The 115,343-nt window shown below is 36.2% G+C and carries 96 protein-coding genes and 1 pseudogene (2 of these 97 cut by a window edge); 74 read left to right on the forward strand and 23 right to left on the reverse strand.

All coding sequences use genetic code 11. The features are described from left to right. Together BXU11_RS02375 and BXU11_RS02380 are read right to left on the reverse strand one after the other, a co-directional pair. Positions 1 to 743, reverse strand: partial view of a pyridoxal-dependent decarboxylase gene (locus BXU11_RS02375; protein ID WP_078210881.1) — the 5' portion only. It extends 514 nt beyond the left edge of the window; the window shows 743 of its 1,257 coding nt (coding positions 1-743); it begins with the start codon at positions 741 to 743; its stop codon lies off the left edge, out of view. 56 nt (positions 744 to 799) lie between these two features. Continuing rightward, a complete protein-coding gene (locus tag BXU11_RS02380; RefSeq protein ID WP_024980672.1) occupies positions 800 to 1,840 on the reverse strand; it encodes a succinylglutamate desuccinylase/aspartoacylase family protein in 1,041 nt (346 codons plus the stop codon). A 336-nt stretch (positions 1,841 to 2,176) separates the two neighbouring features. Between BXU11_RS02380 and uvrC the strand changes: the two genes are divergently transcribed. From uvrC to BXU11_RS02465, 17 genes and pseudogenes are all read left to right on the forward strand, one after another. Then, positions 2,177 to 3,967, forward strand: a complete 1,791-nt coding sequence (gene uvrC, locus BXU11_RS02385; protein WP_078210882.1) for an excinuclease ABC subunit UvrC — start codon at positions 2,177 to 2,179, stop codon at positions 3,965 to 3,967. A 21-nt stretch (positions 3,968 to 3,988) separates the two neighbouring features. After that, complete coding sequence (locus BXU11_RS02390) at positions 3,989 to 6,193, forward strand: patatin-like phospholipase family protein (RefSeq protein ID WP_078210883.1); 2,205 nt, start codon at positions 3,989 to 3,991, stop codon at positions 6,191 to 6,193. A gap of 157 nt (positions 6,194 to 6,350) precedes the next feature. Beyond that, entirely contained in the window at positions 6,351 to 7,508 is a 1,158-nt protein-coding gene (locus tag BXU11_RS02395) for a homogentisate 1,2-dioxygenase (RefSeq protein WP_078210884.1), read from the forward strand. A 150-nt stretch (positions 7,509 to 7,658) separates the two neighbouring features. Further along, positions 7,659 to 8,819, forward strand: coding sequence for a 4-hydroxyphenylpyruvate dioxygenase (gene hppD / locus BXU11_RS02400; RefSeq protein ID WP_024980676.1), 1,161 nt, complete (start codon positions 7,659 to 7,661; stop codon positions 8,817 to 8,819). Between the two features lie 294 nt (positions 8,820 to 9,113). Further along, positions 9,114 to 9,886 (forward strand): annotated as a pseudogene (locus tag BXU11_RS02405) (DUF3108 domain-containing protein). Between the two features lie 4 nt (positions 9,887 to 9,890). Continuing rightward, entirely contained in the window at positions 9,891 to 10,826 is a 936-nt protein-coding gene (locus BXU11_RS02410) for a tryptophan 2,3-dioxygenase family protein (protein WP_078210885.1), read from the forward strand. Between the two features lie 88 nt (positions 10,827 to 10,914). After that, the gene (locus tag BXU11_RS02415; RefSeq protein ID WP_078210886.1) at positions 10,915 to 12,135 is read left to right on the forward strand and encodes a peptidoglycan DD-metalloendopeptidase family protein; all 1,221 of its coding nucleotides are present in this window, start codon (positions 10,915 to 10,917) and stop codon (positions 12,133 to 12,135) included. 120 nt (positions 12,136 to 12,255) lie between these two features. Then, entirely contained in the window at positions 12,256 to 13,905 is a 1,650-nt protein-coding gene (gene pgi / locus BXU11_RS02420) for a glucose-6-phosphate isomerase (RefSeq protein WP_078210887.1), read from the forward strand. A gap of 352 nt (positions 13,906 to 14,257) precedes the next feature. Continuing rightward, positions 14,258 to 17,041, forward strand: coding sequence for a TonB-dependent receptor (locus BXU11_RS02425; protein WP_078210888.1), 2,784 nt, complete (start codon positions 14,258 to 14,260; stop codon positions 17,039 to 17,041). A gap of 519 nt (positions 17,042 to 17,560) precedes the next feature. Next, complete coding sequence (locus BXU11_RS02430; protein WP_078210889.1) at positions 17,561 to 20,902, forward strand: carboxypeptidase-like regulatory domain-containing protein; 3,342 nt, start codon at positions 17,561 to 17,563, stop codon at positions 20,900 to 20,902. A 54-nt stretch (positions 20,903 to 20,956) separates the two neighbouring features. Then, positions 20,957 to 21,988 (forward strand): fasciclin domain-containing protein, encoded by a 1,032-nt coding sequence (locus tag BXU11_RS02435; protein WP_078210890.1) that lies wholly within the window; start codon positions 20,957 to 20,959, stop codon positions 21,986 to 21,988. Between the two features lie 129 nt (positions 21,989 to 22,117). Continuing rightward, positions 22,118 to 22,540: a hypothetical protein gene (locus tag BXU11_RS02440; RefSeq protein ID WP_078210891.1), complete on the forward strand. Its 423-nt coding sequence runs from the start codon at positions 22,118 to 22,120 to the stop codon at positions 22,538 to 22,540. 62 nt (positions 22,541 to 22,602) lie between these two features. Further along, positions 22,603 to 23,082, forward strand: coding sequence for a septal ring lytic transglycosylase RlpA family protein (locus BXU11_RS02445; protein WP_024980684.1), 480 nt, complete (start codon positions 22,603 to 22,605; stop codon positions 23,080 to 23,082). Between the two features lie 106 nt (positions 23,083 to 23,188). Beyond that, complete coding sequence (dinB, locus tag BXU11_RS02450) at positions 23,189 to 24,271, forward strand: DNA polymerase IV (protein ID WP_078210892.1); 1,083 nt, start codon at positions 23,189 to 23,191, stop codon at positions 24,269 to 24,271. Between the two features lie 90 nt (positions 24,272 to 24,361). Then, entirely contained in the window at positions 24,362 to 24,877 is a 516-nt protein-coding gene (locus BXU11_RS02455; protein WP_078210893.1) for a PAS domain-containing protein, read from the forward strand. 76 nt (positions 24,878 to 24,953) lie between these two features. Further along, the gene (locus BXU11_RS02460; RefSeq protein WP_024980687.1) at positions 24,954 to 25,148 is read left to right on the forward strand and encodes a hypothetical protein; all 195 of its coding nucleotides are present in this window, start codon (positions 24,954 to 24,956) and stop codon (positions 25,146 to 25,148) included. A gap of 42 nt (positions 25,149 to 25,190) precedes the next feature. Next, positions 25,191 to 26,090 carry a histone deacetylase gene (locus BXU11_RS02465; protein WP_078210894.1) on the forward strand — a complete coding sequence of 300 codons (900 nt, stop codon included), beginning with the start codon at positions 25,191 to 25,193 and terminating at the stop codon, positions 26,088 to 26,090. A 522-nt stretch (positions 26,091 to 26,612) separates the two neighbouring features. Here BXU11_RS02465 and BXU11_RS02470 read toward each other — a convergent pair. Beyond that, positions 26,613 to 27,068, reverse strand: coding sequence for an HRDC domain-containing protein (locus tag BXU11_RS02470; protein ID WP_078210895.1), 456 nt, complete (start codon positions 27,066 to 27,068; stop codon positions 26,613 to 26,615). An 11-nt stretch (positions 27,069 to 27,079) separates the two neighbouring features. Beyond that, a complete protein-coding gene (locus BXU11_RS02475) occupies positions 27,080 to 27,412 on the reverse strand; it encodes a single-stranded DNA-binding protein (RefSeq protein WP_024980691.1) in 333 nt (110 codons plus the stop codon). Positions 27,413 to 27,633: 221 nt separating this feature from the next. On the opposite strand from BXU11_RS02475, the gene BXU11_RS02480 reads away from it, so the two are divergent. The 22 genes from BXU11_RS02480 to BXU11_RS02590 all read left to right on the forward strand — a co-directional run bounded on the left by BXU11_RS02480 (position 27,634) and on the right by BXU11_RS02590 (position 51,705). Then, entirely contained in the window at positions 27,634 to 27,924 is a 291-nt protein-coding gene (locus tag BXU11_RS02480; protein ID WP_078210896.1) for a hypothetical protein, read from the forward strand. 316 nt (positions 27,925 to 28,240) lie between these two features. Further along, on the forward strand, positions 28,241 to 28,444 hold the full coding sequence (locus BXU11_RS02490) for a hypothetical protein (protein ID WP_078210898.1): 204 nt from the start codon (positions 28,241 to 28,243) through the stop codon (positions 28,442 to 28,444). Further along, positions 28,445 to 29,413 carry a RhuM family protein gene (gene rhuM / locus BXU11_RS02495; RefSeq protein WP_078210899.1) on the forward strand — a complete coding sequence of 323 codons (969 nt, stop codon included), beginning with the start codon at positions 28,445 to 28,447 and terminating at the stop codon, positions 29,411 to 29,413. It begins immediately after the preceding gene. Between the two features lie 34 nt (positions 29,414 to 29,447). Further along, complete coding sequence (locus tag BXU11_RS02500; protein WP_078210900.1) at positions 29,448 to 29,879, forward strand: RDD family protein; 432 nt, start codon at positions 29,448 to 29,450, stop codon at positions 29,877 to 29,879. A 51-nt stretch (positions 29,880 to 29,930) separates the two neighbouring features. Then, positions 29,931 to 31,469, forward strand: coding sequence for a carbon-nitrogen hydrolase family protein (locus tag BXU11_RS02505; protein ID WP_078210901.1), 1,539 nt, complete (start codon positions 29,931 to 29,933; stop codon positions 31,467 to 31,469). Positions 31,470 to 32,149: 680 nt separating this feature from the next. After that, positions 32,150 to 32,497, forward strand: a complete 348-nt coding sequence (locus BXU11_RS02510; protein ID WP_024980695.1) for a hypothetical protein — start codon at positions 32,150 to 32,152, stop codon at positions 32,495 to 32,497. 20 nt (positions 32,498 to 32,517) lie between these two features. Further along, positions 32,518 to 34,902, forward strand: a complete 2,385-nt coding sequence (locus BXU11_RS02515) for a M28 family peptidase (RefSeq protein WP_078210902.1) — start codon at positions 32,518 to 32,520, stop codon at positions 34,900 to 34,902. Positions 34,903 to 35,222: 320 nt separating this feature from the next. Then, complete coding sequence (locus BXU11_RS02520) at positions 35,223 to 36,011, forward strand: transporter (RefSeq protein ID WP_078210903.1); 789 nt, start codon at positions 35,223 to 35,225, stop codon at positions 36,009 to 36,011. A 6-nt stretch (positions 36,012 to 36,017) separates the two neighbouring features. Beyond that, on the forward strand, positions 36,018 to 37,115 hold the full coding sequence (locus BXU11_RS02525) for a porin (protein ID WP_078210904.1): 1,098 nt from the start codon (positions 36,018 to 36,020) through the stop codon (positions 37,113 to 37,115). Positions 37,116 to 37,134: 19 nt separating this feature from the next. After that, a complete protein-coding gene (locus BXU11_RS02530; protein WP_078210905.1) occupies positions 37,135 to 38,883 on the forward strand; it encodes an amidohydrolase in 1,749 nt (582 codons plus the stop codon). Between the two features lie 95 nt (positions 38,884 to 38,978). Then, complete coding sequence (locus BXU11_RS02535; protein WP_078210906.1) at positions 38,979 to 39,467, forward strand: hypothetical protein; 489 nt, start codon at positions 38,979 to 38,981, stop codon at positions 39,465 to 39,467. 77 nt (positions 39,468 to 39,544) lie between these two features. Next, complete coding sequence (locus BXU11_RS02540) at positions 39,545 to 40,798, forward strand: hypothetical protein (RefSeq protein WP_223253652.1); 1,254 nt, start codon at positions 39,545 to 39,547, stop codon at positions 40,796 to 40,798. A 133-nt stretch (positions 40,799 to 40,931) separates the two neighbouring features. Then, a complete protein-coding gene (locus tag BXU11_RS02545; protein ID WP_078210907.1) occupies positions 40,932 to 42,674 on the forward strand; it encodes an amidohydrolase in 1,743 nt (580 codons plus the stop codon). 104 nt (positions 42,675 to 42,778) lie between these two features. Beyond that, positions 42,779 to 43,246, forward strand: coding sequence for an META domain-containing protein (locus BXU11_RS02550; RefSeq protein ID WP_078210908.1), 468 nt, complete (start codon positions 42,779 to 42,781; stop codon positions 43,244 to 43,246). 6 nt (positions 43,247 to 43,252) lie between these two features. Beyond that, on the forward strand, positions 43,253 to 43,675 hold the full coding sequence (locus BXU11_RS02555; protein ID WP_078210909.1) for a hypothetical protein: 423 nt from the start codon (positions 43,253 to 43,255) through the stop codon (positions 43,673 to 43,675). A 173-nt stretch (positions 43,676 to 43,848) separates the two neighbouring features. Continuing rightward, on the forward strand, positions 43,849 to 44,403 hold the full coding sequence (locus BXU11_RS02560; RefSeq protein ID WP_078210910.1) for a hypothetical protein: 555 nt from the start codon (positions 43,849 to 43,851) through the stop codon (positions 44,401 to 44,403). Between the two features lie 77 nt (positions 44,404 to 44,480). Next, entirely contained in the window at positions 44,481 to 45,281 is an 801-nt protein-coding gene (locus BXU11_RS02565) for an SDR family oxidoreductase (RefSeq protein ID WP_078210911.1), read from the forward strand. A gap of 4 nt (positions 45,282 to 45,285) precedes the next feature. Continuing rightward, positions 45,286 to 46,227 (forward strand): DMT family transporter, encoded by a 942-nt coding sequence (locus BXU11_RS02570; protein WP_223253653.1) that lies wholly within the window; start codon positions 45,286 to 45,288, stop codon positions 46,225 to 46,227. A 6-nt stretch (positions 46,228 to 46,233) separates the two neighbouring features. Next, the gene (locus BXU11_RS02575; RefSeq protein WP_189318495.1) at positions 46,234 to 48,180 is read left to right on the forward strand and encodes a S9 family peptidase; all 1,947 of its coding nucleotides are present in this window, start codon (positions 46,234 to 46,236) and stop codon (positions 48,178 to 48,180) included. A gap of 431 nt (positions 48,181 to 48,611) precedes the next feature. Beyond that, on the forward strand, positions 48,612 to 48,917 hold the full coding sequence (locus BXU11_RS02580) for a heavy metal-binding domain-containing protein (protein WP_078210912.1): 306 nt from the start codon (positions 48,612 to 48,614) through the stop codon (positions 48,915 to 48,917). Positions 48,918 to 49,110: 193 nt separating this feature from the next. Beyond that, on the forward strand, positions 49,111 to 49,848 hold the full coding sequence (locus BXU11_RS02585) for a hypothetical protein (RefSeq protein ID WP_078210913.1): 738 nt from the start codon (positions 49,111 to 49,113) through the stop codon (positions 49,846 to 49,848). A 312-nt stretch (positions 49,849 to 50,160) separates the two neighbouring features. Beyond that, positions 50,161 to 51,705, forward strand: coding sequence for a hypothetical protein (locus BXU11_RS02590; protein WP_078210914.1), 1,545 nt, complete (start codon positions 50,161 to 50,163; stop codon positions 51,703 to 51,705). Between the two features lie 165 nt (positions 51,706 to 51,870). Here BXU11_RS02590 and BXU11_RS02595 read toward each other — a convergent pair whose 3' ends face one another. The 3 genes from BXU11_RS02595 to BXU11_RS02605 all read right to left on the reverse strand — a co-directional run bounded on the left by BXU11_RS02595 (position 51,871) and on the right by BXU11_RS02605 (position 55,494). Beyond that, complete coding sequence (locus tag BXU11_RS02595; protein WP_139225520.1) at positions 51,871 to 52,512, reverse strand: hypothetical protein; 642 nt, start codon at positions 52,510 to 52,512, stop codon at positions 51,871 to 51,873. 298 nt (positions 52,513 to 52,810) lie between these two features. Continuing rightward, positions 52,811 to 53,122: a DUF202 domain-containing protein gene (locus BXU11_RS02600; protein ID WP_078210916.1), complete on the reverse strand. Its 312-nt coding sequence runs from the start codon at positions 53,120 to 53,122 to the stop codon at positions 52,811 to 52,813. 308 nt (positions 53,123 to 53,430) lie between these two features. Further along, the gene (locus BXU11_RS02605; protein ID WP_078210917.1) at positions 53,431 to 55,494 is read right to left on the reverse strand and encodes a M13 family metallopeptidase; all 2,064 of its coding nucleotides are present in this window, start codon (positions 55,492 to 55,494) and stop codon (positions 53,431 to 53,433) included. Between the two features lie 475 nt (positions 55,495 to 55,969). On the opposite strand from BXU11_RS02605, the gene BXU11_RS02610 reads away from it, so the two are divergent. From BXU11_RS02610 to BXU11_RS02625, 4 genes are all read left to right on the forward strand, one after another. Further along, on the forward strand, positions 55,970 to 56,635 hold the full coding sequence (locus BXU11_RS02610) for an SCO family protein (RefSeq protein WP_078210918.1): 666 nt from the start codon (positions 55,970 to 55,972) through the stop codon (positions 56,633 to 56,635). A gap of 456 nt (positions 56,636 to 57,091) precedes the next feature. Continuing rightward, positions 57,092 to 57,322: a FeoA family protein gene (locus BXU11_RS02615; RefSeq protein WP_024980713.1), complete on the forward strand. Its 231-nt coding sequence runs from the start codon at positions 57,092 to 57,094 to the stop codon at positions 57,320 to 57,322. Positions 57,323 to 57,327: 5 nt separating this feature from the next. Further along, complete coding sequence (gene feoB / locus BXU11_RS02620) at positions 57,328 to 59,430, forward strand: ferrous iron transport protein B (protein WP_078210919.1); 2,103 nt, start codon at positions 57,328 to 57,330, stop codon at positions 59,428 to 59,430. 7 nt (positions 59,431 to 59,437) lie between these two features. Then, positions 59,438 to 59,560: a FeoB-associated Cys-rich membrane protein gene (locus BXU11_RS02625; RefSeq protein ID WP_074917517.1), complete on the forward strand. Its 123-nt coding sequence runs from the start codon at positions 59,438 to 59,440 to the stop codon at positions 59,558 to 59,560. Here BXU11_RS02625 and BXU11_RS02630 read toward each other — a convergent pair. The 3 genes from BXU11_RS02630 to BXU11_RS02640 form a co-directional block, all read right to left on the reverse strand. Then, a complete protein-coding gene (locus BXU11_RS02630) occupies positions 59,557 to 60,210 on the reverse strand; it encodes a metal-dependent transcriptional regulator (protein ID WP_078210920.1) in 654 nt (217 codons plus the stop codon). The genes BXU11_RS02625 and BXU11_RS02630 overlap by 4 nt on opposite strands. Before the next feature lie 63 nt (positions 60,211 to 60,273). Beyond that, on the reverse strand, positions 60,274 to 62,154 hold the full coding sequence (locus tag BXU11_RS02635; RefSeq protein WP_078210921.1) for an Nramp family divalent metal transporter: 1,881 nt from the start codon (positions 62,152 to 62,154) through the stop codon (positions 60,274 to 60,276). Positions 62,155 to 62,237: 83 nt separating this feature from the next. Then, positions 62,238 to 62,627 (reverse strand): Fur family transcriptional regulator, encoded by a 390-nt coding sequence (locus tag BXU11_RS02640; protein ID WP_024980717.1) that lies wholly within the window; start codon positions 62,625 to 62,627, stop codon positions 62,238 to 62,240. A 77-nt stretch (positions 62,628 to 62,704) separates the two neighbouring features. Between BXU11_RS02640 and BXU11_RS02645 the strand changes: the two genes are divergently transcribed. Further along, positions 62,705 to 63,055, forward strand: a complete 351-nt coding sequence (locus BXU11_RS02645; protein ID WP_078210922.1) for a MerC domain-containing protein — start codon at positions 62,705 to 62,707, stop codon at positions 63,053 to 63,055. A gap of 83 nt (positions 63,056 to 63,138) precedes the next feature. Further along, positions 63,139 to 63,612 (forward strand): hypothetical protein, encoded by a 474-nt coding sequence (locus BXU11_RS02650; protein WP_078210923.1) that lies wholly within the window; start codon positions 63,139 to 63,141, stop codon positions 63,610 to 63,612. 250 nt (positions 63,613 to 63,862) lie between these two features. Here the strand turns inward: BXU11_RS02650 and BXU11_RS02655 are convergent, their stop codons facing one another. Beyond that, the gene (locus BXU11_RS02655; protein ID WP_024980720.1) at positions 63,863 to 64,315 is read right to left on the reverse strand and encodes an Lrp/AsnC family transcriptional regulator; all 453 of its coding nucleotides are present in this window, start codon (positions 64,313 to 64,315) and stop codon (positions 63,863 to 63,865) included. 168 nt (positions 64,316 to 64,483) lie between these two features. Between BXU11_RS02655 and BXU11_RS02660 the strand changes: the two genes are divergently transcribed. After that, a complete protein-coding gene (locus BXU11_RS02660; protein WP_024980721.1) occupies positions 64,484 to 65,476 on the forward strand; it encodes a bile acid:sodium symporter family protein in 993 nt (330 codons plus the stop codon). A gap of 105 nt (positions 65,477 to 65,581) precedes the next feature. Here BXU11_RS02660 and BXU11_RS02665 read toward each other — a convergent pair whose 3' ends face one another. After that, positions 65,582 to 66,613 carry a methionine synthase gene (locus BXU11_RS02665; RefSeq protein WP_078210924.1) on the reverse strand — a complete coding sequence of 344 codons (1,032 nt, stop codon included), beginning with the start codon at positions 66,611 to 66,613 and terminating at the stop codon, positions 65,582 to 65,584. A gap of 32 nt (positions 66,614 to 66,645) precedes the next feature. Continuing rightward, positions 66,646 to 67,698, reverse strand: coding sequence for a DUF1852 domain-containing protein (locus BXU11_RS02670; protein ID WP_078210925.1), 1,053 nt, complete (start codon positions 67,696 to 67,698; stop codon positions 66,646 to 66,648). 309 nt (positions 67,699 to 68,007) lie between these two features. On the opposite strand from BXU11_RS02670, the gene BXU11_RS18000 reads away from it, so the two are divergent. From BXU11_RS18000 to BXU11_RS02715, 9 genes are all read left to right on the forward strand, one after another. Continuing rightward, positions 68,008 to 68,211, forward strand: coding sequence for a 6-carboxytetrahydropterin synthase (locus BXU11_RS18000; protein ID WP_223253654.1), 204 nt, complete (start codon positions 68,008 to 68,010; stop codon positions 68,209 to 68,211). A gap of 215 nt (positions 68,212 to 68,426) precedes the next feature. Further along, a complete protein-coding gene (locus BXU11_RS02680) occupies positions 68,427 to 69,674 on the forward strand; it encodes a GTP-binding protein (protein WP_078210926.1) in 1,248 nt (415 codons plus the stop codon). Beyond that, entirely contained in the window at positions 69,675 to 70,262 is a 588-nt protein-coding gene (locus BXU11_RS02685) for a hypothetical protein (protein WP_024980725.1), read from the forward strand. 33 nt (positions 70,263 to 70,295) lie between these two features. Next, on the forward strand, positions 70,296 to 71,507 hold the full coding sequence (locus BXU11_RS02690) for a hypothetical protein (RefSeq protein WP_078210927.1): 1,212 nt from the start codon (positions 70,296 to 70,298) through the stop codon (positions 71,505 to 71,507). A gap of 140 nt (positions 71,508 to 71,647) precedes the next feature. Beyond that, positions 71,648 to 73,906, forward strand: a complete 2,259-nt coding sequence (locus tag BXU11_RS02695) for a TonB-dependent receptor (protein ID WP_078210928.1) — start codon at positions 71,648 to 71,650, stop codon at positions 73,904 to 73,906. A gap of 403 nt (positions 73,907 to 74,309) precedes the next feature. Next, positions 74,310 to 75,746, forward strand: coding sequence for a hypothetical protein (locus BXU11_RS02700; protein ID WP_078210929.1), 1,437 nt, complete (start codon positions 74,310 to 74,312; stop codon positions 75,744 to 75,746). A gap of 284 nt (positions 75,747 to 76,030) precedes the next feature. Further along, positions 76,031 to 76,513, forward strand: coding sequence for a GNAT family N-acetyltransferase (locus tag BXU11_RS02705; protein ID WP_223253655.1), 483 nt, complete (start codon positions 76,031 to 76,033; stop codon positions 76,511 to 76,513). Positions 76,514 to 76,634: 121 nt separating this feature from the next. Further along, a complete protein-coding gene (locus BXU11_RS02710; RefSeq protein WP_078210930.1) occupies positions 76,635 to 77,039 on the forward strand; it encodes a hypothetical protein in 405 nt (134 codons plus the stop codon). A 600-nt stretch (positions 77,040 to 77,639) separates the two neighbouring features. Next, positions 77,640 to 78,140, forward strand: coding sequence for a GNAT family N-acetyltransferase (locus BXU11_RS02715; RefSeq protein ID WP_024980731.1), 501 nt, complete (start codon positions 77,640 to 77,642; stop codon positions 78,138 to 78,140). A gap of 57 nt (positions 78,141 to 78,197) precedes the next feature. Here the strand turns inward: BXU11_RS02715 and BXU11_RS02720 are convergent, their stop codons facing one another. Both BXU11_RS02720 and BXU11_RS02725 read right to left on the reverse strand, forming a co-directional pair. Further along, complete coding sequence (locus BXU11_RS02720) at positions 78,198 to 78,542, reverse strand: DUF6686 family protein (RefSeq protein WP_024980732.1); 345 nt, start codon at positions 78,540 to 78,542, stop codon at positions 78,198 to 78,200. A gap of 12 nt (positions 78,543 to 78,554) precedes the next feature. Beyond that, positions 78,555 to 79,469 (reverse strand): DUF6607 family protein, encoded by a 915-nt coding sequence (locus BXU11_RS02725; RefSeq protein ID WP_078210931.1) that lies wholly within the window; start codon positions 79,467 to 79,469, stop codon positions 78,555 to 78,557. 112 nt (positions 79,470 to 79,581) lie between these two features. On the opposite strand from BXU11_RS02725, the gene BXU11_RS02730 reads away from it, so the two are divergent. From BXU11_RS02730 to BXU11_RS02760, 7 genes are all read left to right on the forward strand, one after another. Then, a complete protein-coding gene (locus BXU11_RS02730) occupies positions 79,582 to 81,699 on the forward strand; it encodes a TonB-dependent siderophore receptor (protein WP_078210932.1) in 2,118 nt (705 codons plus the stop codon). Between the two features lie 16 nt (positions 81,700 to 81,715). Beyond that, positions 81,716 to 82,810, forward strand: a complete 1,095-nt coding sequence (locus tag BXU11_RS02735) for an HmuY family protein (protein WP_078210933.1) — start codon at positions 81,716 to 81,718, stop codon at positions 82,808 to 82,810. A gap of 440 nt (positions 82,811 to 83,250) precedes the next feature. Beyond that, positions 83,251 to 85,560 (forward strand): hypothetical protein, encoded by a 2,310-nt coding sequence (locus tag BXU11_RS02740; protein WP_078210934.1) that lies wholly within the window; start codon positions 83,251 to 83,253, stop codon positions 85,558 to 85,560. Positions 85,561 to 85,709: 149 nt separating this feature from the next. Next, positions 85,710 to 86,039: a LytTR family DNA-binding domain-containing protein gene (locus tag BXU11_RS02745; RefSeq protein WP_078210935.1), complete on the forward strand. Its 330-nt coding sequence runs from the start codon at positions 85,710 to 85,712 to the stop codon at positions 86,037 to 86,039. Positions 86,040 to 86,133: 94 nt separating this feature from the next. Continuing rightward, positions 86,134 to 86,646 (forward strand): hypothetical protein, encoded by a 513-nt coding sequence (locus BXU11_RS02750; protein ID WP_223253656.1) that lies wholly within the window; start codon positions 86,134 to 86,136, stop codon positions 86,644 to 86,646. A 715-nt stretch (positions 86,647 to 87,361) separates the two neighbouring features. Further along, complete coding sequence (locus tag BXU11_RS02755; protein WP_078210936.1) at positions 87,362 to 88,390, forward strand: glycosyltransferase family 2 protein; 1,029 nt, start codon at positions 87,362 to 87,364, stop codon at positions 88,388 to 88,390. Positions 88,391 to 88,819: 429 nt separating this feature from the next. Beyond that, positions 88,820 to 91,444 (forward strand): glycosyl hydrolase, encoded by a 2,625-nt coding sequence (locus BXU11_RS02760; protein WP_078210937.1) that lies wholly within the window; start codon positions 88,820 to 88,822, stop codon positions 91,442 to 91,444. A 372-nt stretch (positions 91,445 to 91,816) separates the two neighbouring features. Here the strand turns inward: BXU11_RS02760 and aceA are convergent, their stop codons facing one another. Then, positions 91,817 to 93,097, reverse strand: a complete 1,281-nt coding sequence (gene aceA / locus BXU11_RS02765) for an isocitrate lyase (protein WP_024980739.1) — start codon at positions 93,095 to 93,097, stop codon at positions 91,817 to 91,819. Positions 93,098 to 93,417: 320 nt separating this feature from the next. After that, positions 93,418 to 95,019 (reverse strand): malate synthase A, encoded by a 1,602-nt coding sequence (aceB, locus tag BXU11_RS02770; protein WP_078210938.1) that lies wholly within the window; start codon positions 95,017 to 95,019, stop codon positions 93,418 to 93,420. Positions 95,020 to 95,140: 121 nt separating this feature from the next. Here aceB and BXU11_RS02775 point away from each other — a divergent pair, with 121 nt between their 5' ends. The 5 genes from BXU11_RS02775 to BXU11_RS02795 all read left to right on the forward strand — a co-directional run bounded on the left by BXU11_RS02775 (position 95,141) and on the right by BXU11_RS02795 (position 99,583). Then, complete coding sequence (locus BXU11_RS02775) at positions 95,141 to 96,622, forward strand: ImmA/IrrE family metallo-endopeptidase (protein WP_078210939.1); 1,482 nt, start codon at positions 95,141 to 95,143, stop codon at positions 96,620 to 96,622. Between the two features lie 108 nt (positions 96,623 to 96,730). After that, entirely contained in the window at positions 96,731 to 97,198 is a 468-nt protein-coding gene (locus BXU11_RS02780) for a hypothetical protein (protein WP_078210940.1), read from the forward strand. A 15-nt stretch (positions 97,199 to 97,213) separates the two neighbouring features. Then, positions 97,214 to 98,434 (forward strand): hypothetical protein, encoded by a 1,221-nt coding sequence (locus tag BXU11_RS02785; RefSeq protein WP_139363428.1) that lies wholly within the window; start codon positions 97,214 to 97,216, stop codon positions 98,432 to 98,434. Between the two features lie 5 nt (positions 98,435 to 98,439). Continuing rightward, positions 98,440 to 98,916, forward strand: coding sequence for a hypothetical protein (locus tag BXU11_RS02790; protein ID WP_078210942.1), 477 nt, complete (start codon positions 98,440 to 98,442; stop codon positions 98,914 to 98,916). A gap of 208 nt (positions 98,917 to 99,124) precedes the next feature. After that, complete coding sequence (locus tag BXU11_RS02795; protein ID WP_139225522.1) at positions 99,125 to 99,583, forward strand: hypothetical protein; 459 nt, start codon at positions 99,125 to 99,127, stop codon at positions 99,581 to 99,583. 111 nt (positions 99,584 to 99,694) lie between these two features. Here the strand turns inward: BXU11_RS02795 and BXU11_RS02800 are convergent, their stop codons facing one another. Further along, positions 99,695 to 101,056, reverse strand: coding sequence for a hydroxymethylglutaryl-CoA synthase family protein (locus tag BXU11_RS02800; RefSeq protein WP_078210943.1), 1,362 nt, complete (start codon positions 101,054 to 101,056; stop codon positions 99,695 to 99,697). Between the two features lie 342 nt (positions 101,057 to 101,398). On the opposite strand from BXU11_RS02800, the gene BXU11_RS02805 reads away from it, so the two are divergent. From BXU11_RS02805 to BXU11_RS02830, 6 genes are all read left to right on the forward strand, one after another. Further along, the gene (locus BXU11_RS02805; RefSeq protein ID WP_024980745.1) at positions 101,399 to 102,064 is read left to right on the forward strand and encodes a succinate dehydrogenase cytochrome b subunit; all 666 of its coding nucleotides are present in this window, start codon (positions 101,399 to 101,401) and stop codon (positions 102,062 to 102,064) included. A gap of 11 nt (positions 102,065 to 102,075) precedes the next feature. Then, a complete protein-coding gene (locus BXU11_RS02810; protein WP_024980746.1) occupies positions 102,076 to 104,085 on the forward strand; it encodes a fumarate reductase/succinate dehydrogenase flavoprotein subunit in 2,010 nt (669 codons plus the stop codon). Positions 104,086 to 104,152: 67 nt separating this feature from the next. Further along, positions 104,153 to 104,914, forward strand: a complete 762-nt coding sequence (locus BXU11_RS02815; RefSeq protein ID WP_024980747.1) for a succinate dehydrogenase/fumarate reductase iron-sulfur subunit — start codon at positions 104,153 to 104,155, stop codon at positions 104,912 to 104,914. A gap of 193 nt (positions 104,915 to 105,107) precedes the next feature. Continuing rightward, entirely contained in the window at positions 105,108 to 106,850 is a 1,743-nt protein-coding gene (locus tag BXU11_RS02820; protein WP_024980748.1) for an alkaline phosphatase, read from the forward strand. Between the two features lie 137 nt (positions 106,851 to 106,987). After that, entirely contained in the window at positions 106,988 to 107,446 is a 459-nt protein-coding gene (locus BXU11_RS02825) for a hypothetical protein (protein ID WP_024980749.1), read from the forward strand. Then, a complete protein-coding gene (locus tag BXU11_RS02830) occupies positions 107,443 to 108,210 on the forward strand; it encodes an amidohydrolase (RefSeq protein WP_078210944.1) in 768 nt (255 codons plus the stop codon). Before BXU11_RS02825 ends, BXU11_RS02830 begins: the two co-directional genes overlap by 4 nt. 124 nt (positions 108,211 to 108,334) lie before the next feature. Here BXU11_RS02830 and BXU11_RS02835 read toward each other — a convergent pair whose 3' ends face one another. Continuing rightward, positions 108,335 to 110,635: a family 20 glycosylhydrolase gene (locus BXU11_RS02835; protein ID WP_024982707.1), complete on the reverse strand. Its 2,301-nt coding sequence runs from the start codon at positions 110,633 to 110,635 to the stop codon at positions 108,335 to 108,337. 192 nt (positions 110,636 to 110,827) lie between these two features. Here BXU11_RS02835 and BXU11_RS02840 point away from each other — a divergent pair, with 192 nt between their 5' ends. Then, positions 110,828 to 111,604: a DeoR/GlpR family DNA-binding transcription regulator gene (locus tag BXU11_RS02840; RefSeq protein ID WP_024982706.1), complete on the forward strand. Its 777-nt coding sequence runs from the start codon at positions 110,828 to 110,830 to the stop codon at positions 111,602 to 111,604. On the opposite strand, the gene BXU11_RS02845 is transcribed toward BXU11_RS02840, so the two are convergent. The 4 genes in view from BXU11_RS02845 to BXU11_RS02860 are tightly spaced (at most 20 nt apart) and all read right to left on the reverse strand, a layout consistent with a single transcriptional unit that may run on beyond the window. Beyond that, entirely contained in the window at positions 111,601 to 112,671 is a 1,071-nt protein-coding gene (locus tag BXU11_RS02845; protein ID WP_024982705.1) for a dipeptidase, read from the reverse strand. The genes BXU11_RS02840 and BXU11_RS02845 overlap by 4 nt on opposite strands. Before the next feature lie 20 nt (positions 112,672 to 112,691). Next, the gene (locus BXU11_RS02850; protein ID WP_078210945.1) at positions 112,692 to 113,807 is read right to left on the reverse strand and encodes a D-TA family PLP-dependent enzyme; all 1,116 of its coding nucleotides are present in this window, start codon (positions 113,805 to 113,807) and stop codon (positions 112,692 to 112,694) included. Between the two features lie 4 nt (positions 113,808 to 113,811). Beyond that, positions 113,812 to 114,459, reverse strand: a complete 648-nt coding sequence (locus BXU11_RS02855) for a bifunctional 4-hydroxy-2-oxoglutarate aldolase/2-dehydro-3-deoxy-phosphogluconate aldolase (RefSeq protein WP_024982703.1) — start codon at positions 114,457 to 114,459, stop codon at positions 113,812 to 113,814. 18 nt (positions 114,460 to 114,477) lie between these two features. Continuing rightward, a protein-coding gene (locus BXU11_RS02860) for a sugar kinase (protein ID WP_078212034.1) crosses the window boundary here: on the reverse strand, positions 114,478 to 115,343 show its 3' portion. 166 nt of this gene lie beyond the right edge of the window; the window shows 866 of its 1,032 coding nt (coding positions 167-1,032); its start codon lies off the right edge, out of view; the stop codon is at positions 114,478 to 114,480.

A 115,343-nucleotide genomic window follows, 5' to 3' on the forward strand; every position in this document is an offset into this window, starting at 1 on the left:
TTAAGGGTCGATTGAGGATTGCTGAATGGATAAACAAAACCACCATAAGCCCCATCAATGTGAAGTTTATACTCTAAATTGTATTTTTCAAAAAGAGTGCAATACACTTCAGGATCATCTACAGAGCCAAACATGGTGGTACCCATATTCGAAACGGTGATAAAATATTTTTTACCTTTCGCTTTCGCTTCCAGAATCAATTGTTCTAATGCAAGGCTGTCTATGGATCTATTATGAAAGGCAACAGGAACTTTAATCCAATCGAGCATTAAAACATTGGAGCCTTTGGCAATGGAGTAATGCGTATCTTCGGAAGCTACGATGGCAATTTCGTGTAGTTGGGCTCCTTTTTGATACATGAAAAAGTTGCGATACATCCAAATGGCCTGAATATTCGCTTCGGTTCCGCCTGGTGAAATATAGCCATCGTAAGAATTGGGTTTCGCTTTGAAAATATCGACTGCTATGACATCTAGAACTTCACGTTCTATTTGTTGGGTGCCTTTGAAGGCTTTTTCGGAAGTTCCCAAAGTGTGACAACCGATATGATTGGGGTTGGCCACATAGGTTTGCAAAGTAGGCGCTTCTTGTAAAAAAGGCGCATCATCATAAAAAACTTTCCCGTCTAATTTTGAGGCTGGATACCCCAATGAAATGTCTTTTGAAAAATTGACATTTTCGGCTAATGCATTTTGAATACGTTCTTTACGTTCTTTCTGATCTATTTTTTTCCAATATAACATTGCTGTAATTTTTCAGCAAAGGTAAATGGCTGATTCCTATTAGAATATGATTTTTGTTAGGTTTTAAAGATTTCAATATCATTAAATTGCTGAATGTAGGCCTCTGGTTTTTCAATTCTGTTTGATTTTGTTCCGACTAAAGAAGTAGACAAATGAAAAATGGCGTCTCCTTCATACACAATAGGCGATTGGTTGCTGTTGATGACGTAACCATCATTGGGGGCTTTCACTTTGCGTTCAAATTTCCCAAAAGGATCGGTAATGAGTGCCAAAACAGTCCCTTTGGTAACAAACGTGCCAATGGTATTTAAATCGTGAAGCATTCCGGAGCATTTGGCTCTCACCCAATTCGATTTTTCGATGTAAATGGTTTTGTTTTCGGGCACTTCGATGTTGTGTTTTGGATCCAACATGTCCAATTGTGCTAACACGCGTTTGGTGCCTTCAAGTCCTTCTCTGGCGACTTTTTTATCTATGTCTAATGATTTTCCACCTTCAAAAAGCAGCATTTTCACGTTCATTTTGGTAGAAGAATTTCGAAACGATCCCGCAATGTTTTTGGAGTACAAAGTGAAAGGTGCATTGAATACATCGGCTAATTGCTTTAACTCAGCATCATTTTCTGCTAGGCGAATTTGAGGAGCATTAAAACGACTCGCACCACCCGCATGAAAATCAATCGCATAATGCACTTCGGGCATGACTTCGTTGAGGATGTGAAAAGCAAATCGACTCGCCAAGGAGCCTTTTTTACTGCCCGGAAAAGAGCGATTCAAGTCACGGCCATCGGGAAATTCTCGGGAACGATTCACAAAACCATACATATTAATGATGGGAATACAGATGATCGTGCCGCGTTTGGGTCGGTTTATTTTCTGGCTAATGAGTTGTCTCACAATTTCGATACCATTAATTTCATCGCCGTGGATTCCCGCTGTGAAAAGAATGACAGGACCTTCTTGTTTGGAACGCCGAACAATGATAGGGATATTGAGCTTGGTAGTCGTGTGGAGTCGCGCCATCTCAACGTTGATGGTTTTGTTTTCTCCCGGTAAAATGCTTTCGCCAAAAATCGTTATTGGTTTTAAACTTCTCATAGCCAACTTTAATGGGCTAAATATAAAAATTATTAAGCATTACCTGTTGGTTGAATTTCAAATAAAATAAAACTTAACTACACTTCGATGCCTCAGATTAATAGCAGTTAGCCACGAATTTACTAATTGTCATTAAAATTGAATGTCACAATTTCCATCAACTTTAATAATTTGTGTCATTAAAACCTGTTCTGATTTCTGATCTATTCGTGAATTCGTGGCGAAAATTTTTGAATACGAATGTCCTGAAGAAAAAGCCAACGCAGAAGTTTTAGAAAAATAGAATTACTAAATTTGTTCTGAATAACAAGCGATGGCGAATTTTCTAAAACTACAATGACGCAACCCTCGATAGCCCTTCAAATACAAACCCTTCCTGATAATCCAGGAGTGTATCAATATTATGATAAGGAAGGTAAAATTTTATATGTAGGCAAAGCCAAAAACTTAAAAAAAAGGGTATCCTCTTATTTTAATAAAATTCACGATACGGCCAAAACCAATGTGTTGGTCAAAAAAATTGTGACTATAAAGCACATTGTAGTTCCCACAGAATCCGATGCGTTGTTGTTAGAAAATAATTTAATCAAAACGCTTCAGCCTCGTTATAATGTCTTGCTTCGCGATGACAAAAGTTACCCTTGGTTGTGCATCAAAAAAGAACCTTTTTCACGTATTTTTTCTACTCGTAGAATGATTAAAGACGGTTCTGAATATTTTGGTCCTTACACGAGTTTCAAGACCGTTAATACGATTTTGGAATTAATAAAAGAATTATATCCACTCCGCACTTGTACTTTCGATTTGAGCCAAAACAACATCAATAGTGGGAAATTTAAAGTGTGTTTAGAATACCATATTGGCAATTGCAAAGGCCCGTGCGAAGGTCACGAAAGCTTGGAACATTACCAAAAACAAGTAGACGCCATACGCGAAATTCTTAAAGGTAATTTCAAAGAAAGTTTAAAAGACTTTAAGCGAATGATGGTCGATTTGGCCAGCGAAATGAAGTTTGAAGAAGCCCAAAAAATAAAAGAAAAAATTGAGGTTTTGGAAAATTACCAATCCCGTTCAACCATTGTCAATCCGAAAATCACGAATATCGATGTGTTTTCGATTGTTTCGGATGAAAGTGCGGCTTTTGTGAATTTCTTGCAAATTTCTCACGGTTCGATTATTCGTTCGCATACTATGGAAATCAAGAAGAAGTTAGAAGAAACCGATGAAGAGTTGTTAGCATTAGCCATTGTAGAACTTAGAGAGCGCTTTCATTTATTGTCCAGAGAAGTGATTGTTCCTTTCGCTATAGATTTGGGGGAAAACATCAAAATTACAGTGCCTCAATTGGGTGATAAAAAACAAATATTGGATTTGTCTATTCGCAACGCCAAGTTTTACCGCATAGAACAACTCAAACAATTGCAGATTGTAGACCCAGACCGTCACACCAATCGGATTATGGCGCAAATGCAAAAAGACTTGCGATTGCCTGTAGAACCAAGACATATCGAATGTTTTGATAATTCAAATATTCAAGGAACGAATCCTGTGTCGGCTTGTGTGGTTTTTAAAGATGGGAAACCTAGCAAGAAAGATTATCGTCATTTTAATATCAAAACCGTCGAAGGACCCGATGATTTTGCTTCGATGACGGAGGTGGTGTACCGCCGATACAAACGATTATTGGACGAAAAAGAGCCTTTACCACAAATGATTATTATTGATGGAGGAAAAGGACAATTATCTGCGGCCTTAAAAAGTATTGATGAACTTGGATTGAGAGGGAAAATCACCATCATTGGCATTGCCAAACGATTGGAAGAACTCTTTTTTCCCGGAGATTCTATCCCTTTGTATTTGGATAAAAAATCTGAAACCCTAAAGGTGATTCAGCAGTTGAGAAACGAAGCCCACCGATTCGGAATCACACATCATCGTGACAAACGAAGCAAAGCCGCCTTGAATTCATCGATTGAAAGTATCCCGGGCATAGGCGAAAAAACGATGATTACGCTTATTGAGCATTTTAAAAGTGTTAAAAGAATACAATTGGCTACAGAAAAAGAAATTTCTGAGGTTATTGGCGTGTCAAAAGCCAAAAAAATTTCCGACTTTTACAAGAAATAGCACGTTGCTAAATTCTTGTCTATGAGTAGATTTACTGCTTTACTTTTGTTGTTCTGTTGTTGTGGGTTACTTTGGTCACAAGAACAAGCAAAGAAACCCAAAATAGGTCTAGTATTAAGTGGAGGTGGAGCCAAAGGTTTCGCTCATATTGGCGTGTTGAAAGTGATTGAAGAAGCCGGAATCAAAATCGATTATATCGGCGGAACCAGTATGGGTGCCGTGATTGGAGGTTTGTACGCCACGGGTTTTAATGCATCACAAATTGATTCTATTTTTCACACCGTTGATTTCGATAAGTTAATCAACGATTATGTTCCAAGGGGATCCAAGAATTTTTACGAAAAACGCAATGACGAATTGTATGCCGTAACACTGCCCTTTAATAAATTCAAAATCGGTATTCCTGAGGCACTTTCTAAAGGTATGTACAACTTTAATTTGTTGACCCGTTTGACTCGAAATGTAAAAAACATTCACGATTTCAATCAATTACCCATTCCTTTTTTGTGTATCGCTACTGATATTGAAAAAGGCGAACAAGTGTTGTTGAACAAAGGCAATTTAGCGCAATGTATTTTAGCAAGTGCGGCGTTTCCTTCCTTGTTTTCTCCCGTTGAAATTGAGGGTAAAGTGCTTATTGACGGTGGTGTTGTGAATAATTACCCCATTCAAGAAGTGATAGATTTGGGAGCTGATGTTATCATTGGAGTCGATGTTCAAGAAGGGTTAAAAGATCGTACCGCACTTAGAGATGCTACCAAAATATTAGTACAGATCACCAACTTCAGCATGATCGACAAGATGAAAGGAAATGTACAAAAAACAACCGTGTACATACAGCCAGACATCAAAGATTATTCTGTGATATCTTTTGATAAAGGCAAAGAAATAATAGTTAAAGGCGAAGAAGCTTCTTTTGCCGTGTACGAAAAATTAAAACAATTAGTAAATCATGATTTTCCTTATCGAAAGCCAAAATTAAAGCTCATATCTGATAGTATTTTGGTGTCAGACATTGAAGTGAATGAAATGAAAAATTTCACGAGCACTTATGTTAAAGGTAAATTACGCTTCAAACCCGGAAGTTTAATTACCTATACGAAGTTGCAAAATGGCATCAACAACATCAACGGAACTCAAAATTTTAACGCCATTACTTACGCTTTGCAACCTCTTGGGAATGCTGAACAATTGGTGTTAAACTTGAAAGAAAACGACACTAAAACACAATTAAAGTTGGGTTTACATTACGATGGTTTGTACAAAAGCGCTGTTTTGGCCAATATTACACAAAAAAATCTATTGATTAAAAATGACAATTCTTCATTGGATCTTATCATTGGAGATAATTTCCGTTACAATTTTAATTATTATGTCGACAATGGCTATAACATAAGTTTTGGTTTTAAGTCCTCTTTGAATCAATTTGATAGAAGTATATCTCAGACCATTCAGGTGGGCAAAGAAATGGACGAAGAACTTTCATTGATCAATGTTGATTTTCAGGATTGGAACAATCAGGCCTATTTTCAATCGGTTTTTGTTCAAAAATATTTAATTGGAGGCGGTATCGAATACAAGTACCTAAATATCGTTCCCTCAGTAGTTACCAAAAATAGCCCAGCCGTAGAGGATAGTAATTATTTGGGCGTGTTCGGATATCTGAAGTTTGACGCCTTGGATAGTAAGTATTTTCCAACCAAAGGCTGGTCATTTACGGGTGATGTGCACTCGTATTTAATGTCTTCTAATTATTCAAAAGTGTTTGAGCCTTTTACCATACTCAAAGCTGATTTTGCGGTAGCGGCAAAAGTGTTGCCTCGTTTGGTCTTTAAGTTTGAAACGGATGCTGGTACAACGGTGGGTAAACAAAGTGTTCCTTTTTTAAATTTTATGCTTGGAGGATATGGTTATAATGCGATAAATAATTTCAAGTCTTTTTTTGGATATGATTTTTTAAGCCTAGGCGGTAATAGTTATATCAAATCATTGGGAACCTTAGATTTTGAATTTTACAAACGGAATCACTTCAATTTGACTGCGAATTACGCTAATATTGGTAATCGTATCTTTAGTTCGCTCGATTGGGTGGCTTTGCCCAGGTACTCCGGATATGCTGTGGGATACGGATTGGATTCTATTCTTGGGCCAGTTGAGGTAAAGTACTCTTGGTCGCCCGAACAGCCAAAAGGATTTTTTTGGTTTAGTGTAGGATATATTTTTTAATCTTAAAATTATATTAAAAAAATTACGACATTTGCTTTCATGAAAACAAAATGGCAAGGTTTATTAGATTATCTGCAATTTCTTATTAAGAGAAATCCAGAATGATTGCACTATTTTTTAAGGAATACAATTAGGTTGAATCTAAATTTTTTAAAAAATGCCAATATATCATAAACTAGGAGATTTTCCTCAAAAACGCCACGTACAATTCGAGAAACCTAATGGGGGATTGTATTACGAGCAATTATTCGGTACCGAAGGTTTTAACGGCCATTCGTCACTATTATATCATGTACACAGACCGACTCAGGTCAAAGAAATACTAAATTCGTATTCAGTAGAACCCAAAATTGCTATCGGCAAAAACATCAAATCATTATTGCTAAAAGGATTTGAATTGTTACCCGAAAATGATTTCTTGGAAAGTCGCAAACCCATGTTGGTCAATAAAGATTGCACCATTGGTTTAGCTGCACCAAAAGAATCCTTGCGCTCTTATTTTTATAAAAACGCCGATGCCGATGAAATGATTTTCATTCACAAAGGAAGCGGAACCCTAAGAACAATGATGGGTAACATTCCTTTCGAATATGGTGATTATCTTATTATCCCTCGCGGAATGATTTATCAAATTGATTTTGATACTACCGAAAATCGCTTGTTTTATGTAGAATCTTTTGCGCCTTTCTATACACCAAAACGATACAAAAACGAATCAGGTCAGCATTTAGAACACGCTCCTTTTTGTGAACGCGATTTCAAATTGCCAACAGAGTTAGAAACGCACGACGAAAAAGGCGATTTCTTAATCAAAATCAAAAAAGAAGGTATGATGCACGAGGTGGTCTATGCCACGCATCCTTTCGACGTTATTGGTTGGGATGGCTATAATTTTCCTTACGGGTTTAGCATCCACAACTTCGAACCTATAACTGGTCGTGTGCACCAACCGCCACCAGTACACCAAACCTTCGAGACGGCTACTTTTGTAGTGTGTTCTTTTGTGCCTCGTTTGTACGATTACCATCCAAAAGCCATTCCTGCGCCTTACAATCACAGCAACATTGATAGCGATGAGGTATTGTATTATGTAGATGGCGATTTTATGAGCCGTAATAATATAGAACAAGGTCATATCACTTTGCATCCAAAAGGCATTCCTCACGGACCAGCACCAGGAGCTATGGAGCGAAGCATCGGTCAAACCATTACACAAGAACTAGCCGTTATGGTCGATACGTTTCGCCCTTTAATGGTTACCGAAGAAGCAATGGGTCTTGATGACGGACAGTACTACAAATCTTGGGTAGAGTAAAAAATAATTAAAATAATAAGGAGCTATTTCCTGCTGTACGCTATATCTGTGGCTCCGAACCTCGGAGCCACAGGATGCCGCTTCCATCAGGGCTAGGCTTTGAACTAATCAACAACATTTTCGGAAACCCCGAAACAAACAATATATACAATGGCAAAAGAAGTACAATCAGTAGAATACGGACTAGAAAAAATATTTGAAGGAGCACAAGATTTCCTTCCGTTAATGGGAACCGACTACGTAGAATTTTATGTGGGCAACGCCAAACAAGCCGCTCATTTTTACAAAACGGCTTTCGGATTTCAATCGCACGCGTATTGCGGGTTAGAAACAGGTTCAAGAGACAAAGTTTCTTATGTGTTAAAACAAGACAAAATTCGTTTGGTACTAACTACGGCGCTCAACAGCGAATCTCCAATTGGAGAACACGTAAAAAAACACGGTGACGGAGTTAAAATCGTGGCGCTTTGGGTAGAAGATGCTCGTAAATCTTTTGAAGAAACCACTAAACGTGGCGCAAAAGTCTATATGGAACCTACCGTAGAAAAAGACGAATTTGGTGAAGTAGTTCGCGCTGGAATCTATACTTATGGTGAGACCGTTCATATGTTTGTAGAGCGCAAAAACTATACAGGTGCTTTTCTTCCAGGTTTTGTAGAATGGAAATCGGATTATAACCCAACTTCTGTTGGTTTAAAATACATCGACCATATGGTAGGAAATGTGGGTTGGAATCAAATGAATGTTTGGGTAAAATGGTACGAAGACGTGATGGGCTTTGTAAACTTCCTTTCTTTTGATGACAAACAAATCCACACCGAGTATTCTGCTTTGATGAGTAAAGTAATGAGTAACGGCAACGGAAGAATTAAATTCCCAATCAACGAACCCGCCAAAGGAAACAAGCGTTCTCAAATAGAAGAGTATTTAGATTTTTATGAAGGAGCAGGTGTGCAGCACATTGCCATTGCTACCGATGATATTATTACTACTGTTACTGAGCTTAGAGCTCGTGGTGTAGAATTTTTATCAGCGCCACCTCATGCGTATTACCAAGCCATTCCAGAACGTTTGGGCGAACACATGAGCATGATGAAAGAAGATTTAGCCGTTATCGAAAAGCTAGCCATTATGGTGGATGCCGATGAAGATGGGTATTTATTGCAAATTTTTACCAAACCTGTTGAAGATCGTCCGACCTTATTTTTCGAAATAATTCAACGAATGGGAGCCAAAGGATTCGGTGCAGGGAACTTCAAAGCTTTATTTGAGTCCATCGAAAGAGAGCAACAATTGCGAGGAACGCTATAAAATTAAGTTTTTTTTGCATTATCAAAAAAAATAACCAAATAGAATGCTAATAATATACAAACGTTGTGTTAAACTTAATTTTATAGGCTAAAAAATATAAAAAGCCATTGTATCTTTGCAAAGCAAATGAGAGGGGTGGTTTCCTTTCATGGGTATTATAAATTTCATAATTTATAGTTTTTTGGTTAGTTAATAGCATAAAAACTCAGTCATTAATTTGACTGGGTTTTTTTGTTTTAATACATTTGGGCTCATTTTTGCTAGAGAATCTCTTTAAAGCTCAAATTATACAAAATGAGAAAACTCCTCCTCCTTTTTTTATTGTTCTTTATTGTGAGTTTCAATTCTCAAAATTCTTCATCTTTCGAGGCTGGCGAGTGGTTTAAATTTAGGATACATTATGGTTTTGTCAATGCAGGTTATGCAACGCTCGAAGTTAAAGAAGCTACGATTGGTCAAAAACCTGTTTTTCATGTAATAGGCAAAGGATATACTACGGAATGTCTCGTTTTTTCTTTAAAGTGGATGATTTGTACGAAAGTTATTTTGATAAATCAACGGGGTATCCGTACCAATTTGTCCGAAAAATTGATGAAGGAGGCTATACCAAAAATCAAGAAGGCTTTTTTAATCATTCAACTCAAAAGATACTGGTAAAGGATTATAAGCATAAAAGCGAAAAAACATTTTCTTTTCCAAAAGGCACACAAGACATTGTTTCTACTTTTTATTATCTTAGAAATTACCCTACAATAGATCAGTTAAAAGTTGGGGAATCTGTTGCAATTGACATGTTTTTTGATGACGAAACCACAAAGTTTAAGTTAAAATTCTTAGGCCGTGAAGATATTACCACTAAATTTGGCGTTATTTCGGCCATGATTTTTCGTCCTTTAGTACAATCGGGTCGCGTGTTCAAAGAGCAAGAAAGCTTAACCGTTTGGATTTCAAATGATAAAAATAAAATTCCTTTGCGCATTAAGGCTGAACTAGCCGTTGGAGCTATTAAAGCGGATTTGGATGCCTATAAAGGATTAAAACACCCATTTAAAGTTAAATCAAAATAAACGAATGATTATTTCAGAAAATACCACCACCCTTTTAGAAGAAATTGATCAAAAATTTAAAGCCATTCAACAAAAAACCGATACACATTTAGAGGGTTTGTTGTGGTCTAAGCCCATTACTTATTGGGATTATATACAAACGGATGCCTTGTTGAACTTACAAACGCAACGTACTACTTTGCCTGATGAAATGGTGTTTATTATGTACCATCAAGTCAATGAATTATTGTTCAAAATGATTCTTTGGGAAATGCAGCAAATTTCATATACTGAAAATATTCAAACCGCTTTTTTTACCGAAAGGTTAATGAGAATTAGTCGTTATTTTACCATGCTCACCACTTCATTTGATATTATGGGTGACGGAATGGAGGTAGAGCAATACATGAAATTTAGAAATACCTTGACGCCAGCAAGTGGTTTTCAAAGTGCACAATATCGAATGATTGAATTCGCTTCGACTGATTTAATCAATTTAATTGATGCAAGGTTTAGAGCAACGATTGACCGAAACACGCCTTTTGAGCATGCTTTTGATCATTTGTATTGGCAAGCAGCGGGTAAGGATCACAAAACAGGCGAAAAATCATACTTGTTATCCGAGTTTGAAAGAAAATATAAGACCTCGTTTTTGGCACAAATGAAGGAGTACAACACCATCAACTTGTGGCAAAAATTCAAGCAATTACCTCTTGAAGATCAGCAAAATCCTGAATTGGTCAAAGCCATGCGCGAATATGATTTTACCGTGAATGTTACTTGGGTGATGCAGCACTTAAACACGGCCAAAAAGTATATCGAATCAAGTGGTCTTGGTGATGGAGAAGCTACAGGCGGTAGTGATTGGAAAAAATATATGCATCCAAAATACCAAAGAAGAATATTTTTTCCAGAATTATGGAGTGCTGAGGAATTGGCCAATTGGGGAGTAGAAAATTAATCGTATATTAGTAAATAATGAATTGCTTGGCAGTTACAAGGATTGTTTACAGTCCGATTTACAAATAATTGAAAAAATAATCATAACATTGAAACGTTTCGCAATACTTTTATTATGTGCACTTGCTTTTTTTTCCTGTGAAAAAAAAGATAAGGTTTGGTCTGAAATCAAAACAAAACCGATTCCTAAAAAAACAGAATTTGGGTTTAACTATGCTGATTTCAATGTGTTGAATGACACCTTAAAAAGTGGTGATACGTTTGGAACCATTCTTCAAAAACAAAATATCGGAAACAAAAAGGTTTTCGAAATTGTGGCGCAAATAAAAGACACCTTTAGCGTACGTTCTATTCGAAATAACAAACCATATACACTTATTCGTTCTAAGAAAAAGACCAAAGAGTTGATCGCATTTATCTATCAACCCGATGCGCGTCAATATTATGTAATCGATTTAAGGGACTCTATCGCAAAGGCCTATAAAAAAACAAAACCCATTACCATCAAACGCAGAACCATTGGTGGTGTGCTGAAAGGATCGCTTTCAGAAACCCTCGACACCTACAAAGTAGAAGGTGGATTGGCCTCGAGAATTGCTAAAATTTACGCTTGGTCCATTGACTTTTTTAAGTTAAAACGAGGCGATCGTTTTGCCATCACTTTTACGGAGCGATTTATTAACGATTCTATTTATGATGGTGTCGATAGCCTAGAAGCTTCTTTCTTTGAGTACAAAGGGAAGATTATTTACGCTTTTCCATTTGTGGCCAATGCTAATTCTAATCGAATTGAGTACTATAGTGAAGAAGGGAAGGGCTTGAAAAATTTCTTTTTGAAAACGCCAATTAAATTCAGTCGATTGACCTCTCGTTTTACCTCGAATCGCTTTCACCCGGTTCAATTACGATGGAAAGCGCACAAAGGAACCGATTATGCGGCGCCACATGGAACTCCAATTACCACAACGGCAGCAGGTGTAGTAGAACAAACCGGTTACACGGCTGGAAATGGTAATTTTGTAAAAGTAAAACACAACGGTACTTACGCCACACAGTATTTGCACATGTCTCGAATTTTAGTTCGAAGAGGTCAGCGTGTAACGCAAGGACAACCGATAGGATTGGTGGGAAGTACAGGTTTGGCAACAGGCCCGCACGTGTGCTATCGTTTTTGGAAGAATGGTGTGCAAGTTGATCCATTACGCTTAAAATTGCCTAACGGAGAACCACTTACAGGTGCAACTAAAGACCGTTTCTTTAAGCAAATCAAGCCTTTAAAGTTTGAATTGGATAGCGTTGCGAATCTTTAAGTGGCAGGTATTTTATGATAACGTTTTCGTAATTTATCTTGGCATTAAAGAAAGCTTAACAAGCTATTTAAAGTTAATTGCTTAATTTTACATGCATTAAAATGTATTAAATAAAAGCATATGGCCTTACATACAATCAATCCAACGACCACAGCGTCTTGGGAGAAATTACAAAAACATTTTTCGGAACAACAAACCCTTACACTTCAAGAATTGTTTCAGGCGGACAGCAATCGTACCGATAAATTTAACATCAATTGGAATGATTTTTTACTAGATTTTTCCAAAAACAATATCAACCAAGAAACGGTAGCCCTTTTACTTGAATTGGCTAAGGAATGTGGTTTAGAGACTGCTATTTCTGAGTATTTTGGTGGAGCATTGATCAATCAAACCGAAAACCGTGCCGTACTTCATACAGCATTACGTGCAAAATCAGATGCTGTAATAAACGTAGAAGGAGTAAATGTTATTCCAGAAGTGTATGAAGTGAAAGCAAAAATAAAATCCTTTACGAACGAAGTTGTTTCAGGAATCCGAAAAGGGTACACTGGAAAAACCTTCACAGATATCGTAAACATTGGTATTGGAGGCTCTGACCTTGGGCCAGTTATGGCGGTTGAAGCGTTACAATTTTATAAAAATCATCTCAAGGTTCATTTTGTATCTAATGTAGATGGCGATCATGCGAATGAGGTGATCAAAAAGTTAGATCCAGAAACTACTTTATTTGTAATTGTTTCAAAAACCTTTACTACACAAGAAACGTTGACCAATTCTGAAACTATCAGAAAATGGTTCTTGCAATCAGCGACACAAGAAGATGTGGCTAAGCACTTTGTTGCCGTGTCAACCAACTTACAAAAAGTTACGGAATTCGGAATCAATCCTGACAATGTTTTTCCAATGTGGGATTGGGTAGGAGGTCGTTTTTCTTTGTGGAGTGCGGTAGGTTTGTCTATCAGTTTAGCGGTAGGATATGACAACTACGAAGCTTTACTTGATGGTGCTCAAGATATGGACGAGCATTTTAAAAACACAACTTTCGAAAACAACATTCCTGTAATTTTAGGAATGCTAAGTGTTTGGTATAACAATTTTTATGGAGCAGAAAGTGAAGCTTTGATTCCGTACACACAATATTTACAAAAATTAGCCCCTTACTTGCAACAAGGAACGATGGAAAGTAATGGGAAAAGCGTAGGTCGCGATGGTAAACCTGTGAACTATCAAACGGGAACTATTATTTGGGGTGAGCCAGGAACGAATGCGCAACACGCCTTTTTTCAATTAATTCATCAAGGAACTAAATTGATTCCTTCTGACTTTATTGGTTTTGTAGAACCTTTGTATGGCGATTGGAACCATCACGATAAATTAATGTCCAATTTCTTCGCGCAAACAGAAGCGTTGATGAACGGAAAAACCGAAGCTCAAGTACAAGCTGAATTCGATAAACAAGGACTTTCAGCCGAAAAAGCAGCGGCATTATTACCATTCAAAGTATTTACAGGAAACAAACCTACCAATACTATTTTGATTCAAAAATTAACGCCAAAATCCCTTGGTGCTTTAATCGCAATGTATGAGCACAAGATTTTTGTACAAGGTGTGATCTGGAATATTTTCAGTTTTGACCAATGGGGAGTGGAATTAGGAAAACAATTGGCCAATTCAATTTTAGAAGAAATTGAAACGGAACAAGTGAAAAACCACGATAGTTCAACTTCATTTTTATTGAATCATTTTCTTAAGAATAAGAAGAAATAATACGAAATAAATTATTTTCAAAAGTCTCGACAGGTTTTCTGTTCGAGACTTTTTTTTTAATGTCATTATAAAAAATAAATCGAAAATCATTTTTTAGTTTTTTTTAAGAGTTCTGATTCCCAATTTTATATGTGAACCATAAAATAATTTGCATGAAAAAGTACTTGGTGGAATTTAGACTTAATTTTTGCTTCAATACGCTGTTAATTTAACATAAAACACTGGCAATGTATTAATAATACGTGTTTTAAGATAGTGTTAACTCTAGTTAATCTTAGCTTAACATTGCAACCCTTTTAATGGCTGAATTTTGCAAAAAATTAATTTTTAAAGAAAACAACACAAAAAAACAATGAAGGGAATTAAGAATTATGTGCTATTTTGCATGATGTTTTTTGCATTTTCAACGGCATTTTCACAAGGGAAAATTACAGGAAAAATTAAAGATAATGATGGTTCTTTACCAGGAGCTAACATTGTAATTAAAGGATCGCCAATAGGAACAACAACTGATTTTGATGGAAGTTTTGTTTTGACTACAACGGCAAGTACTGGGGAATTAGTTATTTCATTCCTTGGTTTTGAAACCAAGACTGTTCGTTTTTCAGTTTCCAATGGAGCTACTAAAGATATCGGAACGATTGTGTTAACTTCAAATTCTAATGAGCTAAAAGAAATTATCGTAAAAAGTTCCGTGATTGATGTAGCCAAAGACAGAAAAACACCAGTTGCGGTATCAACAATTAAAGCCGCTGAAATACAAGAGAAATTAGGGTCTCAAGAATTTCCTGAAATTTTAGCCAACACACCTTCAGTATACACTACTAAAGCTGGTGGTGGGTTTGGAGATTCTCGAATCAATATTCGTGGATTTGATCAAAGAAATATCGCCGTAATGGTAAATGGTATGCCTATTAATGATATGGAAAATGGCGCAGTTTACTGGAGTAACTGGGCAGGTTTGTCTGATGTAACTTCGGCCATGCAAGTGCAAAGAGGTTTAGGGTCTTCTAAATTGGCCATCTCTTCGGTTGGAGGAACTATAAATGTAGTAACTAGAACTTCAGACATGAAAGAAGGAGGGTCTTTGTTTACAGGATTTGGTAATGATCTATACTTGAAATCAACGGCTAGTTATTCTACTGGGGTATTGGAAAATGGTTTATCGGCTTCTGTATTGTTTAGTCGTACTTCTGGAGATGGTTATGTGGATGGAACAAAATTTGAAGGGTATAATTATTTTGTGGGTTTAGGTTATAAAACCGCTAATAAAAAACATGATATTCAATTTACTTTTACAGGAGCGCCTCAATGGCACAACAAGAGAAATACAGCACCTACTATTGGAAGCTACTTAAAATATGGTGCAAACGGGCAACCGGATATTAAATACAATTCTGATTGGGGATACTTAAATGGTGAGGAATTTAGTTTTAGTACCAACTATTATCATAAACCTGTAATGTCTGTTAACTGGGATTATGACATTAACGAGACCACTAAAATGTCCGCGGTAGTTTATGGGTCTTTTGGTCGTGGGGGTGGAACCAATGGTACAGGTGCCATTGCTGGAAACAGACAATTTCATGATGCGTTGCGAACGCCAGATGGTTTAATTAATGTAGATTTAATCCAAGCGTACAATTCAGGTCAAACTGTAACTATTGGAGGAAAAACGTATACAAGAGCGCAAGTAAATGGTGCTTATGAAAGTAATAGTTCAACGGCTAATAATGCTACCAACGGAATTAGCCAAATTTCTAATGTTAATTCACACAACTGGTACGGTGGAGTAGTGAATTTGAATAAGAAATTGTCGAAAAATTTCACGCTCGATTTTGGGGTAGATGCAAGAGCTTACCGAGGAATGCATTACCAAACACTTTCTAACTTGTTGGGGTCTGATAGATATGCTGATAATAGCAATGTAAATAATGTGAACGCTTCTGGAGTTCAAATTCCTAATTTAATTTATAATACAGTTTCAACTAAACCAAGTTGGAATCCATTTTATAGTGAAAGTAACCAACCAAAACTTGGTTTCAATAATGATGGATTGGTGAAATGGTATGGCGCTTTTACGCAATTAGAATACAGTAATGATAATTTGACGGCTTTTGTTCAAGGAGCTGTTTCGCAACAAGGATTTAGAAGAGACGACTACTTTAAATATAGTTCATCTTCTGATTTATCTTCTACAGCTTATGAAAATATTTTAGGTGGAAATGTTAAAGGGGGAGCCAATTATAATATCAATGAGCAACATAATGTATTTGTAAATGCAGGATATTATTCGAAACAACCTTTCTTTAATGCCGTTTACCCAAACAATGCTTCTTTAGTTAATGACAATCTAACCAATGAAAAAGTTGTTGGATTGGAAGCTGGTTATGGTTTTCGTTCTCGATTTTTTAATGCCAATGTAAATGTGTATCATACTACTTGGAAAGATAGATATCAAAGAGCTTCAGATCAAGCTATTGATAATCAAGGAGGGTATTATGATTTCTCAGGTATTACACAAGTACACACAGGTTTTGAGTTAGAAGCCAATGCAAGAGTGACACCAAAACTAAAAGTAAATGGTATGTTTTCTATTGGAGATTGGAAATATGACGGGAATAGTGAAAGCAGACGATTTGATATCTCCAATAACCCTATTGGTGGAGGATCAACAAGTACTTTGTATTTAGATGGTGTAAAAGTTGGTGATGCTGCACAATTGACCGCTTCTATTGGAGCGACCTATGAGGTTTTGGAAAGGTTTACGGTAGATGCCAACTACAGACATTCAGACCGTTTATATGCTTCTATTTCTCCAGACAAGTTTACACTAGCCGATAACAAAGGATCATTGCAATTGCCTTCTTACGGTTTGTTGGATATGGGAGTATCTTATAAACTATTGGTTGGAAAACATAATGACAAATCATTCAACTTTAGATTGAATGTAAACAATGTTTTAGATAAAACGTACATTGCTGAATCAAGAACCAATATTTTTGCTAATGATATTGCTTCAGGCGGAAAAACCTATGAAGAATTAGGCAGAACCTATCAAGGTGTAGCCGATGGAAACCAAGTATTCTTTGGTTTTGGTAGAACTTGGAATTTTAGTTTACGCTACAATTTCTAATACACCGTTATATATTTTCAAACCACCTCATTCGGGGTGGTTTTTTTTGTGCTTTATTTTTTATGCCTATCATAGGATGCTGTTTATATAATTGGTAGACAAGGGTAATAGTAAAATGGACAGAGCGTTTTTTATTGCGGTTCACTAAATAATAGTAAGGTTTGGTTGTTATATTTTTTGTAAAAATTAACAGGTAGTAAGTAGGTAAAAACATGATTTTGCTAAAAGTTAAAATTTATTTTGTAATAAATTTACTCTTTATTTATGTTTTATTTAAGGTTAAGAGAGGCTTTTGGCTAGCTTTTAGGCTATTAAAGCCTTTTGAAATGTTATGATTTTAACAAAAATGTATTTTTTGAATGAAAAAAGAGTGTTATTTTTTATTTTTTAACGCAATCAGTATAATAAAACCAATTGTCTGTAAATTAGGGAGTCATGGATATTATGTTAACGTTAAGTTAACATAAGATAGTGTTAAAAGTTGGAATTTTGCTCCAAACTTAATACATTAAATCAAAAATGAAAAAAATCACATTTATTGTTATGTTTTTCCTATCCCTAGTTGGATATTCTCAGGTTACTAGTTCTTCTATTACTGGTTTCGTTAAGAGTAATTTAGGAGAAAGACTACCAGGGGTGACTGTACAGGCAGTACATACTCCTACAGGTACCAAATATTATGCAGAAACGGATGGAGCAGGAGGTTATTCATTGCCAACCGTTAGACCTGGAGGGCCTTATACTTTAAAAGTTTCCTATTTGGGTTACAAAACATCAGAAATTACAGAAATTAATGCGCCACTTGGAAACACTGCTAGTGTTAATATTGTACTTTCTGAAGAAATGAATGCATTGAAAGAAGTAGTTGTTACCAGATCAGATAATGGTGCTTTTTCAAAAAGTAGGACAGGAGCTTCTCAACAATTTTCTAACAGACAATTGAATGCCGTTCCTGTTATTGGAGCTCGTTCAATAAACGCTATTACGAAGTATAATGCAAATGCTGGAAGTGGAGGGACTTTTGGTGGGCAAGATTCAAGATTAAATAACTTTACTATTGATGGATCTGTATTTAATAATGGCTTTGGATTGGGTAGTGATGCTCAAGCTGGAGGTAGAACAGGATCTACCGCCATATCATTAGATGCGATCGAACAATTACAAGTAAATATTGCTCCATTTGATGTAAGACAAACTGGATTCACAGGATCTGGGATTAATGCTGTTACTAGAAGTGGAACAAATGAAATTGAAGGTTCTGTTTACAATTCTTTCAGAAGTAATAAGAGTAGTTTTGTAGGGACAAAGGCAGGAGAGGTTAGAATTGTACCTGCGACTTTTGACGAAACGATTTGGGGAGCAAGATTGGGAGCTCCAATCATTAAAGATAAATTATTCTTTTTCGGAAATTTCGAAACGATTGATAATACGAGCCCAGCTACAAACTGGACTTCAACGAACTCTCCAAATGGAAGTGCTCAAGTTTCTGCGCCTACTTATGAGCAGATGCAAACGCTTTCTAATTTTATGCAAGAAAAATTTAATTACACTACCGGACCTTGGGAAAGATTTGATTCTAAGAAAGAATCTAAAAAATTCCTTGGAAGATTAGATTGGAATATTAATGATGATCACAAACTATCGCTTAGATATGTACATAGTAATTCATCGGCAGATCAGTTGGTTTCAGGTTCTAACTCTTTAGGGTTTGGGAATAGAACTTCAAATGTAAATGCCATGTCTTTCAAAAATAGTGGCTATGTAATTGAAGACAATACTAGGTCTATTGTTCTACAATTAGATTCTAAATTATCTAAATCATGGAGTAACAATTTTATTGCAGGATATGATAAACAAATTGAAGATCGTTCACTTCAGGGAGGTGGTTTGTTTCCGACTATAGATATTAAAAATGGAGTAGCTATTCCATCAGGAGGTTACACTGTAGGTAACTTAACTTACATGTCTGTAGGTTTAGATCCTTTTACTCAAGGGAATAAATTAAATTATTCTACACTTCACTTTACAGACAATGTAACAAAAACCATTGGTAAACATACCTTGTTATTTGGAGCCAATTTTGAACACTTCAAGTCCGAGAACTTATTCTTCCCAGGTTCAAATGGGGTGTATATATTCAATTCGTTAGAAGAATTTTACAATGCAGCGAATGAATCTCTGGCTCTTGGGGGTGCACCATCTAAAACAAATTTGCCAGTTAGAACTCAGTTTAGATATTCTGCTCTTCAAGGTGGTGCTGAACCTTTACAAGTTTTAAAATCAAACAAAATTGATTTGTATATTCAAGATGAAGTAAAAGTTAATGAACAATTTAAATTTGTTTATGGCTTACGTGCAACAGCAGTTTCATTCAGTGATACGGCATTAGAAAATCCTGCTGTAACAGCTATGACATTTGCTAATGGTGAAAAATTCAATACTGGTGAAATGCCAAAAACACAATACTTATTTGAACCAAGAGTTGGTTTTAATTTAGATGTAACAGGAGATGCTACGACTCAACTTAGAGGAGGAACTGGTATTTTTACAGGAAGACCGCCATTTGTGTTTTTATCTAATTCAATTGGTAACAATGGTGTTTTAACTGGTTTTGTTGATGCTAGTGATGCTTCAGTTGGAGCAGGAGGTTACGGATTTACGGCTAACCCTTCTCAGTATTTTACTCCTTCTACCCCTACGTTACCTTCTACTTTTGATTTAGCTTTTACAGCAAAAGATTATAAGTTTCCACAAGTTTGGAAAACTACGGTTGCTATAGATCAAAAATTACCTTTTGGTTTTGTGGGTAGTATAGAAGGGATTTTCAGTAAAAACATTAATGAGGTGGGCTATTACAATGCTAATTTAGCAAATCCAGTTGGAACTATTGCAGGACCTGATAATAGACCACTTTATGCTGGTAATGATAATGGGGTAAGAATTAACAATAATGTTTCGAATGGAATCGTATTGACAAATACCAATCAAGGGTATTTTTATTCGACTACTTTCAAATTAGAGTATCCATATAGAAATGGTTTGTGGGGATCTTTTGCCTATACACATTCTGCTGCTTATGATTTGCTTTCTGCTGGATCTGTGGCTTCAGGTTCATGGACAGGAGCTAGATCTATAAACGGAAATAATGACTTGAAATTAAGTTTGTCTAATAACAATACACCTCACCGATATGTAGGCATTATCGGATACAAAATTGATTATGGTACCAAATATGGTGGTTCAACATCCATTAACATTGGATATATTGGCGAGCAAGCCAATCCATTTTCTTATTCTTATGGAGGAGATTTAAATGGTGATAGAGTAAATGGAAATGATTTATTGTTTGTACCATTGAAAGCGACAGACTTACGTTTTTCACCAATTTCTCAAAACCTTGGAGGCTCTTCAATTGTATTATATACTGAGGCACAACAACAAGAAGCTTTTGAGAAATACATTGAACAAGATCCTTACTTATCTAAACACAGAGGTCAATATGTAGAAAGAAATTCAAACGTACTTCCAATGTTGCATAAAATTGATCTTTCTGTAACCCAAGATTTTTATTTAAATATCGGAGGCAAGAAAAATAGTTTCCAATTTAGAGCTGATATTTTAAATTTCACCAATTTATTGAATAGAAACTGGGGTATTTCACAACGTGCAACGGCTACAAATATTTTATCTGTAGCTCAAGCTCCAAGTTTATCTAATAATTATACTCCTTTTTACAATATGGCGTTGCAAACAGATAACCAAGGAAAAAGGTTTTTAGCTAAAGATACTTTCCAAAAAAATGCCTCTGTATTTGATGTTTGGCAAGCACAATTTACTTTAAGATATACGTTTGGTAAATAACCAATATAATAATTAATAGACATACATTTAAAAAAATCATAAAATAATATAATCATGAAACTTAAAAAACAAATCCTATATTTCGCTTCGATATTTGTATTGATATTGTCTACAATTTCTTGTACAGATGACACAAAAGAAGTAGTAAAACTTTCTTCAATTGTTGAGATAGCTAAAGCTGATCCTGCTAATTTTAGTATACTTGTAGATGCTTTGAAAAAAACAAGTCTTGATGTTACTTTAGGTAATCCAGGTTCGTTTACTGTATTTGCTCCTACTAATGCAGCGTTTACAGCTGCGGGATATACAAGTGCCACTATTAATGCTTTAGATCCTTTAGTACCAGCAGATGCTATTAAAATTGCAGATTTAAAGTTAAGATTACAAAATCATGTAATTGGTATAGGAACACGTGCAGATGATTTAGTTGCTGGTGGCTATTTCAAAACATTTGGATTTTTAAAAACCTCTGCTGCAGCTACTTCAGGAGCTAATTTGAGTGTTTTCATTAACAAGACAGCGGCAGATGTTTTAATCAATGGAGGTAACACTAACGGTGGAGCAAAAGTAACCAAAGCGGATATCGATGCTAGTAATGGTGTTCTTCATGTAATTGATAATGTTTTATCTTTGCCTACTATAGTGAATCAAATTGCAGCTAACCCAAGTTTGTCTTCTTTGTTGAATACTGTTAAAAGTGCTCCTCAGGCTACAGTTTTAGCAACTTTAACTGCTGCTACTGGTGCCGCTCCTGTAAGTGTTTATGCTCCAAATAATGATGCATTTACAGCAGCTTTGGCAACGGGAGGATATTTAGTAGGGAAAACAGATGCGGATATTACGAAAATATTAAACTATCATTTAGAGAAATCAAATAGAGTAGCAGGATCTACAACTGCATTTTCTACTTCAGCAGATGTTACAGTTAACACTTTGTTTACTCCTAATACGCTTGTATTAACAAGATCTACTTTGAAAATTGTAGATAAGTCAACTCCTGCGGTTAATGCAAATGCTAGAGTTTTAAATATTCAGGGAACAAACGGTTCAATTCAAATAATTGATAAAGTATTGCAATCTTTATAGTTAAAAGCTATTGTTAAAAGTAACCCCCAAAGACAAGTGTTTTTTGGGGGTTGTTTTTTTATAGTTATTTTACTGATTGATTTTTTTACCCCATTTTTTCTTATATTTGACATTCAAAAAAAATATTCTATGTACGAATTTATACAAAAGTTTCATTCTGGTTGGGCCTATTTGGTGTTGTTAATTTTAGTGTTTGCTGTGGTGAATGCTATCATAGGTTTTACAGGTAAAAAAGCATTTACCGCTAAAGATCGTAAAATTGCTTTATTTGCACTTATTTTTACTCATGTTCAATTCTTAATCGGACTAGTGATCTATTTCATTTCTCCTTTAGGTTTAAAAGCTTTCGGGCAAATGGCAGACAAAGCCTTGCGTTTAACTTCTTTAGAGCATCCTTTAATCAATATCATTGCCATTGTTTTGATTACCATTGGTTGGTCTAAACATAAAAAACTTACCGATGCATCTGCACAGTTTAAAACATTTGCTGTGTTTTACGGCTTGGGTTTACTCCTAATTTTAAGTAGGATACCTTGGGCTTTGTGGCTTTAATTTTTAAAACAACTGGAGCGATTCAGTACGTTTTGAATTAGTATTAATTTAAATGAGTTTACATGAAAAAATTATTAGCCGTTCTCTTCGTATTTGCTTTAATTCTTTTTGGATATAGCCAAAACAATACGAAAGAGAAAGTATCCAGTACTAAAGACAGCATTAAAAAAGAAAAAATAAATCCTTTATTGACCGGCTTGTTAAAAGATTCCTTGTTTGACCCGACAGTTAAGTATGTGTTGTACAAAAAGAACGGTCATGCTTCGTATTATGCTGATAAGTTTCATGGTCGTAAAACGGCAAGTGGTCAGCGTTTTGATATGCATAAATTGACAGCTGCTCATAAAAAAATTGCTTTTGGAACCAAAATTAGAGTAACCAATGAATCCAATGGAAAATCGGTTATTGTTGAAGTGAATGATAGAGGGCCATTTGTAAAATCAAGAGAAATTGATTTATCTAAAAAAGCATTTATGGCTATTGCCTCCTCTAAAGCTGCTGGATCTATGAAAGTAACTATTGAAACTATTATCAAAAAATAGTTATATTATATGGCATTAAAATTAAGGTAACCTAGGATTTAAAATTCTAGGTTTTTTTGTGGTTGCTAGTGACGCTCTCTTTTCATTAGAATAAAATATTTCAAGCATGGACACAAGTTTTTCAACACGTAAAATTATTCATATTGACATGGATGCTTTTTATGCATCCGTGGAGCAAATGGATAATCCAGCGTTGCAAGGAAAGCCAATTGCAGTCGGTGGTAACGAAAATAGAGGTGTCGTTTCAGCAGCGAGTTATGAGGCTCGTAAATTTGGTGTTCGTAGTGCTTTAAGCGGCGTATTGGCCAAAAAATATTGTCCCGATTTAATTTTCGTACCTCCACGTTTTGATCGATATAAAGAAATTTCCAAACAAATACAGGCCATTTTTTATGATTATACAGATCTGGTAGAACCTCTTTCTTTAGATGAAGCCTACTTGGATGTAACGGTAAATAAAAAAGGAAATCCAAGTGCGACTTTAATTGCTTCAGAAATTCGTTCTAGAATTTTATCCGAAGTTGGTTTGACAGCTTCAGCCGGAATTTCAATTAACAAGTTCATCGCAAAGGTAGCTAGTGACTACAATAAACCTAATGGTCAAAAAACAGTTAGTGGTGCTGATATCATTCCTTTTTTAGAAAACTTACCGATTCATAAATTTTATGGAGTAGGTAAAGTAACTACCGACAAAATGTATCAATTAGGAATATTTACAGGTTTAGATTTAAAAAATAAAACGCTCCCTTTTTTAGAAGATCATTTTGGTAAATCAGGTAGTTATTATTTTAATGTCGTTCGGGGTATTCATGATAGTCCAGTGCAATCCTCGCGTATAACCAAATCTGTTGCTGCAGAGCATACGTTTGATGTGAATCTATCCTCTGAAATTTTTATGGTAGAGAAATTGAAAAGTATTGCCTTACAATTAGAGAAACGACTGCGGAAGTCCAATATATCAGGAAAGACCGTGACCTTAAAAATAAAATACAGTGATTTTTCGCAACAGACCAGAAGTAAAACGTTACCTTATTTTGTTTCAGATCAAAATTTGATTTTAGATATTAGTAAGGAACTTTTGTATCAAGAGCGTTTAAAAGATTCTGTTCGACTGCTTGGTATTGCGTTAAGTAACCTTAATACGGAACAGAAAAAGGCCGTATCTATACAATTACAGTTTGATTTTTAATATTGTACAAGCCTCAACAAGAGTTAAATGCACTAATTTGTAGCCATACGTTTTAAAAATCAACTATTTTTGGAGCCTAATACAGTTATTATGGTACATATTAAACACTACGAAAACGCAAAAGCTAGGTACTTTAGTACTTTAGATTTAAAAGTAACTTCGATGGTTTCAATGAGTTTTCATGGAGAGTTTATAGAAACCGTTAAAAATTCTTTTACTGATTTTAATCGATTACAACGTATTTTGCCCAAAAATACAGAGGTAGTTGCTACGGAAATGTTGAGAGACTCACTTTTAGAAGATGTTGTTATTCTGACTAATGACAAATTAGAGATAGTTTTTGCTTCCAACAATCTTTTGAAAATGAATGGTTATACCGAAAAGGAAGTACTTGGAAATAGTCCCAAAATGTTTCATGGAGCGAAAACAAATATGAAAACCTCTAGAGAAATACGTGAAAAAATCAATAATTGTCTCCCCTTTGAGTCAAAAGTAATCAATTATAAAAAAAATGGTAAAACCTATGACTGCTTAATCAAAAGTTATCCAATTTTTGATGCCAAAGGAAAATTGACTCATTTTATTGCTTTAGAAAAAGCCTTTTAATTTTTTCGTTAAAATTTATTTAGAATTAATAAAAACAAAGTATCTTTGTCGGTGAATTTTAGTCTACCACACCAACATGAGTAAGAAAGACAAAGAAAAGGACAAGAAAAAAGGCAAAAAAGAAAAGAAAGACCAAAAGAAGAAAGCGCTTTTGGCTAAAATCAAAGTTGCCGAAAACTGCAAGTCAAAATGTTGCGGAAAATACGAGAAAGGCGAAAACAAACGTTGCGGTCGTTGTCCTATGTTTGATTTGATTAAAAAAGTAGCGTAATTCTAAAATTGCTACTACATTGCACACTCAACTGAGTGTTTTATGTTTTTTATTGCCAACCATCCCATTTACAACCATTCACTACCCGAAGGACATCGTTTTCCGATGCTCAAATACGAACTGCTTCCTAAGCAGTTACTCCACGAAGGGACAGCAGAACCTAATGATTTTTATTCCCCTGAACCTATTGATTTATCTTTAGTCCATGCTGTGCATACACCAACTTATGTTAAGGCTCTAACCGAATTGACTCTCGATGCCAAAGCCATTCGTAGTATCGGATTTTCACTTTCTGCAGCGTTGGTCGAGCGAGAGTTGCGTATTGCACAAGGCACAGTTGTAGGTTGTAATCACGCGCTGGAACACGGTATTGCTTTTAACATTGCTGGTGGAACTCATCACGCATTCTCGAATCGTGGAGAGGCTTTTTGCTTACTCAACGATCAAGCGATTGCAGCTCAGTATCTCATCAATCAGAAGAAGTGCCATAAAATCCTCATTGTAGATCTCGATGTACATCAAGGCAATGGCACAGCAGAAATCTTTCGAAATAATACGGATGTCATTACTTTTTCAATGCATGGTCAAAGTAATTATCCTTTTCGAAAAGAAATTTCAGATTACGATATCCCTTTGCCAGACAAGATAGATGATTCAACTTATTTGGCCATTCTACAAGAAACACTTCCAGAATTACTCAGCCTCCATCGTCCCGATTTTGTTTTTTACTTAGCGGGTGTGGATATTTTGGGTACGGACAAATTAGGGAAATTAGGGTGTACTTTAGAAGGATGTAAAGCTCGAGATAGCTATGTTTTAGGTCTTTGTAAATCTTTGGGTATTCCTGTACAAGTGAGTATGGGTGGCGGTTATTCTCCTGCGATTAAAACCATAATTGAGGCTCATGCTAATACGTATCGAGTAGCGAGAGGGTTGTATTAATTTGCTGAGAATTTTAAAACATATAAGGCATTGAAGTTTTGATTAAAGCTTTTTTGAATCATATAAGGCAAATAAGAGCAAATAAGAGCATATAAGTTTTGGTATAGCATACAACAATTGCACTACTTTTGCTTTGTGAGTCTTAGTGGCTTCTTCGTGTTGCTTTGTGGTAAAAAAATTAACCGCAAGGACGCAAAGGCGCAAAGTTTTAAATAATTAATTCTTTAAATTGTGTGAAATCTTTGTCTAAAGTTTAACCGCAAAGCACGCAAAGATTATCGCAAGGCTCGCAAAGTAATAAAACAAATAAGGACATTTAAGTTCCATTAAAATCCGTTGCATCCGTTTTATCCGCGACATCCGTGGCCAATAATTAACCACAAAGTTCAAAAAACACATAATATTAAACCATAAAAGGCATCAAGAACACTCAAGCTTTTGTTCAGCCTTTTATGTCCTTAAATGCCTTCTATGGTTTTGAAAAATTCCGTGCTTATAGAAAACTTAAATGGCTTATATATTTTAAATTAATTCTTCCTGATTTAGAGGTATGTTTTCTAATAGCTGAATGATTTCTTCCGCATACTGTTGCGTTCGTTTTTCTCCAAATCCTTTAATCCATTGAAAATCGGAACTCGTTTTGGGATGTTGCACGGCTATTTGAATCAGATGGCTGTTGTGACAAATTACAAATGGTTTTACACCATTCGTTTTGGCTTTTTCGTTGCGCCATTTTTTCAAGTGTTCAAACCTATCGATTTGGTCTTGGGTTAGGTCGGTGAGTGACGCTTTTTCCTGAGACGCAAGATTGATTTTTTCTTTATAGTGCAACAAAACCGACCAATAGCTCGCATCGGATTCGATGAAATGAGTATCGGATTGTACCAATTCTACCGAGGCGATAAAATCATTAAGTTGTTGCTGGTCGTGCGCCAAATGAGGAGCATCTACCCGAACGGAAAATACCTGTACATTCATAGCTCCGGATTTTATTTGCCCATCAAAAGGATTTCATTCACTATCACTTCAGTGATGTAGCGTTTCTCCCCGTTCTTGTCTTCGTAACTGCGGTGAGTGAGTTTGCCTTCGATGGCTACTTCCTTGCCTTTGGTCACGTATTTCTCAATGATGTCGGCTGTTTTTCCCCAGGCACTTACTTTGTGCCATTCGGTTTGTTCTACTTTGTCTCCTTTGTCGTTGCGGTAAGTGTCGTTGGTAGCGATAGTAAGATTGGCTACTTTTTTACCTCCGTCGAAGGTTTTGATTTCTGGTTCGTTTCCTACGTGACCGATTAATTGTACTCTGTTTTTCATTGCATTCATGGCGTGTAAATTTAAAAGTTAGGCATATAATTAAAATGTTCGTGTCGGATGAGCAACAAGGTCGTTGTTTCATTTCGACAGGGCAAAGATGCGGTGCCGATTGATAATTAGTCGGTTGCATCCCATTTACTTTCGGTTGTAATTGTTTGTAACCGTTTGTAAATGGAATTTTTTGAGTATATTTGATACATAACAGTGCTAATAATGAGATAATTGTAATAATGAAAAAAGTAATACTATTAATTTTAGTTTTTATTTTAGGCTGTTCGCAAGAAAGGAGTGAAATTGAGACTATTGAAATAATGTCTTATTTCTACAACTTGAACGATACTAAAACAGAATTTAAAACTGAAACGGTTTTTTACTCTATAATTGACAAAGATGGAAATGTCGAAACAGTTCAAAAAACACCATTCTCCAAAAAAGAATATTTTTATTTTAAATCAACTGTTGGCAGCGAAATAATTGATAAAATATTTTTGAATAGTAAAGACAAAAAGGAGGGATTTTAAAATGATAAAAGTAAAAACCCTACTATTGAAATCTCTTGTGGACCTACAATTAGAGTAAAAATAAAATTTAGAAATCACCAAGAGATTACATTTAATACATCCGATTTTAAAACTAATTCCAAGTATAATGATTTTATAGCATTACAAAATTTAATAGAGATTAAATATGCTGAAAAGAATTTTATTACAATTGAGGATGCTACAGAGTTAAATAAAAATTTGAATGCTTTTAAGAAGTATTCTTTAAATAAAGATACATTAAGATTGCCTTTTCCGCCAATGCCAAAAAAGAATCCGATAAAGTTTACCAAGTAAAATGACAAAAAAACAAATACTTCATAGAACAACTTCAATTGAGAATCTAAGAGGAATGACTGTAAACGAAAGGCTTTATGCTTGTGGTTTAATAGATGAGTTTGACAAAGCAATGCAGTCCGATAAAGTTTTAGCAAAAAAAATACTAACGTACTTACTCGTTGATGAAGCATCCATCGAGTTAATTTTAAATTCAAAACAATAAATGGACCATAAAGTAGAAATTTATAAAACTTCAGAAGGTACCGAGGTATTGGTTCAGTTAGAAAACGATACGGTATGGTTAAATCGTCAACAATTGTCTCTTTTGTTTGGCAGAGACGTTAAAACAATTGGAAAGCATATCAATACAATTTTTAAAGAAAAAGAATTAGAATCTCATTCAACTGTCGCAAAATTTGCGACAGTTCAAATGGAGGGAAATAGAAAGGTGGAAAGAGCGGTTGAATTTTATAATCTAGATGTAATTATTTCATTAGGTTATCGAGTGAAATCGCAACAAGGCGTTAGATTTCGTCAGTGGGCTACCCAAAGGTTAAAAGATTTTTTGATTAAAGGATATGCAATAAATGAAAAACGACTGAAACAAAAGCAACAAGAAGTAGAATTTCTAAAAACGGGACTTCGAATAGTTAGTAGGGCCCTAGAAGAAGCCGCTAATGAGTACGAAAAAGAAGTCTTTCATCAATATGCAAAAGGGCTTGCATTACTTGATGATTACGACCATGAGGAATTAGATAAAAGAGGATATACAATAAAAGAGACCATTTATCCTGACTACAACGATTATATTGGACTTATTAATCTAATGTATTCAGATTATGACTCTTATGTTTTTGCAAAACAAAAAGACGATAGTTTTCATAGTTCAATAAATCAAATTAAGCAAAGTTTTGGAGGTACGGAATTGTATCCATCTATTGAAGAGAAGGCAGCTAATTTACTTTATTATATTACTAAAAATCATTCATTTGTTGACGGGAATAAGCGTATAGCTGCTGCATGTTTTCTTTATTTTTTAAAACAAAATAATGCGTTGTATAATAGTAAAAATGAAGTAATAATTTCGAATGAGACATTAGCAACGCTTACACTTTATATCGCGAATAGTCATTCTGAAGAATGCGAGGTGGTAAAACAGTTGACAATAAGTGTGTTAAATAGAAGTTTATAAAATCAGATGGAAAAAGTTAAAATCAAAAAAATAAATGGAGAACACAAATTTAAAACCAAATCTTACTAAGCGTTTTTTGGCAGGGCTCATTGATTACGCAATTATTTATGCTTTTTTCTATGCATTTATCTCAGTATTTGGTGAACCAAACGAGGAAGGTGGTTATTCTGTAACAGGTTTTCTGGCCCTAGTTCCAATACTATTTTGGTTTCTTTTTTTAGTGGTATTGGAAACCGTTTTTGGTGCTACTTTAGGAAATTCAATTGTAGGGTTACAACCAAAATCGTTGACAAAAAACAAAGGTGAACTTTCATTGGGTCAATCTATAAAAAGACACGTATTAGACCCAATAGATATGTTTCCTTTTGGATTGCTTGCAATAATGGCGATAAAAAATACAGATAGGAATCAACGTTTAGGAGATATTTGGGCTAAGACAATCGTCGTGGAAGCGAATCAAAATTAAATCACGTCTAATAAAAAACCAATTCACTAACCCCCTAAAACCCCACTACAAATGCAAACGAAAATCAAAAAAGTAGAATTGCGCAATTTGGCGTTTGAGGATTATAAACAACTCAAAAACTCGATGGTGGAATCCTATCCCGAAATGGCCGATTCCTATTGGCGTTCCGAGGATATCGAGCGATTATTGGCTATTTTTCCCGAAGGACAGTTGGTGATTTTGGCCGATGGAAAAGTGGTGGGTTCGGCCTTGTCGTTGATTGTAGACGAAAAATTGGTCGACAAACGCCATAATTATTTGGAGGTCGTAGGCAATTATTCGTTTTCGACCCACAATCCGTTTGGGGAGATTTTGTATGGCATCGATGTCTTTATTCATCCTAATTATCGCGGCTTGCGTTTGGGACGCCGTTTGTATGACGCGCGCAAAGAATTGTGCGAACAACTCAACCTCAAATCAATTGTTTTTGCGGGACGAATTCCCAATTACGGGCAGTATGCCGATAAAATGTCGCCCAAAAAATACATCGACAAAATCAAAAGCAAGCAATTGCACGACCCCGTATTGTCGTTTCAGTTGAGCAACGATTTTCACGTGTTACGCGTCATCAAAAATTATCTAGTAGGCGACGAAGATTCGAAGGAATTTGCCGTTTTGCTCGAATGGAACAACATTTATTATGACGAAAGTCCCAAGCTCATCAATACCGAAAAATCGGTGATTCGGCTAGGGCTTATTCAGTGGCAAATGCGCTCGCTCTCCAATCTCGACGCCTTGTTTGAACAATCCGAATTTTTTATCGATGTGGTCTCGGGCTATGGTTGCGATTTTGCGTTGTTTCCAGAACTGTTCACCGCGCCTTTGATGGCCGATTACAATCACCTCACCGAGGCCGAAGCCATACGCGAATTGGCCAAATATTCAGACCCTATCCGCAAGCGGTTTCAGGAGTTTGCCATTTCGTACAACATCAACATCATCACGGGAAGTATGCCGTATTTAGAAGGCGGAAATTTGTATAATGTTGGGTTCTTATGCAAGCGCGACGGGACTTTTGAGATGTATGCCAAAATTCACGTTACGCCCAACGAGGTGCAGCATTGGGGAATGAAAGGCGGCTCCGAAATCAAAACCTTTGATACCGATTGCGGAAAAATAGGCGTGATGATTTGCTATGATGTCGAATTCCCAGAACTCTCCCGATTAATGGCCGATGAAGGGATGAATATCTTGTTTGTGCCCTTCCTGACCGATACGCAAAACGCCTACACCCGAGTCAAACATTGTTCCCAAGCCCGAGCCATCGAAAACGAGTGTTTTGTCGCCATAGCGGGATGTGTGGGGAATTTGCCCAAGGTCAACAATATGGATATTCAGTATGCGCAATCGGCGGTGTTTACGCCCTCGGATTTTGCGTTTCCGAGCAACGGCATCAAAGCCGAAGCCACGCCTAATACTGAGATGACACTGATTGTCGACGTCGATTTGGATTTGCTCAAAGAGCTGCACGAACACGGCAGCGTCCGCATCCTCAAAGACCGAAGAACGGATTTGTACGAAATAAAAAAGATAAAAAACGGAGAAAAATAGTGAAGGGGATTATTTAGGAACAGGCACAAAAGGCTTTTCAGGAAACATCGTCCCGCTATCCGCTATATCTTTTTTCTAGACCTGACAGGTTTTAAAAACCTGTCAGGTCTAGAAAAAAAGGATGCCGCTCCTATCGGGGTTAAAGAGTAACAAGGGGGATTTTTGGAATGAGAAGTTTGATTTTCTGTGAAGTAGACCTACAAGGTTTTGAAAACCTCGCAGGTCGAGTAGTGCTAGAATAAGTTTTTGTCACTGGATTTCCTGCAAGGTTTTTTTCAAACCTTGTAGGTATGATTAGTAGCAAGAAACGATTGATGAGTGATTATGAATAATCAATTGCGTCTCGCTTTAGCGAGATGATATGATTGTAAATTATAGATAGGCTTTAGCCAAAATGTACTATGATTTTGGCTAAAGCCCAATACAAAACGAAATGTAAAGAATGGGCTAAAGCCCATTCCTATTCAAATTTTGCAACAAAATAGTAGGTATAAATTAAGAAACCAAAACAAACACAAAACCCCTGTTCCCTATGTAGCCCTGATGGGAGGGAATATCCTTTTTTGACCCGATTTTTCTCGGGGCAAAAAAGATAGGAAGGACAGCAGGAACCAATACTGACAAATAAAGCCTTTTGCTGGGCTCCAAATAGATAGAATTATAACTTAAATCGTATACGAATGAAAACCTGCCTAGAATGTGGTGAAAAAATTGTAGGTCGCGAGGACAAGAAATTTTGTAGTGACAGCTGCCGAAATGCGTATAACAACAAAATCAATAAAGATAGCACCAATTATATGCGTAACATTAACAATAAGTTGCGCAAAAATTACCGAATTTTGTCAGAATTAAATGTAGAAGGTAAGTCCAAAACTACCCGTGCCAAGTTGATGAGCAAGGGTTTTGATTTTGAATTTTTTACTTCTATCTTGCACACTAAAACAGGAAATACCTACTATTTCTTGTATGACCAAGGTTATATGATTTTGGAAAATGACTATTATATGCTAGTCAAAAAAGATATTTAAAATACCACATCCCCATTGCTATGAAAAAATATGCTTCTTTACTTTCAGTTTTTGTCCTTTTGCTCGTGTTGGCAGCAGGCTATTTTTTACAAATGCCGCAAACCATCGACTATGAGGACCAAAATCTAGCCAATTTTTCGACCAAGCGAGCTTTTAAAACCGTTGAGAATCTTACGAAAGAACCTCATTATGTGGGGTCTGCCAACCACGATGTTGTGGCGATGCAGCTAGTTCGTGAGCTAAATTTGATGGGGATTACGACTCAGGTGCAAGAGGGCTACACCATGAGCGATTGGGGAAATCTGGTACAGTCTAAAAATATTATTGGGCGCATCAAGGGAACGAATTCTAAAAAAGCGTTGTTGCTGCTGTCGCATTACGATAGTGCGCCGCATTCTTTTTCGCACGGAGCAAGTGATGATGCTTCGGGTGTAGCTACGATTATTGAAGGGGTTCGTGCTTTTTTGCATACTAAGAAAACGCATAAAAATGATATCATTATTGTTTTTTCGGATGCTGAAGAATTGGGACTAAACGGTGCTGCTTTGTTCGTTACCCAACATCCTTGGGCAAAAGAAGTAGGCTTGGCGCTCAATTTTGAAGCGCGTGGCTCTTCGGGACCGAGTTATATGTTGATGGAAACCAACAAGGGGAATGCAGGTTTGGTGAACGAGTTTTCAAAAGCTGGGGTGACCTATCCTGTTTCGAATTCGTTGATGTACAGTATTTACAAAATGTTGCCTAATGATACGGACTTGACCGTTTTTAGAGAAAAAGGAAACATTCAGGGATTGAATTTTGCGTTTATCGACGACCATTATAATTACCACACCCAGCAGGATGACGCTCAGCATTTGGCTAAAAACACTTTGGCGCATCAAGGTCGTTACTTAATGCCTTTGCTAACGTATTTTTCGAATGCTAATTTGGATGCCGTAAAAGCTACCGAAGATGAGGTGTATTTTACGATTCCGTTTACGTTTATCAGTTATCCTTTTTCTTGGGTACTGCCTATGACAATTATTGCGGGAGTGTTTTTTGTGTTTTTCTTGTTCATTGGCAAAGCCAAACGTATTTTTACTTTCAGAGAATTGTTCAAAGGATTGATTCCGTTTTTGGGTGCTTTGGGGATTGCGGGTGGATTGACTTATTTTGGTTGGAAAGGATTGCTTTGGGCGTATCCTCAATACAACGATTTGCTCAACGGATTTACCTACAATGGTCACGATTATATAGCGGCTTTCGTACTCTTGAGTTTGTCGATTTGTTTCTTGATGTACCATTGGCTATCGGCCAAAAAAGTGACAATGAACCATTATGTGATGGTGCTTCTAGTTTGGATGGTCATTAATGGATTTATCGCCAACTCGCTAACGGGTGCTGGATTTTTGATAATTCCAGTTTATTTTGGTTTGATTGCTTTTGGGGCGTTTGTCCTAACGCAACGTTCGAATTGGGTACTGAATTTAATTTGTGGAATTCCAGCAGTTTTACTTTTGGCGCCGTTCATTCAAATGTTCCCAGTTGGGTTAGGATTGAAGATTCTTTTTGGAAGTGCAATTTTGACCGTTCTTACTTTTGGATTGTTGTTGCCTGTTTTTGGCGCATTTTTACATAAAGGGAAATGGGCTTTGGGATTGTTTGTGTTATCGTTGTTGTTTTTTGCCAAAGGTCATTATAATTCGGATTATGAAGCAGGAAAAGCAAAATCCAATAGTTTGGTGTACTTGTACAATGCAGATACCAACCAAGCGTTTTGGGCGACGTATGATGTGAACCTAGACGATTGGACAAAAACCTACTTAGGAGCCAACCCTAAGAGCGCTAAGCCACTTAACGATATGCCTTTGTTTAGCAAATACAATTCTGGATTTACTTATGCCGCAACAACGGATGTAGTGGGTGTAAAGAAACCTTTAGTTGTATTTACAAAAGATAGTCTTGCAGGTAATTTGCGACACATTCAAATTAAAATTATACCCAATCGAAAAGTCAACCGCTATGATGTTTTTGCCAATGAGGCGATGACTTTTTATAATTTTAGAGCCAATGGTGCGAGAAATCTAGGCGATACCAGTTCAATGTTAGAACGAAAAGGCAAGAAATTAGTGAGTTATTACGTGGTCAACAATGCGCCTTTGGTGTTGGATTTTAGTATTAATGCTTCGGCGGTAATTGATATGGAATTATTAGAATCTTCTTTTGATTTACTACAAAATCCACTTTTTAAAATTCAACCAAGAGATAATTGGATGATGCCTACACCTTTTGTCTTGAATGATGCGGTAGTCATTCGTAAAAAAATTAAAAAAGGCCAACAAAGTATTCCCAAAGAGCTTGTAGTTCCTACTGCTGTTGATTCTTTGGCTACGGCAAAAGATAGTTTACTAGTGCCCAAAAGATAAAATTCTAACCTAAAATTTTGAATAACACCCTATTTCATTTTTGGAATAGGGTGTTTTTGTTTGCTAATTCTAGTAAATTATTTTGTTTTTAATCAATTGAAATTCAGTTTTTTAGTACCTTTAAAATCGCTTAGCTTAAAAAAAGAGTATTATTTCAAAAAGTAAATTTTTTTTTATCTGATGGTTGCCTTTTAAGATCAAATAGTTCGGTGTTGAATTTTTCTTAGTTTTTAACCAAAAAAATAAGAATTAAGTTATAAAAAAATAATTAGTAATATTATTTTTAATATTTTAGCAATGTATTATTTAATAAGATTAATATGAAAAAAGCAACAGTATTACTCTTTAGTTTTTTGTTAATGAATACTCTTTCTGCGCAAAATGAAACAGAAGAATTAGCCAAAAAATTAGCCAATCCGATAGCTTCTTTAATTTCACTGCCGCTGCAAAACAATATTGATTATGGCATTGGAAATTTGAAAGGTTCACGTTATACGTTGAACATTCAGCCTGTAATTCCAATGAGTCTTTCTAGTGAGTGGAATGTAATTACAAGGGTTATTGTTCCCATGGTGTCTCAATACAATATTTCAGGAATGGGTAATCACGAATCAGGATTGTCCGATGTGGTGGCTAGTGCTTTTTTTTCACCAAAAAACTCCAAAAATGGATTTACGTGGGGCGCTGGTCCTGTTGTCTTGTTGCCCACAGGTAGCAACGATTTTTTGACGGCCAAAAAATTTGGCGTAGGCCCAACGGTTGTGGCACTCAAACAAATGGGCGGTTGGACGTATGGTGCGTTAATTAATCAGATTTGGAGCGTGTCGGGGGATGAAAAGCGACCAGATGTGAATCAAATGTATGTGAATCCCTTTGTTTCTTTTAACTGGAAATCTGGCGCTGGTGTTACGGGGCAATTGGAATGGACCGAGAGTTGGTCAAATAAAACGACCACGCTGTATTTTGAACCTGTTTTCTCTGCAATCACCGCCTTTGGCAAACAAAAAATCAGTTTTGCCGTTGGGCCAAGAATCAATATCTCGGCTCCTGATTATGCTGAAAGTAGATTTGGATTGAGAGCCTCTATGGTATTGTTGTTTCCAAAATAATATAAGATGAATATAAAAAAACTACTTTTCTTATTAGTCGTATTTGTCGGTGTACAATTGGAAGCACAAAATGTAAAAGTGTTAGATTCTATTTCTTTTTATGGAATGATTCGAATGCAATTGGGTGTTTTTGACAATAAAGTACAACTCCAAGAAAACTCACCAAGAATAGGTACTTTCTTGTACAGAAAAATTGATGACCAATGGTCAGTTAATGGAAAGATAGAAATTGGTCTTAACTTTATTGATGGTGTGGATTTCAATAACGATGCCAATTCAAGTTTGGATTTTGTTACCAATCCATTTTCAAGAGCAGAAGTATTAAACTCTCGCTTGGCATATGCCGGTATTGCTTCCAAAAAATGGGGAAGTTTGTCCATAGGAAAACAATGGGGAGTGTATTATGATATTGGTTTCTATACCGATAATTTTTCACTCTTTGGTGGTTCGGCTCATGGAATTTATGCAGGAGGAACCGATGGTGGTTGGAAAGGTACTGGTAGAGCCGACAATTCTATTCAATATCGCAATCGTTGGGGTGGTTTTCAACTCGGTATTCAAACGCAGTTATTTGGTGATACTGAATCTTTTGGAGTTTCTGGGCAATATGATATCAATAAAAACCTAACCATCGGAACCGCGTACAACACCGTTAGAATTCCACCTAAAGTTCAAGATTTTGTGGATGGTATTGCCTCAAATTCAAGTAATTTTTTGGTAGGAATCAAATACAATGATGGCAAATATTATGGAGCAGCTACTTTTTCGGTCAATGATGACGCCATTGCCAAAAAAGACGCGGCAAGTGTCATTGCAGCTCCAACCAATGGTTACGAAGTTTCGTTAGGTTATATTACTAACAAGAGATGGTCTTTTGAAGGAGGTTTCAACATTATTGATTCTAGAGAAGCTACTATATTAAACAACAACAATTATCAATTGATGCATTTTATTTTGGGGACCAATTATTTTATCACCCCAAAAACCAGATTGTATTTAGTCGGGCGTTACAGCCATTCTGATTATGCACAAATTAAGGACAATTATAACGTATTGGCACTAGGGTTCCGATACAATTTCGATTACGGGAAAAATTTTAATTAATTCACTAAATCTTTAACTTATGAAAAAGATTCTTTTAATATGTTTTGCAGCAAGTCTATGGTTAGTTTCTTGCAAAAAAAACGAGACAAGTACTACTGTAACTGACGAAAATGGTGCTACTGTATATTACAACGGCGACATTATTACAATGGAAGGCAATGAACCTACTTATGCCGAAGCGGTTGTGGTTAAGGATGGAAAAATACTATTTGTAGGTAAGGAAGACGAAGCGATGAAACAAGCGGGCGAAGGTCACAATATGGTTGATTTAGAAGGCAAAACCCTGATGCCTGGTTTAATTGATCCGCATTTGCATCCTAATCTTGGGGCAATGATTTTGAATACCAAGTTTGCTACACCTTTTGACTGGAGTTTTCCATGGGGAAATGTAAAAGCCGTGAGAGGACATGAAGCATTCATTGCCAAAGTCAAAGAATATGAAGCGGAATTAAAAGACCCGAAAGAACCCCTTGTGGTTTGGGGATTTATGGAGCCTTTTCATGGCGATATCTCTCGTAAAGAGCTTGACGGAATTTCATCTACTAGACCTATTATGATTTGGCAATATTCAGCACATGTTATGTGGTTAAATACAGCAGGTTTGAAGTATTTGAATATTACCGAGAAAGAAACCAAAGGAAACAGCCAGATTGATTATGCCTCTGGAAAATTTGTGGAAGCAGGATTTTTTAATGTTGTAGTTCCGAAATGGGCTCCTACCATCAGAAATGATGAAGTTATGAAAACCAATATGTTAAAACTTCGTGACCTAGTACACATGGGCGGATTGACTACCATTGGCGATATGGGTACCGGTTCATCAGGAGAACTTGGGGGCGATTTTAAATACATGAAGGATAATTTGGAAAATAATGAAACGCCTTTCCGTATGCAATTTACCCCAGATGTTAATACTTTGAACTTGGTAAATGGCGGTGATTTTGAAAAAACGTTTGCCGATGTAAAAGAATTTGGCCAAAAATCTTCGGCACACATTATAATAGACCATGCTATAAAACTTTATGCCGATGGTGCATTTTTTGGGCAAAATTTTCAAGTTTTAGCTCCAGGATATTTAGACGGACACTCTGGTGAGTGGATCATGACTCCAGAAAATTTAAATAAAGCAATGAAATTTTGGTGGACAAAAGGGTATCCAATTCACATTCACTGTAATGGAAGTATGGGATTAGCCACCATCTTGGATGGATTAGAAAAGTTACAAAAGGAATATCCAAAATTAAAACAACGACTTACTATCGAGCACTTTGGAGAATCAACCCCGGAACAATCAGCAAGAATTGCTAAACTAGGAGCTGTTGTGTCTGCCAATCCGTACTATCTTTATTCTATGGGAGATAAATATGTAGCAAATACTGTTCTTGGACAAGAAAGAGGTTCAGAAATGGTTCGTTTGGGTTCGTTGGTGAAAAACAAGGTAAAGTTTGCTTTACACTCTGATTTTACTATGGCGCCTATTCAACCTCTTTTATTGGCTTGGATAGCGACCAATCGTGTAACTGCCGATGGCTCACTGATGGCTCCACAAGAAAGAGTATCGGCTTACGAGGCGTTAAAAGGTATAACTATCAATGCCGCTGATTTAATGCAATTGGATAAGATAACCGGATCAATTAAAGTGGGTAAAAAAGCGGATTTTGTAATTCTTGCCGAAAATCCATTAAAGATTGACCCAATGAAAATAAAGGATATTAAAATTCTTGAAACGGTCTTTGAAGGTAAATCATTTCCAATTAAAAATCAATAAACAAAATAGTTTGGGCAAATTTGATTTTGTCCAGACTATTCATTTCTAATGCAAAAGGATTAAAAAATATTAATTTTATTCTAAAACAATAACGCATGAAACTAAAATGGATTGCAATTGCAATAGGGGTTTCTATCTTTTTCATTGGGTGTCAGAGTAAAAAAATCGATGATACTAAAACGCCACTAGTGGAAATAAAAACGACCATGATACAGGATACGATTCCCTTCACTATAGCTCAAAATTATTTTGTGAAAAACACTGTAGAAGCTATCGAAAATCCTAAAATTGAAACCGAAGCAGCCTTCAATTCCTATTTTGGCGCGGCGGCAACAATGGGCAACAACGGCAAACCCACAGCGGTCGATTTTACCAAAGAATTTGCCATTGCGATAGTACTTCCGAAAACGGATAATGCCACAACCATCCAGCCCGTTGCTCTTAAAAAAGACGCAAATCATTCGCTAGTTTTTGAATATAAAGTAGTGGTAGGCGATAAGCAATCCTATACGAGCCGTCCATTTTTACTCGTGTTGGTTGATAAAAAAGGGGAGGGTCAGGTACGGTTAAAAAAAGTAAAGTAAAAATAGAAATCTAACATAGGACTTCAAATAGAAGACTGAATACCAATCAAAAAAGTAATTAAATCAAATTTAAAATAATGAAAACCAACTTTAGTTTTATAATGGTTCTTTTATTGTTTTTTTCTGTGGGGCAGGCCCAAGAACTAACCAAAAAAGAAAAAAGAAAAGCCAAAAAAGAAGCACCACCCAAAAAAGGGTCCGTTTATTTCACGCCGCTGCCAGTACTTAGTTCCAATCCTTCGTTTGGATTTATGTATGGTGTGGCTACTTCCACCAGCTGGTATATGGGAGACCCACCAACCACCAATATTTCCTCTTTATTTGCGGGGCTAACGTTAACTTCCAAAGGTCAAACCTTGATAACGGCAAAAGCTACTGCATTCTCGGAAGACAATGATTTTAAATTGGATTTGGATTGGCGGTATTTGAATAGTTCACAGGGTTCTTTTGGTTTGGGCTCTGGTCCTTCTTCCAATAAAATAGCGTCTAACGGGTTTGAGTACGATAACCAAGGGGCTTTTTCAGCACCCATAAATGATGAGCAAATGTTGGAGTTCAAATGGTTTAGAGCCTATCAAACTTTAACCAAAAAAATAGCAAATGGAACCTATGTTGGTATAGGGTATCATCTGGATATTTTAAGTAAGTTTAAAGACAATCTTTTAGATTTATCTGCTACACCTCCAGTAATCACAAGCTTTTATGCCTACAATGAAAAATATGGTTTCTCGAATGATAAAAATACACTTTCTGGAATTTCATTGAATGGTATTTATGATACACGTGACAATATCAATTCGACGTACAAAGGAAGGTATGCACAATTAACCTTTAGAGTGAATCCTACTTTTTTAGGCAGTGATAAAAATTCCACTTCGTTATGGTTGGAATATAGAGATTATTTTGACTTAACGAAAGACCATAGAAATATGCTTGCTATTTGGGCCTATGGAAGTTTTCAAACTTCTGGAAGTCTGCCTTTTATGAATTTACCCGGTATTGGTTACGATCAATACAGCAGTTCAGGCCGAGGCTATACTCAAGGTAGAATAAGAGGGCAAGGATTGTTTTATTCAGAAATTGAGTTTAGAAAAAAATTATTTGGTACTGAAAAAAATCCCGATAAATGGGGAATCGCCATTTTCGGAAACATCACTACAGCAACCAACAAAGATGCGGGTATAAAATTGTTTGATAACATTGACCCAGCAGGTGGCGCAGGCCTCCGATTTATGGTAAATCCAAAATCAAGAACTACACTTTGCTTGGATTATGCCGTTGGAAAATATACCTCGTCTGGCATTTATTTGGGGTTGAATGAATTCTTTTAAAGAAGACCTAGGCGGTATAGTAAACATTTAATTTTAAATAGAAGATAAGGAACCATTTAATGGCATTTGGAAGTGCCCAGAATTAGTAGGAGTTAAATCCTAGTTTTAAATAAGAACAATAAATAATTAGTTTATGAAAAAGTCAATTGTAAGTTTTTTTGCCATAGCGATGCTTTTGCTAGGCTGCAAAAAAGAAGGAAAAAGTGACGCCACACCAGCAGATTCAGGTGCTGCAGTAGTGTATTACAATGGTGATATCATCACTATGGAAGGTAAACAACCTACTTATGCTGAAGCGGTAGTAGTGAAGGACGGCAAAATACTATTTGTAGGTAAGGAAGGCGAAGCCATGAAACAAGCTGGCGAAGGACACACTATGGTGGACTTGAAAGGAAAAACGATGTTACCGGCTTTCTTAGATGCGCATAGTCATTTTATCAATGTAGGTTTTACCGCAGCAGTGGCCAATATTTTGCCACCACCTGATGGTCCTGGTGCGGATTTTAATTCTATTGTTAATACTTTGAACGAGTATAAAAACACCGCAGATGGTACAACAATGATTAAAAAATTCGGCTGGATTTTAGGTAACGGCTACGATGATTCTCAGTTGAAAGAAGGCGATCATCCAAAAGCTACTGATTTGGATAAAGTCAGTACGACCCAACCAGTTTTAATTATTCATCAATCAGGACATTTAGGGGTGCTGAACTCCTTTGCGATGAAAATGCTGGGCATCAACAAGAGCAGCAAAGATCCCGCCGGTGGAAAATATCGTAGAGCTGCCGATGGTACACCCAATGGCGTACTAGAAGAAGGGGCCTTCTTTTCTGTTCTATTCCCAATTTTAGGGAAAGGAGATGCAGAAGCCAATACTATGTTTATTGATAAAGCCTTGTTGGAGTATGCTAAAAATGGTTATTTGACAGCGCAAGAAGGTAGAGCTACGCTTGAGCAAGTGGCACAGTTAGAGGCTGGTGCAAAAAGCAAGCAATTTTATTTGGATATAGTATCTTATCCTGATGTGGCTTTGGGTGTTGAAGAAATTATGAAAAGCCCGTATTACAGCACCGCTCATCAATATCAAAACAAGTACCGAATTGGTGGTGTAAAATTAACGTTAGACGGTTCGCCACAAGGTAAAACGGCTTGGCTTTCGCATCCTTACCATGTTCCGCCAGCAGGTGAAAAAGCAAGCTATAAAGGACAAGGCGTAATGACCGATCAACAGGCTAATGATTATGTAGCACTTGCTTTTAAAAATAAATGGCAACTGTTGTGTCATACCAATGGTGATGCATCGATTGATCAATATTTAAAAGCGATTGATGCAGCTGAAAAAAAATACAATTATGCCGATCACAGAACGGTACTAATTCACGGTCAAACTTTGCGTAAAGATCAAATTCCGGCATTGGTTCGCCAAAAAGTAATCCCATCCTTATTCCCAATGCACACTTTTTATTGGGGAGATTGGCACGCCGAATCGGTGTTAGGACACCCAAGAGCCGATTATATTTCGCCAATGAGAGATGCTATTGATGCAGGACTTGTCACTACTTCGCATCACGATGCACCGGTAACCTTCCCGAATTCCATGAGAGTGTTAGATGCAACGGTAAACCGTGTAACTAGAACCGGGAAAATTTTAGGACCAGACCAAAGAGTTACTCCGTATGAAGGGTTAAAAACCTTGACAGAATGGGCTGCTATTCAATATTTTGAAGAAAAAACAAAAGGAACCTTAACGGCAGGAAAATTGGCGGATTTTGTGATATTGGATAAAAATCCATTGAAAATAAAATCATTGGACATAAATAAAATTCAAATATTGGAATCCATTAAAGAGGGAAAAACAGTATTTAAAAAGGAATAAATTTTAGTGCTATGTAATCGCCATTTACCAAAGGTTTGTACTAGTCATCCCGATGATTAGATGGCGATTTCATTGCTGATGCATAACAAGTATATTTTACACCTATGAAAAAACGCTATTTTGTATCCATCTTATTTTTAGTCCTGATTGCCACAGCTTGCAACACGGCTAAATCCAAAACAGGCAAGGCAACTACTGCCGAAAAATCAGAACCTATGAAAGCAAATGCAATTGATGGTACTTGGGAATCCAATTATGTTATGAATAGTCCCAAAGCTTTTGATGAGTTGTATCCGAAGACAAAGCCAACAATAACCATTAACAGCGGTCAAAATCAGATTAGCGGTGCTACGGGATGCAACAACTTCCGCGGCAAATGTTCGATTGATGGCAATAGGTTGCAAATTGACGAGGCGCTTGCATTGACGCGAAAAATGTGTCCGGATATGGTGGGGGAACAAACCTTTTTGGCAACTTTAAAAAAAGTAAACAGTTATTCTTTGACCGATGAAGGAACAACATTGAACCTGATTATGGGCGATATAGCTGTAATGCGTTTAACCAAAAAATAGACTCAAATGAAAAACAAAATCAAACTCTTGGCTTTACTGTTTGCAGTAACAATTTCCTTAAGTTCTTTTTCCCAATCGAGTAATGATGGAAACTGGATTAAAATTGCCGAAAAATTAGTCGCGTTCAAATCCGACAAAGATGTGATTACGCCTACTGGAAATGAAAGAAAGGTAGACAAAATAAAAATTAAGTGCGTTCAAGGAACTTTAAAACTCAAGAAAGTACGAGTAGAAATGTCTGACGGCGAAAAGAAAGAATACGATGCCAAAGGAGTAGGAGTGCTTTCAAAAGGAATGTCTTCGTTGCCTTTTAATTTGCCAGGAAAGAATAATACCCTTAAAAAAATTGAATTGGAATACGATTCTGTCGGAGTTATGATGGTGACCAAAAGAGCCAAAGTAGAAATAATGGGGCACGTGATAAAATAATGCTCTAGTTATTTGTGAAAAATAAAATGCAACACGCTACCCCAACGGGTGAGTAGTTCATTCTCTTGATGAATTAAAAATAGTTTGGTACTTTTTAAAAAGCTCAAAGACATTCTAGTCTATTTATTGGAATGGGGTGTTTTTGAGTTTTAATTTTTTAATCAAAAATAACGATGAGAAAAGTAATTTTAATAGCGCATTTCCTTTTTCTTTCTTGTTTTATGGCTTGGTCTCAACCTCAGGATCATTCTAGCCATGAACAACCTTCGGCAAAAGGGAGTCATAGACTTACCCTTGGGCTAGGGCATACACATGTCTCTGAAGGGAAGATTGATGGTAGAACCAAGTGGTTGGCCTTAGCTTCTTGGAGTTTTAATTATGACTATTGGATCGCCAATAAATGGGCCATTGGTTTACAAAATGATTTGGTTTTGGAATCGTTTAAAATTGAACATGGAGACCAAGAAATTTTAGAAAGAAGTTATCCTCTCGCAGTGGTACCCGTAGCGATATATAAACCCGGAAAACGTCTCTCGTTAATTGGAGGAGTAGGAGGCGAATTTGCAAATGAAAAAAATTTAGTGTTGACAAGATTAGGAATCGAATACGGTTGGCACTTACCCGGCAATTGGGAAGTAGGAGGAACGGCGGTGTGGGATAACAAATGGAATTATTATAATTCTTGGGGTTTAGGATTGACTTTCAGTAAAATTTGGAGAAAGAAGTAAACCCTCTTAAACTTAGCGTCAGCCGCAAGTATATGAAGTTTTTTTTGTTCATTTGTGAGGCAAAATAACGTATCATAATGACACAAATTAGTATTCTTGGTTGCGGTTGGCTCGGTTTGCCTTTGGCGAAAGCCTTACTAAACAATGGGTTTTCGGTAAAAGGTTCGACAACCTCTGCTTCAAAACTAGGCGATTTAGAAACGCTAGGCGTGCTTCCGTTTTTGATGGCATTGCAACCTAATGCCATTGATGGAGATATCACTTTATTTCTAAAGGGAAGTGAAACATTGATTATAGATATTCCACCCAAATTGAGAAGCAACAATAGCGAGGATTTTGCGGGGAAAATACAAACCTTGATTCCTTATATCGAACAGTCCGATGTCAAAAAAGTACTGTTTGTAAGTTCTACTTCGGTCTACGGTGAAGATAATGATTTGGTTACTGAAGAGACACCTTTGAATCCCGATAACGAAGGCGGACGTCAATTGGTCATCGTCGAAGACTTGTTGCAAAAGAATCCTCATTTTCAAACGACCATCCTTCGTTTTGGTGGACTCGTAGGACCCGACCGCAATCCGGTTCGGTTTTTGGCAGGCAAAGAAAATTTACCTAATGCCAAAGCACCCATTAATTTCATTCACCAAACGGATTGTATCGGAATCATTCAAAAAATTATAGCATTGGATTGTTGGAACGAAACCTTCAATGCCGTGTCGCCGTATCATCCCACTCGCGAAAGCTATTATCAACAAAAAGCTCGCGAATGGCAGTTGGTAGCACCGACCTTTGACCCAACTTCTTCGGGAACCGGAAAAAGGATTAGTAGTGATAAACTACAAACGATTTTAAAGTATACTTTTGTAGAAACTCCATAAACTTTTGAGAACAAAAATTAAAAATGCAGTAACAGCTCCACTTACTACCTTGGGATTGCCTATGTTGGCCTTAGCTTGGGTGAGTATCGCTTGGGGCACGACTTGGTTAGCCTCCAAAGAAGGCGTAAAACATATGCCAGCGCTTCAGTTGGCCGCCATCCGTCAGTTTTTGGGTGGTGTTTTGTATGTAGGCTTCTTTTTAGTAAAAAAAACACCTTGGCCCAAAGGCAAACAATGGAAATCCATCTTGATTTTGAGTATGCTTAATTTTGCGCTAAGCAACGGATTGAGTACTTGGGGTGTGAAATTCATTCCGAGTGGTTTGGGTGCGATTATTGGCGCAATGGTACCCATTTGGATTGCGATGATTAGCTTTTTCAATGGAGAACGCATCACCCGATTGGCTGTTTTTGGAATTGTCATTGCCTTTGCGGGAGTATGCGTTATTTTCTATGAACATTTGGCCGATTTCATCCGACCCGATTTTCAATTTGGAATTGTACTTTCCGTGGCAGCCACCATTACTTGGGCTTTTGGTACCTTGTACACCAAGAAAAAAGCCGCGAGTTTTAATCCCTATTTTAGTTTAGGATTACAAATGTTGATTTCTAGCGTATGTCTTTTTGCTTTCACTGGAGCTACTGGCACGAATATTCCGCTAACGCAAATTCCTGCCGCCTCTTGGTGGGCCATTGCCTATTTGGTAGGAATTGGTTCGGTGTTGACCTTCATTGCGTTCATTTATGCCTTGCAACATTTACCTACCGAATTGAGTAGTGTCTATGCCTATATCAATCCTATTGTTGCGGTGCTTTTAGGGGCTTTTTTGTTTGACGAAATTCTCACCGCGGCCATCATTATTGGCGGAACGGTTACTTTAACGGGCTTGTATATTATCAATTTTGCTATGCAACGCCATCGAAAACGAATACTAATCCAAAACTAAAATAATATGAAGTTCAATGCATTTATTTTAATTCCGACGTTTCTAGGCTTGACTTTGGTGCAAGCACAGCAAAAAAATACGGGTATTTTGCCTAACGAAAATTTGATTACCGAGAACATTGCTGCCATTCCCAAAGAGTTGGCCGTTCAGGTAAAAAAATACTCCGAGGCTCGTGGTGCTTCTCTGGCAGAAATTCATCCTGTAAAAAACGATATTATCATTACGACCCGTTTTGGTTCTACAGCACAATTGCATCGTGTGGTGCAACCTTTAGGCGCGAGAACGCAAATCACTTTTTTCGACGAACCCGTTAGTGGCGTGAGCTACGAACCTACCAAAGGCGAGTATTTGATTTATTCCAAAGACGTGGGCGGTAATGAGTTTGGGCAATTGTACCAATTAGACCTCAAAACCCTGCAATCGACTTTATTGACCGATGGTGGGCGTTCACAAAACGGAGGCATTACTTGGAGAGCCGATGGAAAAGGGTTTTATTTCTCCTCAACCAAGCGCAACGGTGGAGACCGTGATATTTATTATATGGACCCCAAAAATCCTTCAGCAGCCAAAATGGTGCTGGAAGTAAAAGGAGGCGGTTGGGGTATTTTGGATATTTCTAAAGACAATTCACAACTGTTGATTGGCGAATACATTTCGGCTAATGAATCTCATGTTTGGTCCTTGGATATCACTTCTGGCAAATTATCCGAAGTAACCGACAGAGCCAGCAAAGGCGTGATTCAAAGTGGTGCCAAACTTGGAAATTCGACCAACGAAATTTGGTTTTTGACCGATAAAGACAACGAATTTGAGCGTTTGGCTATTCTGGATGTAAAGACCAAAAAAGTAAATTATTTGACCTCCAAAATCAATTGGAATGTAGAAAATTTTTCTTTTTCGGAAGACAAAAAACAACTGGTGTTTATCACCAACGAAGCGGGTCGCAACAAAATGTATTTGATGAATACCAAAGATCAATCCTATAGCGAAGTCAAAAATATTCCAACCGGATTGATTGGCGGAGCGGAGTTTACTAAGGATAACCAAAGTTTGTTTTTCACCCAATCGACAGCACAAACGGCTTCGGATGTGCACCGCCTTTCGCTAAAAAATGGCAAAATCGAGCAATGGACGGCAAGCGAATTGGGCGAAATGCAAGCGTCTGATATGGCATTGCCAAAGTTTATCGAATGGAAAAGTTTTGATGGCTTGGGTATCTCAGGATTTTATTATCCAGCGGCTTCAAAATTCACAGGAAAAAGACCCGTGCTGATTCAGATTCACGGTGGGCCAGAGGCACAATCGCAGGCGTCTTTCTTGGGCGCAAGTAATTTTTACACCAACGAAATGGGCGTGGCGATGATTTTCCCGAACGTGCGAGGTTCTGCGGGTTTTGGTAAAACCTATTTGGCCAAAGACAACGGAATGTTACGCGAGGATTCTGTAAAAGACATCGGAGCGCTATTGGATTGGATTGCCCAACAACCCGAACTCGACAAAGACCGAATTATGATTATGGGCGGAAGTTATGGTGGTTATATGACTTTGGCCACGGCCTTTCATTATGCCGACAAAATCCGATGCTCGGTAGATATTGTGGGGATTTCCAACTTCAATACCTTCCTAAAAAATACCGAGGAATACCGTCGTGACCTCCGAAGAGTAGAATATGGCGATGAACGCATCCCAGAAATGGCCGCTTTTTTTGATAAAATGGCGCCTTTAAACAATACCGATAAAATCAAAAAACCGTTATTCATTATTCAAGGCACCAACGACCCTCGCGTTCCCGTGACCGAAGCCCTTCAAATGCGCGACAAACTCAAAGCACAAGGCAATACGGTTTGGTACCTCGAGGCCAAAGACGAAGGCCACGGCTTCAAGAAAAAAGCCAACGTCGATTACCAACGACTGGCCGTCATCCGATTTATGCAAGAGTATCTTTTAAAATAATTCCACAAAACCCATTCCTTGCGAGTGGGTTTTTTGTTAGGAGAAGGTGGCACTAAAAAGCAGTATCGTGTTGAGGATCACCCGTGACCAGCTTACCACACGAGTCGTCCCGCTGTACGTTGCAATCTCTTGTGCCAAACCCTGGCACAAGAGGATTTTCACTACCATCGGGGCTAGGCGAGAACGTTTGGTTTTTCATTAGCCAAGCAATGCAAATACAAAACTTCTTTTTTAAATGATTTTCCAGTTGTTTTCCTGCAAGGTTTTCAAAACCTTGTAGGTTTTCTTGGGAACGCCTAATGCCAGATTAATCGATTGTAATCAATGCTTATTCGAATTCAAATAATCATAGCCAATTTATTACATCTCAACTTGTAACGAAATGGTAATTTGACACTCAAACAGAGTAACTAAATTTTAAACATAAAAAGATGCTTTTAACAACCACAAATTCAGTAGAAGATTATAAAATTATGGAGTACAAGGGTATTGTCTCAGGAACTGCCGTAAATGTCCAAAAAATGACTATGACTTTTAATATGCAAAAATATTACACAGGAATAAGTGAAAGCATTTCCGAAGTTAAAGCACAAGCTTTCGAGCAATTGAAGCAAAATGCTGAAAAAATAAATGCCAATGCAGTGGTAGGAATACAAGTTGACATTGAAATAAAAAGTAGTGAATATTTAATTGCTGCTACTGTAACTGGAACTGCGGTTAGTATTGTTAAGCGGTAAATGATTTGATTCCCTTTGGTGTTAGCTTAAGTTTTGCCTAGTGGGTAATCATTACCATTTTTCTATTATTTGTCTATTTCATTACAGGTAGTGAAATTTAAAATTCTTATGTTTACTTTTTGGTTTAAAATACTACGTTGTACAATCAAATCAATTTTTGAGGTAGTAAGCCAATCAATTTTAAGAAGACAAGATGGAAAACAAATCTGTAACAGCAGCATTAGTGTCGCTTTGTGAAAATTCAACACCAATAATTCAAATGGTTAAGGCTGATTTATTTCCTCATCCTCAATCTCGCTTAGACACCATCGAAATGAAGCAACATCCAATCATGGATGACAGCATTCCGTTTAGAGATGTTTCAAATGTTGCCAGCAAAAAGGAAAGTATTTCCCTAATTATAGATAAACTAGATGTAGCCAGCAATGCACGGTATCAAAGAACAGTAGAAGATACCTATTGTAATGTGTACACCTATGACTTTTGCTATTTTAGTAAAGTATACCTCCCAACGGTTTGGTGGACAGATGAAGCTTTAGAAAAAATAAAACAAGGACAGGAAGTAGAAGCTGTTTTTGAAAAAACGGTAGAGCGAATTTACTCCAGCGCCATTCACGATTGGTTTTCGCAATGGGGATCCCATTTTGGATGGGAAAAAATGGATTCCGTAGATGCACTTCAAAACAAAGTCAATGCTAACGGTGGTGTTGGGATCATTTGTGCCAAAAGAAAACAAAAAGGACTATCAGGACATATCGTTCCGGTGGTGCCCGAAACAACTTCCCACAAAGCATACCGTGAAAATGGCAAAGTGCTATATCCATTGCAATCGCAAGCAGGAAAGTTAAATTACAACTATTTTTCTTTAATCAGAAAAGACTGGTGGAATGATGCGTTATATTCCTCGTATGTGCTTTACTATCACGAGTAAACATGAAAATTGCTTGTTTTTGTATAAAAACTTAAAAAATTTATGATTACCAAGGGGGTGACCCCTATGAAATGACAAAACAATAGGCTAGTTTTGCAGCTTGGGAAAAGTAACGTTTTCAAAACGCGTCATTGGGTAATTTGTTCTTTTAAATTGTTGTTATAAAGGAAGTTATTGTAATTTATTTTTTACATTGTCCTCTTCGGTAACTTCTTTTTTTTTCATTTAAAATGCAACTCCAAAACACTTTTTTATAGACAAAAAACTAAATCTCAAAAAGTTAAAGTAATCATAAAAATAGAAGTAGCATTAATGAACAACAACCAGGCCGGAAAATTTTATTGGGGAATAGGATTAGAAAACGAAACATACCTGCAATTTGAAGAATCCTTAATCGTATCTGGTGCATTTATTCAGGAAAAAATTGGTTTTGAAAAATACAGTATTGATTACAGAAAATGCTATAAACCTGAAAGTTTAGCCCCAATTTTAAAAAAAGCGTTTGGTTCGAATAAAAACTATGTGGTCAGCCGAATGATCAATAGTCATTCGCTAGAAAAACTAGATGTAAATTACCAACACAAAACGCTAGCCGCAGACAAACCAAATCTTGTTGCCACAGAAGTTGGTGCATTGCAGCCTCAGCCGATCGAAAATCCAGAATATCTTGGTCAATCCATCATGGAACTTTTTCTTGAAGATCAACCTTACAACATTCAAAGTATGATCACCCAACGAAACAAAACAATGGGATCCGTACATTTTGATGGAGATTCTATCGAATTTGTAACCAAATATTTTGAAAATAGAACCATTACGGATTCGTGTAAAGAACTGAAAGCGACCAAAAAATTATTCCTCGATAAAATCAATGAATCCAGTGTACTCAAAGGCAAATTAAATTTCCCGGAGTACAACAACGGACTCAATATGTTCATGACCAATCAAGAAAATCTAGTTTTGTTTAATAACGGAACCTACCATTTCCACATTACCTTGCCGTCATTAACAGAACATAGCCGAATTGTCAACTATGAAAAATTTGAGGCAACACACGCCAATGCCATTTATTTGCTACAATGGTTTGAGCCCTTTTTTATAGCCACTCTTGGAAGCCCCGACATTATGGGAGTCATAAGTGACACCTACAATTTGGACCAAAAATTTACCTTGGGCTCTATGCGCAACGCTATGTCTCGCTATATAGGCGTTGGAACGTACAATAAAGCCATGCCCAAAGGCAAAATTCTAACGTACAAAGTAGAAGATTTTAGAAAACTACTACGCTTTGAAAAAGAGGACAACATTTGGTGGCGCGACCAGATTGAAGCCACTATGGAGTATGAATTACTTTCGGAAGTAGGACTCGATTTTAATCAGGAGAAAATGTACCAAAGTGGTTTTGAATTCAGAAGCTTTGATGAGTTTCCTGAAGCGTATTTGAATGATGTGCTTTTTGCTATTATACTAATTTGTGAGCACTCTTTACATCTACCAGATGTTCAGTGGGGACACGATAGCGTGGTTTGGAATAATTTGGTGTTTAAAACCCTAAAAAATGGTTATTTAACTGAAATCAACGAAGCCGAAAAGAACGAAGTGCTAGATTTGTTACAAATTTTAAATCCAACAGCTAGTAATTATACAACACTAAAATCCGAGTTTGAAGCGATCATCAAGCTAGAGGATTTTTTCTTTAAAATCTTGGCCGTTTTACACGATACCTACAAAGACAACAATGTTTGTTTGGATGCTATGTGTGGACAGAAAACAAATTTCCCTCCAAAATGGGACAATTTTAATCAATACCAAGCCGAACAACATTTGCAAAAAATAACGGCTTTCTGTGAGAATTAATGGCAGAAAATGAGCAATAAAGAGATTTAACGTCCCGCAGCAACACGAGGTTTGGAAAAAAGTGTGCCTTAAACTTTCGGTAAAACAATAACCACAGAGGTACAAAACAAACTTTAAAGTTTACCTAAAACCCAAATCTCGTGTAACTGTTGGGCGATTGTATTCTTATTTTTTAAGATATATATCGCCATTTGTAAATCCATTTTTATTTATAAATTCTTTGAACTGCTTTTTTGTTGGTTTTACTGTGAATGGTTTTATAGTATCTTTTTTTGTTTCAGTTATCGACTGCAATAAATCTAATTCATTTTCAGTTTCTATTCCGTTAATTGTCAATACTCCTTTACTTAAATTTAATTTTTCGACAGACCAAAATCCACTTTTTTCATTATGAATGTTTAAGAAAAAATAACCTTTAAATTTTTTCAAAATATTTTTCTTGTTTAAGTCGAAAATTGTGTCTTGATGAATATAGTTTGAGAATAAAGTATCGTTAATTCTTTTTATTCGATATTTTTCTTTAGTTACTAAATTGAATAAACTGTCATTTTTGATTATTTCATTTTTGTTGATTTTACTAATTTTCAAAGTGTCTTCTACAATCATTTTCTTAAATATCGAATATTTAGAAATTACTAATTCAGTTCTGTTTTCCGTATTGTAATATGTTCCAATAATTTTTTTTGGAAAGGCATTTAGTTCATTTATGTCTTTTGGTTGTGGCTCTGCAAAACTTACAATTGGTTCTTTGCAAGAATGTAAAAGCATAAGAAATATTAAGTTTAACAGTAGGAATTTATTTTTCATTTTAGATTTTTTCGGAGAATATGCCACCCAACTTGCGGAGATGATGTAAGGAATTTTAAGAAGCATGATTTTTGTGCACACCACACTAGTCGTCCTGCTGTACGCTATATCTTGCTTGGCGAACCCCGCCAAGCAAGGATGCCGCTCCCATCAGGGCTAAACGAGAACGTGTTGTTGTCATGACTGATAAAACAGCAACATCTTTTTCAGAATGCTGTAACTTTGCTAATCTCGTTGCATATGCTAAACTAGATTTAGTCAGTCCTAGAAGATGAACAAAAGCGTTAAACAGTTTTAATTACTTTTTTGAATAGTAATTCAATTGGTAGTCGCCAACATGTTTTTCACTATCAATTATGGATTTTTGGTGTTTTAAAAAATTGTAAATACCAAAAATTAAAATGACAATTGAAACAGTAAAGAGAAGTAATTCAATATATAAACTGTGTTCTATCTTGAGTAAATTTCGTAAACTCAAACCTGCAATAAGAAAATACATTGATGTTCTTAGGAAAGATAAAAAAGTAGATTGATTTGCCAATATTGTTCTTTGTAAAGCCAATTTTTCTCTTAAAATCAAATCTTTATTGATTGCTTTTTCTACGTTCATTTTTTATTGTATAAATGGTTAGTACCACAAAGTTAAAACAAATTTAGTGCATAATGTGTTGTTATTGTGGTATTTGAAGTGTAATTGTTTACAAATAAATTATTTCTATAACTTAATTTTCCACTTTGATTTTTCCTTTATTGATACTTAAGACAATTGCGAGCTCTGCAAGTTCCTTCCCTTAGATCTCCTGATTTCACACTTTTTTATTAAACGCAAAAGAGTAAAGTTTTGCAAAGCACGGGCAAAAAACAAAAAACCCATTCACAACAGCGAATGGGTTTTTAGTATTTATGGTAAAATAAGTCTTACCAGATTTTTACTCTTTTATCTGGAGCGATATACATACCGTCATTCGGTTGAATGTTGAAAGCATCATAGAAAGCATCTACGTTTTGTAAAGGCACATAGGCTCTGTACATACCTGGAGAATGTGGGTCGGTTTTTACTTGTGATTTCAAGGCTTCGTCTCTCATTTTAGAACGCCAAATGGTAGACCAAGAAATGAAGAAACGTTGTTCTGGTGTGTACCCATCAATCAATCCTGGGTTTCCGTTTTCTTTTAAGTACAATTGCAAACCATCGTAAGCAGCATTTACTCCTCCTAAATCTCCAATGTTTTCACCTAAAGTAAATTTACCATCTACAAAAGTTCCTGGAAGCGGTTGCAAAGCGCTGTATTGAGCAGCTAAAGCACCGGTCAAAGCTCCGAATTTCGTTAAATCTTCTGGTGTCCACCAGTCTACTAAATTACCGTCGGCATTGTAACGCGCTCCTGAATCATCAAAACCGTGAGAGATTTCGTGACCAATAACGCCTCCAATTCCACCATAATTTACCGCTTCGTCTGCTTGGTAATTGTAAAAAGGTGGTTGTAAAATAGCCGCAGGGAATACAATTTCGTTGTTCGATGGATTGTAATACGCATTCACCGTTTGTGGTGCCATACCCCAACGGTCTTTGTCTACAGGTTTGGTCAATTCAGCCAAGTTTTCTTTATTACGCCAAATAGCAATATTTTTTACATTTTCGAAAAACGTTCCTCCTTCTGCTGGACTTTTGATAGTCAAAGCAGAGTAGTCTTTCCATTTGTCTGGATAACCAATTTTAACTCTTAATTTGTTTAATTTGGCAATCGCACTAACTTTCGTTTCAGCCGACATCCAAGGTAAGTTGTTGATGCGGTTTTCGTAAGCACGGAAAATGTTTTTAATCATTTTGGCGGCTTTTTCCTTAGCTTCGGCAGGGAATTTTTTCTCTACGTATAATTTCCCTAAGGCTTCACCCACAGATCCTGTTACGGTTTGTAAAGCTCTTTCTTCAAAAGGTCTTTGTTTTACAGCACCCGTTAAGGTTTTGCCATAAAACTCAAAGTTAGCTTTTTCAATTTCAGTTGATAATTGGCTAGAAGCTCTGTTCAATAAAGACCAACGCATATAGGCTTTCCAGTCGTCTACTTTATTTTCTTTAAAAAGGGTTTCTAAAGCCGTCATATATTTTGGTTGCGACACGATAATCGTTTGATGCGTAGGCAAACCAATTTTAGTGAAGTACGTTGTCCAATCGATAGATGGCGTTAGTTTTTGTATTTCCGCAACGGTCATTGGGTTGTAGGATTTACGACGGTCTCTTCTTTCTACACGGTCAAAACGTGGTTTAGACATTTCGATTTCTAAAGCTAAAATTTTCTCCGCATTAGCTTTCGCTACTTCTGGTTTGTCGCCTAAATATTGCAACATTTTAGCCACGTGAAGTACGTATTTTTCTCTTTTTTCTTTAGAATCTTTGTCTTCGCCTACATAGTAATCACGATCGGGTAATCCTACAGATCCTGGGCCTAAATAAATCACGTTTACGTTACTGTTTTTAGCGTCAGCACTAACGCCAGCGCCAAAAAAACCGATGCCTCCTGTAGGTTCCATTTCGATTAATAAAGCTTGTAGGTCTTTTGCATTGTTAACCGCGTTGATTTTTTTCAAATAAGGCTTTAGGGGAGCAATACCTAATTTGTTTCGGCTTACGGTATCCAACATTGTTTTGTACAAATTGATGGCTTTACCTTGGTCGGTATTCGATTTGTACGCTGGGTTGTTGGCAGCTTCTTTTAAAATCGCCAAAGCATCTGCATCGGTGCGTTGTCGCAATTCATCAAAGCTTCCCCAACGGGTTTTGTCGCTTGGGATTTCGGTAGTGTTCAACCAGGTTCCGTTTACATATCGGAAAAAATCATCGCTAGGTTTGATGGTTTTATCCATATATTGGATGTTGATTCCTGGCTCTTTGGCGGCAGGAGTATTTTGTGCTTGGCACCAGCCAAAACTTAGTACGGCAGGCAAAGCCAAAAATAAGCTTGTGGATTGTTTTGGATTCATATTACAATTTGAATTAGTTACGATACATTCGTGTCAAAAAGCAAAAAATAGTTACATCGAAATTGCTTTTTTTGCGACAAAAAATACATTATTAAGAGAATTCATCACAATGAAATTCCTTTTTCTTGCTTATATAAAATTAGCATGACAATAATGACTTCTTTTGAATTTTGACTCTTGAAATTTTTATGCTAAAGGCAAGAATACCCTATTGGACTTCATAGTGTAGTAAAGGTTTAATGTCTTGTGATTTTTTTTTTGCGTGAGGGGTGGAGTGGAGCTCTTTTTTTATCCCTTTTTTTTGCGGGATAAAAAAAAGCGGGAACGGAGACCCGACCCGAAGCCTCGTTTTTTCTACGAGGCGAAGGGGCACGCCCAAATTATTTTAAAAAGAGTAGTGCAAGGCAGACCGTTGTTTTGTAATTTTGCGAAAAATTCAAATGTTGACTTACTATTTTATTTTAAAAACCTACAAATGAAAGCTTTCTTCTATAAGTATCGTAAATTTTTTGGTGTTTTATTGGTGTTTTCGGCGATTACTATTGGTTTGTTTTACAATGCGCTTAAGCCTCAAAAGACTTTGCCAATTTACAATCCTGCCGACGTGAATCCTGAATTGGTGGACAGTACGGTGCAATATGTGAGTAAGGCGCATACGATTGCAGATTTTTCGTTTGTGAATCAAAACGGGAAAACGATTACTCAAAAAGATTACGAAGGTAAAGTGTATGTGGCCGATTTTTTCTTTACGACTTGTGGTTCTATTTGCCCCAAAATGACCAAGAATTTGGCCGAAGTGCAAGCGGCTATCAAAAATAATCCCAAAGTAATGCTGTTGTCACACACCGTTTTTCCTGAGACCGACAGTGTGCCAGTTTTAAAAGAATACTCACTAAAACACGGCGTGATAGATAGCAAATGGAACTTGGTTACAGGCGATAAAAAGGAAATTTATACGATGGCTCGAAAATCGTATTTGGCCGTTAAGTTGGGAAAACCTGAAGAATTGTACGATATGGTGCATACCGAAAATTTTGTTTTGGTGGACCAAAAAAGACGCGTTCGTGGTTTTTATGATGGAACCAAAAAAGAAGATATGACGCGATTGATAGAAGATATTAATTTTTTATGCGCTAATTAGTTTGGCGAAAATGGAACGCGAATTCCACTAATTTTCACGAATTCAGCTGTGTTTATGAGCGTGATTTTCAGTTCTGAAATGGAACGGATTTTTTTAAGTTTGGTGAAAAGGAACATTAATTTCCACTAATTTTCACCAATTCAGCAGTGGTTATGAGTGTGATTTTCAGTTCTGAAATGGAACACGGATGACGCTGATTTAAACGGATGAACACGGATTTTTATTTAATTTGGTAAAGAAAAGGGAACACGAATTTTCACCAATTCAGTTGTGTTTTTTTTCTATGCCTTTTCAAGTCACAAATACTTAAAACTGTATTATTTGTGAAATTTCATTTCTATTTTGATTGTTTTATTGATAGACTTCGTGGCTACTTCTTTTACAATTGTGATAATTATCATTTGAATTTCTATTATAATATGTATTTTTGCAATCTTAATTCAATCTAAATAAGGTTTGCCAACAACAATACATTCACTCAAAAAAGGGGAAAGAGCCATTATCAAAGACTTTGATATTGATGCTATTCCATTAAAATTGCTCGAAATGGGCTGTTTGCCTGGTAATGAAGTAGAGTTGCTGCAAATCGCTCCCTTCGGTGATCCGCTGTACCTAAACATTAACGGATCGCACGTTGCCATTCGAATAGCAACGGCTCAGGAAATAGAAGTGGAACGAATCCAATAAAGCTAATGACCAGCAATCACAACATCAATGTCGCTTTGATAGGGAACCCGAATGTGGGGAAAACCTCTGTTTTTAATCAATTGACGGGTTTGAATCAACAAGTAGGGAATTATCCTGGAATTACGGTAGAAAAAAAGGTAGGTTTTTGTAAGTTGCCTTATAATTTCAAAGCCAATATTCTGGATTTACCAGGCACTTATAGTTTGAATGCCAGCTCGATTGATGAAAATGTGGTGATTGAATTACTGCTCAACAAAAACGATAAACTCTATCCCGATGTAGCCATAGTGGTGACAGATGTGGAGAATTTAAAGCGTAATTTGTTGCTTTTTACCCAAATCAAAGACCTTGAAATACCGACTATTTTGGTGATAAATATGGCCGATCGAATGGAATACAAAGGCATCAGTTTGGATATTCCTTTTTTAGAAGAAAAGCTAAAAACCAAAATTGCTTTGGTGAGTTCCCGAAAAGGATTTGGAATTGAGGAATTGAAAAATTTAATCGTTTCGTATAAATCCATTTCTAATGAACCTTGCTTGAATGCTTCTGTTATTGATTCGGAATATTTTGAAAATCTTCGCAAGGCGTTTCCAAATCAATTGCTGTATAAGTTATGGTTGGTGATTACTCAAGATGTGAACTTTTTGAATTTAGAGCGTAAAGAAATTCAGAGCACGTTCACCAAATCACATTCGGATTTGAAACGCTTGCAGCAAAAAGAAACCATTAAGCGCTACCAATTCATCAATGATGTGTTGAAAGTGGGAATGACCATTGATCAATCTATTGCTAAAGATTTTAGAGCCCAATTGGATCGTGTGTTGACGCATAAATTCTGGGGCTATGTGATTTTCTTCTGTATTCTTTTTGGCATTTTTCAATCCATTTTTGTGTGGTCAGAAGTGCCAATGGATTTTATCGACAGCTCCTTTGCTAGTTTGAGCGCTTGGTCTGCCGAAGTCTTACCTGCAGGAATGTTGACCAATTTGATTTCGCAAGGAATTATTCCAGGAATTGGCGGTATTTTAATTTTTATTCCTCAGATTGCCTTTTTGTTTTTGTTCATTTCGATACTCGAGGAAAGTGGGTACATGAGTCGTGTGGTGTTTTTGATGGATAAAATTATGAGTAAATTTGGGTTGTCGGGCAAGAGTGTCGTGCCTTTGATTTCGGGAACGGCTTGTGCTATTCCTGCGATTATGGCGACTCGTAATATCGAAAATTGGAAAGAACGTTTAATAACCATTTTAGTGACTCCGTTTACGACTTGTTCGGCGCGTTTGCCAGTATACGCTATCATTATTGGATTGGTGATTCCAGATCAAAGGGTGTTAGGTATATTAAATTTGCAAGGATTAACCCTAATGTTATTGTATTTGTTGGGATTTGGAATGGCAATTTTTTCGGCTTATGTTTTAAATAAAATATTGAAGATTAAAGGGAAGTCCTATTTCATTGTGGAAATGCCCAACTACAAATTGCCTTTGTTTAAAAACGTAGCCATTAATGTAGTCGAAAAAACCAAAGCTTTTGTCTTTGGCGCTGGAAAAATCATTTTAGCGATTTCTATTATTTTATGGTTTTTGGCTTCCTATGGCCCAGGTGAAAACTTCAGTAATGCAGAGCAAATTGTAGTAAAGAAACACATCAATCAACCCCTTTCTGAAACAGATTTGGAGAACGAAGTGGCTTCGCAAAAATTGGAGAATTCTTATATTGGATTGATGGGTAAATCTATTGAGCCTGTTTTGAAACCTTTGGGTTATGACTGGAAAGTGGGAATTGCGATTATCAGTTCGTTTGCCGCACGTGAGGTTTTCGTTGGTACCTTAGCGACCATTTATAGTGTAGGTGATTCAGAAAATGAAGATACCATCAAGAAGAAAATGCAATCCGAAATCAATCCTTTGACGGGTGAAAAAGTCTTCAATTTCGCCTCTGGGATTTCCTTACTTCTTTTTTATGCTTTTGCTATGCAATGCGTCAGCACGCTCGCTGTTACTCGCAAAGAGACCAACAGCTGGAGATGGCCGTTGGGGCAGCTTATTTTCATGAGTGCTTTTGCTTATACTGTGGCTTTAGTAGCGTATCAATTACTTAAATAAAAGAGATATGGTACAAGAAATCATAGCTTTTTCCTTATTGGCTATTGCCATTGGTTTCCTTGTTCGAAAGTTTTTCTGGAAAAAGAAGTCCAAAAAAAACTGTGGAGATGGGAATTGTGGGTGTGGTTAAATCCGCTTTACGTACAAGTTTCCAGCGATTTTTGACGATACGGTAAGTGGCGTGTCGTTGATAATTAAATGTAAGGAAGCATCAAAATTTTCTCTTCCCAATACTTTGATAACCGCTCCTAGAGCAATTTTTTGTTTGTTCAAGTATTGCAGAAAATCGGCGGAGGAATCTTTTACTCCCACACAAATAGCAGTTTCGCTTTCGGCCAATTCTGAGAGTAATAGTTTTTCTGTTTTAGTGATTTTTCCTTGTGCGTCTGGAATGGGATCGCCGTGAGGGTCTTCGGTTGGGTTACCCAAAAAATCATCGAGTTTATTGATAAGTTGTTCGGACTTGATGTGTTCTAATTGCTCGGCGATGTCGTGTACTTCGTCCCAAGTAAAACTTAATTTTTCAACTAAAAATACTTCCCAGAGACGGTGTTTGCGTACAATCATTTTAGCAGCATGCCTTCCTTTTTCAGTTAAAGAAACCCCTTGGTATTTGATGTAATTGATTAGTGCTTTATCAGCCAATTTCTTCAACATATCAGTTACCGAAGAAGCTTTGGTTTCCATCATTTCGGCAATGGCGTTCGTAGGTACTTCGGCTTCAAGCTGCACCGTCAAATGATAAATGGCTTTTAGGTAATTTTCTTCGGAGTGGGTCATCATATAATATTTAATCAACTCTTTCAGAGTTCAAAACTCTGAAAGGGTTTTTAATTGTTAGTATTATTTTTTAGGATTGTTAATCAATACTAATGGAATTGAAATCTTGTGACGCAAATGATCGATTGTGGTTCCCAATAGTAAATCTTTAAATCCAGTATGGCCATGCGTACCCATAATAAGCAAATCGAATTTGCCTTTATTGACCAATTTTGGAAGTACTTTGTTGGGCTTCCCAAAACCAAGTAGGGTTTTGACATGGAAACCTTTTTCTTGAAACATGGCTTTATATTCTAGTAATAACTTTTCGTCAATCGTAGTCTCGTGATCGTCGGTTTGTTTGCCGTACATCATGGCCCCAACGGTTTCTACCACATGAATCAAAGTATATTCGGCTTCTTTTCCTCCTAAATTAAAAGCATAATTCAGGGCCGTTTCGTCAGCAAAAGAAAAGTCGACGGCAATCGCAATTTTTTCTGGATGCTGCGCTTGAGTGGCGTTGAATTGTAATTGTAAATTATGAGGAGAATGATTTTGAATATGAACTTTGCTTTGCGATAAAAAGGGTCGCACCACGATGTAGAGCAGTAAAACCAAAAATCCGATAGCAAGAGGAACTACTGTGAACCACAACACCATTGAGTTTTGAGATTCTGACAACCAACCTTGAATCTCGTCAAAAACCAATTTAGCGTTGAGCGAAACAATAATCAAAGCTATCGTCCAAGCGGCTATTTTAGTCAGCGTGTTGATATGAAAACCATTCATTTTGTTTTTATCGCTTACAAAATGAATCAATGGAATAATGGCAAATCCCAATTGTAAACTCAAAATCACTTGACTGAAAATAAGTAGTTTTCCTGTGACACTTTCGCCATAAATCAAGATTACAATAACTGCTGGAACTATGGCTATTATTCTGGTAATAATGCGGCGAACCCAAGGCTGAATGCGTAAATTCAAATAGCCTTCCATTACGATTTGACCCGCTAAAGTTCCCGTGATTGTTGAACTCTGTCCCGCAGCAATCAAAGCCACAGCAAATAGGATAGAGGCCCATTTAGTGCCTAAAATTGGTGCCAAAAATTTATGAGCATCTTGAATTTCGGCTACCTCAAATAGCCCGTTTTTGTAGAAGGTGGCGGCTGCTAAAATCAAAATAGCAGCATTCACAAAAAAAGCCAAATTCAGTGCAATCGTTGAATCAATTAGGTTGTATTTTAAGGCTTGTCGAATGCCTTTCGGACTGCGGTCAAATTTTCGGGTTTGTACCAAAGACGAATGCAAGTACAAATTGTGCGGCATAACCGTGGCTCCAATGATTCCAATAGCAATGTAAAGCGCCGCTTCAGTAGGAAGAGAGGGAATCAATCCCAAAACTACTTTATCGAGTTCGGGTTGCGCAAAAAACATTTCAAAGACGAATGAAAATCCTATGATGGCTACCAAAACTATGATAAAAGCTTCCATTTTTCGGATGCCTTTGTTGATTAAGAACAGGAGTAAAAAGGTATCCAAAACTGTAATCAAAACGCCTTCAATCAACGGAATGTCAAAGAGTAAATTAATTCCAATCGCCATTCCGAGTACTTCGGCCAAATCACAAGCAGCAATGGCAATTTCGGCCAAAAAATATAAAATATAATTCACAAAAGGCGAATAGGTTTCGCGCGAGGCTTGCGCCAAATCACGTTGGGTGACAATCCCTAAACGCGCACTCAAACTTTGCAATAGCAAGGCCATAAGATTACTCATCAGTAATACCCACAATAGTGAATAACCAAATTGACTTCCGCCAGCAATATCAGTTGCCCAGTTGCCTGGATCCATATAGCCTACACTTACGAGATAAGCTGGGCCTAGAAAAGCAAGGATTTTTCTAAACTTTGATTTTTTATTTTGCGTAGTCACCGATTGGTTGACTTCTTCTAAGGAATGACTCAATTGTATAGTGTTTTAAAACCCAAATATATACAAAAAAAGTTCACTTTAAATATTTTTTTAGACTTGTCTAAATAATAAGAAGCTTATTGGCATTTTGGACAAATTCCGGTTACGGTGAAATTAGTTTCTTTCACCACATAGGTTGTAGGAATTTCAAATTGGGGAATGACAGCATCTAAGCAAGTTACCGATTGGCATTTTTCACAATGAAAGTGCACGTGGTTATGCTGATGCGGATGGTTGTCGTGAGTGTGGGTATGATGGCAACTAGCATATTTCACAGTGCCTTCAGGAGTTGCGATTTTGTGAATACTGTCCTCGTTAACTAAGCGATCTAAAACGCGATAAATAGTGACGCGATCACAAAGACCGTTCAACAGATGTTGTATTTCAATATGTGATAGCGCTACTTTTGATTCGGATAAAAGGGAAGCAATGGCTGTTTTGGCCGCTGTGTTACGGGTAGTTTTCATAAAAAAATTAAATAACGCAACATTGTTGCAATAAATAAAAAAGAGGCTATCTTTGCCATTCACAAAAATACAAAAAAATGAAGAAGCAAGCTTTGATTGTTCAGGACGTTTTGGGAATTTCGAGTGCTAGTATCTGTTTGGTACATTGCATTGTATTTCCATTGCTATCGGTATTGCCTTTGGGAATTACGCATAACCCATGGATTGATGTTTTCTTTTTTGGGATAGCGGCTGTTTTGATCTTTTCTATTTTGAAAGGTACAGGGCCATTTTATATCAAAATGACATTGCTGTTTTCCTTGTTCTTGGTATTTAATGGGATGCTTTTAGATTTTGCCTTGCATCAAGAAACCTATTTGGTTCCCATTGGAGGGATTGGGATAATCGTTGGTCATGTTTTACATTTTTTATATCATCAAAAAAAATAACTTTTACGTTATTTAAAGCAATTGAAAGCCTACTTTTGCATTTTCAATGAATTATTTAAGCTGTTTAAAATGCTATTATTGTTATGAGTACTACCTATTTTTTTTCTCCAGAAGAACTTTCTTTACTTCAAGAAACTAATAAACAAAAAACAGTAACGGCTGTCTTTTATCATTTGTGGGTTAATTTGGTACAGCCCGACAATCAATTTATATTTATTGATACCGTTGAATTGCATTTTGAGAACCATCAAAAATTGTTTTTCAAAATCAATGAGGAAGATACTGGATTTTCCATTGTGACTGATTATGATTTTGAAAAGGAACAACAACAATTAGCGGAACAATTTAACGGTACCTTATCTTTAAAAAGAGTGGATGTTTCTGCCGCGCCTTTATGGGTCGAAAATATCAAAACCCCTTTGCTGGCTATAAAAGCTGAGCGAGAAGATACACCCATGACTGGAGATTATGTCAGTATTACTTTCGAAGCGGGAGCTTTGGAGATTGATTATGATCAAGAATCCGGATTAACGGTGGCGGTTTTCGAGGATATTTAGTCCTTTTTCTAGCACAGATATTTATTCCCTTTTCCAAATAGCTTTTACCGAAGATTTTGCTTGGGTGTTATACTATAATTTTAAAACCGTTACTTCCAAAAGATAATCAATTAGCAATTACCCTTTTTGAAACCGACAGGAATTTTGTGGAAGTTGGGGACTAAAAAAATTAAGGCTCTTCGCTATAATTTGTAAAAAAACATTTTTCGATAGCTACCTGATTAGTTTTACCAATAAGCTTTCCTTTAGCTTATCCGTAGATATTTTTTATCTCCGACATAACAAAGGTACTTTGGGTACTTCCAATGCTTTCAACTGATCCCAATTTATTAAACACAAAATCCTGATAATGCTTCATGTCTTTGGCATAAACTTTCATTAAAAAATCGTAATCACCTGATATATTGTAGCATTCCACAACTTCTTCTATTTTCATAATATCACTAACAAACTGATTCCCAATAGTACGATCGTGTTGTTTAAGTTTGATATTACAAAAAACGATGAATCCCCTGTTTAGTTTTTCTGCATCCAGCAGGGCTATATATTTCTTAATATAACCGTTGTTTTCTAACCTTTTAATACGCTCAAAAACTGGCGATGCCGAAAGATTTACCATTTTTGCCAGTTCTTTTACCGTGTATTTAGAATTATCGTGAAGTATATTTAGTAACTTAAGATCAATATCGTCTATTTGCTCCATAGAATATTTTACGTAAAAAGGTTGAATTAATTTATAAAAAAAGAATAATAATCTTCAAATGTAATAAAAAACAATACAGAAACCGTTTTTTGATTAAGTTGAAGATTTAATGATCTACAAAACTTATTTTTGTAGTATAAAAATCTAAAAATAAAAAATAAGAACACATTGAAGAAATTATTAGAAGTATTACGTAAAGCAGGTTTCGACGGTTTCCTGTTAATGATAGGAACCATGATCCTGCTGGCTTATTTTTTGCCAAAGCTAGGCATGATTAAAGAACCTGTTTCGCTGGAGGATATTGCCAATGTAGGCGTATCGTTTATTTTCTTGTTTTATGGTTTGCGACTGAGTGTTGAGAAACTAAAAGCCGGACTGGCTAACTGGAAAATGCACATTGTCGTTCAGTTGACAACCTTTTTGTTTTTTCCGCTCATTGTTTTGGCATTTCGTCCGTTGTTTATCGACACTGACTTCGAGTTGCTTTGGTTAGGTGTATTTTTTCTGGCAGCTTTACCGTCCACAGTTTCCTCTTCCGTGGTTATGGTTTCTATCGCCAAAGGAAACATTCCCGCAGCCATTTTTAATGCGAGCATTTCCAGTTTGATTGGAGTAGTCGTTACTCCGCTTTGGGTTGGGCTGTTCATAGCTTCTGCAACAGGCGATTTTGATGTTACTGATGTTTTTTTTAAATTGATTTTTCAAGTCTTGTTGCCTGTCATTGTTGGCATCTGCCTCAACTCGCGTTTTGGTACCATTGCCGAAAAATATAAGAAACAGCTCAAATATTTCGATCAGGCAGTCATCCTTACCATCATTTATACGTCGTTTTGTAAGTCATTTTCCGAACATCTTTTCGAAGGTTTCACTGCCCTTGAACTTGTTGTACTCGCCACAGGAATGATGGTTTTGTTTTTTGCCGTATTCCTTTGTGTGGGACTAGTCAGTCGTTTGCTTGGTTTTTCAGATGAAGATCGTATTACGGTCTTATTTTGCGGATCTAAAAAGTCATTGGTACACGGCACCGTTATGTCAAAAGTACTCTTTCAGCACAGTACCATTACCGGCATCGTATTGTTGCCGCTTATGATTTATCACGCTATGCAATTGATTGCCGCTAGTATCATTGCTCAAGGTATGGCTCGACGAAAAGAAGTATAATTTTTGTTTATGTCATTGAAGTAAGTGTTTTCTAGGGTTATAGTCCGTATAGTCACTTCGTAAACGCTATGGACTAAGCTCCATTTTCTAATTAATACATTGGGACTAAATAGCCAATTCTTTGCGTATAATTGCTGCTCCTGCGCTTAAAGCATTTAACTTACCTCTAGCTACGTTTCGAGCTAACGGAGCCATACCACAGTTTGTAGAAGGGTAAAGATTTTCGATATTTACAAACTCCAGCGCTTTGCGTAGGGTAGTGGCTACTTCTTCGGGGGTTTCAATAGCATTAGTTGCCACATCAATTGCGCCGACCATTACTTTTTTACCACGAACAAGTTCCATTAAATTATAAGGTACATTTGAGTTATGACATTCTAATGACACAATATCAATTTTAGATTTTTGAATTTTCGGAAAAATTCCTTCGTATTGACGCCACTCTGAACCCAATGTCTTTTTCCAATCAGTATTGGCTTGTATTCCGTAACCGTAACAAATATGTATAGCAGTTTCGCACTTTAAACCTTCAATGGCTCTTTCCAATACTGCCATTCCCCAATCGTTTACTTCATCAAAGAATACATTAAATGCAGGTTCATCAAACTGAATAATATCTACCCCTGCATCTTGAAGTTCTCTTGCTTCTTCATTGAGCGCTTTTGCAAATTCCCAGGCCAATTTTTCTCGGCTTTTGTAATGGTCATCGTATAAGGTATCTACCATGGTCATCGGACCTGGCAATGCCCATTTTATAGGCTTATTAGTCTGTTTACGTAAAAATTTTGCATCCTCAACAAAAACTGATTGCTGACGAGCCACTTCACCTACAACAACAGGAACACTTGCATCATAACGATCCCGAATTTTTACAATCTTACGATTTTCGAAATCTACACCGCTTAAATGCTCGATAAAAGTCGTCACAAAATGCTGACGTGTTTGTTCACCATCACTAATTATATCAACCCCGGCCAATTGTTGTTCTTGCAAAGAAATGCGCAAAGCATCTTGTTTTCCTTCAAGCAGCTGATCGCCATCTAATTTCCAAGGTGACCAAAGTTTTTCAGGTGGTGCAAGCCAGGCAGGTTTGGGTAAACTTCCAACAATTGAGGTGGGTAATACTAATTTATTCATAGTAAAATAATTTTAATGTGTTGTTATATTAATTAAAGAGCGAAATTGGCAGACCATTGTTCCAGAAGACTTTTGTAAGGGGTAATGAAATGCTCTTCAGCATATTTACCCTGTTCAGCTGCCAATTGGCTGCGCTCTTCGCGGTCATAAACCACGCGAGTCAGTGAATAATCTTCGTGTTTAAGACTAGGTTGATAGATTTTTCCAGCCACTGAATTTGCATTGTAAATTTCAGGGCGATAAATTTTCTGGAAAGTCTCCATCGTGCTGATGGAGCTGATGAGTCCAAGATCCGTATAATCAGCAAGTAGATCTCCGGAATGATAAAAAGCCATGGGTGCCACACTATTCGGAGGCATAAAAAAACGAACTTTTAAGCCCATTTTTGAGAAATATTCATCAGTGAGTGAATACTGATCCTGTAGATACTCAAAACCCAGAACCGGATGCTGATACGCAGTGCGAGTATATCTTTTGTTGCTCGATACACTTAAACAAATGATCGGTGACATCTTAAAGTGCTCTTTATAAGTGGCTGAATTTACAAAACACTTATAAAGTTTACCGTGCAAATCACCAAAATTTTCAGGAATAGAAAAATTAGATCTATTTTTATTGTGCTCGATCAATAAAACACTAAAATCATAATCACGAACATAAGAAGAGAAATTATTTCCGGCAATACCTTCGATACGCTGGTTAGTTTTGTGGTCAAAAATATTCGTTTTTAAAACTTCAATCATCGGCATCTTGTCAATTATATTCTTATCATCAATATGCATCGTTACTGTGATGATTTCAAGTTCTACAAGGTAACGATCTGCTTTTGGGTTATCCAAATAAGCCAAGGCATTGAATCGATTGTTAATCATGTTTATGGCGTTACGTAAGTTTTGTTGGCGATTAGCTCCTCTAGCCAAGTTTGCAAAATTGGTTGTCAGACGCGTTTTACTTGATGGGTTATAGTTTTCATCTAAACAAGTGCGCTGCAATGTAAATGCAAAATCATTCTTGATTGTATTCTGCGTGTTTTCAATATCTTGCTTTTCGTTTAATAGTGTTTCTTCTCTTTTGTATGTATTCATTTAATGAGAGTGTTTGGTTTTTTTACCTTACAAAGGTTAAAATAAAAGATTAATAATTTTAATTAATATTTTAAATAAGGTAATTGTTCTTTTTTTGTTTAATTATGAAGATAATTAATCTTTTTGCGGATGTAATCATAAAAAAAACAGATAATTATTCTTTAGAGCGCTTAGATGTGATTGATTTGGAGTTATCTCAGTTTTTCCACAAAAAACTATTTTAGAATAGTAACAACTCCACTTTGCAGTGAAACTCATTTTAATGCCTACAACAGGGACACAAGCTAAACTGGACGGATCAAAAAAACAATGAGGGATTTGGGATTTGTAATAATGTCATATCACGGACATAACTTTATGCTTATTGTAAAAATAACAGGAGAAATTAATCCTGAAACAGGCTTTGTTATGGATTTGAAAGTTTTAGGTAATATAATTAGAGAAGAAAATGAAGCTCATTTTGACCATAAGAACCTAACATTGATAGTTCAGAATTTAAAAAAAAAACTATAGTTTCTACAGAAAATAGTGCATGGGTAATTTATAGAATTTTATAACCTTTAATTACCAAAGAACTTCAATTGTCTATTACTCCTTTTGAAGCCTATATAAATTATGTAGAAGTTGTTGAGGGATCTTTTTTTTAAAGCGTCAAATAATTAACGCAATAATGTTGCGATATATGATTAATATTATATATTTGCAACATAATTGCAATAACAAAAAAAATGAAAAAACTCCCGGTTACGGTATTATCAGGTTTTCTTGGCGCAGGTAAAACCACTTTGCTTAACCATATTTTGCATAACAAAGACGGACTAAAAGTTGCTGTGATTGTAAATGACATGAGTGAGGTGAATGTAGATGCTCGTTTGATAAAAGACGAAATGACACTTTCTCGAACAGAAGAGAAACTCGTTGAAATGAGCAACGGTTGCATTTGTTGTACGCTTCGTGAGGATTTGATGCTCGAAGTAGAAAAATTAGCCAAAGAAAATCGTTTTGATTATTTATTAATCGAAAGTACAGGAATTAGTGAACCCATTCCAGTAGCGCAGACGTTTACGTTTGTGAATGAGGATGAAAATATTGATTTGTCTCGCTTCAGCTATATCGATACTATGGTAACGGTGGTTGATGCGTTCAACTTTTTCAAAGACTTTGGCTCTGCCCAAACCCTGGAAGATATCAAAGCTACCAATATCGAAAATGATACACGAACAATAGTGAATTTGTTGGTCGATCAGGTGGAGTTTGCCAACGTGATTGTGTTGAATAAAACTGATTTGGTTACTCCAAAACAACTCGAAATTTTGAAAGCCTCCATTCAAAAGTTGAATCCCGTGGCAAGAATCATAACATCGACTATGGGAAAAATAGCGCCCCATGAAATTCTGTATACTGGTTTGTTCAATTTTGAAGAAGCCGAAACATCAGCGGGTTGGATGCAAGAATTAGAAGGCATTCACACGCCAGAGACCGAGGAATACGGGATTTCGTCTTTCGTTTTTAGAGACCCACGTCCTTTTCATCCCTATCGTTTTTGGGAATGGATGACCAATCGTTTTCCGCAAAGCATTATTCGTAGTAAAGGATTGTTTTGGATGGCTTCTCGACCGGATCAAGCCATCAATTGGAGTCAAGCGGGTGGTTCTCTTAAAGCCGAAGGTGCTGGAGTTTGGTGGGCGAGTATGCCTTTGAGCGAGCGCATGACGTTTTCAAATTTTGTCGAATTTCAAGAGGTTATTGAAGAACGATGGACTCGAGCCTATGGAGACCGTTTGAATGAGTTGGTTTTTATAGGAATAGGTCTGAATGAAGTTGAAATTCGTCAAGAATTAGACAGTTGTCTGTGTACTCCCGATGAAATTATGGATTTGCAAGATGGTTTTTTCTCCAACAAAGACCCTTTTCCAATTCCAAGAACTGCAACAAGTAGTTCGCCTACAGCTATTTTTAACGAAAATCTGAATTAAATGAATAAGAATACAAAACGTTTTTTGAGACAAGCATTTGCTTTTTTAAGTAGTGTTCTTTTGGTAGGCTGTACTACTGATGATCCAATTGTGCCCGTAAATGAAGTTGAATTTATAACAACAGTACGCTTAGTTTTTACTCCTGAAAATGGCGGAAAGAATGTGGTTTTAGAATTCAAAGATTTAGATGGAGAAGGGGCTAACGCACCAATTGTAACCGTGAGCAGTGCTTTTGAAAAGGCAAAAACCTATAATGGAGTAATAACATTTAAAAATGAGTTGGTCAATCCCGCCATAGACATCACGCGCGAGATTGTGCAAGAAGCGCTGGAGCACCAAATGTTTTATCAAACCACCGGCAATTTGAATCCGTTGACTTATGCAACTACTCAATCAAATCTTGATACAAAAGGAAAGCCGCTGGGTCTGCATTCTGTTTTTAAAACAACAGGGTCAGCAACTGGTGTACTTCGGGTTACACTGAAACATGGTCCCAATAAAGGTGCTCCCAATGTAGCCAATGGCGATATAACCAATGCTGGAGGAGCCACAGACGCTCAAGTCGATTTTAATATAACTGTCGAATAATCAACCTTAACCTATTTTAAATAATCAATTGTAATGAAAATTAATGTATTTCGCTTTTTATTTGTTGTGGCCTTGTCCTTTTTTGCTCAATCTTGTTCAGACGACGATAGCTCTGATAACATAGATGAAACCTTAACAGAATACAAACATTTACGTATTCTAGTTTCTGATGAAACGAGCAAAGCTTTGACTTTGGTCAATCCTTTTTTAAATACCACTACTTCTTTTGAAGCTAAATTTCCTAAGTCGGCATTGTACACAACCGAGTCGGGTCGTTTTGTGGGTATCATTCACAGAGAAAATGACTTGACAGAAACTTTTGATACTGGTCTTGAGTTTCATGGTGACCATGTTGATATCAAAGGAACTCCAAAGTTTGGAGCATTAACAGGAGTTGCTTCAAAACCGACCCATTTCAAAAGCAACTATGGCGAAATCTTAACTTTTAATGATGGAGATGGCACATTGGCCGTAGGGAGTGAATCAGAAATTCATACTAACGGTGCCAAAATGAAAATTATTAATGCAGGTCTAAAAGCACATCATGGGGCAATGGCCGTTTTCTCCAATGGAAGCTACGTTATCACCGAGAAAGATAATTCTATCCCTGGAGTTTTGCCAGAACGTGTTAAAGTTATAGATAAAACAGGAAAAGAGCTTTTTGCATCAAGCATTGCTACTAAAGGAATTCATGGAAATGCGTCAGATGGTGATTATGCTGTTTTTGGTTCTTCAAGTGGGATTCTTGTAGTAGATAGTAAAGGGCAACAATTTCTTGTTCCTCATCCTGATGGTTTTGGAACAGCTTGGTTTGGAACAATTTTAGAAACAGCAACCAAAGGAAATTTTGTAGGCTACACAGCTGCAAAAGGAGCTTATCTCATCAATGTATTGAATAAAACAGTAAAACCTATTTTTGAGAGTACAGATATTATGCAGTGCAAAGTGAGCTACGATACTAAGAAGCTTGGCATCTTGTTGCACTCGGGTAATTTTATTGCTTATGATCTTGCTACTTTAGCGGTTGCTATTTCCGAGAGAAACCTAATTCCAGCTACAAATAAAGCTTCCACTCAAAAACCTCAAATGGAGTTTACACAACGTTTCGTTTACATCACAGCTCCTACCACAGGGGAACTGCAAATCTTTAGCACAAAAAACAGCGCAACCACCAAAAAAATAAAAATCTCTAATACGCCTTATCGTCTATCCATTGTTGGCTTTGAGAATAGCGGAGATCATTAAAATCATAATTTATTCTTTGTTGTAAATCCTGAATGTTTGGTTAATTTTTGGGTGAACAGACGGCTCAATTTTATTGAGCCGTTTTTTTTAAGATATTATAAAATTATTTTTTAGATTTGTCTAAAATATTATTTACTCTAATGAAATTATTATATAGCTACTTGTTTTTCTTTTCGTTAACTGTTGCTTTGGCACAAGAAAAAGCTACCCTTCGCGGACAAGTCACCTCCGAAAATCAACCCGTACCACAAGCGCAAGTTGAAATCGTAGGCACTGCTTTTGGAACTCAAACGGATAGTTTGGGCTTTTTTGAAATTCCTCAATTGCCGCTACAACGCTACACGCTTCGCGTTGCTGCTATCGGAATCAAAACACATACGCAGTCCATCAGCGGTACAGATTTTAAGCATTTACTAAAAATAAATGTGGTGACCAATGAACAACTGCTCGACGAAGTAGTGGTTTCGGGTACGATGAAAGCCGTTCGCCGTTTAGAAAATCCCGTGCCAGTAGAAATCATTTCGACTACTTTTTTGAAACAAAATCCCACCGCTTCAGTTTTTGAAGGCTTGCAAAACGTCAACGGTTTGCGTCCACAGAACAATTGTAATGTTTGCAACACGGGCGATATTCGCATCAATGGGTTGGATGGCCCTTACACAATGGTGACTATCGATGGAATGCCGATAGTGAGTGCTTTGGGAACGGTGTATGGTTTGTCTGGAATTCCGAATGCGATGATTGACAAAATCGAAATCATCAAAGGCGCTGCTTCTAGTTTGTATGGGAGCGAGGCGGTAGGCGGACTCATCAATATCATTACCAAAAAACCACAAAACGCTCCTCAATTTACTGCCGATTTGATGACCACTTCTTGGTTAGAAAACAGCCTCGATTTAGGCTATCGTACCAATATTGGTAAAAATGCCAATGCCCTTTTTGGACTCAGCACGTTTTATAATGACTATGCTGTCGATAATAATGGCGACAATTTTACGGATATTTCCTTGCAGAAAAGAGTTTCATTCTTTAGCCGTTGGCATTTTGAGCGCCGTTCCAAAAAAGAAATGAGCCTAGTTGCTCGTTATTTGTATGAAGACCGTTGGGGTGGCGAAATGCATTGGAATTCCAACTTCCGCGGAGGCGATCAAGTCTATGGCGAAAGTATTTATACATCACGCTACGAAATCTTAGGCAAGTACCAATTGCCTTTGGATGAAAAAATGAGCCTGCAATTTTCGATGGTGGGCCACGACCAAAACTCGGTGTATGGTACTTCCGTTTTTTTGGCGAACCAAAAAATTGCGTTTGGGCAATACCTTTGGGACAAAGAGCTCAAAAATCATTCGCTTTTGTTCGGTGCGGGTGCGCGCTTTACTTGGTATAACGACAACACGCCCGCTACGGCGACTTCCTTCCAAACCGCTATTTATTGTGGGTTTATCCAAGACGATATCCAACTTTCTAAGAAAACGGGTTTGCTGCTAGGCGCGCGATACGATTACCACCAAGCGCACGGTTCGATTGTCACGCCTCGTCTCGCCTTGAAATGGAAACCCACCGCCACCGATATTTTACGACTCAATTTAGGAACGGGATTCCGAGTGGTGAATTTGTTTACCGAAGACCATCAAGCGCTTTCGGGTGCTCGAGAAGTTTTCCTCAAAGGCAATCTAGACCCCGAAACTTCGTATACCGCCAACCTGAATTACCTCAAAAAATTTGATACCAACACCGCGGGCGTGCTCACGCTCGAAGCTTCGACTTGGTACACCCATTTTAAAAACCGCATCATTGCCGACTATGATACGAATCCCAACCAAATCATTTATGCCAATCTTGATGGTTTTTCTAGAATTTTCGGCAGTAGTATTTCCTTGGATTGGGTCAGTCCGTTTGGGGTGAAAGGCACTTTGGGCGGCAGTTATTTCAATCCGTTGACCGAGCAAGAAGGCCGTCGTTTTGTGCCTTTATTTACCGAAAAAGTCAGCCTGTCTTGGGCCTTGAGCTACGAAATCCCCAATTGGTTCTTGAGTTTGGATTATACAGGGAGTTATACTGGCAGTATGCGTTTGCCCTTGTTGTCCCCCCTCGATCCGCGTCGCGAGTATTCCTTGCCGTACAGTATTCAAAACATCCAAATCACCTACAAGAAATTCCACAACGTGGAGTTGTTTGGCGGAGTCAAAAACCTCCTGAATTGGACACCCAATCGCGGCAATCCTTTCTTAATTGCACGTGCGAATGACCCTTTCGACAAGCAAGTCACCTTCGATAGTAATGGCATCGCTCAACCCACTCCCGACAATCCCTATGCACTCACTTTCGACCCGACCTATGCCTACGGACCCAACCAAGGCATTCGCGCTTTTATAGGTTTGCGATGGCATTTGGATTAATGTTTAGGAGCTAATCCTGCTGTCCACTATATCTGTGTCTCCGAACCCCGGAGCCACAGGATGCCGTTCCCATCAGGGCTAGGAACGTTAGCACTAGAAAATTCCAATTTTTAAGTACTAAATTCCAAATCCAAAAAAGCGTCACTCTGAGCGCAGTCGAAGGGCAAATTCCAATGATTGCGGGTACTGCTCCCCTCTAGAGAGGGGCTGGGGGTGTGTTTTTTAAATTCCAATCATGTGACTTTGAAATTAAGCTTCTCATACTCCCAAAACAACAAACAGAATTGAAGTTTTTGTAGTGAAAATTGTATATATTTGAGAAATAAAGTCTCATTCTTGTAATGACCGATCTACTAGTAACTAGCCATTTCCACGAAGAATAGGAATAAAAATAATATTCACTATGATTAAAATATATGTCGATTGGAATATAATGTCAGGAATGAGAAATAATCATTTCCAAGAATTACATTCAATACTTACTGTTAAGGATAAGTTTCTATGTTTATATTCGACAGCTCATATTGGAGATATTTATCGTAGTTATTCTGAAGACAAAGAACAGCAATCAGAAATAAACCAAGATTTAGAATTCATAACGAAATTCACAAATGATTTTTGTTTGTTCAATGATGGAAAAAATATAATTCTACAACAATTTGACCCAAAAGAATTACTTGAAACAAGAATCAGTGAATCAAATATTTTCTCTGACTTAAGCATTGACAATCTATTCCAAAATGAGTCAAATGATCCAATATTAAATAAGTTATTTGAATCTTTAAAGACTATGTTAAAATCTTTAAATCTAGATCCTGTACTTGCCGAAGCTTTTAAAAATCCTGAATCTGCAAAAATATTAAATGATATTTTTTCAGGGCTAAAAGATGATTTAACAATGAATGGTTTTTTCAATAGTTTTAGTGAAATGAATTATAACCTTAACGAACAAGAAACTTATAAAGATTTAAGACAAATAGTTCAGAAAATAGGAATTAATAGTGGATATTTTAATGCTAATAAGAATCCTTTTGATTTAATTGATAATTCATATAAACAGAAAGGGATAGAAAGTTTTAAAGCTGATGAATATTTTCCTAAAGAGAAAAATGCACCAGAGTGGTTTGATATGGTTGTCAATGATTATCTTTATCTTGATATGCACGGCTATAAAGCTGACAAAGTAAAAGTATCTGAAAAGGAAAAAAATACATTTACTAATACCACTGATGATGCGTCACATACTGCTTTTGCTTCGATTTGTAGTTTTTATCTAACCAATGACGATAAAAACTACCTTAAAACAAAAGCTGTCTATGAAAAACTTGCCATTAATACAAAAGTTTTAAAACCTGCTGAATTTATTGATTATTATAACACATATTTGAATTATAACTCATTAACTGAACATTTCAAATCTTTATTCGAAATCTTCACGAAATCAATCTTCCACCCTATTAATGATGATGATGGAAATTATTTTGGAAAGATTGCTTATCCAAAAGAATACTTCTTTAATTTTTTCAATAAAATATGGGTTCCAACTAACACAGAAAATTATTTTTATTTTAGCTTAAGCACATTTCCAACTAATCCAAAAAAAACATATACTGCATTTAAAGAAATCGAAACGTTAGTAAAAATATTTTTTGAAATTCTAGGTCCTGATAAAGATCAATTAGGGTTATTTGAGATTTCGGAAATGCAGAATGAAGTCTGGGAAGGTAGACATTGGTTCTCAAATATTGGCGAAATAAAGCTCGTTAGAATAAATGGTTGGCTTCAATTATACTATAACAATGAGCAAATAAAAAAAGAGATGGAAAAAAGAAACGGCTAGTAACACACGTAGCTTTCGCACAACTCTCTATAAAAACTAAACTTTCAAAATAGCTATAAAAAAACAACCTCGTTTAAGGATATTTAAGCGAGGTTTATTTTTGGTTGTAGTCCTTAAAAATAGGTTTCTTTAGTTATAGATGGTAGTTTTTAGTAAAGTTGGTTTGACTATTTTTGGGATGACAATAAGCGGAGATTATTTTACAGATCGATGTTAGTTGCTAATGTATGACGACACATTTATTGAAGCATTTTAGATAGTGAAATTTAACGATTAAAATATACATGACAATCCAAATTATTGAAACAGAACCAACAGATATTGAGGTGATTCCTTTAATAGAAGAATTATCAGCAGAACTTGGAAAACGGTTTGGTGATACAGGTAAAAATTCATTTCAAGAATGGGATGGACAAAGTACTAAATCGGTTTTTGTAAAAGCAAGTTTGACAAACGAAGTTGTTGGTTGTGGTGCTATTAGGCCGATTTCGAGTGATATAGCAGAAGTGAAAAGAATGTTTTCAAAGTATAGTAGAAAAGGTATTGGAGGAAAAGTATTAGATTACCTTGAGGATAAAGCAAAAGCATTAGAGTACAAAGAAATTTGGTTAGAAACGAGAAGATTAAATCAAGAAGCCTGTGCTTTTTATTTAAAAAAAGGATACAAAGAAATACCCAATTATGGAAAATACGTTGGTAACGAAAAAGCAATATGTTTCGGAAAATTAATTTCAAACCTAAAAAACGACGAAGAGCAGTTTGTATGAATGTTTGTCTTGAGCTTAATTTAAAGTTAGTTTTGTATTCAAAACTCATCGCTTAATCAAAAGTTTCCTCCACAAACTGTCATAGCAAACTTCTTCAGGATTAAAAAAATAAATATCAACAATGAAATTACACTACAACACCCAAGATGAAACCCTAGTCATTCAAGACGGATTGAAAAATCACCATTTTTTACTGAAACTTTTGATGATTTTGAATTTACTCAACTCCGTTTTGAATGTCTCGACTATTAGTATAAGCAGTATCGGTTTTATGCAATTGGTTTGGCTTTTTCTGGGGTTGGTGTCGATAGTGGTGTTGTATAATTTGATGGTGAAAAATACGACTTCAGAAAAAATTCATGTTAGCTCAATCAAAGGGTTAAAGGAATATTCCTTTTTTGGAAAAAAACGGTTGGCGATTGTACTAAATAATGGAAAAAAACGCGACTTGGTTGAAGTGAAAACACCAGAAGAATTCAAAGAAGCGCGTAAAATAATGAAGCAAGTTGGAGTTAAGGATTTATAAATCTAGTTCGATTCCTGTTTTTCAAATAATTCAATAGGAATGGGCTTTAGCCCATTCAATAATATTAGTTCAGTAAAGGGCTTTAGCCAAAATCTATGGTAGGTTTGGCTAAAGCCTCTACATCTTCATAATTGTATCCTCTCGCTAAAGCGAGAGGCAATTGATTTTCGTGCAATCAATTAAAAAATCATTACTTTATTGCTGAGATAGTAGGTGAAGCAAACTATTTCTTTGTAAAAATTCAATTGGAATGGGCTTTAGCCCATTCTTTACAATGAGTTTCACATTAGGCTTTAGCCAAAATCTATAGTAGTTTTGGCTAAAGTCTCTCTATCTTTATAATTATATCCTATCGCTAAATATAGATGCAATTGATTGTTTTGTAGTTGTTTAACTTTTTTTTATGATCTGAAAACTAAACGCTCTTGTTTAGCCCTGATGGGAGCGGCATCCTTGCTTGACGGTGTTCGGCAAGCAAGATATAGCGGACAGCAGGACGACTCGTGTGGTGAGCACGTTGGTGGTGCTCCTGAAACTAATGCAAAAAAGCATTCGTTTTTTCGGGATAAAAGTTATTTTTACGGCTCAAATGAGTAAGGTATGATTTTAAAAACAGCTAGTTTCGCAGATTTAGAGGCGGTTTGGGATATTTTACAAGCGGCGATTGCACAACGCAAAGAAGACGGTAGCACACAATGGCAAGATGGTTATCCGAATTCGAAAACGGTGGTCGATGATTTTGCGAAAGGATACTCCTATGTATTAGTCGAAAATGAGGTGGTTGTGGCTTATGCGGCCATCATTTTTGGCGAGGAACCGACCTACAACGACCTGCAAGGCGAGTGGTTGAGTCATTCGGATTATGTGGTTGTGCATCGTGTGGCTACGGCACCTGAGTATAAAGGAAAAGGAATTGCCACGCTTTTATTTGAGAAAATTGAAGCGTTGAGTATCTCGAAAAATGTGTTTAGCATTAAAGTAGATACTAATTTCGATAACTTTCCGATGTTGAAAATTCTCAAAAAATTAGGTTACACCTATTGTGGTGAAATTGTGGTTCGTGGCGCTCCTAGAAAGGCCTTTGAGAAGTTATTGAAATAGCGTAAAACTAGATATAGAAAGTCCAGCAATCATCTGTGGTTGCTGGACTTTTTGGTTTTAATTATAAATCATTTTATAGTTGATTTCCTCAGGAGCTAACAAACGAGCCCGATGGCTAAAATCGACTAAAATTTTGAGTTCTTCTAATTCATAGCGATTGAGCAAAATAATGAAGTTGTTTTGCAAGGTTGGAATCGGAATTTTCTTTTCATAAATCGAGTTTTCATATTCTTTTTCCCAATAATCACTGTCGATGGAGTTGAGGTACACCCTAAAACGATCAAATTCGGTCGTGTCAAAATTGAAGGTTAAATTATTAAATGACAAATTATACAACGCGCTGTGTTGACAAAAAAACAGCAATCCGTTGTTGGTTCTATTCAAAATTTGTAGAGTGCACATACGCTTCCTGAATTAAGATTTTACAAAGGCAGTAATGATTTTTGAGATTTCTTCTTGTGTAGGATCGGGTTTTAAGTCGAATAACACACTAAATAACGATTTTTTATTTACCTTTTTTTCTAAAGTAAGGTCTTTGTTTTTGCCATATACTTTAGCCCATTCGTTGCGAACTTTTTCCCATAACCCTTTGTTTTTGGTCCAATACTTTTGAGCCAACTGGCATCTTTCGTTAGGTACTTTGGTATAAATATCCATTCCTTTTTCTTGTGCCAAAAGTACATCAGCAGCACCATCGGTACGGATCACTTTGTCGTTGTCTTGTTCGTGAATCCATCCTTTAGCTGTTATTTCGTGAATGTTTCTTCTTTTTAAAACATTGTAATCGTTACGAATCGTATGTTCGCGTCTTGGTAACGGGGCATCGGTCACGTTTTTCCAAGAAGTAATTCCGTCTACTGTGGCCCAACTTGCGGTACCTTCATAACGCGGACTATCATCTACTTGATATACTTTTTGAGTCCACTGTCCTTTGACAGCAGCGGGAGTTAGTTTTTTGTATTTCCAAGTTAATTCTTTATCAAAAGTCAATAAATCGGTGTTTTCATACAGCCAATCTTGTCTCCAGTGTTTTACGATATCTTCTTCTTTATCGCCTGTAATTAACAGGTGTTGCAACACCAATTTGTTGGGCGTGTTTTCTACTAATTCTATCCATTCCAAAGCCGTTTCATGTTTGGTTTTAGAGGGTTTGTAAGTGGTCGTGTCTTTGGGATACTCGAAAGTTTCGGTAAAATTAAATTGTACTTCATAACATCCACACATCGATTGTATGGCTTTGATGTCTTCTTTTTGTTTGGCGGTTTGTCCAAAGCTAAGGTTTACGGTAAGTGCCAATACACTCCAAGCTAGAATTGATTTTGTTTTCATTATTGTATTAAAAAAGGTTAAAAATTAATTACCGCAAATCTATAATATTTATTTAGAATAAATAAAAATAATTATATATTTGCCTCAAAATAATTAAGAACTATTCTAAATAATGAAAAACCATCTGACGCTACTTGTCCTTTTAACAGCGCTTTATGTTGCATCTGCGCAGCAAAAACCAAGCGATTCATTGCAAGTAAATGCTTTGCAAGAAATAGTGGTTACGGGGCAAATGGAACCGCAATCTTTAAAAAAATCGGTTTTCAATGTACGGGTTATTAGTGCTAAAGACATTCAAAACTTAGCTGCAAATACTTTGGCAGATGTCTTGAACCAATACTTAAACATTACACTAAGACCTAGTGGGACTGATGGACGTTCTACGGTTTCGTTATTTGGTTTAGATGGACAATATTTTAAAATTTTGGTAGACAATATTCCTTTGGTCGGTGAATCCGGGTTGGGTAACAATGCGGATTTATCTCAAATTAACCTCGATGATGTGCAACAAATTGAGATTATTGAAGGATCGATGGGCGTAACGCATGGCGCCAATGCGGTGAGTGGCGTATTGAATATTATTACTAAAAAAGCGGCTAAAACCAAATGGAATTTGAGAGCCACACTGCAAGAAGAAACGGTACAAAACGAATATGCGTGGATGGATAAAGGCCGACACATTCAGGGATTATCTTTTTCATTCGCGCCAAAAGGAGGATGGTTTTTTAATGCGGCCATCAATCGCAATGATTTTCAGGGGTTTTTGAATGATAAAAAAGGAAAGTTTTATTTTGAAAACGATGGCACTCGCGGCTATCGTTGGCTGCCAAAAGAACAACTGACCACTTCGACTACCTTGGGCTATCAAAAAAATCAATTTCGGTTTTTTTATAAATTCCAATTCCTAAACGAACAAATCGATTTTTATAACTCCTCGGTTCAATCGGCCTATAACCCAGAATTGGGCGCCTATCGCTATGCTTTGGACCAACGTTTTTTGACCCATCGCAACTTTCATCATTTGTCAGTTTCAGGAAATGGAGCGGATAGAATGAATTATACCGTTTCGCTTTCTTATCAAAAACAACAGCGTGATGTAGAAAGCTTCCGCTATTTATTGTACAATCTAACCGAACAAGACGTAACCTCTCAAAAAGACCAAGCTACAGAAGTACTTTATTCAACCGGAACGTGGAGTAATTTTTTTAAAAGTCAAAAACTAGACCTTCAATTAGGGTATGAAATTTCGCGAAATTTAGGTTTTGCATTGATTCAAGAAAGTAATAATCTACTGGTTCCGATTTCAAAACGATTGAATAACTATGACTTTTTTGTGGGTTCGGAACTTAAATGTACTCCTAGTTTTTCCCTTCGTCCCGGATTTCGATATTCTATACAATCTCTTTTTGAGAATCAATATGCCGCTTCCTTGGGTGTGCGATATTTGTTGAAAAATGAGGTAGAATGGCGTGCATCGGTAGGTCAATCTTTCCGAACACCATCGTTTGAAGAACTTTATGTGAAACAAATATTTGACGGACATCATTTTACGGGGAATGAAAATTTAATTCCCGAAACGAGTACTTCGTTTGAAATGAGTTGGAAGAAAAACTTCACAATTCACAACACGGCTCAGTTGGCGAGTACTTTAACAGGGAGTTTTCTTCAGGTGAAAGATAGAATCGATATGGCTTTGGCACAATACAACCCCACAACTGGAAATCCAGAATACGAATACATCAACATTAACACCTATAAAATGTGGAATGTAGCCACGACCAATCAATTCAAAAGCAACAATTTTGTAGGGACTTTTGGAGCGGCTTTGGTAGGGATTGCTCAACAATTGGATAATAATGCGTTTCGTGCGGATGATCGCTTTTTGTATTCTTTTAGTTGGAACACCAGTCTTTCTTATACCCTTCCGCAATGGCAAACGGTTTTTTCGGCGTATTACAAATACAATGGCAAAACCCAACAGTTTATAGCAACTTCCTCAGAATATGTTATTTCAGACATTGGCGAAAGTCATTGGTTGGACGCCACCGTTCAAAGGAAATTTTTCAATGCTACCCTTGAGACGACCTTCGGAGCCAGAAACATTTTGAATATTACCAATATCAATCAAACGCGAACTGCTGATGGTGCAGGCCATGCCGCTTCCAATCAGATCATGCTGGCTTATGGCCGCTCTTTTTTTCTAAAAGTAACTTATAACCTTAATCTTTAATATAATTCAAAGTACCATGAAAAAACAATTGCTTATCGTATCATTTGCTCTTTTAGCGGTAACGTCTTGCTCAAGCGATGACGTGGCTCCTGTTCCAACACCAGAAATCCCTTCTTTAGGTGCAGTCTTGCAGCCTGCCGTGGGCGGACATCATCAACCCAATCAAGTATATGTGGATTTGAGCGCCAATAAAGCCGAAGCCATCAATAGAAGCTCTTGGGATTTTGGATTTTACTCTGGGACTTCTTTCCGTGTAGTATTGAATGGCGCGGTCAAAATGGCGGTCAAAAAATTAGAAACTAACGATATTACTTTGCCTCAAACGATGGATGCGGCGGTAGCTGTTGGTGGCGGAACTGTTTTGGCTAGTAATGGTTTTGTAGACCATCCAACCGGTGTTTTGGAAGGAGCTGGAGCGGGATTGGGTACGGCTATTGCCGAAATTTCAGCCACAGATGCGGATAATAAAGTCTATTTGGTCAATCTAGGATTTGCGATCGCTACAACTGCGCCTGCTGTTGGATCTGTAAGTTTGGATGGCGAAGCGAGAGGCTGGAAAAAAATCAGAATTCTGAGAAATGGAAACGGCTACAAAATTCAATATGCAGACTTAAACGCTACAACATTTACAGAAAAAACCATTGCCAAAGACGACACGTTTAATTTCACTTTCTTTAGTTTAAAAGAAGGAAAAACGGTGACTGTAGAGCCTCAAAAAACCAAATGGGATTTGAATTTCACCCCTTTCACCAACTATTTGCCCACAGGAGCGGGAGAGGTAACCTATGGCTATTCTGATTTTATTGTAACCAATAGAATGGCAGGTACGCAAGCTTACCAAGTGCTAGTGGCCGATGGTGGTACTTATGCGGATTTTACGCGTGCAAAAGTAGTGGATGCTAATTTTAAACCTTCCAAAACCGATCAAAGAAGTATTGGAGCCAACTGGAGAAGTGGTGGTGGGCCAACATCATTACCAAGTGTAAGAACCGATCGTTTTTATGTAGTGAAAGATGCCGCTGGTACTTATTACAAAATACGTTTTCTATCCATAAGCAATGAAGCGGGTGTTCGTGGTAATCCCACTTTTGAATATAAAAAATTAGAGTAAACACAAGCTATAAGTGTCTAAAATTGTAGTTACGTTTTTTTTATTGTGTAGTTGTTAGTCAAAAGGTTGCTTCGGCAGCCTTTTGTGTTTTGGATAAGTCCTCCCGAGCCAAAGGATTTCCGCTATCATCAAGGATTAGAACGTTAGCATTAGAGAATTTCAATTTTTAAATACCAAATTCCAAAAGTGTCACCCTGAGCACAGTCGAAGGGCAAATTCCAAATTTTATGGGCGCTGCTCCCCTCTTGAGAGGGGCTGGGGGTGTGTTTTTGTCGAATGACTTCCCAATAATTCCTCAGCCATCCAAAACGACATGATAACGACAACAAACCATTGAGTAGCGAAAGTTTTGTAATTAAAATTGTATATATTTGAGGAAATAAAGCCGTACTCTTGTAAGACCTATCTACTAGTTAGTGGCTAGCTTAACCAAACTAAATATGACATTAGAAAATATAATTGAAATATGTGTAGCAATTGATATTGCAATTTTAGGTATTGCCTATCCAATTATCGTTGATAAGATTTCAAATATAGGAGATAAATATTCATCTGAATATTTATCTGTATTATTTAATAATGATTTTCCACAAAAGACTTTTTCTCAAAAAATAAGGAAACAAAAATTCGAAATTTCAATTTTCAAACTAACTTTATTCCTTACAATTATAACTTTCTTTTTTCTAATTTTTAAGCAAGATCCATTTTTTGGTTGGGACAATTGGTTTATAAATAATTCAGCTAAATTAATTGTTTTAGTATTCACTTCTTTTCTAACGATTTTCTTCTTTATATGGCTAGATAAAGTAGTTTTATATAATGGTAAATCAACTTCTCTTTTAAAATACATCATTTCAAAATATGAATCATTAAAAGAAAATGATGAAATAAAACCTTATTATTTAAAATCGATAAATGAACTAACATTTTACGCAATAGAGAAACAAGATGAACATTTGCAAGAAACTTTATTAGAATTTTATTATCAAGAGTTTAAAAAAATTAGAAAAAATCACGACAAATCAAAACCATTAGTTTATCCAATTGATTTATATTTTTTGGTCAACAAGTTAAACGACGAACTTTCAAATAGTCAAAATAGAAAGCTTCTAGCAATTGAACATAGAGCCGTAAGTGGTGTTTGGTTGCTAGGAGAAGATTTTGAAAGCATTGCGATTTCAGAAGAAACATACAATTGGTTATGGAGAAATCTATATACGATTTGTGATAATGATAAATTTATAAAAATGTATTGGGCTAACACCAATCAGTATTTTGACTACCGTCTAAAATATATTCAAGCTGATTATAATTTTGAGGAGAAAAGAATAATAAATAATGAAGAAATAATAAAAAGAGATGAAGAAAGAGAAACATTTTTAGAGTTTCATTATGCATTAGGTGGTTTGCTTTTATATCGTGAGAGATATAAAACTTTAAAATATTTATTTGAATATTCACAGTCATTACCTCCAAAATATGTTTTATTGCCTGAATCAATGACAACAATTTTTAAATGGTTTGAAAACTTTAGAAATGAATTCAAAAATCGCAAAACTCCGATTGATTTAAAATATTATTTTCCAGAATTAGATAATTTAGGAAACAGAAGACAAGTCAACTATTGGATTTGTTCCTATATATCAATTTTATTTATAAGACAATATTCTTTAAATACATACTATACTTTTCAAGACTTTATTTCATTACCTAATTTACCAGATAATATAATTGAATTAAATAATTGGCTTGATACTGTTTCTTTTTTTGAAAAATGCTTAAAGGATACATTAGAAAATGATGAATTAATTAAAGCTCTTAACTTCGAAAAAATAGTAGTAGATAATAATGCAAATTTCGAGAAATTTATTACAGATTTAAAAAAATCAATTACTGATGAAATTGGCCAACAAAAGTTAGAAGCTCCTCTTTCTGAAGAGAAAATAAAAGCTTTTGAAACAAATGCAAATGCTATTATCACTGATGCATTTTCAAAATATGAGTCAATTTATAACACAGAACAACATAATGAAATTGATGATCGCTTAAAGTTAACTGTTAATGGCGGTATAACTTTAATGACCAAATCTGCATTTACCAATGGAGATATTCAACATATGTTTTATGACACAGTATTTGCAGAACAAATTGCAAAATATAATATTCAAAGATTTATCCCAAACTCTTTTTTAGTTTCAAAAACAAAAAGATACTTATTAAATAAAGACAACATAATTATTGGTCTTGAAAAATTAATTGGCAACAATGAAAATATAATTATTATAGGAATAAATGTACGTTATGATTTAAACGAAATTATTACTAAATCAAAATTCGCACCTGTTTTTGTAAAAATTCCTTCATACGAATCTAACCTTGAAGATGTATTATTTGTTTTAAATAAAATAGATTTGCCATTTATTGAGCATGATAAAATTCAAGAAAATGAAATTAAAAAATTTAAACTAAATAAAATAAATGAAGAATTAAATTTATATACTTCAGTTATTGATCTGAATATCCCAGAAAACAAAGAATTAAAAGACGAATGGAAATTGGAAGAAGAAGATAATAATCTTGATTTGAAAGTTCAAATTTCAATTGTTTTTTCAGCAATAATATATTGGAAAAAGCAAAGAGATATCATTCAGATAAATTTTGCTTCACAATATAAAGAACAAGGTATTCAAAGTGATTTAAATGAAATTGAACTTTTAAGAAATGATACTAAACAAAAAGCCAGCCACTAACAGCTACAACGGATTTGCGTATTTGGCTTAATGGAAAGATGGTTTTGCATTTGGGATGATTTGTCAAATCCGAAAATAGGGCTTGATTTAATCCCAAACCCGCTGTAGTGCCAGAACGTTAGTGGCAATTTTAACGAAACGACCATAAAATGACAAATCAACAAAATTTCACTTTTATAAAGACTGATAGAAAATTAATCAAATTAAGTTTTGACGACATTTTATTTGTAAAAGGATTGGGGAATTATGTTGAAATCTTTGTCAAGAACGACAAAAAGTATGTTTACTATAAAACCTTAAAAGATCTTGTTGACAAATTGCCTGATGAATTTATGAGGGTTCATAATTCAAACATCGTGAATTTGAAAAATGTAGAATATATAGAAGATAATCATTTAATTATTGGCGAACATAAAATCACAATAGCAAAAAGTTACAAAGATTGCCTGTTAAATAGTATTGACAAATTGCTACTCTAAATAAGAAATTTGATAGATTATATAAAATCCTAAACGAAGTAAATAACTTATTTTTTTTGACAAAATTATCTGAGTTGCTTTGTAAAAAAAGATTATGAAACAATTTTTATTTTACTTAACAGCAATGGCATTTATGACAACAGGGAATTTAAAAGCACAAGAGAAATCATTTGAGAATGATGCGAAAACAATTGACGCATTAATGAAAGCAAGTTATGAGGTTGTTTCAGGCGAAAAAGGAGCAAAAAGGCAATGGGAAAGAGACAATTATTTGCACCATCAAAAAGCAGTTTATTCTTATTTTGATAGAAAAAAGCAAGAACAAGTAACTATGACATTGCAAGAATTTCATAAAGAAACTGATGAAATGGTTTTCAGCACAGCTTTTTATGAAAGTGAAGTTAATAGAGAAGTTAGAGTTTTTGGAAATATTGCACACATTTGGAGTACTTATGAAACACGATTAGAAAAAGATGGGAAAGTTGAAAGAAGAGGAATAAATAGCATTCAGCTAATTTTTGACAACAATCGTTGGTACATTATCTCTTGGATATTTAGTGGAGAAACAGATAAAAATATGATTCCGAAAACATTTGACAGAAATTAAAAAACAGCCACTAACACACGCTACAAGCAAGCTGGGCAATTGGCTAAATGAAAAGTTGGTTTTGTATTTGTGATGTTTAGTCATAATCGAAAAATAAATCATACTTTATCCCGAAACCCGCTGTAGTAGAAGTACGCTAGAGGGTAACTTAAAAAAAAAATTAACTCATGAAAAAATTTACTTTAATATTACTTGGATTTGTTTTACAATGCTTAGGAATTACTTTTATGTTATACGGCCTTAATAATAATCGTTTTTTATTATGGACGGGATTATCAATAGTGTTTATTGGATTTGCACTAATAATTGTAGGAGTAATTTTAAATAAAAATAAAACTAAATAATTTGCATTCAACATTTCCCCAAAAAGTGTGTAATTTGATTTTAAAGCTAATTTTTTAGGTATTTGTTGAAAAAAAAAAATTAAACATATCAATTTTCAAGACTATTTTGGTAGTAGTCATCACTTTTTCTTTGTGTTTATTAACATACTATTTTACTTTGTTTTGGGTCGAGGTGATACCTGTTTTTTGGTGGTTGGCAGTTCTTTTATTCCAATAAAAAAAACAAAGCATGTTTACTATGTCAATAGATTCATATCTGTACAATCAAAATAAACTAATACGACCAAATAGAGGTTAAAGAAAAAAGTTTATATAAAATGAAATTCAGAGAAAAACTCTTTCCTTTGCGTCACAAATAAAATTACAATACTTTGGAAAGTATAGAAAAGATAGAAATCACCGTTTTTATTGCATTATTTAATTCCGAAAACTATATTTCTGACACTATAAAAAGTGTACTGAATCAAACATTTACAAATTATGAAATATTGATTATTAATGATGCTTCTACAGATAATAGCGTTGCAATAGTTGAAAATTTCAATTCTAAACGAATACGATTAGTACACAATTCGGAAAATAAAGGAATTTGTTTTACTCGTCAACGAGGTGTTGAGGAAGCTAAAGGGAAATATATTGCCATTTTAGATGCTGATGATATTGCTGAAAAGAATAGGCTACAAATTCAATATGATTTTTTAGAGCAAAATCAAGAATTTGCAGTCTGTGGAACAAATACAAAGTTTATTGACGAAAACTCAAATCCTTTGCAAGATGAATTTATTGTCAATACTAACTATGATGAAATAAAACTAAAGTTACTATTTGCCAATCAATTTATTAATTCGTCAGTACTAATAAGAAAAAGTGCGATAGAAGAAATAGGGGGTTACAAAAGGCATGCCGCAGAAGATTATGATTTATTCGTAAGGTTAGCCAAAAAATTTAAAGTCGTGAATTTAGACCAGTATTTGGTAACTTATAGAATTCATAATAACGGAGATTCAAAAATCAGACAAAATAAATATATTGAAGCAGAGAAGGAAATTTTAAAGTATCAATATCAGAAATTAGGCATTGATGATATGTTAAATTACATACCGTATCTAATATTTACTCATAATTTTAATGAAATTAAGATTAATGACCTGAATCTTTTTTTTGAAAAAATATTGAAAAACAATAAGGAAAAACAGCTTTATGATGTTGCGCTTTTTAACAAGACATTTTTAGATTTATGGATTAAAATCGTAACCTCAAGAAAAAATCACAAGCAAGCTTTAAAGCTAGTACTTAATGAAAACTTTAACTTTTTTGACTTAACACTCAAACAAAAACGAAGATTGATAAAATTATTAATAAATCCATTCCGTTGGATGAAATTAAATCAGGAAAATTAATCCCAAAAAATCAACACTTTAAAACTAAAAGGAAAACACGACATCAAATTTTAACTAAGTAATGGTTGAAATTTGATGTCGTGTTTTAAGTCTGTTGGTTTCTTTTACAGAGACTTATACGTTAGCAGAGATGAATTCGTGGCGTAGGATTAAAAAATCTTTTCAATCCTTTCAATCAGTAGCAAAAAATCTTTTTAATAATAATGACAATATATATTTCTTGCTACTTATTGTGAACATTCTTTCAAATGTTTTAGATTTTTTTCGTTTTTAGATTTTAAAGATACCTTTCGAGTTGTTCGAAAACGAAACAAATAATAAAGAGGTTAATGCGTAAATAACGACTTTATTGATAGTTAAAAAACAATTTTGTTGTTGAATTTTAGTATTTATTTAATATTTCTTACTTTTCGTTCAAAATTTACGCAAATGAAAAAAATAGCCTTCCTAATTACTGCCTTGACCTTTAGTGTTTCTTGGGGCCAAAATGGTACTACTACCACGACGCCAACTTTGTTTCAAGAGTTGACTTTACAAAATGTTGGACCCACCGTGATGAGTGGACGCGTAGTAGATGTGGCGGTAAATCCTGAGAATCCTATCGAATTTTATGTAGCGTATGCCTCAGGTGGTTTGTGGTATTCGAATACGAATGGTTTGAGAATGGAACCTGTGATGGATACGGCACCTACACTAAATTGTGGTTCTCTCTTTGTGGACTGGAAATCAGGAATGATTCTGGTAGGTACAGGAGAAATCAATTCTTCGCGATCTTCTTATGCAGGGATAGGCTTGTTGCAATCCTTTGACAAAGGAAAGACCTGGAAAAATATTGGTTTGACCGACAGTCATCATATCAGTAAAATTTTGGTTAACCCCAAAAACAGCAATGAGATTATTGTTGGAGTGGCGGGACATTTATACACTAAAAACAAGGAAAGAGGCATTTTTAAAACGACCGATGGTGGCAAATCGTGGCAACAAGTGTTGTTCGTAAATGACGAAACCGGAGTGATTGATATGGCTGTGGCCGAAAATAATTTTGACGTACTATACGCCAGTGCTTGGCAGAAAGACAGAAAAGTACACAATTTCAATGGAAATGGAAAAGCTTCTGGTATTTACAAAAGTACCGATGCAGGATCGACTTGGCAGTTGATTTCTACCCCAGAAAGTGGCTTTCCTTCGGATGAATTTGTCGGACGTATCGGATTATCGGCTTTTACTTCAGACATCATTTATGCTGTGATGGATAATCAAAAAATGCGACCTTCGGCTAAAAAAGAAAAAGATCCCAACGATGAAGATCCAGAGGTAATTGGAGCTGAAGTTTTCAAATCCATCAACGGAGGGAAAACGTGGGTAAAAACCAATACGAGTTTTATTGATGATTTTTATTCTAGCTATGGCTATTATTTTGGCGACATCACGGTAGATCCTAAAAATCAAGAACGCATTTATATCACAGGTGTTCCGTTGTTGTTTTCAGATAATGGAGGAAAAACATTTCAAGCTATTGATGGCGATAATGTACACTCCGATCATCACGTAGTTTGGATCAATCCTAACAATCCGAATCATTTGGTTAACGGAAACGATGGTGGTTTGAATATTACCTATGATAATGGAAAATCGTGGCAGTTATGCAACAGTATTCCAGTGGGACAGTTCTATGCGGTGAATGTCGACGAACAAGAACCTTACAATATTTATGGTGGTTTGCAGGATAATGGTGTTTGGGTTGGGGCTAATAACTATAATGCCTCAATTCGTTGGCAACAAGAAGGGAAGTATCCGTATTCCAGATTAATGGGAGGAGATGGGATGCAAATCCAAATTGATAAGCGCAATCCAAATATCGTTTTTACAGGCTACCAATACGGAAGTTACTATCGCATCAATCGTGCGGATGAATCTCAAAGTAAATTCATTGCACCTAAATCTAAGAAGGAAGAAAAGCCATTGCGATACAATTGGCAATCGCCTATTTTATTATCTTCTCACAATCAAGACATTTTGTATTTAGGCTCTAATTTTTTACACCGTTCTATGAATCAAGGTGATACTTGGACGGCTATTTCACCCGATTTAACTCAAGGAGGTAAACAAGGAAATGTGGCTTTTGGAACCTTGATTACCATCAGCGAAAGTCATTTCGAGTTTGGAGTGTTGTACACCGGTAGCGATGATGGTTTAGTTCAATTTACTAATAACGGTGGAGCGAGTTGGAAAGTGATTTCTACTACTTTGCCACAAAACCTTTGGGTAAGTAGAGTAGTGGCTTCTATCCACAAAAAAGAACGCGTTTATGTAACGCTCAATGGGTACCGAAATGACGATTTTACAAGTTATGTGTATGTGTCAGAAGATGCAGGGCAAACTTGGAAAAGTATTGCAAACAATCTTCCTGCAAGTCCAGTCAATGTGATTTTAGAAGACAGCGTTTTGGATAGCGTGTTGTATGTAGGAACTGACAATGGCCTTTACATTTCTGTTGACGGTGGTACTTCTTGGCAAGATTTCTCAAACGGAATGCCTCCAGTGGCGGTGCACGATTTGGTGATTCAAAAGAAAGCCAAAGATTTAATTGTGGGGACACACGGTCGCTCGGTATATAAAGTGAGTTTGAAACAAGTCCAAGAATTGAAAAAAGAGGTTTTAGACAAAAGTCTTTATGTGTATGAAGTTAAAAGCACAACAAAATCCGAAAGATGGGGTTCGAAACGTGGCGCTTGGGGTGACGAGTTTATTCCAAAAAATGAACTTTGGTTTTATACCAATTCAGCTGGAAATGTAAGCGTTCAATTAGAAAATGCTTCTAAGGAAATAGTTTATTCAATCACTGTTGCCGCTCAAAAAGGATTGAACAAAGTGGTATATGATTTAGCAATCGACAAAGCTGCGGCCGACAAATGGATGGCAAAAGATAAAAAGCTAAAAATAATGCCTGCGAAAAACGGGAAGTATTATTTGCCAGTCGCTAAATATATTTGGAGCGTTGCTAAAGACAAAGAGAAAGCGACAACACCTTTCGAAATTGTAGCACCTAAATAAAGAGGTCTGTTTGAAAAATCAACCATAATTTCCGATGGTTTTACGTTGAAAGGTTATGATAACTAACTTGTTTTTGAACCATATGAGGCATTTAAGGTCATTGAAGTTAGGTAAAAAGTAGTAACTCTAATTTGTGTATACTTTTTATCCTTTTACTAAAACCAAAAGAGGGCTTTTGAGTCATATTTACAACTCTTATATGGTTAAAAATTTTGCGAACCTAGCGTAAACCTTTGCGAACCTTGCGGTTAAATTTCGACAAAGATTTTTCGCATTGACACGATTAAGAACAAAAACAAAAGGCACGATTCCAAGTTGGTTTCGTGCCTTTTTTTGGCAAACATCTTTAATAATTAAACTTCTAAAATACTTTTAAAATTGTGCCACTTCTGTTGAGTCTTTCATTGCTGTTGTAGACGCTTTTCCGGTTGTAACCGTATTTTGAACAGCATCAAAATAGCTCGTTCCCACAAAACCTTGGTGTTTTACGGCTCTAAAACCGTGTTGTTGCAAAGCAAATTCTCTTTCTTGTAATTCAGAGTAGCCGGCCATACCTCTTTCTTTGTAGGCTTTTGACAATTCAAACATACTCGTGTTCAAAGCGTGGAATCCAGCCAAAGTAATGAATTGGAATTTATACCCCATAGCCGCTAAGTCCTCTCTAAAAGTTTCCATTTCTGCAACCGATAGTTTCGCCGCCCAGTTGAACGAAGGCGAACAGTTGTAAGCCAACATTTTTCCTGGATATTTCGCGTGAATAGCATCGGCAAATTGTTTTGCGTAAGCCAAATCAGGGTTGCTCGTTTCCATCCAAATCAAATCGGCATAAGGTGCATAACTTAACCCACGGTCAATACCTTGCTCCACACCGCAGTTTACATAGAAAAAGCCTTCGTCTGTTTTTTCTCCCGTGATGAATTTGGCATCTCTTGGGTCTATATCGCTTGTCAATAAGTTTGCAGCATCCGCATCCGTTCTTGCTACAATCAAGGTTGGCGTTCCCATTACGTCGGCAGCCAAACGCGCAGCGATTAATTTATTGATGGCTTCTTGCGTAGGTACCAAAACTTTTCCGCCCAAGTGTCCGCATTTTTTAGCAGAACTCAATTGGTCTTCAAAGTGTACGCCTGCTGCACCTGCTTCAATCATTGATTTCATCAATTCAAAAGCGTTCAAGTTTCCTCCAAAACCTGCTTCAGCATCCGCAACAATCGGAACCAAGTAATCTTTTTTATCTACTGTTTTATTCACCACTTGAATTTGGTCAGCGCGCAACAAAGCGTTGTTGATTCTTTTTACTACCAAAGGAACACTGTTGGCAGGATACAACGATTGGTCAGGATACATTTCGCCGGCCACATTCGCATCAGCCGCCACTTGCCAGCCACTTAAGTAAATAGCTTCTAGTCCAGCTTCCACTTCTTGAATGGCTTGATTACCGGTCAATGCGCCTAATCCGGCAACAAAATCCTGTGATTTCAATCTGTTCCAAAGTTTCGTAGCGCCCATTCTAGCGATACTGTGTTCAATTTGGTATGAACCTTGCAATTGCACCACTTCTTCAGCGGTGTAAGGACGTTCAATGCCTTCCCATCTTGGGTTTGTTAACCAATCAGTTACTAATTCTTGAATGCGTGTCTCGGTGGTTTTCATAATTTCTTTTTTTTAATTCTCGGTTGGTTTATAATAGATTTTTTGTTTCATTTAATTATCAGGAGCGGCAAGCAAAGGTTTTTTTCAGTGAATATGGGTCCCGCTCTCCGTTATATCTCTGTCCTCGCTCGTTCGCGAGTCCAGAGGATGCCACTGCGATCGGGGCTAAAAGCCAGCAATGTGATTTTTTGGAAAAAGAAAAGACTCACTGTTTTTAAAACAAACTTTATTGGCTGCTATGATTCGTTTAATTAAAGCAGAAAAATTGGTGTTCATCTGTGGAATTCGTGGCTTACTTTTTTAATAGTGATTGTTAACCACTACAAATACTTATACCCTGGTATCGTCAAGAACTCTACAAATTTTTTGTTCACAACCAGTTCGTCTAGTAATTTTTCTGCCAAGATGTAGTTTTCCTCTTCGTGCGCTCGGTCACCCACTTGCTTTCTGATTTTTTCATATTCTTCCAAAGCTATGCGGTGGTACAATTTGGTCGTTAATTTTTCACCCGAATCCAACGTTACTTCATTTTGAAGCCATTGCCACAATTGCGACCTTGAGATTTCTGCCGTGGCGGCATCCTCCATCAAGTGATGAATCGCTGCAGCGCCTTGTCCGTTTAGCCAAGAAGTGATGTACAGCACGGCCACATTTACGTTTTTGCGAATCCCTTCTTCGGTAATCGTTCCTACTGGAATTTGCAACAAATCCGCTTCTGTAATGTGCAAATCCGCTCTCTTGATGTGAATATGATTTTTGGTCATCATATTTTCATTAAACACTTTCATCGCTATCGGAACCAAATCAGGATGCGCTACCCAAGTTCCGTCGTGTCCGTTTCTGGCTTCTCGTTCTTTATCTGCAATCACTTTTTTGAAGGCAATTTCGTTGGCTTCGGGGTCATTCTTAATCGGAATTTGTGCAGCCATTCCGCCCATTGCGTGAATGTTGCGTTTGTGACAACGCTGAATCACCAATTTAGAATACGCGTCCATAAAAGGCGAAGTCATCGTTACTTGGTCGCGGTTCGGAACGATAAAGGCAGGATTATTTCTGAATTTTTTGATGTATGAAAAAATGTAATCCCAACGCCCGCAGTTCAAGCCTACGATATGGTCTCTTAATTCGTAGATGATTTCGTCCAACTGAAAACTGGCGGTTATTGTTTCAATCAAAACGGTTGCTTTAAAGGTACCGTGTTGCTCTCCAAGGTATTCTTGTGCAAATTCAAACACTTCGTTCCACCATCTGGCTTCCAAATAATGTTCTAGCTTGGGTAAGTAAAAATAAGGCGCCGAACCGTTTCTGGCCAATTGGTCATGATTATGAAAAGCATACAGACCAAAGTCAATCAAAGAACCAGAAGCTTCTTCGTTTGCTATCAAGATGTGTTTTTCGTTCAAATGCAATCCTCTTGGGCGTACAATCAAAACGGCAGTTTTATCTTTTAGTGCGTATTTTTTGTTTTTAATTGGATCTTCTAGCGTAATCGTTTTGTTTACGGCATCTTTTAGGTTTTGTTGTCCTTCCATTATGTTGTCCCAAGTAGGCGAAGTACTGTCTTCAAAATCAGCCATAAAAGTTTTCGCACCCGAGTTCAAAGCGTTAATCACCATTTTTCTATCTACTGGTCCGGTGATTTCCACTCGTCTATCGATTAAATCTTTTGGGACAGGAGCTGCTTGCCAGTTGCTTTCTCTAATGCTTTTGGTTTCCAAAGGAAAGGTGGGTAACACACCATTATCAAATTGGACTTGTTGTGCTTTGCGGGCTTCTAAAAGTTCCAATCGTTTAGTATTGAAGTTTTCGTGTAAAGCGGTCAAGAAATCTATCGCTTCCTCGGTTAAAATGTTCTCGTGTTGCGCAATTTCTTTATTCAAAAATTGCCATTTTTTTTCGGTGGTTTCGGTTAGTGTTTGCATAACTATTTGATTTTGATACTGCAATACTACAAAAAGTTTTTTACAAAACAAGCGAACGTTCGCAAAAAATGAAAAAAAATGTTTTTTGCGACTTTTATATTTTTAGTTTATCTTTGGTTTTATGAACATTGAAAAAGAGTATATCAAGTTAATTTTCGGGCTAAAACTCAAGCAGGCTCGCATGAGTAAGGATTTGTCATTATTTGGTCTGGCCAAGATTACCGACTTGTCCAAATCGTATTTAAACGAGATCGAAAAAGGAAAAAAATATCCCAAAACGGATAAAATTATTCTGCTGGCCGATAAATTAGAGGTGACTTATGATCATTTGGTATCGTTAAAACTCGATAATAATTTGGCGCCCATTGGTGAAATTCTGACTTCAGGTATTTTGAAGGAAATTCCGTTGGAGCTTTTTGGAATTCAAGAGGCTGATTTGATTGATATTATTGCCAATGCGCCTGCTAAGGTCAATGCCTTTATTAGTACCATCATTGAAATTGCACAACATTATAATTTGTCACGCGAAAGTTTCTTTTTGGCTTCTTTGCGTTCGTATCAAGAAGCACACAATAACTATTTTGAAGATTTAGAAGAAAAGGTGTTGTTGTTTTGTAAAGCTTTTCATGTAGATCTCGCCAGTAATATTTCGATAGCCGAGTTAAAAGAAATTTTGATTGAAGAATACGGATATACCATCAAAGAATTGGTGTTTTCTGAACAAGCTGAAATGGGGGATTTACGCTCAATTTATGTACCTACTAGCAAAACCTTATTGCTTTCGGACGAGATTGATGAAGGGCAAAAGGCTTTTGTTTTAGCCAAAGAAATCGCTTATAATTTTATGGAAATCAAAGAGCGTTTGTATACGTTCAGTTGGATTAAATTCGATAATTTTGACCAAGTCTTGAATAATTTTTATGCCTCTTATTTTGCAGGAGCATTATTGTTGCCGAGACAAAAGTTGATTGATGAATTGAATTTGTTTTTAGCCAAAGAGAATCCAAAACCACAAGAAATGGTGCGATTGATGACGCAATTCAACGTATCGCCAGAATCCTTCTATCAGCGATTGACGAATATTTTGCCGAAGGATTTTAATTTGAAAAACTTATTTTTCTTGCGTTTGTCTCACAAAATAGGCGCCGATACCTACCAAATCAAAAAGGAACTACATATTACCAATCAGCAAGAGCCGCACGCTAACGAAATGAACGAGCACTACTGTCGCAGATGGGTTTCGATAAAAACTATTGAGCAATTGTTACAACAAGGCAAGACGCATTTTTTTGATGCGCAAGTGTCGCGTTACGAAAACAGCAGCAATGAATATTTAGTGTTTTCCTCGGCTACTCCCGATCCGTTTAAGAAAGATTGTTTGCGAAGTATTTCGGTGGGGATTTTAATCACGCCATCGGTAAAGAAAAAGTTCAAATTTTTAGAAGGCGATGTGGTGCCCAAACAATTGGTGGGCGTGACTTGCGAAACTTGTGCGGTGAAAGATTGCCAAGAGCGCGCCTCAGAACCCATTCATCTCAATCAAAAAATACGCAACGAAAACACCGAAGCCATCGTTCAGAAGTATATGGCAAAGTTTAGTTGATTTTTTTGTTTACTTTAATATTATTTTATTGTTAATAAGTTTTACAAGGTTATTCTGTATTGTGATTTTGGTATATTTGTAATAATCAACCTTTTAACTAATAATTTAATGAAAAAAACAACTCCATTCAATTTTATTTCACTAGTTTTTTGCTCACTTTTGATAATTTCTTGTTCTGATACTACTGATATGTCAGTCGGTACCGCTGCATCAATTAATCGTAATGAGTATATCAAATATGGTAAGAAATTAGAGAATCCCTATTCAATCAAGAATATGAGGAAAGCTTTATTTAATTTAAAAGAAAAGACAAAAGGGAAATCAAGTACAAGTAAAGAAATGCTTGTGCCGGTAGATGAATTAAGTATTGAACCAAATTATCTTTATGTAGAGATAGCTCCTACTACAGCCGCTCAGGAAGCGGAAATAAAGCAAGATAGCTCTTTAATTGTTTTTGATTATCCTCTCGATTATGAGTTTACGGACGAAGTTCTTGATGCTAGACCTCAATTAGCTCCTAATGAGTTTCCTGTGTATTACAGTGCTATTAAGATTGACTCTGATATGGCAAGTTAAGTGTATTATCAAACCTTGGAGGAACTTTATATTCCTGAAGAAGACCCTTATTTTGATGATGGTTTAACAATGCTAAAGAAAGTGGATAAAAAAACTATTGAAAAGCGACAATTGTTTTTGGATCAATTGCTCGAAGAAGCATATAGATTAACGGGTAATGAGTATGAGGGTAAATCTAATGATACATCTACCAATCGATTGATTTTTGGTACGAGATGGTGGCCTAGTGGGACTATTTCAATTTTTGATGAAGTAGCGGGTAGAAACGTGCCAGTAGTTGGCGCAAAGATTTTGATTAGGCAATGGTTTACTGTACGACAAGCTATTACCAATGAAAACGGTTATTTTAAAACAAGCTCTGTGAGAGGTAGCGCTCGTTATATTATTCAATGGGAGAGATATGACTACAGTATACGAAATGGCTCTTTGTTTCAGGCGGAATTAAGAGGTCCTGAACGAAAACAACAAGACTGGAATTATACCATTAACGCTGGATCAGGCGATAGTGATGATAAATACCATGCGCTAATACACCAAGCGGCACATGATTATTATTATGGTCATCGATTTGGATTAATTTCTCCACCACGTAATGGATTTTTTAGTGTCCAAATGAAGATTGCAGCGAGAGAAGTTGCGGGTGTTTCATATCATGTTCATACTCCTAGTGAGTTAACATTTGGTTTATATCCAAGGGTAGTTGTAAAGCAATGGGGTAGTGCAGCAGATAAAGTTTATGGAACAACTATACATGAGTTAACCCATGCTGCACATTCTGTTTTAGATAGAATTAATTATGATCTTTTGGTTAAAGATGCTTTCTTTGGTGATTTCAGTGCAGCTATTCGAAACAGAAATAGAAGACTGTTAGAAACATGGCCAACAACGGTAGAAATTGTTATGGCTTTAGATCGTTATAAGACAAAGTTTGGGGTTTCTAATTACGAGTATGGAATAGTAGGTAATATTATTAATTCAGGGAACAGACAATTTTTTTCCATACTAGATGATAATCATTATACATCTGCGGGCTATGATATGTTGGATTACTTCAATCAAAGAAGTTTTGGATATGGATACCCTGTTGATAATGTAAGTGGATACAATATTAATCAGCTACAAGGTGCTTTGATAGGCGCCAGTTCTTGGAATGAATGGCGCGACAATATCAAGAACAGAAACAATAACCCAACTGAAATTTATTTAGATGAATTATTTAATAACTGGCAAGATTAAAAATTATGAAAAAGCTACTCATGTTAATTTCTGCGATTATAATTATTTCCGGTTGTGAGCCAGGAAATATAATAGATTATGATTATACGATTGTAAATGATTCAGGTAAAACAGTAATTTTAATTCCTTTTTTAAATGGAGAGAAAGATTTAAAAAACACCATTACACTAAATCAAGGTGATAAAATAAATAAAAAATATAGATATATTCCTCCAGGTGGTGCAGGTTATTCAATGGCAAATCTACTTAATTCTGATTATATTGCTTTCATTTACAACAATGAAAAAATTAATATTTTTAGTGTATATTCTGAGCAATGCACAACTTGTCCGTCTATTTCAAATAGCTCTATTATTATTAAGTATACAGAAAATAATCGTAATCCTTTTAATTCTAAGTTTAACGATGCGCAAACAGAAGTTTACACTATTACTCCAGAGGATTATCAAAACGCACAAGATTGCGGCGGGAATTGTAATTAATAGCACTCAAACCCTTTCAGAGTAACTAACTCTGAAAGGGTTGTTTTAATTAAAAAAAATATAATCGGCTACATGATTAAGAAACTTTAAGTTGCTTTGATTGGTGTTAGTTACTGGAATTAATGGCGCAACAATATCAAGAACAGGTACGATAACCCAACTGAAATTTACTTAGATGAATTATTTAATAACTGGCAAGATTAAGATTATGAAAAAGATATATTGTATAATTGTTGCATTATTCATGCTAATGGGTTGCACTGATCAAGGAGATAAAATAACATATGATTATTCTATTCTTAATACTTCAGGAAAGAAAATAGTTTTAATACCTTACATTGGAGGAGTTAAAGAGGTTCAGAACGCAATAACTTTACAGCAAAACGAAAAATTTAACAAAAAGTATATTTATTATCCTCCAGGTGCTAAAGGGTATAACATGAGTAATCTTTTTAGTAAAACTGCCATAGGTAGTTTGACTCATGTAGAAATTATTTTTGATGATATAAAGAAGGTAATTTATCAAGAATGCACAACAACAAATCAGTGTTTTAATCAAGCTAGAAACATTTTTAATCCAGTTTTTAGCGACGAGCAAACAGAAGTGTACACTATTACTCCAGAGGATTATCAAAACGCACAAGATTGCGGCGGGAATTGTAATTAAAAGTATAAAGAAACGTGATTTAGAAAATAAGAAAGGCTGTCTTCAAAATTGGAGACAGCCTTATGTTTTACAAAAAACGTGTATTTCAAATTCACTAAGTTGAAGGTTTTATTACTCCACCCATTTGTAATAACGAGCGCCTAGTAAGTTGGGATTTTCGTTTTCGATACGGTCCAGAATCCATTCGTTTTGTGGGGTGCGAATGGGTTGTTTTTGTTCTTTTTTGTGGAGTTTCTCGTAGGTTTCAAAATCAATAGCGACACTTTTTTCTAAAGTTTCAAAAAGCGCCACGGGTTGTAAGGCTTTTTTCCAATCCGCTTGAATCGTTCCTTCGAAAACTTTCGATTTTGAACCGCTTCCGTAGGCTAAAAAGCCCATTTTCTCGTTGGCGATTTCAGTGTTGGTCTCTGAAAAATGCGCTAAAGTCGATAACAATCCCATAAAAATTGAACCTGTATATAAGTTTCCAATTAGAGAAGAAGCGATTTCTGCAGGTTGCAACTTTTGACTCACAAAATCTTGATAAGCATGAGTTTTGCTAATCTCTTTAAGTTTGTTTTGGTATTCTTCAGGCGTTTCGTTTCCGGTAATAACGGCTTCGGTTGCATCTAAAGCATAAATCTCGGTCAACATACGTCGTCCTTGAAAGGCATACGGTAAGTGCATTACAATGCTTTTCCAGCTGTTATAAATCGTTTCAGAAGTATTTTTTGCTTTTTTGAAAGCAAAGTAGGCATCTTTGGTACGGTCCATATAGCATTGGTTCGAATACTGTCCATCAAACACCGGTTGGTCTTTGTGAATTTCGATTTCGTCTTCCAAATTATCAAACCAAGCCTCGTTGTTGTTGTTGCCTGTGATTTCTTGTTTTGAAATAGTTCTGTACGGTTTAAAAAAGTCAAATACGCCTTTCGTGCTTACACCCCAATGATTCTCAAAAGCTATAATTCTTGGGTTGGCGGAGATTAGCATAGCTACAGCTCCTGCGCCTTGGGTGTATTCTCCAGTAGAGTTGAGGTCGTATTTAGCAAAATCGGTAGTAACAACAATTGCTTTTTTAGAGGGGTTCAATTTTACAAAATCTAAGCAGTTTTGTAGTGCATCCACGCCTCCGATACAGGCAAAAGTAAAATCAACTGCATCGCAATGCGTTAAACAGTTTTCTCCAAATTTTTGTTCCATCAAGGCTGCCAAAAAGGAAGCGATGGGTTTAGAACTGTCGATTGCGCTTTCGGTTCCTACGTAAATTCGAGCGATGTCGTCTAAAGCTATTTTTTGGTCTTGGATGAGTTTGGTTAAGGCATTGGCTCCAAAAATCACGGTATCTTGATGGGCATCGGCGAGTGTCATATTCGTTAATCCGAGTCCTTTTTGCAATTTTGCGGGTTCAATATTTCGAGCTTCGGCTAAGGTTTGTATGGGTAAGTGTATTTTGGCTACGTCAAAAGAGAGCGCGTCAATTCCAATTTTCATGTGTTATCGTTTTGAGTTGCAAAGGTAAAATGCCGTATGCTAAATACAAGAAAATAGCGGCATTATTCTTTTGTTAAAGGTGCTTTTTTTGAAAAACACTAATTTGTGGTATTTTGTTATTAATTCTGTAAATATATATCGTTTTCTTGCTTTTGTTTTTGAGAAAAATCGATCTTGTTTGGTTTTATTTAAAGAATGTTTAACTTAAATTAAGTAAAAATGGTTAAATAAACATTTATGTTAAACACTTTAAATTCATTATAAATAAATATAAATGGGTTGTAATTCCTTTTTAATTGCCTTATTTTTGTGTGGAATTTTTATTAATTAATATAAAAAAATATGGCACAAACTGCATTGTTAAAGTCTTCTATAGCTAGAAAAGTAGCTATGGCACTATCAGGGCTTTTTTTAATTACTTTCTTGTCATTGCATTTTTTCATCAATATGGTTTCTGTTTTTAGTGCAGAGGCTTTTAATGCAATGTCTCACTTTATGGGGTATAATCCATTAATACAATTTGTTATGCAACCTGTGCTTATCGCAGGTGTAGTTTTTCACTTTGTAATGGGAATGGTTTTAGAACTTCAAAACAAAAAAGCTAGACCTATTAGCTACGTAAAGTACGATGGATCGGCTAATGCTTCTTGGGCTTCAAGAAACATGATCATATCAGGATTAGTGGTTCTAGCATTTTTAGGATTGCACTTCTTTGATTTTTGGATTCACGAAATGACTTATAAATATGTTGAGTCAGGCGCAATCAATGAAACAAGATATTTTGAAGAATTGGTGGCTAAGTTTGAAAGCCCAGTTCGTACAGGTATCTATGTGGTAGCCTTCGTTTTATTAGCGATTCACTTATGGCATGGATTTAGTTCTTCTTTCCAATCAGTTGGATTCAATAACAAATTCTCGGCTACTATTCAAAAATTAGGATATGCATTTGCAATTGTGGTTCCTGTTGGATTCATATTTATTGCTTTATTTCATCATTTTAATCATTAATATCAATCAAAATGAAATTAGATTCTAAAATACCTGAAGGTCACATTTCTAAAAAATGGACAGATTATAAAGACCACTTACGATTAGTTGCTCCAAACAATCGCCCAAAAATTGATATTATCGTTGTGGGTACTGGTTTAGCCGGAGCCTCTGCAGCAGCATCTTTTGCTGAAATGGGTTATAATGTTAAAGCGTTTTGTTACCAAGATTCTCCTCGACGTGCACACTCAATTGCAGCTCAAGGAGGTATCAACGCTGCGAAAAATTACCAAAATGACGGAGATAGTACCTTCCGTTTGTTTTATGATACCATCAAAGGAGGAGATTATAGAGCACGTGAGGCTAACGTACACCGTTTGGCTGAAGTGTCTGGAAATATTATTGATCAATGTGTAGCACAAGGAGTTCCTTTTGCTCGTGACTACGGAGGAATGTTGGATAACCGTTCTTTTGGTGGAACACAAGTACAACGTACATTTTATGCCGCAGGACAAACAGGTCAACAATTGTTGTTAGGTGCTTATTCGGCTTTATCTAGACAAATTGGTTTAGGAAAAATCGATATGTACAACCGTCACGAAATGCTAGAATTAGTAAAAGTGAACGGAAAAGCTCGTGGAATCATTGCTCGTAATTTAGTTACTGGAGAGTTAGAAAGACATTCGGCTCACGCAGTAATTATTGCAACAGGTGGATACGGAAATGTATATTTCTTATCTACGAATGCAATGGGTTCTAACGTAACAGCAGGATGGAAAATCCACAAACAAGGTGCTTTGTTTGCTAACCCATGTTTTGTGCAAATTCACCCAACTTGTATTCCTGTACACGGAACCAATCAATCGAAATTGACTTTGATGTCTGAGTCATTAAGAAACTCTGGACGTATTTGGGTACCAAAGAAAAAAGAAGATGCAGAAGCGATTCGTGCAGGTAAAATGAAGCCAACACAAATTGCTGAAGAAGATAGAGATTACTACTTAGAAAGAAAATATCCTGCGTTTGGTAACTTAGTGCCTCGTGACGTAGCTTCTAGAGCTGCTAAAGAGGTTTGTGATGCTGGTCACGGTATCGAAGCTAATGATACAAATGAAGGAGTGTATTTGGATTTCTCTTCTGAGATTCAATCAAAAGGGAAACAAGTAGCTTTTGCTAAAGGAAATCACAATCCTTCGCAAGAAGAGGTTCTTTCTTTAGGTAAAAAATGGTTAGAAGAAAAATATGGTAACTTGTTTACCATGTACCAAAAAATCACAGACGAAAATCCATACGAAACGCCAATGAAAATTTATCCAGCGGTACACTATACTATGGGTGGTGTTTGGGTTGATTACAATTTAGAGTCAACTATTCCAGGATGTTTCGTAGCTGGAGAAGCGAATTTCTCTGATCACGGTGCGAACCGATTAGGGGCTTCTGCTTTGATGCAAGGATTAGCTGATGGATATTTCGTATTGCCATATACGGTTTCTGATTATTTAGCAGATGACATTCGTACAGGAAAAATCTCTACTGATTTGCCTGAATTTGCAGCAGCTGAAAAAAGCGTGAAAGATTCAATTGATAAATTCTTAAACAACAATGGAACGAAATCAGTAGATCATTTCCACAAACGTTTAGGTTTGATCATGTGGAATAAAGTAGGTATGGGACGTAATGAGAAAGGTTTGACCGAAGCTATTGCTGAAATTGCCGCTTTGAAAGAAGAATTCTACAAAGATGTTTATGTGCCAGGAAGTGCAGATGAGTTGAACCCTGAATTAGAGAAAGCCTTACGTGTGGCTGATTTTATTGAATTGGGTCAATTAATGGCAATCGACGGATTACAACGTTTAGAATCTTGTGGTGGTCACTTCCGTGAAGAATACCAAGATGCTGAAGGTGAAACACTTCGTGATGACGAAAACTTCAAGTTTGTTGGAGCTTGGGAGTACAAAGGAGACGATATCAGCAAAGAAGAACTTCATAAAGAAGAATTGAAATACGAGTTTATTAAAATAGCCGCTAGAAATTATAAATAGTAATAGCGTTATAATTAGCGGTTAGTAGTAAGTAAACTAAAAGCTAATCACATTAAAAATAAAAAACATGAGTGCAGCAAAAAATATTAATATAACCTTACAAATTTGGCGTCAAAAAAACGCTAAAGTTAAGGGAAAGATGGAAACATATAAGTTGAATGATGTTTCTACAGCGAGTTCATTTCTAGAAATGTTAGATCAATTGAATGAGCAATTAGTGAACGAAAGAAAAGAGCCTGTAGCCTTTGATCACGATTGTCGCGAAGGAATTTGCGGAATGTGTTCTTTGTATATCAATGGACGTGCACACGGACCTGATACAGGAATCACGACTTGTCAATTACACATGAGAATGTTCAACGACGGGGATACTATCGTAATTGAGCCATGGAGAAGTGTGGCATTTCCAGTAGTTAAAGATTTAGTTGTTGATCGTTCTTCTTTCGAAAGAATTCAACAAGCAGGAGGATTTGTTTCTGTAAATACTTCAGGTAATACTATCGATGCTAATACGCTTCCTGTGCCTAAAGCTGATGCTGACAAAGCTTTTGAAGCTGCTGCTTGCATTGGATGTGGTGCATGTGTTGCTACTTGTAAAAATGGTTCAGCGATGTTGTTCGTTGGGGCTAAAGTATCACAATATGCACTTTTACCACAAGGTAAAGTAGAAGCTACGAATCGTGTATTGAACATGGTACGTCAAATGGATGAAGAAGGTTTTGGTAACTGTACCAATACTGGAGCTTGCGAAATCGAATGTCCAAAAGGAATTTCATTAGAGAACATCGCTCGTATGAATAGAGAATATTTGTCAGCAAGTTTGGTGTAAATAGACTTTCCAAAATTTAAAAAACGCATTCATTCATTTGAATGCGTTTTTTTTTTACATGATCATTCGCTTAATTGTTTGTTAATATTCATAATGTTAAAGATACGCAACAGTAATGAAAGGTTAAATATTTCAAAATACTATGCATGCACAGTATTTGTAATTTTGTTCATAATCATACAAAATTCAAAATATGAAATCCAACTTTAGCCGTCGTTCTTTTCTTAAAAATTCCTTATTGTTCTCGGGAGGTGTATTATTAGCGCCTAATTTTATAAGTTGTTCTAAAGATGACGAGCCAAATGATCGGGCACCGATTGACTTAAAGTTATCTAATTTTAATGAGGGAGTGGCAAGTTTCGATCCTACGCCATCAAGTATTATTCTTTGGACTCGCTATACAACTTCAAAAAATGAAAGTGTGAACTTATCTTGGGAGTTAAGCACGGATGCAATGTTCAATAATGTTCTTCGACAAGGAAAAGTTACTACAGACGAATCGAGAGATTTTACTGTTGCAGTTGATGTCCAAGGATTGTCTTCAAATAAGTCCTTTTATTACAGGTTTTACAACGTATTGACTAAAGAAGTTTCTGTAATAGGAGAAACAATCACTTTGCCTTCAGTGTCAGATACTATTTCGCAAGTCAAAATGGCGGTTTGCTCTTGTGCTAACTTTGCTGCAGGTCTGTTTACTGTTTATGAAGCAATGGCAAAATCGGACGTAGATGTTGTGGTGCATTTAGGAGATTATATTTATGAATATGGTGCAGGTGAATACGGAACGAACCAATATACTGCAAGTTTGGGTAGAACTCATGTTCCAGCTAATGAAATCGTGACTTTGGAGGAGTATAGAACTCGTTATAAGCAATACAGAAGAGATCCAAAATTGAAATTGGTACACCAAAAGAAACCATTTATTGCCGTTTGGGATGATCATGAAATCACCAACGACACTTACAAAGATGGCGCCGAAAATCATCAGCCCAAAGAAGGCGATTTTACCGTAAGAAAATTGGCAGCTTTGAAAGCTTACAGCGAGTACATTCCGCTTAAAACAGGGAACGATAAACGAATTTATAGAGATTTTCATTTTGGAAATTTACTTTCCTTGTACATGTTAGATACCCGCGTCATTGCTCGTGACAAGCAATTGGAGTATGGTACTTATTTTTCTTCAAATGGTTCTTTTAATGCAACGGCATTTCAAACCGATTTATTAAATCCAAACAGGCAGCTTTTAGGTACTGAACAATTAGGTTGGTTGGGATCTAAAATTGCCTCAAGTTCTTCGAAATGGCAAGTTCTTGGTCAACAAGTTTTGATGACCAAAATGATGCTTCCCTCAGAACTTTTGATGCTGATGGCGCAAATCAATGGAGAAATTGATGCTTTGGGTAGTGCAAAACCTGCTACTTTACAAGCGTTTCAAACTTCTTTAGGAGGACTGGTTACCATTAAATCAAGGATACTTGCCAATGATCCTACCGTAACTGCAGCTGATAAATTGCGATTGAGTACTGTTTTGCCCTATAATTTGGATGCTTGGGACGGCTATCCAGTAGAGAGAGAAAAGTTATATGCGCTTTTGAATGGAAAAAAAGTTGTAACCTTAGCGGGTGATACACACAATGCTTGGCAGGGCGAATTAAAGGCAGCAAGTAATAAAGTGGTTGGTGTAGAATTAGCGACTTCTTCGGTTACTTCTCCGGGACTAGAAACCTATTTGGGATTGGGAGGCTCTCAATTAGCTCAATTCGAACAAGCATTAAATTTGTTAATTGATGATTTAGAATATTCTAATTTGTCGAAAAGAGGGTTTTTGAAAGCTACTTTTTCAGCCGCTGATGTTAAAGCCGAATGGTTTTTTGCCGCTACAGTTTTTGAAGATGGTGCGACTGTCAATCTAGAGAAAACAATCACAAAGAGTTAGTCCTTTTCTTTGGTAGAATAATAGTTCTTGGGCCAGAAACCTATTTTTCATAAAGTGTTTCTGGTTTTTTTGTGGTTTTATATGGACTATTTGGATAAAAATAATTATGTATATTTATTTTTTTAAACCTTTTGCAGATGAAACATTATTTGGTATTCTTTTTCTTTTTGCTTTTTCAAACGATTTTTGCTCAAAGTAATATTTTGATTTTACAAAGTAAACATTCCCGTTTTTATAAAGAGATCAAAGAAGAGAAGCGAATACAAATTGAGACCAAAGAAGGTAAAACGTATCTTGGGAAGTTCAAAATTCAAGATTCGACAGCAATTGTTATACAAGATGAAGTAGTTTTATTGACGGATATTGTCAAAATAAAAAAGAAATCTAAGTTTGGAACGATTGCAAATCCAATAGTGATAACCATCGGAATAGGAGTTTTTGCGCTGGGGGTTTCCGGTTTATTTGTAGCCAATCCTTACGCCGCGGTAGCAGGAACAATGGCCATGATGGGAAGTGTACCGATTATACTTGTTCCTTTGTTTATATATGGTCATCCGTCAAAAAATTGGGAGTATTCTATTAAAAAAGTAAAATGAAAATAGCCATCCTGCAATCGTCCTTAGTCTGGGAAAATCCAGCTGAAAATCGCATTCAGTTCGAAGAAAAAATCCATGCGATGGATGAAAAAGTTGATCTAATTGTATTGCCTGAAATGTTTACCTCAGGTTTTACCATGTGTCCAGAATTGGTTGCCGAAACGATGCAAGGCGAAACGATAGAATGGTTGCGACAATTGGCAAAAGCCAAAAATGCCGCTATCACCGGAAGTTTAGTGATTGCCGAGCACGGAAATTTCTATAATCGATTGGTCTTTGTTTTTCCTTTTGGAGAAGTGCAATTTTATGACAAAAGACACTTGTTTACTTTGGCGGGAGAAGATAAAAAGTATACTGCAGGCAAAGAAAAAGTCATCATAGAGTATTTGGGTTGGAAAATTTGCCCACTGATTTGTTACGATTTACGTTTTCCAGTGTTTTCCAGAAATGTTGAAACGTACGATGTTTTGCTTTACGTAGCCAACTGGCCCGATACTAGAATAAACGCTTGGGACGCCTTACTCAAAGCTAGAGCGATCGAAAACATGTGTTATACTATTGGAGCGAACAGAATAGGAGTAGACGCCAATCATCATCAATACAACGGACATTCGCAAGTGCAAGATTATTTGGGACGCGCTATTATAGAACCACAAGAATCCGAAGGTGTTTTTGTAGCTACTTTGGATAAAAATGCACTAGTAGAAACCAGACAAAAACTAGGTTTCTTGAAGGATAAAGATGATTTTGGTATTATTTCGTAAACGAAATAAGCTAAAAAGTATAAATTATTAAATAAAAACACACAATGTTTTTAACTTACTCTTTTATAAATACATGCCTGTAAAACTACATGCGGAATACTATTATTACGGTTTGTGTTTTTTGCTATTCATAAAATAATTGTTCGCTATTTAGTTCTTTTTTTTCTTTGCCTTCTTGCTGAATGTAGCATTTAAGCTCGGCACTACCATCGGCATCAAAATAGCTTAAATTAAATTTGTGAAATCCTTTTTCGAGTTTTACGGCTCCGAACGCTTCATTGATCCAATGTCTTCCATCGTTATCAATAATGATTTCATTGTCAATGTAAAGTTTTGCACCGTCATCTGCGATACAAGATAAGGTATAAGAACTGGTTTCAGGAATGTAAAGATATCCTTCTAGTTTTAAACCAAAATAACGAATCTCTTTTGATTTGAAGTCAGTTATTCCGATAGTTCCTTTATGAATACCAGAACGGAGAAATTGGGCAGTATCCAGTTCATTTGTTTGTTGAAAAAGATCTTGAAAATAGTAATATTTCAAACCTGTTTTTGTGGCTTTAACTTTTTGGGCAGCTAAGGTTTCAGAGTTTTTAATTATCACTTTATTGATTGAGCTTCTTTTTCCAGATTCACTAATTTGAATTGTTTTTATTGTTCGGAACTCTCCTTTAGGAATATTGATTGTAACGGGTTCTGTGTAACGCCTACTGGTTTGGTCTGGATCATAACCGTCAATGCTGTAAAATATTTGTCCGTTTTTTAGAGTTGGCTTAATATCTAATGTGAATTTGGAGGCTTCCAATGCGGTGTTTGTTATTCCTAGTGGTGTCGGGGGCTTATACAATTTGTTTTGTTTTTCAAGCTTTTCTAGATGATATGGTATTTTTACAAGCATAAAATTAGTGTAATTTTTATGCTCCGTTTTCGTCCAAGCAATTTCAGAAAGTGCAAACAATCTAGGATAAAGCATGTAGTTTAATTTAGCAGCACTTGTTATATATTCTGACCAGACATTAGCTTGAACTCCTTTGATGTAATGTTGTTCTTCTGGTGATAATTCATGTTCTGGTGTTGGGTTGTAATGGTACACCTCTTCTAAAGTTGTTAATCGCCCCACACTTAAAGGTTCTTGTAAAGAATAACCTTGGTTGTGGTCAAAATAAACATAATCTTCAGGTGTCATTATTACAGGATGTTTTTGTTTGGCAGCGCTAATTCCTCCAGATTCCCCTCTCCATGACATTACTGCGGCATTAGGGGCTAGACCTCCTTCTAAAATTTCATCCCAACCGAATATTTGTCTGTCATTTGTATTTAGATATTTTTCTATTCTTTTTATAAAATAACTTTGGAGCTCGTGTTCGTCTTTTAAATTCAGTTCTTTGATTCTTTTTTGACAATTAGGGCATTGTTTCCATTTTGTTTTTGGACATTCGTCACCTCCAATGTGAATGTATTTACTAGGGAAAAGTGATAGCACTTCTTTAAGAACATCCTCAAGGAACGTAAAGGTTTCTTCTTTTCCTGCGCAATAAACATCTTCAAATACCCCCCAAGACTCAATGACTTTAAAATCTGAAGAAGGAAAACAAGCTAAATTGTGATACGAAGCGACAGCAGCTGAAGCGTGACCAGGCATTTCAATTTCAGGAATAATGTTTACATAATGGTTCTCGGCATATTTAACGATTTCTTTTATTTCGTCTTGGGTGTAATAACCACCATAAGGGTTTCCATCAAAAAATCGCGGAAATCGTTCAAACTTATTCCCAACAAGTGTCTGAGCTCTTTTGGATCCAATTTCGGTAAGTTTTGGGTATTTCTTAATTTCTATTCTCCAGCCTTGATCATCAGTCAAATGCCAATGAAAAGTATTGAGTTTATAGTATGACATCTGTTTGATCAAATCTTTGATGACAGTAGTTGAAAAAAAATGGCGACTTACATCAAGTAGCAAACCTCTGTACGAGTATCTTGGCTGGTCTTCAATCTCAATACAGGGAATTTTTACTTCGTTATTGCTCGACAAATGATTTGGAAGTAGTTGCAATAAAGTTTGAACTGCATAAAACAGTCCTTCCTCTTGACCTGTGATAAAAATTCCGTTTGCGGTTATTTTTATTTTATAGGATTCTTTGTTTGGTAAGGTATTGTCTGTTGTGTTAAATTGTATGCTACAGTTTGTTTTTTGGTTGGATAGTTTTGTGTTTAAGATATCTTCTAAAATACGAGCTGTTTTAAGTTCTTTGTCACTAAACACTTTTTTTTCAAATTGTATTTTCACTTTTCCTTTTATAATGAGACTATCTCCGTTTGATTTGTAATAATTTGGAGATGGAATTATAGTGTTGTTACTCAACTGATCTTGTGAATTTGAGTAAAAACTAACAAAGAAAATAAGGAAGAAAAAAAATTTTTCCATGGTTTAATTTTAAGAGATTGAATTAATTTTAAAATAATAAAAATATATTTATGCAAAAAAAACGCAACAATACAAGACGATTAAAGTTTTTGGTAATTAGTTTATTAACTAGTTGTCACTCCGCAGAGGTGTGAATGTTTGATTACGTTCTTGCATAAAATTATTACATTTGTACAAATAAATTGAAGATACATGAATGAAAATGAATTTGTGAATTTCACGAAGGAAGATAGAAAAGCTCATATTATAAAAGAAATAAATTTGCATACTCGTGTAAGTTTTGAAACGTTATCAAGTCAATTATTTGTTTCAGAAGATACCATTAGGCGAGATATAAATGAATTAGAGTTAGAATCATTAGTGATTAAAGTAAAAGGGGGAGCAATGACCAAGGCTTACCATCATTCTTCTTCTTCAACCCAAACTTATGCAGGAGAGTCTAAAAAAGCAATAGCCCTTAAAACCACTTCATTATTAAAAGAAGGTATGGTTTTAATGATCGGCGGTGGAACTACTATTAGAGAATTTATTAGATTAATTCCTAACGATTTAAATCTTACTGTATTTACTGTTAACATTTTGTCAGCTGTTGAATTGTTGGACAAACCCAATATTAAAACCATAATGATTGGAGGAAGCATTTCGTCATATAGTCAAATGTGTGTTAGTGGTGATGTGTATCAGCAATTAGCGAATATTAAGGTTGATTTATTAATTTTAGGTACAAATGCATTAGATATTGAAGGTGGTTTCTCAGATTCAGATTGGGAAACCGTTCAAGTAAAAAAAGCAATGATTCAAGCTTCAGAAAAAACGGCAATACTGACCATTTCTGAAAAACTCGACACAGTATTAAAAATGAAAATTGCCAACTTATCCGAAGTAGATTATGTGGTTACCGAAGTAGATTCTGATCACGAAAAGCTACAATCGTATAAGCAGGCAGTTCCCAGTTTAGTATTTCTTTAATTCCAATTTTTCAATAAAAAGTTAATCCAATTCTGGTGAAAGATATTTTTTAAATCCTCTTCAGAATAGCCATGATTTCTAAAAATTGCAACCAGTTTTTGTAAGTCTGCAATTGTATTCAAGTCATACGGACTTTGTTCCGTGCCAAAAGCACCATCTAGATCCGATCCGATTCCAATATGGTTGGCATTTCCAGCTAATTGGCAAATGTGATCCATGTGTTTAAAAACAACTTCCAAATTACAGTTCATATCAATAGGGGTAGAAACGCCTCTCTGCCAATTGGAAACTAACATCCAGGCATCTAAGGCGCCTCCTATTACTGCCCCTCTGTTAATCAATTCATTAATCTGTTCGTCGCTGTATTGTCTGTTGTGGTTTACAATGCTTCGGCAGTTATTATGACTTGCCCAAACCGGACCATTAAAATGATCTAGAGCTTGCCAAAAAGCATCGTCGCATAAGTGTGTTGCGTCAAGAATAATATTCAAACGCTCCATTTCTTTGAGTAATTCAAGCCCGTTTACGTTCATTTTTCCCGTGGCATCAGTTCCATTTGCATAGCGACCCGGTCCATAATGTGCTGGACCTATCGCTCGTAATCCGTATTTATATGCTTTTTCTAGATAGGAAATATCTACTATAGAATCGGCTCCTTCTAAACTAAGAATATATCCAATGGGTTTTTTATCGTTTGGTGCACCATCATTCCATAAATCCAATTGCTTTTGTAATGATTTTTTATCAGTAATTTGAAACATCTCACCAGCTTCTTCCATACATTTATACCATACTAGTTGCGCTTGTGTTTGTGCCCATGCTTGTTCAGGAGAGTTCCAGCCGGGAATTTCACTATCAGGCTTTACAAAACGAGCGATTTGAGTTGCCACCACAATGCCAATATTCCCTTTTCTTAAGTCAGGGAAAGATACCGTTGCTTTTGCACGGTCTGGTTTGTCGGTCATGCCTTGCTCTAAAAGGCGCAATGTGGCTACATCCTTTCTTAAATCTCTATTCCATTCCATCGCGTTCATGCTTAGGTCTAGGTGTGCATCTATTATAAACATAAGATTGTAGTGTTTGTAGTTTAAATGGTTATTTTTTTATTTCTAGCCTTAACCATCCATTGGTTATAAATTTTGTGTTCATGGTCAACTACTTGTACAGATTCATACAAAGCGCAAGTAGGACAGATATGGTAAGGCAAAGCATAAATTAGGGTGCCAATTGGATAATCCTTTACGCCGTTGTTTTCTAAAACTAAATGTTCTTCGGAATGGGCAATTGGAATTAGTTTTTCATCATTCAGGATGACCAATCGTTTATCCAAAGGATTTTCGGATGCAACAGATTTATATCCAATATCGATGCAAATTGTTTTTGCAGTTGGTTTTGAGATGACAGTTCCAACAAGTACTGCAGCAAGTTTAAAATCTTGTTCGGGTAAATGTGTTTGGTAGTTTACATCCCAAAAAATGAAAGTACCTGGGCTACATTCTATATCTTTTATTTTAGCATAAATAGGAAACGTATTTGAACCACCTGCTACAATATTAAATTGATAGTCAAATTCTTGTTGTAATACAATTAAGCGGTTTTTTATTTGTTCAAATGCCGTCAGAGCATCCCGTTTTCGTTGTTCAAGGCTTCCTTTTAAGTGTCCGTCATAAAGATGTAATCCTATAAAGTTGAGATTTGAAAGTTGGGCAATTTTTGTTGCTAAATGCTCCCAATTGCTAGAAAAATTAGCGCCCGTTCTGTTCATTCCCGTATTTATGTCAAGGTAAATGTTTAAGGTTAAACTGTTTTCTTTGGCAAGTTTGGCAAGTTTTTCTGCAACTTCAAGACTATCAACTATAGTTGAAAAATGAGTGTTTGGGTATTTTTTAATTAATTGAATCCATCGATTACTTTTTAGTCCGACAGGTTGATAGGCCAGTAAAACATCTGAAATATGATGCATGGCACTCAATTCGGCCTCTGCAATTGTAGCACATTTTACTTTATCAATTTGATATGTTTTGAAAAGGTCTAAAACTTCACCAATTTTATGCGTTTTTATGTGTGGTCTTACTCTTTGTGTATCGCCATCAACAGACTCTATTAGTTTTTCAATATTGAATTTCATTCGTTCGGTATAAACGGCCAAGAATGGAGTGTCGATAAGAGTTTCAGGATTTATTTCCCACCAATTATTTTGCATAACTTTATTTTCTATATTTTTCTACCACAGCTATTAAGTTTTCAAAAACAGCACAAGATTTCTCAAAAGTTATCTGGGCTAATGTTTCTTTTGAAAATAAATTAGATCCAATTCCAACACATACAACACCGGCTTTGAACCATGCTTTTAGATTGTTTTCTTCTAGTGTTACTCCGCCAGTTGGCATTAATTTTAAGTTGGGGAATGGCGCTTTTATAGCTTTTACATAATCGACACCTCCTATTTTATCGGCAGGGAATAGTTTGACTATTTCTGCACCTAATTTGTTGGCATAAAGGACTTCATTAAGCGTTGCGGCTCCAGGAATCCAATAGATGTTGTTTTTAATGCAATACTCTCCAATTTCTGGATCGGTATGCGGGCAAATGATACAATCTGCACCTAGATTGTGATACAACTGAGCGTCGTCACTATTCAAAATTGACCCAACACATAATTTTAAGTCTAAGTTATGCTCTTTTTTATAGGCCACCATTTGACTAAAAACTTCTTTTGCAGAAGTGGAGCGTGCGGCATACTCAATAATCTTGATTCCCGTTTCTGAAGCAGATTTCATTATGATTTCTGCAGTTTTGATATCTATTTTAGTGATTAAGGGAAGTACTCCTTGTTTTTTTAAAATTTCGTACATGAGTTTGTTTAATAAATGTTATCGGCTAATTCGATTACTAGTACCAATCTCTAGAAAATGTTTTATTTCTTCGGGAGAAGTCACAGCGAAATCGCCATGAATACTTTGTTTTAAAACACCACAAGCAGTTGCCCATTCTATACATTCTTGTGGATGCTTATTGTTTATTAAGCCATAAAGTAAGCCAGCAGTAAATGCATCTCCAGAACCAATTTGATCTGTAACCAAATGAATTTGATGTGATTTAGATTGATATAAATGCTCTTCGTACATCAACATTGCCGAGTAAATATGAGATTGACCTTCTGATTTTCTGAAACTCATTGCAAGAGTTTTTAGATAGGGCATTTTTTGCTTTAAAAGATCGTATGCTTTTTTAAAACGATCTGTGTCGGAACTTTTGTTGTCTGTTTTTATGCCAAAATAAATTTCAACAGCGTCTAGGTCGGCTACTGTAATGGTACTATAATAGAGTAATCCGGGCATGATTTCAGAAGGTTTTCTTCCGTATTGCCACAACTTTGAACGGTAGTTAAAGTCGGATGATATAATTATACCTTTTCGATGGGCTGATAATATAGCTTCTCTACAGGCTACACTTGCTTCTTCTGAAACTCCCGGACTAATTCCTGACCAATGAAAATGAGTCACATCTTCCAGTACATTTTTCCATTTGATTTGATCTTGAGGGATAGTAGCAAAAGCAGAATTATTACGATCATAAATAACTTGCGACTGCCTTATTTGATTGCCGTTTTCGACAAAATAAAGCCCCATGCGTTCACCACCAAAAACACAGTTAGACGTTTCTACTTTGAATTTGCTTAACTCATTCAAAGCCAATTTTGCTAAGTCATTGTTTGGTAATCGAGTCAAATATTTGG

It is taken from the genome of Flavobacterium sp. LM5 (assembly GCF_002017945.1).
GTDB classification, from domain to species: Bacteria; Bacteroidota; Bacteroidia; order Flavobacteriales; family Flavobacteriaceae; genus Flavobacterium; species Flavobacterium succinicans.

Coding starts and splice junctions, on each gene's coding strand:
- BXU11_RS02380 (WP_024980672.1), bottom strand. CDS start 1,840: ATGAGAAGTTTAAAACCAATAACGATTTTTGGCGAAAGCATTTTACCG.
- uvrC (WP_078210882.1), top strand. CDS start 2,177: ATGACGCAACCCTCGATAGCCCTTCAAATACAAACCCTTCCTGATAAT.
- BXU11_RS02390 (WP_078210883.1), top strand. CDS start 3,989: ATGAGTAGATTTACTGCTTTACTTTTGTTGTTCTGTTGTTGTGGGTTA.
- BXU11_RS02395 (WP_078210884.1), top strand. CDS start 6,351: ATGCCAATATATCATAAACTAGGAGATTTTCCTCAAAAACGCCACGTA.
- hppD (WP_024980676.1), top strand. CDS start 7,659: ATGGCAAAAGAAGTACAATCAGTAGAATACGGACTAGAAAAAATATTT.
- BXU11_RS02410 (WP_078210885.1), top strand. CDS start 9,891: ATGATTATTTCAGAAAATACCACCACCCTTTTAGAAGAAATTGATCAA.
- pgi (WP_078210887.1), top strand. CDS start 12,256: ATGGCCTTACATACAATCAATCCAACGACCACAGCGTCTTGGGAGAAA.
- BXU11_RS02425 (WP_078210888.1), top strand. CDS start 14,258: ATGAAGGGAATTAAGAATTATGTGCTATTTTGCATGATGTTTTTTGCA.
- BXU11_RS02430 (WP_078210889.1), top strand. CDS start 17,561: ATGAAAAAAATCACATTTATTGTTATGTTTTTCCTATCCCTAGTTGGA.
- BXU11_RS02435 (WP_078210890.1), top strand. CDS start 20,957: ATGAAACTTAAAAAACAAATCCTATATTTCGCTTCGATATTTGTATTG.
- BXU11_RS02440 (WP_078210891.1), top strand. CDS start 22,118: ATGTACGAATTTATACAAAAGTTTCATTCTGGTTGGGCCTATTTGGTG.
- BXU11_RS02445 (WP_024980684.1), top strand. CDS start 22,603: ATGAAAAAATTATTAGCCGTTCTCTTCGTATTTGCTTTAATTCTTTTT.
- dinB (WP_078210892.1), top strand. CDS start 23,189: ATGGACACAAGTTTTTCAACACGTAAAATTATTCATATTGACATGGAT.
- BXU11_RS02455 (WP_078210893.1), top strand. CDS start 24,362: ATGGTACATATTAAACACTACGAAAACGCAAAAGCTAGGTACTTTAGT.
- BXU11_RS02460 (WP_024980687.1), top strand. CDS start 24,954: ATGAGTAAGAAAGACAAAGAAAAGGACAAGAAAAAAGGCAAAAAAGAA.
- BXU11_RS02465 (WP_078210894.1), top strand. CDS start 25,191: ATGTTTTTTATTGCCAACCATCCCATTTACAACCATTCACTACCCGAA.
- BXU11_RS02470 (WP_078210895.1), bottom strand. CDS start 27,068: ATGAATGTACAGGTATTTTCCGTTCGGGTAGATGCTCCTCATTTGGCG.
- BXU11_RS02475 (WP_024980691.1), bottom strand. CDS start 27,412: ATGAATGCAATGAAAAACAGAGTACAATTAATCGGTCACGTAGGAAAC.
- BXU11_RS02480 (WP_078210896.1), top strand. CDS start 27,634: ATGAAAAAAGTAATACTATTAATTTTAGTTTTTATTTTAGGCTGTTCG.
- BXU11_RS02490 (WP_078210898.1), top strand. CDS start 28,241: ATGACAAAAAAACAAATACTTCATAGAACAACTTCAATTGAGAATCTA.
- rhuM (WP_078210899.1), top strand. CDS start 28,445: ATGGACCATAAAGTAGAAATTTATAAAACTTCAGAAGGTACCGAGGTA.
- BXU11_RS02500 (WP_078210900.1), top strand. CDS start 29,448: ATGGAGAACACAAATTTAAAACCAAATCTTACTAAGCGTTTTTTGGCA.
- BXU11_RS02505 (WP_078210901.1), top strand. CDS start 29,931: ATGCAAACGAAAATCAAAAAAGTAGAATTGCGCAATTTGGCGTTTGAG.
- BXU11_RS02510 (WP_024980695.1), top strand. CDS start 32,150: ATGAAAACCTGCCTAGAATGTGGTGAAAAAATTGTAGGTCGCGAGGAC.
- BXU11_RS02515 (WP_078210902.1), top strand. CDS start 32,518: ATGAAAAAATATGCTTCTTTACTTTCAGTTTTTGTCCTTTTGCTCGTG.
- BXU11_RS02520 (WP_078210903.1), top strand. CDS start 35,223: ATGAAAAAAGCAACAGTATTACTCTTTAGTTTTTTGTTAATGAATACT.
- BXU11_RS02525 (WP_078210904.1), top strand. CDS start 36,018: ATGAATATAAAAAAACTACTTTTCTTATTAGTCGTATTTGTCGGTGTA.
- BXU11_RS02530 (WP_078210905.1), top strand. CDS start 37,135: ATGAAAAAGATTCTTTTAATATGTTTTGCAGCAAGTCTATGGTTAGTT.
- BXU11_RS02535 (WP_078210906.1), top strand. CDS start 38,979: ATGAAACTAAAATGGATTGCAATTGCAATAGGGGTTTCTATCTTTTTC.
- BXU11_RS02540 (WP_223253652.1), top strand. CDS start 39,545: ATGAAAACCAACTTTAGTTTTATAATGGTTCTTTTATTGTTTTTTTCT.
- BXU11_RS02545 (WP_078210907.1), top strand. CDS start 40,932: ATGAAAAAGTCAATTGTAAGTTTTTTTGCCATAGCGATGCTTTTGCTA.
- BXU11_RS02550 (WP_078210908.1), top strand. CDS start 42,779: ATGAAAAAACGCTATTTTGTATCCATCTTATTTTTAGTCCTGATTGCC.
- BXU11_RS02555 (WP_078210909.1), top strand. CDS start 43,253: ATGAAAAACAAAATCAAACTCTTGGCTTTACTGTTTGCAGTAACAATT.
- BXU11_RS02560 (WP_078210910.1), top strand. CDS start 43,849: ATGAGAAAAGTAATTTTAATAGCGCATTTCCTTTTTCTTTCTTGTTTT.
- BXU11_RS02565 (WP_078210911.1), top strand. CDS start 44,481: ATGACACAAATTAGTATTCTTGGTTGCGGTTGGCTCGGTTTGCCTTTG.
- BXU11_RS02575 (WP_189318495.1), top strand. CDS start 46,234: ATGAAGTTCAATGCATTTATTTTAATTCCGACGTTTCTAGGCTTGACT.
- BXU11_RS02580 (WP_078210912.1), top strand. CDS start 48,612: ATGCTTTTAACAACCACAAATTCAGTAGAAGATTATAAAATTATGGAG.
- BXU11_RS02585 (WP_078210913.1), top strand. CDS start 49,111: ATGGAAAACAAATCTGTAACAGCAGCATTAGTGTCGCTTTGTGAAAAT.
- BXU11_RS02590 (WP_078210914.1), top strand. CDS start 50,161: ATGAACAACAACCAGGCCGGAAAATTTTATTGGGGAATAGGATTAGAA.
- BXU11_RS02595 (WP_139225520.1), bottom strand. CDS start 52,512: ATGAAAAATAAATTCCTACTGTTAAACTTAATATTTCTTATGCTTTTA.
- BXU11_RS02600 (WP_078210916.1), bottom strand. CDS start 53,122: ATGAACGTAGAAAAAGCAATCAATAAAGATTTGATTTTAAGAGAAAAA.
- BXU11_RS02605 (WP_078210917.1), bottom strand. CDS start 55,494: ATGAATCCAAAACAATCCACAAGCTTATTTTTGGCTTTGCCTGCCGTA.
- BXU11_RS02610 (WP_078210918.1), top strand. CDS start 55,970: ATGAAAGCTTTCTTCTATAAGTATCGTAAATTTTTTGGTGTTTTATTG.
- feoB (WP_078210919.1), top strand. CDS start 57,328: ATGACCAGCAATCACAACATCAATGTCGCTTTGATAGGGAACCCGAAT.
- BXU11_RS02625 (WP_074917517.1), top strand. CDS start 59,438: ATGGTACAAGAAATCATAGCTTTTTCCTTATTGGCTATTGCCATTGGT.
- BXU11_RS02630 (WP_078210920.1), bottom strand. CDS start 60,210: ATGACCCACTCCGAAGAAAATTACCTAAAAGCCATTTATCATTTGACG.
- BXU11_RS02640 (WP_024980717.1), bottom strand. CDS start 62,627: ATGAAAACTACCCGTAACACAGCGGCCAAAACAGCCATTGCTTCCCTT.
- BXU11_RS02645 (WP_078210922.1), top strand. CDS start 62,705: ATGAAGAAGCAAGCTTTGATTGTTCAGGACGTTTTGGGAATTTCGAGT.
- BXU11_RS02650 (WP_078210923.1), top strand. CDS start 63,139: ATGAGTACTACCTATTTTTTTTCTCCAGAAGAACTTTCTTTACTTCAA.
- BXU11_RS02655 (WP_024980720.1), bottom strand. CDS start 64,315: ATGGAGCAAATAGACGATATTGATCTTAAGTTACTAAATATACTTCAC.
- BXU11_RS02665 (WP_078210924.1), bottom strand. CDS start 66,613: ATGAATAAATTAGTATTACCCACCTCAATTGTTGGAAGTTTACCCAAA.
- BXU11_RS02670 (WP_078210925.1), bottom strand. CDS start 67,698: ATGAATACATACAAAAGAGAAGAAACACTATTAAACGAAAAGCAAGAT.
- BXU11_RS18000 (WP_223253654.1), top strand. CDS start 68,008: ATGAGGGATTTGGGATTTGTAATAATGTCATATCACGGACATAACTTT.
- BXU11_RS02680 (WP_078210926.1), top strand. CDS start 68,427: ATGAAAAAACTCCCGGTTACGGTATTATCAGGTTTTCTTGGCGCAGGT.
- BXU11_RS02685 (WP_024980725.1), top strand. CDS start 69,675: ATGAATAAGAATACAAAACGTTTTTTGAGACAAGCATTTGCTTTTTTA.
- BXU11_RS02690 (WP_078210927.1), top strand. CDS start 70,296: ATGAAAATTAATGTATTTCGCTTTTTATTTGTTGTGGCCTTGTCCTTT.
- BXU11_RS02695 (WP_078210928.1), top strand. CDS start 71,648: ATGAAATTATTATATAGCTACTTGTTTTTCTTTTCGTTAACTGTTGCT.
- BXU11_RS02700 (WP_078210929.1), top strand. CDS start 74,310: ATGATTAAAATATATGTCGATTGGAATATAATGTCAGGAATGAGAAAT.
- BXU11_RS02705 (WP_223253655.1), top strand. CDS start 76,031: ATGACAATCCAAATTATTGAAACAGAACCAACAGATATTGAGGTGATT.
- BXU11_RS02710 (WP_078210930.1), top strand. CDS start 76,635: ATGAAATTACACTACAACACCCAAGATGAAACCCTAGTCATTCAAGAC.
- BXU11_RS02715 (WP_024980731.1), top strand. CDS start 77,640: ATGATTTTAAAAACAGCTAGTTTCGCAGATTTAGAGGCGGTTTGGGAT.
- BXU11_RS02720 (WP_024980732.1), bottom strand. CDS start 78,542: ATGTGCACTCTACAAATTTTGAATAGAACCAACAACGGATTGCTGTTT.
- BXU11_RS02725 (WP_078210931.1), bottom strand. CDS start 79,469: ATGAAAACAAAATCAATTCTAGCTTGGAGTGTATTGGCACTTACCGTA.
- BXU11_RS02730 (WP_078210932.1), top strand. CDS start 79,582: ATGAAAAACCATCTGACGCTACTTGTCCTTTTAACAGCGCTTTATGTT.
- BXU11_RS02735 (WP_078210933.1), top strand. CDS start 81,716: ATGAAAAAACAATTGCTTATCGTATCATTTGCTCTTTTAGCGGTAACG.
- BXU11_RS02740 (WP_078210934.1), top strand. CDS start 83,251: ATGACATTAGAAAATATAATTGAAATATGTGTAGCAATTGATATTGCA.
- BXU11_RS02745 (WP_078210935.1), top strand. CDS start 85,710: ATGACAAATCAACAAAATTTCACTTTTATAAAGACTGATAGAAAATTA.
- BXU11_RS02750 (WP_223253656.1), top strand. CDS start 86,134: ATGAAACAATTTTTATTTTACTTAACAGCAATGGCATTTATGACAACA.
- BXU11_RS02760 (WP_078210937.1), top strand. CDS start 88,820: ATGAAAAAAATAGCCTTCCTAATTACTGCCTTGACCTTTAGTGTTTCT.
- aceA (WP_024980739.1), bottom strand. CDS start 93,097: ATGAAAACCACCGAGACACGCATTCAAGAATTAGTAACTGATTGGTTA.
- aceB (WP_078210938.1), bottom strand. CDS start 95,019: ATGCAAACACTAACCGAAACCACCGAAAAAAAATGGCAATTTTTGAAT.
- BXU11_RS02775 (WP_078210939.1), top strand. CDS start 95,141: ATGAACATTGAAAAAGAGTATATCAAGTTAATTTTCGGGCTAAAACTC.
- BXU11_RS02780 (WP_078210940.1), top strand. CDS start 96,731: ATGAAAAAAACAACTCCATTCAATTTTATTTCACTAGTTTTTTGCTCA.
- BXU11_RS02790 (WP_078210942.1), top strand. CDS start 98,440: ATGAAAAAGCTACTCATGTTAATTTCTGCGATTATAATTATTTCCGGT.
- BXU11_RS02795 (WP_139225522.1), top strand. CDS start 99,125: ATGAAAAAGATATATTGTATAATTGTTGCATTATTCATGCTAATGGGT.
- BXU11_RS02800 (WP_078210943.1), bottom strand. CDS start 101,056: ATGAAAATTGGAATTGACGCGCTCTCTTTTGACGTAGCCAAAATACAC.
- BXU11_RS02805 (WP_024980745.1), top strand. CDS start 101,399: ATGGCACAAACTGCATTGTTAAAGTCTTCTATAGCTAGAAAAGTAGCT.
- BXU11_RS02810 (WP_024980746.1), top strand. CDS start 102,076: ATGAAATTAGATTCTAAAATACCTGAAGGTCACATTTCTAAAAAATGG.
- BXU11_RS02815 (WP_024980747.1), top strand. CDS start 104,153: ATGAGTGCAGCAAAAAATATTAATATAACCTTACAAATTTGGCGTCAA.
- BXU11_RS02820 (WP_024980748.1), top strand. CDS start 105,108: ATGAAATCCAACTTTAGCCGTCGTTCTTTTCTTAAAAATTCCTTATTG.
- BXU11_RS02825 (WP_024980749.1), top strand. CDS start 106,988: ATGAAACATTATTTGGTATTCTTTTTCTTTTTGCTTTTTCAAACGATT.
- BXU11_RS02830 (WP_078210944.1), top strand. CDS start 107,443: ATGAAAATAGCCATCCTGCAATCGTCCTTAGTCTGGGAAAATCCAGCT.
- BXU11_RS02835 (WP_024982707.1), bottom strand. CDS start 110,635: ATGGAAAAATTTTTTTTCTTCCTTATTTTCTTTGTTAGTTTTTACTCA.
- BXU11_RS02840 (WP_024982706.1), top strand. CDS start 110,828: ATGAATGAAAATGAATTTGTGAATTTCACGAAGGAAGATAGAAAAGCT.
- BXU11_RS02845 (WP_024982705.1), bottom strand. CDS start 112,671: ATGTTTATAATAGATGCACACCTAGACCTAAGCATGAACGCGATGGAA.
- BXU11_RS02850 (WP_078210945.1), bottom strand. CDS start 113,807: ATGCAAAATAATTGGTGGGAAATAAATCCTGAAACTCTTATCGACACT.
- BXU11_RS02855 (WP_024982703.1), bottom strand. CDS start 114,459: ATGTACGAAATTTTAAAAAAACAAGGAGTACTTCCCTTAATCACTAAA.